This is a genomic window from Inhella sp., from assembly GCF_041912635.1.
GTDB lineage: Bacteria > Pseudomonadota > Gammaproteobacteria > Burkholderiales > Burkholderiaceae_C > Inhella.
On the sequence record NZ_JAYRMO010000003.1, the window covers coordinates 1 to 110,322 of the forward strand.

Sequence of the window (110,322 nt, forward strand, 5' to 3'; positions counted from 1 at the left end):
GCCGCCTCCAGCGAGGCGCCCGCACCGATGCGCAGCGCCTTGGCGCTGCGCTCGATGCGCTGCAGCTCGGCCACCTGGCCGAGGTAGATGACCTCGCCCAACGCGCGGAACTGCTTGGTGACCCACAGGCCCACATCGGTGCTGCCCGCCAGCAGCCGCGCCTGCGGCATGGCCTGCCGCAGCGCGGCCAGCTCATCCAGGCTGCGCGGGCTGTGGAAGCCGCTCGGGGTGTGCAGCGGGCCTTGAGCCTGCAGCTCGCGCAGTGCGGCTTCGATGGGGGCGCGGTCCAGGCGCGGTGCGGTTTGCGCAAAGCAGCGCTCGCCGGCATCCAGGATCGGGCGGTAGCCGGTGCAGCGGCACAGATTGCCGCTCAGGCCGTCAGCCAGCTGCTGGCGGTTCGGCGGGCTCTTCAGCTCTTCCCACAGCTGCCAGATCGACATCACGAAACCGGGGGTGCAGAAGCCGCATTGCGAGCCGTGGCAGTCCACCAGGGCCTGCTGCACCGGGTGCAGCTGCTCGGGGCAGCCCAGGTCTTCCACCGTGAACAAAGCCTTGCCGTCCAGCGTGGGCAGGAACTGGATGCAGCTGTTCACCGGCTTGAGCTGCAGCTGCCCTTCAGCGTTCAGCTCGCCCAGCACCACGGTGCAGGCGCCGCAGTCGCCCTCGGCGCAGCCTTCCTTGCCGCCGGTGCAGCGCTGGTCCTCGCGCAGCCATTCCAGCACCGTGCGGGTGCTGGGCGGGGCGTCGATTGTTTGGATGGCACCGCGGTGCCAGAAGCGCAGCGGGCGGGTGGAAAGCTCACTCAAGCGGGGCTCCTGCGGCCACCCAGCGGCCGAGCAGCGCGCGCTCGGCGTCGGTGATCTGGGTGGCGTTGTTCAAGGGCATGGTGCGGGCCAGCACCACTTGCTGGTGGATGGCCTGGGCATGCTGTGCCAGCAAGGCCGGCTGGTGCAAGGCCACGCCTTTTTGCGCGCCCTGCTCGCCATGGCAGGCCAGGCAGCGCTGGGCCACCACCGCCTGCACCTCGGCCAGGCGCGGCACGGCGCTAATTGGTTTTGGCTGTGGTGCCGGCGCCAGGGCCACGGCCAGGCCGATCAGCAGTGCGGTGCCAAGGGCCGCGAACTCCCAGGGCACGCGCACGCCCTGCACCAGGGCCTTGTGGCGGGCCACGAAGCTGTGGCGGATCTGCGCGCCGGCCAGCATCAGCACCACCAGCACCGCCCAGTTGTGTGCGCCTTGGTAGAGCATGGGGTAGTGGTTGCTCAGCATGGCCACCAGCACCGGCAGCGTGAAGTAGGTGTTGTGCACGCTGCGCTGCTTGCCGCGCTGGCCATGGATGGGGTCCACCGGCTGCCCGGCCTTCATCTGCGCGATAACCTTGCGCTGCCCCGGGATGATCCACACCAGCACGTTCGCGCTCATGGCCGTGGCCAGCATGGCGCCCACGATGACGAAAGCGGCCCGGCCGGCAAAGAGCTGGCAGGCGGCCCAGCTGGCGCCCACCACCACGGCCAGCACGGCCAGGCCCACGAAGGCATCACCCCCCACCTTGCCCTGGCGCTCGCCCAGCAGCCGGCACAGGGCGTTGTAGACGAACCAGAAGGCGAATACGAAGCCCAGCGCCGCCGCCACCGCCGCGCCGCTGGACGACCAGGCGTGCACGCGCGGGTCGATCAGGAAGCTGTCGGCGTTGAAGAGATAGAGCACCGTGAAGAGCGCAAAGCCCGTCAGCCAGGTGGAGTAGCTCTCCCAGAAGAACCAGTGCAGCTTCTCGGGCAGGGCCTTGGGCGCCACCAGGTACTTCTGCGGGTGGTAGAAGCCGCCGCCGTGCACGGCCCAGAGCTCGCCGTCCACGCCCTTGGCCTGCAGATCGGGCGCCGTCGGCTTGGTCAGGCTGGAATCCAGGAACACGAAGTAGAAGGACGAGCCGATCCAGGCGATGGCGGTGATGACATGGGCCCAGCGCAACAGCAGGTTGGCCCAGTCGAACAGGTAAGACCACTCCATCAACTGCCCCGATAAGTGCTGTAGCTCCAGGGGCTCACGAGCAGCGGCACGTGGTACTTGGCCTGCACATCGGCGATGCCGAAATCGAGGTTCACCACGTCGATGAACGGCGGCTCGGGCAGCTCCACGCCGCGGGCACGGAAGTAGGCCGCCACCTCAAAGCACAGGCGCCAGCGCCCGGCCTGCAGGGCCTCGCCACTGAGCAGCGGGCCATCGGCTCGGCCATCGGCATTCAGGTGAAAACGCTGGCAGGTCTCGGCCCCGCCCTCAGGCAGGATGCGCTGCAGCGTCACGGCCATGCCGGCAGCCGGGCAGCCGTGGGCGGTGTCGAGCACGTGGGTGGATAGATGGCCCATGGCAGCGGTGTTTCGGTTTCGGCAAACTGTATACACTCAAGCATACACGCTTGCATAACCAAAGCCATGTCCGAACCGGCCAGCGCCACCCAGCGCATCGTTGACGCCATCACCGCCGCCATCGTCGAGCGCCGCCTGATGCCGGGCACCAAGCTGGTGGAGCAGCAACTGGCCGACCTGTTCGAAGTCTCGCGCACCCTGGTGCGCCAGGCGCTGAACCAGCTCAGCCGCGACCACCTGGTAAAGCTGCAACCCGCCCGCGGCGCCTTCGTGGCCGAACCCAGCGTGGACGAAGCCAGGCAAGTGTTCGAGGTGCGGCAAATGATCGAGCTGCAGCTGGTGCGGCAACTCTGCAAGTCCATTGCGCCCGCGCAGGTGCAGGCCCTGCGTGAACACTTGCGCCGCGAGGCCGAGGCGCTGGCGCGCGGGGACGTGACGGGGCGCACCCGTCTGCTGGCCGAATTTCATGTGCTGATGGCACGCCTGTTGGGCAACGAGGTGCTGGCGGACCTGCTGGCCGACCTGCTGGCGCGCTGCTCCCTGATTGCGCTGATGTACCAGAGCTCGCACTCCGCCGAGCATTCCGCCGAGGAACACGTGGCCATCGTCGATGCCATCGAGCAAGGCGATGCGAAGACCGCCACCCGCCTGATGCAGGAGCATCTGGGCAATGTGGAGCGCAACATGCAACTGCACCCCCGCACCGTGGACCTGGCCACGGCCCTGCGCATCGCCGCTTGAACGCCGTCATGAACTATCCGCGTGACCTGCGCGGCTACGGCCGCACCCCGCCCCACCCGCACTGGCCGAAGCAGGCCCGCGTGGCCCTGCAGTTTGTGCTGAACTTCGAGGAAGGCGGCGAGAACTCGGTGCTGCATGGCGATTCCGGCAGCGAGCAGTTCCTCTCCGAGATGTTCAACCCGGCCGCCTACCCGGCGCGCCACCTGAGCATGGAGGGCATTTACGAGTACGGCTCGCGCGTGGGCGTCTGGCGCATCCTGCGCGAGTTCGAGCAGCGCGGCCTGCCGCTCACCGTCTTCGGCGTCGGGATGGCACTGGAGCGCTGCCCGGAAGTGACCGCCGCCTTCGTCGAGCTGGGGCACGAGATTGCCTCGCACGGCTGGCGCTGGATCCACTACCAGGGCATGGACGAAGCCACCGAGCGCGCCCACCTGCTGCAAGCCGTGGAGACCATCACGCGCCTGACCGGCCAGCCCCCCGCCGGCTGGTACACCGGGCGCGACAGCCCCAACACCCGCCGCCTGGTGGTGGAGCATGGCGGCTTCGAGTACGACAGCGACTATTACGGCGACGACCTGCCCTTCTGGCTACAAGTGCGCAAGTCCAGCGGCGAGCTCAGCCCGCATCTGGTGGTCCCCTACACGCTGGATTGCAACGACATGCGCTTTGCCCTGCCCCAGGGCTTCAGCCATGGCGAACCCTTTTTCCAGTACCTGCGCGATGCCTTCGACGTGCACTACGCCGAAGGCGCCGAGCGGCCTTCGATGATGAGCGTGGGCCTGCATTGCCGGCTGCTGGGCCGCCCGGGGCGCATGCGCGCGCTGCAGCGTTTTCTGGACCATGTGCAGGCGCACGATCGGGTGTGGATCACCCGCCGCATCGACATCGCCCGGCACTGGAAGGCCCAGCACCCCTTCAACCCCGACACCGCCTTCGTATGGACCTGAACATCCTGAACCAGGCACCACAGGCCGAGCTGTTGGCGCAACTGGGCGGGCTGTACGAGCACTCACCCTGGATCGTCGAGCAAGCCCTGCCGCGCCGCCCCTTCGCCAGCCTCGCCGCCTTCAAGCGCGCCTGCGCCGAGGTGCTGGCCGTCGCCAGCCGCGAGGCGCAGCTGGGCCTGATCCGCGCCCACCCCGAGCTGGCCGGCAAGGCCATGGTGGCCGGCGCGCTGACCGCCGAGAGCACCGGCGAGCAGGCGCGCGCCGGCCTGACGCATTGCAGCCCGGCAGAGTTCGACACCCTGCAGCGCCTGAACGCCGATTACAACCAGCGCTTCGGCTGGCCCTTCATCCTGGCCGTGCGCGGGCCGCGCGGCACCGGCCTGACGCGCCACCAGATCATCGAGACCTTCGAGCGCCGCCTGCACGCGCACGCCGAGGACGAGTTCCACGAGTGCCTGCGCCAGATCCACCGCATCGCCGAGCTGCGTCTGGCCGAAAAGTTCCACGAAACGCTGCCCGCCGGCGAGCAGGTGTGGGACTGGGCCGAGGCCCTGGCCCGCCACAGCGATGCCCCCGATGCACTGACCGTCACCTACCTGACCCCAGCGCACCGCGCCTGCGCGCAGGACCTGCAGGACTGGATGGGCGCCGCTGGCTTCGACGAGTGCAGCCTGGATGCCGTGGGCAATGTGGTCGGCGTGTATTACGGGCAGGACCGCAGCGCCCCGCGCGTGCTGACCGGCAGCCACTACGACACCGTGCGCAACGGCGGCCGCTACGACGGCCGCCTCGGCATCCTGGCACCCATGGCCCTGGTGCAGCGCTGGGCGGCCAAGGGCTGGCGCCCGCGCCATGGGCTGGAGGTGGTGGGCTTTGCCGAGGAAGAAGGTCAGCGCTTTCCCGCCACCTTCCTGGCCAGCAGCGCGCTGGTCGGCCGCTTCGAGCCGGCCTGGCTGGAGCAGCAGGACGCTGATGGCGTGACGCTGCGCGATGCCATGCAAGCCGCTGGCCTTCCCGGCACGCTCGAATCCATCCAGGCGCTGCGCCGCGAGCCGGCCCGCTATCTGGGCTTCGTCGAGATCCACATCGAGCAAGGCCCGGTGCTCGACGCCATGAACCTGCCGCTCGGCGTGGTGAGCTCCATCAACGGCAGCCACCGCTACACCGGCGAAGTGCTGGGCGTGGCCAGCCACGCGGGCACCACGCCCATGGGCGCGGCACGCCGCGATGCCGCGGTGGCCGTGGCCGAACTGGTGCTGCAGGTCGAACGAATTGCCGCCGCCCTGCCCGAGGCCGTGGGCACCGTGGGCCAACTCGAAGTGCCGGGCGGCTCCATCAACGTGGTGCCCGGGCGCTGCCGCTTCAGCCTCGACCTGCGTGCCCCGCGCGACGCCGTGCGCGACCGCCTGCGCGACGAGGTGCTGCAGGCCCTGGATGCCAACTGCCAGCGCCGTGGCCTGCAGTACACGCTGCGCCCTACGCTGAGTGCCGACGCCGCCCCCAGCCACCCGGACTGGATGGCCCGCTGGGAAGCCGCCGTGGCCGCGCTGGGCCTGCCGGTGTTCCGCTTGCCCAGCGGCGCCGGGCACGACGCCATGAAGATGCACGAGCTGCTGCCCCAGGCCATGCTGTTCGTGCGCGGCGGCAACGCCGGCATCAGCCACAACCCGCTCGAAACCATCACCGCCCACGACGCCCAGCTGGCCGTGGACGCCCTGCAGCAGCTGCTGGAGAACCTATGACGGCCTACGCAAGGCTGGACGCCTGGATTGCCGCGCATTTCGACGAGGAGGTGCGCTTCCTGCAGGAGCTGGTGCGCGTGCCCACCGACACGCCCCCGGGGAACAACGCCCCGCACGCCGAGCGCACCGCCGAGCTGCTGGCCGCCATGGGCCTGCCCTGCGAGGCCCACCCCGTGCCGGCGGCCGAGGTGCAGGCGCAGGGCATGCAGAGCATCACGAACCTGATCGTGCGCCGGCGCTTTGCCCCCAGCGGCCCGGTGGTGGCGCTGAACGCGCATGGCGACGTAGTGCCGCCCGGCGAGGGCTGGAGCCAGGACCCCTACGGCGGCGCGGTGGTGGACGGCCAGCTCTACGGCCGCGCCGCCGCCGTCAGCAAAAGCGACTTCGCCAGCTACACCTTCGCGCTGCGTGCGCTCGAAGCCCTGGGCCTGCCGCTGAAGGGCGGCGTGGAGCTGCACTTCACCTACGACGAGGAATTCGGCGGCGAGCTCGGCCCCGGCTGGCTGCTGCGCCAGGGGCTGACGAAACCCGACTACCTGATCGCCGCCGGCTTCAGCTACCAGGTCGTCACCGCCCACAACGGCTGCCTGCAGCTGGAAGTGACGCTCACCGGCCTGGCCAGCCATGCCGCATACCCCCACACCGGCATCGACGCCCTGCAGGCCGCCACCGACCTGCTGCATGCGCTGTACGCCGACAACGCCTCGCTCAAGCTGATCCGCTCCGAGGTCGCGGGCATCACCCACCCCTACCTGAACGTGGGACGCATCGAGGGCGGCAGCAACACCAATGTGGTGCCCGGCAAGGTCACGCTCAAGCTGGACCGCCGCATGATCCCCGAGGAAGACCCGACCGAGGTCGAGAAGGGGCTGCGCCATCTGATCGAGACCAATGTGCGCACCCACCATCCCAAGGTGAAGCTGAGCATCCGCCGCCTGCTGCTGGCCCACAGCCTGCAGCCCGATGCGCGCAACGCCCCGCTGGTACAGGCCATCCAGCGCCACGGCCGAGAGGTGCTGGGCGAAGACATCCCCGAATGCGGCACGCCGCTCTACACCGATGTGCGGCTGTACGGCGCCGCGGGCGTGCCCGCCGTCATCTACGGCGCCGGCCCGCGCACCGTGCTGGAAAGCAATGCCAAGCGCGCCGACGAGCACCTGGACCTGAATGACCTGCGCCGCGCCACCCAGGTCGTGGCGCGCACCCTCTACGACCTGCTGAAGACCGACTGATGCGCACCTTGATCTCCACCCTGCTGCTGGCCGCAGCCGCCCAAACGCCATGGGCCCAGGCCGCCCCTTTGAAAGTGGCCACCTGGAACCTGGGCTGGCACCTGGACCGCGAGCTCGCCGCCCAGTGGCGCGCCGCCTGCGCGGCCCCATTCAAGCTGGAAGGCGGCCGCTGGAAGCCCGCGGCCGCAGCCGGCGCCGACACCCAACCGGGCTGGAAGCTGCCCTGGGGCCGCAACGCGCCGATCGACTGGGACATCGGCGCCCTGCCCCCTTGCGACACCTACCAGCACAACCGCCAGTCCGTCGCCGTCACGCCGGAGCAGGACGAACAACGCCGCGAGCGCCTGCGCACCGTGCTGGCCGAGAAGCTGGACGCCGACGTGATCGCCTTCCAGGAAGTGAGCGGCGCAGCGGCCGTGCGCGAGCTGGTGGGCGAGGCCTACGAGGTCTGCAGCTACGAGGGCCACAAGGTGCAGCGCCTGGCCTTTGCCTGGAAGCGCAAGCTGGGCAGCGGACGCTGCGAACTGGATTGGCGCCTGGCCCTGCCGCAACGCGCCATGGCCGATCAGGTGCGCCCCGGGCTCGCCCTGAGCCTGCAGACCGGCGGCAAGACCCTGCGCTTCCTCACCGTGCACCTGAAGTCCTCCTGCGTGTCCGCGCTGGACGCGAACAACCCGCTGTTCCCGGCCGCCGCCGGCGAGGCGCGCGGCCAGCTGGATGGCCCCAACCCCCATTGCCAGAGCCTGCAGGAGCAGGTGGCCCCGCTGGAAGACTGGCTGGAACGTCAGAGCCAAGGAGCCGACGGCCTGGTGCTGCTGGGCGACTTCAACCGCAACCTCGGCCATGAGGCCAGCGAGGCCGCCGAACTGCCGGCCCGCAGTGCCGGGGGCGCCGCTGCTGCGCCGCATGGACCCGAGGTCAAGGTGCGCAATCTGTGGCGCGAACTGAACGACGGCCAGCCCCAGGCCCTGCGCCTGCTGTCTGCCGAATGCACGGGCCTGCCCGCCTGCGCCCTGGCCAAGACCCGTTTGCTGGACCGGCAGGAATATGGCCAGCTGCGCGCCACCCTGGGCTGCCGCAACCCGGTGGGGCTGGACCACATCGTTGTGGCGGGTGCCCTGAAGGGCGACGGCGCGCACAAGCTGGCGCTGGGCGCCGCCGGTGAAACCCGGCCGAACGCCCAGGGCCAGGTGGAGCTGGGGCTCTCGGACCACTGCCCGCTGGTGGCCGAGCTGGAACTTTGAGCGCCAAGCCGGCGTCACTGCGTTAGCCTCGCACCATGGTCCGACGCCTGTCCCTGCTCGCCTTGCTGCTGAGCGCCCTCCTCGGCCCGGCCGGCCCCGCGGCCGCGGCCGAGCTGCGCATGGCCTTCGGTGAAAAGATCCCGCCATTCAGCTTCCCCGCCACCGACTCCGGCATCGAGATCGAGACCTACCGCGAAGCCCTGGCCTTGCGCGGCCACCAGCTCAAGCCGGTGTACTACGCCTTTGCGCGCGTGCCCATGGCCTTCAAGAGTGGCGAGGTGGACGCCGCCATGACCGATTTGGGCGAGGACCTGCGTCCCTTCGGCGGCCACTACGGCGACACCGCGGTGGTCTACGACAACGTGTTCGTCACGCTCCGCCAGCTGCAGCGGAAGATTCGCACGCCCGCCGACCTGAAGGGTCTCAGCGTGGTGTCCTTTCAGGGCGCCGCAAAACGCTTTCCGGAATGGCTGGAGCCCGTGAAGCAGGCCGGGCTGTACCGCGAGGTCAATGACCAGGCCACCCAGGTGCGCATGCTGATGGCCGGCCGTGTCGACGTCGTGCTGAGCGACCGGCACATCTTCCGCTACTTCAGCCTGCAGGTGCGCAATCAGGGCCAGGCCGTGCTGCCGGTGGACGAGCACCGCTTCACCACCCCGAAGGCGGATGACTACCGCCCGGTGTTTCGCGACCCCAAGATCCGCGACGACTTCAATGCCGGCCTGAAGCAGCTGCGCGCCAGCGGGCGGCTGCGGGCGATCTACCAGCGCTACCTGGAGGAATAGGCGGGCTCGTCAGGGCTCAGCCTTGCAGCGGGCGGCGCATCAGCCATTGGCATAGCGCCGGGCTCTCGAAACCCAGCCGCCGCAAGGCCGCGCCTCCCAGATCCATGCGCTGCAACTGCGGCACGAACAAGCCCCGTGTCGGCTCCGCCGCGGCCAGGGCCGCCACCAGGCGTTCGGCATCGGCCTGGGCTGGGCTCAGGTCCACCAGGCTGAGGATCTGCACCCGCTCGCCCGCCTCGGTCCACACCAGCTGGGCCTGGCCTGTCTGCCAGGCCGTCCAGGCGCTCGGGTGGCGTTCCAGCACCGTGGCGCTGACCTGCAGCGGCAAGTCAGCGGGCTCATGCGTGCGCAGCCACTGCAGGGCCTGCTCGCGCGGCAGGGCATCGAAGCCCGGTGCCTGCGCCGCCGCGCCCGACGCGGCCCGCTCGAAGCCGAGCAACTCGTGCACCGTGTCGAACCCGCGCGACTGGTACAGGCGCACAGCGCGCTCGTTCTGCGCGAACACCTCCAACTCCACGGCCTGCAGGCCGGCGGCGCAGGCGCGGTGGATGAAGTCATCCAGCAGCGCCGGTGCGGCGCCACTGCCCCGGGCGGCCGGTGTGGCACCCATGGTGGCCAGGCGCCAGCGCCCGGTGCGCGGCGCCACGAAGGCAAAGGCGAGCGGCTGGCCCGCGGCATCCAACGCCACCCGACTCAGGCTCAAGTCCACCGCCTGGCGGGCCAAAAAGCCCGGCCATTGCGCCAGGCTCAGCTGGAAGGGTCCGATCAAGTAGTCGGAAAAGGCCTGGCTGAAGGCCTCGTGCAAGACGGCGGCGGGCAGTTGGTCGGCAGGGACGAAGGCGGTATCGGTCATCGGCGGCTCCTGGGCCGCGGCATTAGAGCCTTGCGACCCGCCGGCGCCGTTCGCCATGCCTCAGCGCGGCTCGTTCCCAGCCAGCAGTTGCGCCACGCTCAGCTCTTCCCAGCCACTGGCCCGCCAAAGCCCCTGTGTGGCCGGGCTGCGCCCCACCAGCAGGGCCTGCAGCAGTGGCGCGGCCAGGGTTTCCTGCGGGTTGCGCAGCAGCACCAGGCGCTGCGCGCCCTCCTCTTCCAGGCGGCCGATCCAATCCAAGCGCAGCAGGGTCTCCAGCACCGGCTCCAGTTGCAGGGGCTCGATGCGCAGGCCCTGAGCCAGCGCGAGCTTGCTGGCGCCGGCCGCACCGCGGCGCTGGCGCAGCCACAGCTCGCCCAGCACGCGCAGTGCCAGTTCCAGCTCCAGTCCGGGCGCCGGTGCGCGCTGCATCAGGCCTTGTGTCAGGCCCGGCGCGTTCGCAGCAATCAGCGCCCCCAGCAGCACGATCACCCAGCCCAGGTACATCCAGATCAGAAAAATCGGCAGCGTGGCAAAGGCCCCGTACAGGGTGGCGTAGGTGGGCACCTGCTTGATCCACCAGGCCAGGCCCAGCTTCGCCAGTCCGAAGGCACCGGCCACGAACAGCGCACCCAGCAGCGCATGGCGCCAGCGCACATGGGTGTTGGGCACGAAATGGAACAGACCCGCCACTGCGGCCGTGAGCACGCCGAACTGCATGAAATCCAGCAGGGTCTCGAACCCGCCCGGCAGGCGGTCCACCAGGCCCTGGCTGGCTGAGAGGGCGTAGCTGGTCAGTGTCAGGCTGGCCCCCAGCGCCAGCGGCCCCAGCGTCAGCGTGGCCCAGTAGACGAGCACGCGCTGCGCAATGGGCCGCGGGCGCCGCACGCGCCAGATGGCGTTGAGCGTGCGGTCGATGGTCAGCATCAGGGCGATGGCGGTGAGCCCCAGCACGCCCGCACCCACGGTGCCCAGGCCCTTGGCCTTGCTGGCGAACTGCGTGAGCGTGCGCAGCACCGGGCGGGCAATGTTGTCGGGCACCAGATTGGCCAGGAAGTACTGCTCCAGCGCCTTCTGGAAACCCGAGAACATCGGGAACGCGGTGAACAGGGCCAGCATCAGCACCAGCAGCGGCACCAGCGAGATCAGCGTGGTGAAGGTCAGGCTGCCGGCTGTGACGCCCAGGCGCAGCTCGGTGAAGCGTGCCTGCAGGCCGGCGGCCGATTCACGCCAGGGCCAGCGGCGCAGGTCGCGCCAACTGCTCAGCAGCATGCGCAGCCAGGCATGGCGGCGCAGGGCGGCAAAAGAGGGGCTCAGCAGCATAGGGGGGCCGAGTGTAGTGATGGCCCTCCCTACACTGGCGGGATGTCCACCCCGCGCACCCTTCCGAGCCCCGCCGAGCGGGCCAGCCGAGCCGCCGCCCTGCTGTTCTGCGTCCTGCTCATCGGCCTGTGCCTGGCCTGGGAGCTGTGGCTGCAGCCCACCGGCCAGGGCTGGCTGGCGCTCAAGGCCCTGCCCCTGCTGCCCGCGCTGCCCGGCCTGTGGCGCTATCGCCTCTACACCTACCGGTGGACCAGCCTGCTGGTCTGGCTCTACGCCACCGAGGGCCTGGTGCGCGGCCCCAGCGGCCGTGGTGCCGAAGCCTGGCTGGGCTGGGCCGAAGTGGCCCTGGCCGTGGCGCTGTTCAGCGCCTGCACGGTGCAGATCCGCCAGCGCCTGAAAGCTGCGAAGGCCGCATGACCGAGGTGTTGGCGCGCCTGCGCAGCGAGTTCGGCCCCGAACAGGCGCTGGCCGGCGCCGATGCCGCACCCTTCGAGCGCGACTGGCGTGGCCGCGCCCCAGGCCGGGCGCTCGCGGTGCTTCGCCCGCGCACCGTGGGCGAGGTGCAGGCCATGCTGCGCGCCGCCGCGCGCGAAGGCCTGGCCCTGGTGCCCCAGGGTGGCAACACCGGCCTCGTCGAAGGCTCGACGCCCGACACCAGCGGCCGCGAGCTCGTGCTGAGCCTGCGGCGGGTCGATCGCATCCGCGCCATCAGCCCCGTCAACGCCACGCTGTGCGCCGAGGCGGGCGCACTGCTGCAGCCCCTGCAGCAGGCCTGCGCCGCGCAAGGCCTGCTGCTGCCGCTGAGCCTGGCGGCCGAGGGCAGCTGCACCCTGGGTGGCAATCTCGCCACCAATGCCGGCGGCACCCAGGTACTGCGCTGGGGCAATGCACGCGACCTCTGCCTCGGGCTGGAGGTGGTGACGGCCGACGGCGGCCTGTGGAGCGACCTGGACGGCCTGCGCAAGGACCATCGCGGCCTGAACCTGCGCGACCTGTTCATCGGCAGCGAGGGCACGCTGGGTGTCATCACCGCGGCGGTCATCAAGCTGCAGGCCCTGCCGCGCAGCCGGCTGGCGGCCTGGCTGGCGGTGCCCGATCTGCCCGCCGCGATGCAGCTGCTGCGGAGCGCCCGCACGGCGCTGGGCGACGGCCTGAGCGGCTTCGAGGCCATGAGCCAGGCGAGTCAGCAGTTGCTCGACAAGCTGCCCCTGCCGGCCTGCCCCTGGGCGCTGCTGGTGGAGTTGTCCAGCCACCGTGCGGAGGCGGAGGCCCGCGCCGAGTTCGAGGCCTGGCTGGCCCTGGTGCTGGCCGAGGGGTGGGCTCAAGACGCCGTGCTGGCCCACAACGAGGCGCAGGCGCAGGCCCTGTGGGCCGTGCGCGAGGCCATTCCCGGCGCGCAGACCCGCGCCGGCGGCAATCTCAAGCACGACATCGCCCTGCCGCTCGACCGCATCGCCGATTTCGTGGCCGCGTGCGAGGCGCGCATCGCGCGCGCGTTCCCGGGGGCCCGGCCGGTGGTGTTCGGGCATCTGGGCGACGGGAACCTGCACTTCAACGTGGCCCCGCCCGCGGGCCAGAGCCTGGCCGACTTCCAGGCACAGGAGCCGGCACTGAACGCCCTGGTGTTCGACTGCGTGGCCGAGTTCGGCGGCAGCTTCAGCGCCGAGCACGGCATCGGCCGGCTGCGCCGGGCCGAGTTGGTTCAGCGCCTGGACCCGCTGGCACTGGACCTGATGCGCCGGATCAAGCAGGCGCTTGACCCGGCGAACCGGCTCAACCCAGGGCGGGTTCTGTAGCGCGCGGCCGGCGGCCGCGCATCACCAGGCCAATCAGCTTGGCCAGCATGCGCCAGGCAAAGCGCACCAGCAGCACGGTCAGCACGGCTTCGACCAGCGTCATCAGGAAGGCGCCCAGCGCCGTCCAGCGTGGCACGCGGCGCTTGAACTTGGCCAGCATGCGGTCGCGCGCGATCTCAATGCTGTCGTAGAAGCTTGGCACCACCAGCAGGGTCAGCACCGTGGAGGTGATGGTGCCGCCGATGATGGCCACCGCCATCGGGCGGTAGAACTCGCCGCCCTCGCCGATGCCGATGGCCACCGGCAGCATGCCGGCGATCAGCGCAAAGGTCGTCATCAGGATCGGCCGGAAGCGCTTGCGCCCGGCGTGCATCAGCGCCTCCTCGCGGTCGATGCCCGCTTTCTCTTCCTGGCGTGTGGCATCCAGCAGCAGGATGGCGTTCTTCGCCACCAAGCCCATCAGCATGATGACGCCGATCAGGCTCATCAGGTTCAGCGTGCCCTTGGTGAGCAGCAGAGCGATCACCACGCCGATGAGCGACAGCGGCAGCGAGAGCATCACGCCCAGCGGTGCGGTGAAGCTGTTGAACTGGATCACCAGCACGAAGTACATCAGGCCCACGCCGCTGAAGAGCGCCGTGACCATGGCGGTGAACACCACCTGCTGGTCGCGCGCCGAACCGGCGAGCTCGATGCCGAAGCCGGGCGGGAAGACGATCTTCTCGGCCATCTTCTTGGCCTCGGCGGTGATCTCGCCGGGCGAGCGGCCCTGGGCATTGGCGCTGACGGTGATCATGCGCTTGCCGTCGGCGTGCTGGATCTGCGAGGGGCCCTTGCCCATGCGGATGGTGGCGATCTGGTCCAGCGGCACCATGCGGTTGCTGCCGCCCACGGCGATCGGCAGGCGCTCGATGTTGGCGGCGTCCACACGGTCTTCGGGGTGCAGGCGCACGGCCACGTCACGGGTCTCGCCGGCCGGGTCCACCCAGTCGCCAACTTCCACGCCGGCGAAGGCCACGCGCAACGCCTGGGCGGCATCCGCCACCGAGATGCCGAGCTGATTGGCCAGGCCACGGTCCAGTTCGATCTGCAGTTCCTGCTGCGGGTCCTGCTCGGAATAGCCGATATCCACCGCACCTTTGATGGTGCGCATCTGCTGCATGAAGCCGCTGGTTATTTCCTGCAGCTTGCGCGTGTCGGTGCCGTAGAAGCGGATCTGCACAGGCTTTTGCGCACCGTTGTTCAGGTCGTCCAGCACCACGTACTCGGCACCCACCAGCTGGGTGAGCTTCTCGCGCAGGTCGGCCGCCACATCGCCGGCACTGCGCTTGCGCTCGGTGCTCTTGCCGATGTCCACGTAGACGCGGCCGCCGGAGGCATTCGGGTAGGAGCTGGTGTGCTGGGTTTCGGGCATGGCGCGTGCCAGCGTGGCCGCCGCCTCCAACTTGCGCTTGCCGTATTCCAGGCTGCTGGAAGCCGGTGTGCGCACATCGATGGCCAGGAAGCCCGCATCGCCCGCCGGCAGGAAAGACGAGCCACCGAACTTGCCCTGCAGGAAGATGGCACCGACAAAGCTGGCGAAGGCGATGGCCGCCATCCAGCGGCGGTGGTGCAGCGCCCAGGCGATCACCCGGCCATAGCCGTCCGCCACGTGGTCGAACCAGTCATTGAAGCGCTGCAATTGGCGCGAGATGCCCTTCTTGGGGGCGTGGTGGTAGCCCGGAGGGTCACCCCAGTAGGCCGAGAGCATCGGATCGAGCGTGAAGCTGATCAGCAGCGACACCAGCACCGAGGCCACGACGGTGAGCGCGAAGGGCTTGAACCATTGGCCCGGGCCCGAGCCCATGAAGGCCACCGGCACAAACACCGCCACGATGGCGAAGGTGGTGGCCGCCACCGCCATGCCGATCTCGGCCGTGCCCTCGCGCGCCGCCGTCATGCGGTCGGCGCCGCGCTCCATGTGCCGCACGATGTTCTCGCGCACCACGATGGCGTCGTCGATCAGCACGCCGATCGCCAGGCTCAGGCCCAGCAGGCTCATGAAATTGAGCGAGAAGCCCATCACCCACACGGCGATGAAGGCCGCCAGCACCGAGGTGGGCAGGGAGAGCGCGGTGATCAGCGTCGAGCGCCAGCTGTTCAGGAAGACATAGACCACAAACACCGTCAGTCCGGCGCCGAACACCAGGGCATGGATGACGTTGTTGAGGCTGTTCTCGGCGTCCTTGCCGCCGTCCTGCGTCACCTCCAGCAGGGTGCCGGCCGGCAGTTCCTTCTGGATCTCGGCCACCAGCTTGCGCGCCTCGTTGGCCACCGTCACCGTCGAGGCCTCGCGCGAGCGGGTGATGGAGAGGCCGACATTGGGCTTGCCATCGCGCAGGCTGAAGCCGGTCAGTTCGGCAAAGCCGTCCTGCACGGCCGCCACCTGGCCGAGGCGCACAACCTCGGTGCCGCGGCGCTTGATGACCATCTGCTCGAATTCGGCCGGTGACTCGATACGGCCGACCAAGCGAATGCTCTGGTCTTCCAGTTCACCGCGCACCTTGCCCACCGGCGCAGTGGTGTTCTGAGCGCGCACGGCTGCCACCACCTCGGTGACGGAGACGCCGTACTCGCGCAGTTTTTCGGCGCGCAGCAGCACCGAGAGTTCACGGCGCAGCGCGCCGTTCACATTGACCACGGCAACGCCCGCGATGCCGCGGAAGCGCTCGGCCAATTTGTCCTCGGCCAGACGCGAGAGCTCGGCGTGGCTCAGGCTGGTGCTGGTCAGTGCCAGCTGCAAGATGGGCTGGGCCCCGGGGTCGATGCGGGTGATGACGGGTTCGCGGATCTCGACCGGCAGCTTGTGGCGCACCGAGGCGATGGCGTTGCGAACCTCATCGGCCGCCTCGATCATGTTCTTCGAGAAGTCGAAGAAGATGACGATGCGCGCACCCCCTTCATAGGCCGTGGCCTGGGTGCGGTCCACGCCCGAGATGGCGTTGAGCGCCTTCTCGATGCGGTTCAGCACCTCGCGCTCGGCCGTGTCGGGTGAGGCCCCCGGGTAGCTGATGTTGACAGCCAGCAGGGGCTGTTCGATGTCAGGGAACTGGTTGACGCGCAGCTTCGAGAGCGCGAGCAGGCCCAGGAACATCATGCCGATGATCAGCACGATGGTCGCGACCGGCTTCTTGATACTGAAGTTGGAAAGAAACATCAGGGTCTCCCGGTCCGATCAGGGCTTGACCACGGCGGTGCGCACACCCGAGGCGGCGCCCCCGGCGGCCACCCGTTGCACGGCCTGACCGTCGTTGAGACTGCCCACCGGGCTGCGCAGCACCTGGTCCCCGGCCTTCAGCCCCGTCTTGATGACCACCTCGCCACGGCGCGCATCGCGCTCGCCCAGCTGCACGGCGGTCTTCTTGAGCTTGGTGCCATCGATCTGCCAGACATGGGCCTCGTCGCCCTGACGCACGATGCTGCCTTCGGGCAGCACCAGCGCGGTCTGCAGACCGGTATCGACGCGGCCCTCGGCATACAGGCCGGCGACCTTGGGTGCGCTGGCCGGGTCGTCGAAGCGGGCGATCACCTCCACCTGGCGGGTCGTGGCATTGGCCGCCGCGTCAATGCGCTCGATGCGGCCCTTGAATTCGCCCTCGGCCACGCCGTTGACACGTAAGGCCACCGCCTGCCCCACCTTGATCTCTCCCATGCGGTCGGCACTCACCTGACCTTCGAAACGCATCGAGCGCGGGTCGATGACCTTGACGATCTCGCGACCGACCTGAACCGTGTCGCCGACCGACACCTTGCGCTCGCTGACCACGCCGTCGAAGGGGGCCCGCACCTCGGTGCGAGTGAGTTGTTGGCGCGCGCTGACGACGCGCGCCTTGGCGGCGGCCAGCTCGGACTGCGCGGCATTGCGGCGCAGCTCGGCGTCTTCCAGGGCCTGCATCGAGGTCATGCCCTGCTGGTTCAGGGTCTTTTGGCGCTGCAGCACCCGCTCGGTCTGCTCGAAGCTCTGCGTGCTGGCGCGCAGCGCCTCCTCGGCGCTGGTGAGGTTGTCGCGGATGGCGGTGCTGTCCAGGCGCACGATGACGTCGCCCTGGCGCACCGGCTCGCCGTTGTCCTTGGCCACTTGCAGCACCACGGCGGCCACCTCGGCACGCAGGTCGGCGCGGCGCGCGGCCTGCACGGAGCCGGTCAACACCGGTGCGCCGACGAGTCCGCTGGAGCCCACTTGGCGCAGGTCCTCAGGAGCGATCAGCAGCGCCGGCTTGGCGTCAGCCTTGTCCTTGCTCTTCGCTTCCGGCCGCTGGCAGGCACTGAGGCTCAACAGGGCAGCCAGGGCAAGCGTGGTGAGGACCAGGGTGGGATGGGCGCGCAGCGACATGGGCATGGGCTTATCAGGCGGAAGTTGCGGTGCGAGGACCGGAAAGCGCGGCAGCTTACCGTTGCAGGCCGAAGCGCGCCGAAGCTCATGGACGGGCTGAGGAAATAACGCCGCGAAGCGTTTCCAGCGGCGACGAATGGTGGGGGCGTGCCGCCCCCGCGGGGCCCCAGCCCCCAGACGCTCAGTGCGCCGGGCCGTCGCTGCCCAGTGCCGGCAGGGGCCAGACGGCGATGCCCTCGTCCTGCAGGGCGACGAATTCGTCCGCTGTGGCCTGGCCGCGGATGGCGCGCTCGGGTGCACGGCCCTGGTGGATGCGTCGGGCCTCGGCGGCAAAGCCAGCGCCCACATCCTCGCTGGCGGCGCGCACTGCCGCCACCAGTTCGCGCAACAGGGATTCAGGGCTGGGTGCGACCGCTGGCTGCGCTGGCGCTGGCTCTGCGGCCACGGCACCGAGGTTCAGCCGCGGCGCACTGAGCCGGCGCTGCAGCTGCGCGCTGCCACAGGTCGGGCACTGCACCAGGCCGCGGCCTAGCTGGGCCTCGAAGTCCTCACGCGAGCCGAACCAGCCCTCGAAGTCATGGCCATGAGGGCAGGCCAGTTCAGCCACCCACATCGCCGCTCCAGTGCAGCGGCCAGGCGCCGGCCTGCCAGCGTTGCAGCCATTGCAGGCCGATCAGCGTCTTGGCGTCGGTGACTTCGCCCCGCGCGCACGCCAGGTCCAGTTCGGCGGGGCTGAGCTCGCAGAGTTCCAAGAACTCGCCCTCGTCGAGGTCTCGTTCGCCAGCCTGCAGCCCCCGCGCGAAGAAGATCTCGATGCCTTCGGTGGAGTAGGCGATGGCGTTGTGCAGCACCCCGGCATGGGCCCACTCGCGGGCGCGGTAGCCGGTCTCTTCGCGCAACTCGCGGCGGGCACACAACAGCGGTTCTTCCCCGGGATCGAGCTTGCCGGCTGGAAATTCCAGCATGACGCGGCGCAAGGGGTAGCGGAACTGCCGCTCCAGCAGCAGGCGGCCGTTGTCGAGCAGCGGCACGATCATGACCGCACCCGGGTGCACGATGTACTCGCGCGCCGCCTGCTGGCCATCGGGCAGACGGACGAGGTCACGCCGCACCTGAAGGAAGCCGCCCGCATAGACGGTTTCGCTGCGCAGCTCGTGCTCGGTCAGCTCAGGCGCTGGCATCGCGCTGGCGGCGCAGGTAACGCCAGACAAAGCCTGGGAACGCGAAGGTCAGCAGCAGGCACAGCAGCACGGCGTAGAAGGTCCAGCCCTGCGGGTGGCGCTGGCCCTGGTAGGCCTCCAGCGCCAATGCAGCCACCAGCCACACCGCACCCAGCAACATCAGCTCCAGCAGACGAAGGCCAAAGCCGCGCGTCGGGCGCAGCGGCCCGAGCAGCAGCACGCGCGGGCTCAGGAACGGGGCATTGGCGGCCAGCAGCAAGAGCAGTAGCAGGCCGCCGCCCAACACCCCTTGGCCCATGGCCTCAGGCCAGCGAGCCGACGATGGCCTGCTTGCAGGCCTCCATCAGACCCGCCGGCAGGATGCCCAGCGCCAGCACGGCCGCACCGTTGAAGCTCAGCAGCGCGCGCACATCCCAAGGTGCCTGGATGGCCTGGCGCTCGGCCGGGGCGTCGAACCACATCAGCTTGATGACGCGCAGGTAGTAGTAGGCCCCCACCAGCGAGAGCAGCACCGCCAGCACGGCCAGTTGGAAGTACAGCGGCTCCTGCGTGGCGATCATGGCCTGCAGCACCGAGAGCTTGGCGTAGAAGCCCACCGTCGGCGGGATGCCGGCCAGCGACAGGATCAGCAGCGTCATCACCAGCGCATACCAGGGGCTGCGCTGGGACAGGCCCGCGAAGTCCTGCAGCTGTTCAGCCTCGTGGCCCTGGCGGGCCAGCAGCATCACCATGCCGAAGCTGCCCAGGGTGGTGAACACATAGGTCACCGCGTAGAACAGCGAGGAGCTGTAGGCACTGGCGGCCGGCAGGGCGTCGCCCTTGACCACGCCGCTGGCCAGACCGAGCAGCATGAAGCCCATCTGCGCGATGGTGGAGTAAGCCAGCATGCGCTTGATGTTGGTCTGCGCGATCGCCACGACGTTGCCGACGATCATCGACAGCACGGACAGCACCAGCAGCATCTGCTGCCAATCCACCGCCAGCGTGAACAGGCCCTCGACCAGCAGACGCAGGGTGATGGCGAAGGCGGCCAGCTTGGGCGCGGTACCGATCAACAGGGTCACCGCCGTCGGCGCGCCCTGGTAGACATCGGGCACCCACATATGGAAGGGCGCGGCGCCGAGCTTGAAGGCCAGGCCGGCGACGATGAAAACCAAGCCGAACACGAGCACGCCCTGGTTCACCTGGCCGCTGGAAAGCGCCAGATAGACCTGCGGAATCGACAGCGAACCCGTGGCGCCGTACATCATGGACAGGCCGTACAGCAGGAAGCCCGAGGCCAGCGCGCCCAGCACGAAGTACTTCATTGCAGCTTCGGTGCTGACGGCGTGGTCACGCCGCAGCGCCACCAGCGCGTACAGCGAAAGGCTCATCAGCTCAAGGCCGAGGTAGATCACCAGGAAGTGACGCGCCGAGACCATGATGCACACGCCGAGCAGCATGAAGAGGCTGAGCGTGAACAGCTCGCCACGCAGCATCTCGCGAGCCTGGGCATAGGGGCGTGACAACAGCAGCACCCCGGCGGTGACCAGCGCCGACAGACCGGCCAGCAGGTGGCTGAGCGGGTCGGTCCCCACCAGGCCCTGCATGGCCACGACGCTGTAGCCCTTGTGGAACTTCCACAGATGCAGGCCGGCCACCACCAGCAGGGTCAGCTGGCTGAGCCAGTAGGTCGGGCGACGGCCCGGATCCTTGACCCACAGGTCGACCATCGAAACCACCAAGGCCATGCCGAGCAGCAGCAGCTCGGGCGTCAGGGCGGACCAGTTCATGTACGTCATCTTCTTGTCCTTGGCCGCTTACTGCACTTTGGAGACCGCCACATGCCGCAGCAGTTGGTCCACCGAGGCGTTCATCACATCGGTGAACGGCTTGGGGTAGACGCCCATGGCGATGACGGCGATGGCCAGCGTGCCCAGCATCCAGAACTCGCGCGAGTTCAGGTCGGTCAGTTGCTTCACGTTGTCGTTGGCCACCGCGCCGAAGTACACGCGCTTGACCATCCACAGCGAATAGGCGGCGCCGAAGATCAGGGCCGTGGCCGCCAGGGCACCGATCCAGAAGTTCATCTGCACCGCGCCCAGGATCACCATCCACTCGCCAATGAAACCGGCGGTGCCCGGCAAGCCGCAGTTGGCCATGGCGAACAGCACCGCAAAGGCAGCGAACTTCGGCATGGTGTTGACGACACCGCCGTAATCGGCGATCTCACGCGAATGCACGCGGTCGTACAGCACCCCGATGCACAGGAACATGGCGCCCGATACGAAGCCGTGCGCAATCATCTGCACCAAGCCGCCGGCCACACCCAGCGGGTTGAAGATGAAGAAGCCCAGGGTCACGAAGCCCATATGGGCCACCGATGAGTAGGCCACCAGCTTCTTCATGTCCTTCTGCACCATCGCCACCAGGCCGACGTAGATCACGGCGATCAGCGACAGGGCAATGACGAAGGGTGCGTAGGCATGCGCGGCATCCGGCGTGATCGGCATCGAGAACCGCAGGAAGCCGTACGCCCCCAGCTTCAGCATGATGGCGGCCAGCACCACGGAGCCGCCGGTCGGCGCCTCGACGTGGGCGTCCGGCAACCAGGTGTGCACCGGCCACATCGGCACCTTTACCGCAAAGGCGGCAAAGAAGGCGAAGAACAGCAGGGTCTGGGCGTTCATCGGCAGCGGCAGCTGGTGCCAAGCCAGGATGTCGAAGCTGCCCACGCCGGTGACCTTGGCGCTTTGGAAGTACAGGTACAGCAGGGCCAGCAGCATCAGCAGCGAACCGGCCAGGGTGTAGAGGAAGAACTTAAAGGCGGCATACACGCGCCGCGGCCCGCCCCACACGCCGATGATCAGGTACATCGGGATCAGCGTGGCCTCGAAGAAGACGTAGAACAGCAGGCCGTCCACGGCCGCGAACACGCCCACCATCAACCCGGAGAGGATCAGGAAGGCGCCCATGTACTGGTTGACGCGCTCCTCGATGACTTCCCAGCCCGCCACCACCACGATGATGGTGATGAAGGCGGTGAGCAGCACGAACCAGACCGAGATGCCGTCCACGCCCAGGGCGTAGCGCACATTGAAACGCTCGATCCAGAGATGGCTCTCGGTGAACTGCAGCGCGGCGCTGCCGACATCAAAACCCGTGATCAGCGGCAGCGTGACCGCGAAGCTGACCAGCGCGGCCAGCAGCGCCAGCCAGCGCACCAGGCCAGCCTGCTGCGGCTTGCCCAGGGTGAGCAGCAAGGCGCCGCACACCACGGGCAACCAGATCGAAAGACTCAACCATTGCATTTCTTGTTCTCCGGCTTCACTGGCCCGACAGCTGGGACATCACGGCCCGCAGCTGGGGCTCGATCGTGGGCCAGAGCTTCCAGCTCATCAGGCCCACGACGCCCAGGATCATGGCGAAGGCGTACGCCGTCAGGTGGCCGCTCTGCGCCAGGCGCATGACCCGCGCCAGCAGGCCGACCAGCTTGGCCGAGCCGTTGATCAGGACACCGTCGATCAGACCGGCATCACCGCCCTTCCACAGACCCACACCCAGACCACGCGCGGCGCGGGCCAAGATCTGCTCGTTGATCCAGTCCATGTAGTACTTGTTCTCCATCACCGTGATCAGCGGGCGCAGGGCGCGCGCGATCGCCGCCGGGATGGCCGGCTGCAGGATGTAGAACCAGTAGGCCATCGCCACACCCGCCACCGCCAGCCAGAACGGCAGGCTGACGAAGGCGTGCAAGCCCATGGCGATGGCGCCATGCTCGACATGCGGCAGCACATGGGCCAGGCCCTTGTGCAGTTCGCCATTGATGGTGATGGCGTCCTTGAAGAAGTCGCCTTGCAGCATCGGCACCAAGGTCAGGCCACCCACCACCAGGGAGGGAATGGCGAGCGCGACCAAGGGCAGCCAGACCACCCAGGGAGTCTCGTGCGGCTTCTCGCCCGGCGCCAGACCGTGGTGGTGGTCATCATCCGCGTGGTGCTCGTCATGCCCATGATGGGCCTGGCCAAAGCGCTCCGGCCCATGGAAGACCAGGAAGTACATGCGGAAGGAGTAGAAGGCCGTGACGAACACGCCGACGGTGACCGCGATCTGGGCGAAGGTGGCGCCCGGCAGGTTTGAGCCACCGACGGCCAGGATGATGCTGTCCTTCGAGTAGAAGCCCGAGAGGAAAGGCGTGCCGATCAGGGCCAGCGAACCGATGAGGCTGGTGATCCAGGTGATCGGCATGTACTTCTTCAGGCCACCCATGTTGCGGATGTCCTGATCGTGGTGCATGCCGATGATGACTGAGCCGGCGGCAAGGAACAGCAGAGCCTTGAAGAAGGCGTGCGTCATCAGATGGAACACGGCCACCGAGTAGGCCGATACACCCAGCGCCACCGTCATGTAGCCGAGCTGGCTCAGCGTGGAATAGGCAACCACGCGCTTGATGTCGTTCTGGATGATGCCCAGGAAGCCCATGAACAGCGCGGTGATCGAGCCGACCACCAGCACCACGTTCAGCGCGGTGTCGGAGAGCTCGAACAGCGGCGACATGCGTGCCACCATGAAGATGCCGGCCGTCACCATGGTGGCGGCGTGGATCAGCGCCGAAATCGGCGTCGGGCCTTCCATCGAATCGGGCAGCCAGACGTGCAGCGGGAACTGCGCACTCTTGCCCATCGCACCGATGAACAGGCAGATGCAGGCCACGGTGATCAGCATCCAATGGTCGCCCCACAGCGGCATGCTGAACTGGATCTGCGCCAGCTCGTTCTTCTTGGCGAAGATTTCGGCGTAGTTCAGCGAACCGGCGTAGGCCACCAGCAGGCCGATGCCCAGGATGAAGCCGAAGTCACCCACGCGGTTGACCAGGAAGGCCTTCATGTTGGCGAAGATCGCCGTGGGCTTGGTGTACCAGAAGCCGATCAGCAGGTACGAGACCAGACCCACCGCTTCCCAGCCGAAGAACAACTGCAGCAGGTTGTTGCTCATCACCAGCATCAGCATGCTGAAGGTGAACAGCGAGATGTAGCTGAAGAAGCGCTGGTAGCCAGGGTCCTCGTGCATGTAGCCGATGGTGTAGATGTGCACCATCAGCGACACCGAGGTCACGACAACCATCATCATGGCCGTCAGGCCATCGACCAGGAAGCCGATCTCCATCTTCAGGCCACCGACGACCATCCATTCGTAGATCGTGCCGCTGAAGCGCGCACCATCGACGGCCACGGCCTTGAGCGTCATCAGCGAGATCACGGCTGCGATGGCCACGCCGAGGATGGTGACCATGTGCGCGCCGCGGCGGCCGATGGTCTTGCCGAACAGGCCGGCCAGGATGCAACCGATCAGCGGTGCCAGTGGCACCCAGAGCAGCAGATTGGGGTTCAAGCTCGGAGTCATTCCGTCAACCCTTCAAGGCGTCGAGCTCATCCACGCGGATCGAGCTGCGATTGCGGAACAGCACGACCAGGATGGCCAGGCCGATGGCCGATTCGGCCGCCGCGACGGTGAGGATGAAGAACACGAACACCTGCCCTGCCATGTCGCCCAGGTAATGCGAGAAGGCAACGAAGTTCAGGTTGACCGCCAGCAGCATCAGCTCGATGGCCATCAGCAGCACGATCAGGTTCTTACGGTTCATGAAGATGCCGATCACCGACAGGGCGAACAGGAAGCCGCCCAGCGTCAGGAAATGGCCGAGAGTCAGCGCACCCATCAGGCGCCTCCTTGGGGTTCTTGGGCCGGCGCGGGCTTGACGGCCTCCATCTTGACCAGGCGCACCCGGTCCTTCGCCTTGACACGCACCTGCTGGCCAGGGTCCTGCCAGCGCGAGTCCTTGCGCTCACGCAGGGTCAGCGCGATGGCGGCGATGATGCCCACCAGCAGCAGCACGGCAGCGATCTGCAGCGGGTACAGGTAGTCGGTGTAAATGGCAATTCCCAGCATCTTCGAGTTGCCCAGGCGGATGGCCTCGGCACTGAGCGGAGCCGCCTCTTGCACCTGAAAGCCGCCGAGCAGCACGGCGGCCATCTCCAGCGCCACGAGCACGCCAATGAAGGCTGCCAGCGGCAGATGCTTCCAGAAGCCCGTGCGCACCTTGTCGGTGTGCACGTCGAGCATCATGACGACGAACAGGAACAGCACCATCACGGCGCCGACGTAGACCAGCACCAGCGTGATGGCCAGGAACTCGGCCTTCAGCAGCATCCAGATGCAGGAGGCGTTGAAGAAGGCCAGCACGAGGAACAGCGCGGCGTGGACGGTGGACTTCGCGGTGATGACGCGAAAGCTCGCGCCCAGCAGCACGATGGAGAACAGATAGAACAGCGCGGTGGTCGTGTTCATGGTATGTGCGCCTGCGTACCTCAGCGGTACTTGGCGTCCGCCTCCTTGGTCTTGGCGATCAGGGGCTCGTAACGGTCGCCCACGGCCAGCAGCATCTCTTTGGTGAAGTACAGGTCACCGCGCTTTTCGCCGTGGTACTCGAAGATCGGCGTCTCGACGATCGAGTCCACCGGGCAGCTCTCTTCGCAGAAGCCGCAGAAGATGCACTTGGTCAGGTCGATGTCGTAGCGCGTCGTGCGGCGCGAACCGTCGGCGCGCACATCGCTCTCAATCGTGATGGCCATCGCCGGGCAAACGGCTTCGCAGAGCTTGCAGGCGATGCAACGCTCTTCACCGTTCTCGTAGCGGCGCAGCGCATGCAGGCCCCGGAAGCGCGGGCTCAGCGGCGTCTTTTCCTCCGGGAACTGGATGGTGATGTTGGGAGCCAGGAAGTGCCGTCCAGTCAGGGCCATGCCCTTGAACAGCTCGATGAGCATGAAGCTCTTGAAGAAATCGATGAGTGCGCGCACTGCTCAGGCCCTCATTTCCAGATGTTCCAGGGGGACTGGATCCACAGCCCCACCACGACGAGCCAGACCAGGGTGATCGGGATGAAGATCTTCCAGCCCAGACGCATGATCTGGTCGTAGCGGAAGCGCGGGAACGAAGCGCGCACCCACAGGAAGAAGGTCACCACCACGAAGGTCTTGGCAAACAGCCACAACCAGTTCCACAGGGCCATCGTCGACTGGATGAATTCCGGCGTCTGCAGGCCGAACAGGCTCCAGCTCACGGGCGCCGCCCAGCCACCCAGGAACATGGTCACGGCCAGCACCGAAACCAGGATCATGTTGGCGTACTCGGCCAGGAAGAACATGGCGAAGCTCATGCCCGAGTACTCGATCATGTGACCGGCCACGATCTCCGACTCACCTTCGACCACGTCGAAGGGATGGCGGTTGGTTTCGGCCAGGCCGGAGATGAAGTAGACGATGAAGATCGGCAGCAGGGGCAGCCAGTTCCAGCTCAGGAAGTTCAGGCCTTTGTCGGCAAACATGCCCTTGGCCTGGCCCATCACGATGTCGGTCATGTTCAGCGAGCCGCTGACCATCAGCACCACCACCAGCGCGAAGCCCATGGCGATCTCGTAGCTCACCATCTGCGCCGAGGCGCGCATCGCACCCAGGAAGGCGTACTTCGAGTTCGAGGCCCAGCCGGCAATGATCACGCCGTAGACCTCCATCGACATGATGGCCATCAGGAACAGCAGGCCGGCATTGACGTTGGCCACTGCCGCCTCGGGCCCGAAGGGCACCACGGCCCAGGCAGCCAGCGCCGGCATGATGGTCATGATCGGGCCGAGAAAGAACAGACCCTTGTTCGACGCGGCGGGGAGGATGACCTCCTTGAAGATCAGCTTGACCGCGTCGGCGATCGGCGTCAGCAGACCATAGGGGCCCACACGGTTCGGTCCTGGGCGCAGCTGCGACAGCGCGATGCCCTTGCGCTCCCACAGCGTCAGATAGGCCACGAAAAGCATCAGGGGCGCCACCACGGCGACGATCTTCAGCAGGCTCCAGACCACCGGCCAGAAGCCGCCGAGGTACTGGGTTCCCAGTGCATAGAGTTGGTCGATCATCAGGCCTTCTCCACGGTGACGGCAGCGAAGCCGGCACCCAGGGTCATGGTCTCGGCTAGGCCGCCGCCAATGCGCACGACGCCCTCGGCAAGCTGGGTATTGCAGCGGGCCGGCAGCAGGGCCGAACCCTGCCCTTGGCTGACTCGCACCATCTCACCGTCCTTCAGACCCAGCTGGGCGAAGAGTGCGGCCGGCAGTTGCACCTGGGCGGACTCCCGCGCCTCGCGGGTGCTCTGCAGGCTCGCTGCCTGACGCACCAACATGTCGCTTGCGTACAGCGGCAGCTCATTCAGCCGCACAAGCGAGGGCATGTCGGCTTGCGCAGGCGCCTGAAGCGCCGCAGCAGCGGCCGGTTTGACCTCAAGGTTCAGGGCCGCACGAACCTGCTCGCTGGACTCGAAATCAAAACCTGCCAGCCCGAGCTGATTGCCGAGCACGCGCAGGACCTTCCAGCCAGGGCGTGCCTCGCCTTGCGGGGGCACCACGCCGACGAAGTCTTGCAGCGTGCCTTCCGCGTTGATGAAGCTGCCCGAGGTCTCGGTAAAGGGCGCCATGGGCAGCAGCACATGGGCCAGATCCAGCAGGGCATCCGTGCGGTGGCTGGCCAGGCCGACCACCATGTCGGCGCCCTTCAGGGCCGCGGCGGCCGCCTGGGCATTTGCAACGTCCAGCAGGGGATCGGCGCCCACCAGCAGCACGCCCTTGGCCGGCGCCTCGCCCAGCAGAGCACGGGCGCTGCGGCCACCGGGGCCGGGGCGTGCACCGGCGAGTTGGGCACCCACGGTGTTCGCCGCTTCGCCCAGGAAACCCACCGTGGCGCCACAGGCTTGCGCAATCCAGCTGGCCAGCGCATGCAGCTGGCTGGCCTGCGGATGCTCCGCCGCCGCATTGCCCAGCAGCAGGGCCTTTTGGTCGCCCTGGCTCATCAGGGTGGCGATCGAACGCGCCTCATCCGACACGGCGTCCACGGCTTGGGGCGCTTGGGCGCCCTGCCCTTCGGCCACGGCGGCCGCGACTTCAGCCAGGAAGCCCAGCCACTGCTCCGGACGACGCTGGGCTTGCAGGCGCACGGGCATGGCCCAATCGTCCGCCACGGCGTGCAGGCCGGCGATGGCAGCGCCATGCCGCGCCGTCTGGCGCAGGCGCTGTGCGAACAGCGGATGGTCCTTGCGCAGGTTGGCACCGATCACGAAGGCGGCATCGAGCTGCGACAGCGAACTGATGCTGCGGCCCAGCGTGAAGGCCTCGCCCCGGGCGGCGCGCAATGCATCGTCCTGCTGGCGCAACGCCGCATCGATGTTTTCACTGCCCAGCGCACGCATCAGTTGCGCGGCCAGAGCTGCCTCTTCCAGCGTGGCATGCGGCGACACCAGAGCCGCCAACTGGCCGGCCCCGTGTTCGTTGCGGATGGCACTCAGCCCCTTGGCAACATAGTCGAGCGCCGTCGCCCAATCCACCATCTGCCAAGCACCTCCTTGCTTGAGCATCGGGCGGGTCAGGCGGTTGTCGGCGTTCAGGCCTTCGTAGCTGAAGCGGTCGCGGTCGGCGATCCAGCATTCATTGACGGCCTCGTTCTCCTGCGGCACCACGCGCAGCACGCGGTTGTTCTTGATCTGAACGATCAGATTGGCGCCGGTCGAATCATGCGGGCTCACGCTCTTGCGGCGCGACAACTCCCAGGTGCGGGCGCTGTAGCGGAAGGGCTTGCTGGTGAGCGCACCGACCGGGCAGAGATCGATCATGTTGCCGCTCAGCTCGGAATCCACCGTGCGGCCCACGAAAGTGGTGATCTCGCTGTGCTCGCCCCGGTTGGGCATGCCCAGCTCCATCACGCCCGCGATCTCCTGGCCGAAGCGCACGCAGCGGGTGCAGTGGATGCAGCGGCTCATCTCTTCCATCGAGATCAGCGGGCCGACGTTCTTGTGGAAGACCACGCGCTTCTCTTCGGAGTAGCGGCTCTTGCTGCCGCCGTAGCCCACTGCCAGATCCTGCAGCTGGCACTCGCCACCCTGGTCGCAGATCGGGCAGTCGAGCGGGTGGTTGATGAGCAGGAACTCCATCACCCCCTGCTGGGCCTTGACCGCCTTCTCGCTCTTGGTGCGCACGATCATGCCGGGCGTGACCGGCGTGGCACAGGCGGGCATGGGCTTGGGCGCCTTCTCGACGTCGACCAGGCACATGCGGCAGTTGGCCGCGATGCTGAGCTTTTTGTGATAGCAGAAGTGCGGCACATAGGTGCCGACCTTCTCGGCCGCATGCATGACCATGCTGCCTTCGGGCACGGCCACTTTTTGGCCGTCGATTTCGATTTCAACCATCTCAGGCGGCCTTCTTCGCGTTGGCGGCTTCGATCATTTGCACGAATTCGTGCTTGAAGTGCTTGAGCATCGCGCGCACCGGCATGGCGGCGGCATCGCCCAGCGCGCAGATGGTGCGGCCCTGGATGTTGTCGGCCACGCTGTTCAGCAGGTCGATGTCTTCCGGACGGCCTTTGCCGTGCGCAATGCGCTCGATCACCCGCCACATCCAGCCCGTGCCTTCACGGCAGGGCGTGCACTGGCCACAGCTCTCGTGCATGTAGAAGTAGGAGAGGCGCAGCAGCGAGTTCACCATGCAGCGCGAGTCGTCCATCACGATGACGGCGCCCGAACCCAGCATGGAACCCGCCTTGGCGATGGAGTCATAGTCCATCGTGCATTGCATCATCACGTCGGCTGGCAGCACTGGGGCCGACGAACCGCCCGGGATCACAGCCTTGAGCGTGCGACCGGTGCGCACGCCACCCGCCAGCTCCAGCAAGGTGCTGAACGGGGTTCCCATCGGCACCTCGTAGTTGCCGGGTCGGTTGACATCACCACTGACCGAGAAGATCTTGGTGCCGCCGTTGTTCGGCTTGCCAACCTCAAGGTAGGCCTGGCCGCCGTTGCGGACGATCCAGGGCACTGCGGCGAAGGTCTCGGTGTTGTTGATCGTCGTCGGCTTGCCGTACAGGCCGAAGCTGGCCGGGAAAGGCGGCTTGAAGCGCGGCTGACCCTTCTTCCCTTCCAGCGATTCGAGCAGCGCGGTTTCTTCGCCGCAGATGTAGGCGCCGAAGCCGTGATGGGCGTGCAGCTGGAAGCTGAAGCCGGAGCCGAGGATCTTGTCGCCCAGCAAGCCAGCAGCGCGGGCCTCCTCAAGGGCGGCCTCAAAGCGCTCGTAGACCTCGAAGATTTCGCCGTGGATGTAGTTGTAGCCCACGCTGATGCCCATCGCGTAGGCCGCGATGGCCATGCCCTCGATCACCGAGTGCGGGTTGAACATCAGGATGTCGCGGTCCTTGCAGGTGCCTGGCTCGCCTTCGTCCGAGTTGCAAACCAGGTATTTCGCACCCGGGAACTGGCGCGGCATGAAGCTCCACTTCAGGCCGGTGGGGAAGCCGGCGCCGCCACGGCCGCGCAGGCTCGAGGCCTTGACCTCGGCGATCACCTGCTCGGGCGTCATACCGCCCTCGGCCGCGAGGATCTTGCGCAGCGCCGCATAGCCCCCGCGGGCCTCGTAGTCCTTCAGGCCCCAGTTCTTGCCGTTCAGATCGGCGTAGATCTGCGGCTGGATGTGGCGGCCATGGAAGCAGGTCAGGTCGCCCGTACTCTGGAATTTGGAGAGGTCGATCATGCTCAGGCCTTCTTCAGCACGTCGAGCAGCTCGTCGAGCCGGTCGTGGCTCATGTAGCTGCACATCTGGCGGTCATTGACCAGCATCACCGGAGCATCCGCACAAGCCCCCAGGCATTCGCACTGCTGCACGGTGAAGAGGCCGTCGGCCGTGGTGCCTCCGGCTTCCACACCCAGCTTGTTCAGTACATGCTCGAGCGCCTGCTGGCCACCACGCAGTTGGCAAGGCAGGTTGGTGCAGACGTTGAGCTTGAACTTGCCGACCGGCTGCTGGTTGTACATGTTGTAGAAGGTCGTGACCTCGTGCACCGCAATCGGCGCCATGCCGAGATAGGCCGCCAGCACCTCCTCGGATTCACGCGAGACATGGCCTTCTTCCTGCTGGATGATGGACAGGCAGGCCATCACGGCCGACTGCTTCTGTTCCGCAGGGTATTTGGCGACTTCGCGGTCCCAACGGGCGCGCGTCGCGTCACTCAAGGTGTAGCTGCTCATCGATCGATCTCGCCGAACACGATGTCCATGGTGCCGATGATGGCCACTGCGTCCGCAATCATGTGGCCGCGGCTCATCTCGTCGAGCGCCGCCAAATGCGCGAAGCCGGGGGCGCGAATCTTCAGGCGGTACGGCTTGTTGGCGCCGTCGCTGACCATGTAGATGCCGAACTCGCCCTTCGGATGCTCCACCGCGGCATAGGCCTCGCCCGCAGGCACGCGGAAGCCCTCGGTGAAGAGCTTGAAATGGTGAATCAGCTCTTCCATGTTCGACTTCATGGACTCGCGAGCCGGCGGCGCCACCTTGTGGTTGTCTGTGATGACAGGGCCTGCGCCCTTTGCCGAGTCGGCTTTCAGCCAGGCCACGCACTGCTGGATGATGCGGTTGCTCTGGCGCATCTCTTCCATGCGCACCAGATAGCGGTCATAGGTGTCACCGTTGACACCCACCGGCACATCGAAGTCAAGGTCCGCATAGCAGTCGTAGGGTTGCTGCTTGCGCAGATCCCAGGCGATACCCGAGCCGCGCAGCATGGCGCCGGTGAAGCCCAGGTTCAGCGCGCGCTCCGGCGTGACCACGCCGATGCCCACGGTGCGCTGCTTCCAGATGCGGTTGTCGGTCAGCAGGGTCTCGTAGTCGTCTACGCAGGCCGGGAAGCGCTTGGTGAAGTCCTCGATGAAGTCCAGCAGCGAGCCCTTGCGGTTCTCGTTCAGCTTGGCCATGGTCTTGGCGTTGCGAACCTTGCTGGCCTGGTACTGCGGCATCACGTCCGGCAGGTCGCGGTAGACGCCGCCCGGACGGAAGTAGGCCGCATGCATCCGCGCGCCCGACACCGCCTCGTACATATCGAAGATGTCTTCGCGCTCGCGGAAGGCGTAGATGAAGATGTTCATCGCGCCGCAGTCGAGACCGTGGCAGCCCAGCCAGAGCAGGTGGTTCAGCAGGCGGGTCAACTCGCTGAACATCACGCGGATGTACTGGGCGCGCAGTGGCACCTCCAAGCCCAGCATCTTCTCGATGGCCAGGCAGTAGGCGTGCTCGTTGCACATCATCGAGACGTAGTCCAGGCGGTCCATGTAGGGCAGCGACTGGATGTAGGTCTTGCTCTCCGCCAGCTTTTCGGTGGCGCGGTGCAACAGGCCGATGTGCGGATCGGCGCGCTGGATCACTTCGCCGTCCAACTCCAGGACCAAGCGCAGCACCCCGTGCGCTGCCGGGTGCTGGGGGCCGAAGTTGAGGGTGTAGTTCTTGATTTCGGACATCAGTTCAGACCCCCGTAGTGGTCTTCGCGGATCACGCGCGGCGTGATCTCACGCGGTTCGATGGACACGGGTTGGTAGATCACGCGGCGCTGTTCGGCGTCATAGCGCATTTCGACGTGACCCGACACCGGGAAGTCCTTGCGCATCGGGTGGCCGATGAAGCCGTAGTCGGTGAGGATGCGGCGCAGATCCTCATGGCCATCAAACAAGATGCCGTAGAGATCGAAGGCTTCGCGCTCGAACCAGTTGGCCGAGGTCCACAGAGGCGTGACGGACGCCACCAGGGGCAGGTCATCGTCGGCCGCGAACACTTTCAGCCGCACACGCTGGTTCAAGCTGACCGACAGCAACTGCGACGCCACACAAAAACGGGGGCCTTCCCAGGCGGCGTTGCCATAGCTGGAGTAATCCAGGCCGCAGAGGTCGATCAACTGCTCGAAGCGCAGCTCGGAGTGATCGCGCAGGGTCTTGGCGGCAGCGTAGTAATCGGCCGCAGCCACTTCCACGGTGATCTCGCCCAAGGCCCGGGTCAGTTTGCGGATGCGCTCACCGAGCGCATTCTTGAGGCTGGTTTCCAGCCGGTCCAAACAAGGGGTAACGCTCATCGGCTGTGCCTTCAGCGGGCAATCGTGTTTTCGCGGCGGATCTTGGCTTGCAGTTGCAGCACGCCATAGAGCAACGCCTCGGCGGTGGGCGGACAGCCCGGTACGTAGACATCAACGGGAACGATGCGATCGCAGCCGCGCACCACCGAATAGCTGTAGTGGTAGTAGCCACCGCCATTGGCGCAGCTGCCCATCGACAGCACCCAGCGGGGCTCGGCCATCTGGTCGTAGACCTTGCGCAGCGCCGGCGCCATCTTGTTACACAGCGTGCCCGCCACGATCATCAGATCGCTCTGGCGCGGACTCGGGCGGAACAGCATGCCGAAGCGGTCGATGTCATAGCGCGCCGCACCGGCGTGCATCATTTCCACCGCGCAGCAGGCCAGGCCGAAGGTCATCGGCCAGAGCGAACCGGTCTTGGACCAATTGATCAGCTTGTCGACCGAGGTGGTGACGAAGCCTTCCTTGAGAACGCCTTCAATACCCATTGCTTATTCCCAGTCCAACGCGCCCTTTTTCCACTCGTAGGCAAAGCCGACGACGAGGATGCCGAGGAAAACCATCATGGCCCAGAAGCCCGTCGGTCCGATTTCCTTGAGCGCAACGGCCCACGGGAACAGGAAGGCAATTTCCAGGTCAAACAGGATGAACAGAATGGCCACGAGGTAATAGCGCACATCGAATTTCATGCGCGCGTCTTCAAAGGCCTCGAAGCCGCATTCGTAAGGGGAGTTCTTTGCCGCATCAGGGCGATGCGGGCCCAGCAGCGCGCCGAGCACTTGGGGGATGACGCCGACGGCGGCACCGACCAGGATGAAAAGGATGACAGGGAGGTACTGTTCCAAACTCATGGTCATGTCTGCCGGGCAAAAAACCGCGGCATGTTACGCGCTAGAAACGAAAACGGGCGCTTGGCTGGTATTGCTAAGCGCCCGTCTTTGCGATTCGTCAATCGAGAGATTGCCGCTGGAATTTGGTGCGGTCGGCGAGACTCGAACTCGCACAGCTTTCGCCACTACCCCCTCAAGATAGCGTGTCTACCAATTTCACCACGACCGCTTGTTTTCACTATTCGCCGCGTTGCACGGACCATTGAGGTTTGGTCTGCAGCGAACAGCCTCGCATTCTATAGCGAAAATTTAGTCTTTTGCAGGGGCCGACGCTTCCGACGCAACAACAGCCGGAGCCGAGGCCACGTTGGCGGCCGGTGCAGCGAGCCCGGGAATGGCGGCGGCACCCGTCTGCGCCGGTTGCGAGGCCACGGCAGCCGGGGCATCCAGGAAGGAGCCCTTGTCCGTCCCCGCGCTAGTGCGCGCATTGCCAAAGTAGGCCAAGAACAGCGTGCATACGAAGAAGAGCGTGGCACAGATGGCGGTCGACTTGGACAGCACATTGGCGCTGCCAGTGGCACCGAACAAGGTACCCGAGGCGCCCGCACCAAAAGAGGCCCCCATGTCGGCGCCCTTGCCGTGCTGAACCAGCACCAAGCCGATCATCGCCAGCGCACTCAGCAACTGCACCACCAGCAACAGATTCATCAGGAATTGCATCGTCAGGTTCTCCTCTTTGGGTTCAGGCTCGGCAGATCGCGTCGAAGTCAGCCGCCTTCAAGGCCGCTCCACCGATCAGCCCGCCATCGATGTCGGGTTGAGCAAACAGCTGCGCGGCGTTGTCCGGCTTGACGCTGCCGCCGTACAGGATGCGCATCTGCGCTGCCGCAGGGGTCGCGGCGAGCAGTTGTTGGCGCAGTCGGGCATGCACGTCTTGGGCTTGCTCCGGGCTCGCCGTCAGGCCGGTACCAATAGCCCAAACCGGCTCGTAGGCCACGACCACCTCGCCAATGCGAGCGCCCAGGTTGCGGATCAGGGTACCCAGCTGACGCTGGACCACCGCCTCGGTATGACCGGCCTCGCGCTCGGCACGAGTTTCGCCCACGCAGACGATGGGAGTCAGATCCTGTGCCAGCGCCGCCTTGGCCTTAGCCGCCACCAATTGGTCATTCTCGGCGTGGTAGCTGCGGCGCTCGCTGTGTCCCACGATGGCGTAGCGCGCGCCAAACTCCTTCAGCATGGTGGCCGAGATTTCACCGGTGTAGGCCCCTTGTCCGTTGTGCGCGGACACGTCCTGCGCGCCCCAGGCAATAGGGGTACCGGCAAGCAGTTGCTCGCACTGCGGCAGGTAGAGCGCGGGCGGACAGACCACCACATCACTGGGCCACGGGCCGCGGCCCTTCAGCTCGGCCAGCAGCGCCTCAATGAAGCCCTTGCCGCCATGCATTTTCCAGTTGCCAACTACCAATTTCTTGCGTTGCATCTTCAATCTCCTTGCCAGGACAGCACCAGCTTGCCGACATGTGCCCCAGCCTCCAGTTCGCGGTGCGCTTCGGCCGCTTGCGCCGCAGGCCAGACCCGATGGATCACCGGGCGCACGGCGCCTTGTGCCAGCAGGGGCCAGACCTTGGCGCGCAGCTGCGCCGCGATCGCGGCCTTGAAGGCTGCCGGGCGGCTGCGCAAGGTATTGCCGCTGATGCGCTGACGCTTGCGCAACAAGGTGCCTGCATCCAGCTCGGCCTTGGTTCCGCCCTGCACGGCAATCACCAGCAGACGCCCCTCTTCGGCCAACACCTGCTGGTCGCGGGCGATATAGGGGCCCGCCACCATGTCAAGGATCAGGTCAAAGCCTTGCCCCTGGGTCGCACGCAGACCTTCGGCGACAAAGTCCTGTTCGCGGTAATTGATGGCCCCGTCCGCCCCAAGGGCCAGGCAGGCCTTGGTCTTGTCGGCATGGCCCACCGTGACCCAGACCTGGGCACCAAACGCCTTGGCCAGTTGGATCGCGCTCACGCCGATGCCGCTGGAGCCGCCGTGGATCAGCACGCGATCACCCGCCCGCAGCCCCCCTTGATCGAACAGATTCGACCAGACGGTGAAGCAGGTCTCTGGCAGCCCGGCAGCTTCCACCAGGCTCCAGCCCTCCGGCACGGGCAGGCACTGCGCAATCGGCGCCATACAGCGCTCGGCATAGCCCCCACCCGCCACCAGGGCGCAGACGGCGTCACCAACCGACAAACCGGCCGCCTGCAGGGCGTCGGCGTCACCGGACTCGATGAATCCAGCAACCTCCAAGCCTGGCAGCAGGCTGATACCCGGCGGCGGCGGGTACAGGCCCTTGCGTTGCAGCACATCGGGGCGATTGACGCCCGAAGCCACCACGCGAATCAGGCATTCGCCCGCGCCAGCCTGAGGCTCCGGGTGCTCACCCAGGGTGAGCACCTCGGGACCACCGGGCTGCGCAAAGCCAATGCCTCGCAAGGTCTTACTCCTGCGCAGGGGCCGGAGCCGGCCGATCGACCAGGGCCTTGATGGACAGCTTGACGCGGCCCTTCTCGTCGGTGTCCAGCACCTTGACCTTGACGATCTCGCCTTCCTTCAGCACATCGGTGACCTTGTCGATGCGGCGATGGGCAATCTCGCTGATGTGCACCAAGCCATCCTTGTTCGGCAGGATCTGAACCAGGGCACCGAAGTCGAGGATCTTGACGACCGGGCCTTCATAGACCTTGCCGATCACCGCCTCGGCGGTGATGTCCTCGATGCGCTTCTTGGCCAGCTCGGCCTTGGCTGCATCGGTGGAAGCGATGGTGATGGTGCCGTCGTCGCCGATGTCGATCGTGGTGCCGGTCTCTTCAGTCAGCGCGCGGATGGTGGCGCCGCCCTTGCCGATCACGTCACGGATCTTCTCGGGATTGATCTTCATGGTGTAGAGGCGCGGCGCGAAGTCGGAGACCTCGGTGTTCGCTCCAGCCACGGCCTCGACCATCTTGCCCAGGATGTGCAGGCGGGCTTCCTTGGCCTGAGCCAGGGCGACCTGCATGATTTCCTTGGTGATGCCCTGGATCTTGATGTCCATCTGCAGCGCCGTGACGCCGCCGTTGGTGCCGGCCACCTTGAAGTCCATGTCACCGAGGTGATCTTCATCACCCAGGATGTCGGTCAGCACGGCAAAGCGGTTGCCTTCCTTGATCAGGCCCATGGCGATGCCAGCCACATGCGCCTTCAGCGGCACACCGGCGTCCATCATGGCCAGGCAGCCGCCGCAGACCGAGGCCATCGACGACGAGCCGTTGGACTCGGTGATTTCCGAGACCACGCGCACGGTGTAGGGGAACTCTTCCTTGCTGGGCAGCACGGCCATCAGCGCGCGCTTTGCCAGACGGCCGTGGCCGATTTCGCGGCGCTTGGGGCTGCCCACGCGGCCCGTCTCGCCGGTGGCGAAAGGAGGCATGTTGTAGTGCAGCATGAAGCGGTCGCTGAATTCACCGGCCAGCGCGTCGATGATCTGCGCGTCGCGGTCCGTGCCCAGGGTGGTGACCACGAGGGCCTGGGTTTCGCCACGGGTGAACAGGGCCGAACCGTGGGTACGCGGCAGCAGGCCGCTGCGGATCTCGATGGCGCGCACGGTGCGCGTGTCACGACCGTCGATGCGCGGCTCGCCGTTGAGGATCTGGCTACGCACGATGCGGGCCTCGATTTCGAACAGCAGGTTATCGACCTCGACGCTGTCGAACTCGGCGCCAGCTTCCTTCAGCGCGGACTTCACGTTGGCATAGGCAGCACGGCAAGCCTCGGTACGGGCCTGCTTGCTGCGGATCTGGTAGGCGGCGCGCAGTGCTTCCTCGGCCAACTGGGTGACCTTGGCGATGAACTCTTCGTTCTTGGCCGGGGCGGTCCAGTTCCAGCTCGGCTTGCCGGCTTCACGAACCAGTTCGTGGATGGCATTGATGGCGGTCTTGCCCGCCTCGTGGCCGAACACCACCGCACCGAGCATCACCTCTTCGCTGAGCTGGTCGGCTTCCGACTCCACCATCAGCACGGCGGCTTCGGTGCCAGCAACCACGAGGTCGAGTTTGCTGTTGGCCAGTTCGGTCTTGCCGGGGTTCAGCACGTATTCACCGTTGATGTAGCCGACACGGGCCGCACCGATCGGACCATTGAACGGAATACCCGACACCGACAGCGCCGCGCTGGTGGCGATCATGGCGGCGATGTCGGCCTGCACCTCGGGGTTCAGGCTGAGGGTGTGGATGACGACCTGGACTTCATTGAAGAAGCCTTCCGGGAACAGCGGGCGGATCGGACGGTCGATCAGACGGCTGGTCAGGGTCTCGAGCTCGCTCGGGCGGCCCTCGCGCTTGAAGAAGCTGCCGGGAATCTTGCCGGCCGCATAGGTCTTCTCGATGTAATCGACGGTCAGGGGGAAGAAGTCCTGGCCGGCCTTAGCTTCCTTGCGCGCCACGACGGTGGCGAGCACGACGGTGTCGTCGATGTTGACCAGCACGGCGCCGGTCGACTGGCGGGCGATCTCACCCGTCTCCATCGTGACGGTGTGCGATCCCCATTGGAAGGTCTTGCTGACTTTTTGGAACATGGTCATGAATGGCTCCTAGAAGGAAAAGAGCCGGGCTCGGCAAGCCGTTCGCCATGTCATTCCAAAGGCACTGCACGCAGCGGCTTTGGAATGGCACACGCGATCACGGGTTGCGGGTCTCCGGCGGGATGGAGAAAGAGCCTGCGGGGCAGGCTCTCTCAAGGGGTGCTTACTTGCGCAGGCCGAGCTTCTTGATCAGCTCAACGTAGCGGGCGCTGTCACGGCTCTTCAGATAGGCCAGCAGGCGCTTGCGCGAATTGACCATCTTCAGCAGGCCGCGGCGGCCATGATGGTCCTTGGGGTTGGCCTTGAAGTGAGGGGTCAGCTCGTTGATGCGGGCGGTCAGCAGAGCAACTTGCACTTCGGGGCTGCCGGTGTCGTTGGCGGCACGGGCGTGGGCCTTGACGATGTCGGCTTTGTTCAGATCGGCGACGGACATGGTGTTTCCTGGTGTTGGAAAGCCGTCGCCAAACCTGCGGTCGGGTCGAGCGGTTTCCGGGGTTGGACTTGCGAGCGAGAGTGAAACCGACCCTCGTCGTGCGATGCGCCTTGCGACGGCTCTGCACCTGGCTGGCGCAAAACCTGCGGAGTGTATCAGACCATCGCCAACGGCCATCGGGGATGTACCTCGAAGCTGTAGACGGGCTGGGCATCCGCCACCTGACTCTGCCAGCGCATGGCGGCGGCCAGCGCAATCATGGCGCCGTTGTCGGTGCACAGGGCCAGCTCCGGGTAGTGCACGCGCACGCCGCGGCGCTGGCAGGCTTCATTCAGTTGCTCGCGCAGGCGCTGGTTCGCCCCCACGCCGCCGGCGACTACCAAGCGCTTCAGGCCCGTCAGCTTGAGAGCCGCCAGGCTCTTGCGCAGCAGCACTTCGACGATCGCGGCCTGGGTGGATGCCGCCAGATCGGCCTGCGCCTGCGCATCGCCCACGGGCAGCTTGCGGGCCTGCGTCAGCACAGCAGTTTTCAGGCCGGCAAAGCTGAAATTCAGATCGCCACTGTGCAGCAGCGGGCGCGGCAGCAGGAAGGCATCTGCCCTGCCCCGCTCGGCCAGACGCGACAGATGAGGGCCCCCTGGATAAGGCAATCCCAGCAGCTTGGCGCTCTTGTCGAAGGCCTCGCCAGCGGCGTCGTCAATGGTTTCACCGAGCAACTCGTACTCACCCACCCCCTGCACCCGCATCAGCTGCGTATGGCCTCCAGAGACCAACAGGCAGACAAACGGAAACTCGGGCGGATCGGCGGAAAGGAAAGGCGAGAGCAAATGCCCTTCCAGGTGATGCACCGGCAGGGCCGGCAGCCCCAGGCTGGCAGCCAAGGCCACCGCGGTACCCGCCCCCACCAGCAAGGCGCCGGCCAAGCCGGGCCCTTGCGTGTAGGCAATCGCATCCAGATCAGCCAAGGCCAGCCCGGCCTCGGCCAGCGCCTGGCGCGTGAGCGGCAGCACGCGGCGGATGTGGTCGCGCGAGGCAAGCTCAGGCACGACGCCGCCATAGGCCTGGTGCATGGCGATCTGGCTATGCAGCCCCTGCGCCAGCAGGCGCGGCGGGGCGCCTGGGCTGCACTCCACCACCGCCACCCCGGTCTCGTCGCAGCTGGACTCGATGCCCAGGACCCGCCAACTCATTCAGCCCCCCAGGCGCCTTGCGTCGCACGCCCAATGGGGCGCAAACACCTTCGGAGCGGCCGTGCGGCGTTCACGACTTCTTCTCTTTCGCGTGGTTGATCGAGTAGCGCGGGATCTCGACTGTCAGGTCTTCTCGACCAATGATGGCCTGACAAGAAAGGCGCGAATCGGCCTCGAGGCCCCAGGCACGGTCCAGCATGTCCTCCTCGTTCTCTTCCATTTCGGAAAGCGAGGCAAAACCCTTGCGCACGACGACATGGCAGGTGGTGCAGGCGCAGACCTGATCGCAGGCGTGCTCGATTTCCACGCCGTTATCCAGCAAGGCCTCACAGATCGAGGTACCGGCCGGCGCACTGACCTGGCGGCCGTCGGGGCAGTACTCGGGGTGGGGCAGGATGGTGATGGTGGGCATTCAGATTTCCTCGACCGAGCGGCCCGCCAGGGCCTGCTGGATGCTGCGGTTCATACGCGCAGCGGCGAATCCTTCGGAGATCTTGGCCAGGGCTTGCACGGCGGCATCGATTTCAGCCGCGGCGCCCTGCCCCATGGCTTGGCGCAAGCTGCCCAGGCCTTGATCCAACGTCGCACGCTCGTCGGCCGACAGCAAATCGCCATCGGCCGTCAGCGCCGCCTCCAGCGCCATGCACATTCGCTCGCCCTCCACCCGTGCTTCGCGTAACTGGCGCGCCTCGCGGTCCACCTGCGCGCTGGCAAAGCCATCACGCAACATGGCGGCAACTTGCTCGTCGCTCAGGCCGTAGCTGGGCTTGACGCTGATAGCCGCCTCCACGCCCGAGACCAACTCGCGCGCCGAAACGGACAGCAGCCCATCGGCATCGATCTGGAAGCTGACTCGGATGCGCGCCGCCCCAGCCGCCATCGGCGGGATGCCGCGCAGCTCGAAGCGCGCAAGCGAGCGGCATTCGCTGACCAACTCGCGCTCGCCCTGCACCACATGCAGGGCCAGGGCGGTCTGGCCGTCCTTGAAGGTGGTGAAGTCCTGCGCCTTGGCCACCGGCAGCGTGGCATTGCGCTCGACGATGCGCTCGACCAGACCGCCCATGGTCTCCAAGCCGAGCGAGAGCGGGATCACGTCCAGCAGCAGCAGCTCACCGTCGGGCGCGTTGCCGGCCAGCGCGTTAGCCTGCACGGCCGCGCCCAGCGCCACCACCTCGTCAGGGTTCAAATCGGTCAATACCTCGCGCCCGAACAGCTGGCTGACCCGGGTGCGCACCACCGGCATGCGCGTCGAGCCACCCACCATCACCACGCCCTGAACCTCGTCAGCCGCGACATCGGCATCGCGCAATACCCGGCGCACCACCGACAGCGTGCGATCCACCAGGGCCCTGGTGCAAGCTTCGAACTCGGCGCGCTCGACGCGCTGGATCAGGGGGCCGTCGTCCAGCTCGGCGCGCAGCTCCACCGACTGTTCCGCGGAAAGGGCCTCCTTGGCCAGGCGCGCCGCCGCACGCAGGCGCTGGCGGTCGGCGGCGCTGCGGGTTTCGCGACCCTGCCGCGTCAATGCCCAGTCGCCCAGGGCTTGGTCGAAGTCGTCGCCACCGAGCTGCGCATCGCCACCCGTGGCCACCACCTCAAAGACGCCGCGCGCCAAACGCAGGAGCGAGACATCGAAGGTGCCACCACCCAAGTCGTAGACGGCATAGAGGCCTTCGGAGGCATGGTCCAGGCCATAGGCGATGGCCGCCGCGGTGGGCTCGTTGATCAGGCGCAGCACCTTCAGGCCGGCCAGTTCGGCGGCGTCCTTGGTGGCCTGGCGCTGGGCATCGTCGAAATAGGCCGGCACGGTGATGACGGCGCCATACAGCAGGTCGTCAAAACTGTCCTCGGCGCGTTGGCGCAGCGTGGCCAGGATCTCGGCCGAGACTTCGACCGGTGATTTTTGTCCCTCGCGCGTCAACACACCCACCATGCCGGGGCCGTCTTCCAGCGTGTAGGGCAACTTGGCGGCCTCCTGCACATCGGCCAGACGGCGCCCCATCAAGCGCTTGACCGACGCAATGGTGTTGGCCGGATCCTCGGCTGCCTGTTCCAGGGCCGCCGCACCGATCTGGCGGCGCCCTTCTCCCAGGTAGTGCACCACCGAGGGCAGGATGACCTTGCCCTGCGCGTCGGGCAGGCACTCGGGCTGGCCGTGGCGCACCGCAGCTACCAAGGAGTGGGTGGTGCCCAGGTCGATGCCTACCGCGATGCGCCGTTGATGCGGATCGGGGGACTGGCCGGGTTCGGAAATCTGCAGCAGGGCCATGGATCAGAGAGGAAACAGGGCGTCACGACGACGCTCAATGTCTTGCAGGAAGCGCGCCACGAACATCAGGGAGCGCACGGCTTGGGCAGCACGCTGGGGACTGCCGTCGGCGTCGTCCAGCTCGCGCGCCACGGTGTCGAACAGGCCGTGCTGACGGCGTTTGACGAGGGCCTGCAGTTGGTCGATGGCCGCTTCTTCGTCCGCCTCATCGAGCGCCTCGCGCCATGCCATCTGCTCACCCAGGAAGGCCATGCACATATGGGTGTTGCTCTCGGCCTGGATGGGGGCGCCGCGCTGTTCGCACAGGTAGGCCCCCCGCTGCAGCGGATCCCGCAGCCGACGGTAGGCCTCGTTCACACGCAGCGCCCATTGCATGGCCTGAGCCTGCGCCGCAGCACCCTGCCCCAGATGCCGGTCCGGGTGCACCTGCGCGGCCAGGCGCTTCCAACGTGCATCCAGTTCAGCACGATCGAGCCGGTAGCGCGGCTCCAGGCCGAAGAGCTCGAAGTCGTCGCGGGCAGCAAGTTGCATGGTGGGCGAAAAGAAAAGGCGCGGCCCTCGGGCCGCGCCGCTTCAGACGATGGAGAGATCAGACACGGAAGGACTCACCGCAGCCGCAGCGGTCCTTCTCCTGCGGATTGCGGAACTTGAAGCCCTCGTTCAGGCCTTCGCGCACGAAGTCCAGCTCGGTACCGTCCAGATAGGCCAGGCTCTTGGGGTCAATCAAGACCTTGACACCCTGGTCTTCGAACACCATGTCCTCGGGCGCCACTTCATCCGCGTACTCGAGCTTGTAGGCCAAGCCGGAGCAGCCGGTGGTCTTGACGCCCAGGCGAACACCCACGCCCTTGCCACGCCGGGCCAGAAACTTGGTGACGTGGCGGGCCGCTGCTTCGGTCAGGGTGATGGCCATTTCAGGCTCCGCTGTGCTTGGCGCGGTAATCGGCCACGGCGGCCTTGATGGCGTCCTCGGCCAGGATGGAGCAGTGGATCTTCACCGGCGGCAGAGCCAGCTCCTCGGCAATCTCGGAATTCTTGATCTGCGTGGCTTCGTCCAGGCTCTTGCCCTTGACCCATTCGGTGACGAGCGAGCTCGACGCAATCGCCGAACCGCAGCCATAGGTCTTGAAGCGCGCGTCTTCGATCAAACCGGTGGCCGGGTTGACCTTGATCTGCAGCTTCATCACATCACCGCAAGCCGGGGCGCCCACCATGCCGGTGCCCACCGCCGCATCGCCCTTGTCAAAGCTGCCCACATTGCGCGGGTTTTCGTAGTGGTCGACGACCTTGTCGCTGTATGCCATGTTGGTTCTCCTGGTTCAGTGCGCGGTCCACTGGATGGTCGAGAGGTCGACGCCATCCTTGAACATCTCCCACAGGGGCGAGAGCTCGCGCAGCTTGGCCACCCGATCCTGCAGCAGGCGGATGGCGGTATCGATGTCTTCTTCGGTGGTGAAACGGCCGATGGTCATGCGCAAACTGGAATGCGCCAGTTCGTCCGAGCGGCCCAGCGCGCGCAACACATAACTGGGTTCCAAACTGGCCGAGGTGCAGGCTGAGCCCGAAGACACGGCCAGCTCCTTCACACCCATGATCAAGGATTCCCCTTCAACGTAGTTGAAGGAGATATTGACGTTGTGCGGCACGCGGCGCTCGGTGTCGCCGTTCAGGTAGCTTTCCTCGATGGTGGCCAGGCCCTTCAAGAGGCGCTGCTGCAGCATGCGGACGCGCTCCAACTCCGTGCCCATTTCTTCGCGGGCGATGCGGAAGGCTTCACCCATGCCGACGATCTGGTGCGTCGGCAGCGTGCCCGAGCGCATGCCGCGCTCCTGCCCGCCCCCATGCATCTGCGCCTCCAGACGCACGCGAGGCTTGCGGCGCACATAGAGCGCGCCGATGCCCTTCGGGCCATAGCTCTTGTGCGACGCCAGGCTCATCAGGTCGACCGGCAGCGTGGCCAAGTCGATCGGCATCTTGCCGGTCGCCTGTGCCGCGTCGACATGGAAGATCACGCCCAGGTCACGGCACAGGTTGCCCAGTGCGGTCATGTCCTGAATCACGCCGATTTCGTTGTTGACCGCCATCACAGACGCCAGGATGGTGCCCGGCTTGCTGATGGCCGCCTTGAAGACATCCAGGTCCAGCAGGCCGGTGGGCAACACATCCAGGTAGGTCACCTCGAAACCGCGTCGCTCCAGTTCGCGGCAGGTGTCCAGCACGGCCTTGTGTTCGGTCTTGACGGTGACAATGTGCTTGCCACGCGACTTGTAGAACTCTGCGGCACCCTTGATGGCCAGGTTGTTGGACTCGGTCGCCCCGCTGGTCCAGACGATCTCACGCGGGTCCGCTCCGATCAGCGCAGCCACCTGTTCACGCGCCTTTTCGATGGCCGCCTCGGCTTCCCAGCCGTAGGCGTGGCTGCGGGAAGCGGCATTGCCGAAGTGCTCACGCAGCCACGGAATCATGGCGTCAACCACACGCGGGTCCACCGGCGTCGTGGCGCCGTAGTCAAGGTAAATGGGCAGATGAGGGGTCATGGATTCACTTGCTCAGCGCGGTGCCGAGGTCGAAAACGGAATTCGGAGCGGTGACGCGGATGGGTTTGGCAACGGGCGAGGGCGAGAAGGCGCGCTTCAGCGAGCTGATCTGCGGCTCGTCCACCACCACGCCCTTGGCGCGCTGCTCCTCAACGATCTGCTTGAGGCTGACCGAGCGCAGGTAATCCAGCATGCGCTCGTTCAGGCGGGTCCACAGGTCGTGGGTCAGGCACGCGCCCGTGTCATGGCCCATGCAATTTTCCTTGCCACCGCAGCCGGTGGCATCCAGAGCCTCGTCCACGGCCAGGATGACGTCAGCCACGGTGATGGTGGCGCTGGAGCGGCCCAGCTTGTAGCCGCCGCCCGGGCCGCGCGTGCTTTCCACCAATTCAGCCCGGCGCAACTTGCCGAACAGCTGTTCGAGGTAAGAGAGGGAAATCTGCTGCCGCTGGGCGATGGCAGCCAGGGCGACGGGGCCGCTGTGCTCGCGCAGCGCCAGATCGACCATGGCGGTCACGGCAAATCGGCCCTTGGTGGTGAGGCGCATCCTGCTCTCCTGAACCCCGAATACCTGAGCAAAACAGTTGCGATCAGGACTAACCCGAGGTAATTGCCGAGCATTTTAGTCGTCTATTTCGGAGCCGGCCTTCGAATGGGGCTATCAGCCCGATAGCCCCACATCATGCTTGCTGGCGCCCAGCAGCTGCTCGCGCAGCAGCGCCAGCTGGTCGCGCAAGCGCGCCGCCTGCTCGAACTCCAAGTTGCGGGCGTGTTCGTACATCTGCTTTTCGAGCTGCTGAATGCGACGGCCCACTTCCTTCTCGCTGAGTCCCTCGACACTCGGCAACTCGGGGGCGACCAGATCCTTGCCCTTGTCGGACACCACGCCGTCGATCAGGTCGCGCACCCGTTTGGCCACCCCACGCGGGGTGATGCCATGCTCGGCGTTGTGCGCCAACTGCTTGACGCGCCGGCGCTCCGTCTCACCGATGGCACGGCGCATCGAATCGGTCACCCGATCGGCGTACAGGATGGCCATGCCATTCAGGTGGCGCGCGGCTCGGCCAATCGTCTGAATCAGGCTGCGCTCGCTGCGCAAGAAGCCTTCCTTGTCGGCATCCAGGATCGCCACCAGGCTCACCTCCGGGATGTCCAAGCCCTCGCGCAGCAGGTTGATGCCGACCAGCACATCGAACATGCCCAGACGCAGGTCCCGGATGATCTCGACCCGCTCGACGGTGTCGACATCCGAGTGCAGGTAGCGCACCTTGACGCCGTTCTCACCGAGGTAGTCGGTCAGCTGCTCGGCCATGCGCTTGGTCAGCACGGTGATGAGCACACGCTCCTGCGCCTCGACGCGCAAGCGGATCTCACCCAGCACATCGTCCACTTGGTGGGTCGCCGGCCGCACGCTGACGACCGGGTCAACCAATCCGGTCGGGCGCACCACCTGTTCCACCACTTGGCCGGCCTGGCGCTTTTCGTAATCGGCCGGCGTGGCCGAAACGAAGATGGCCTGCCGCATTTTTCGTTCAAATTCTTCGAACTTGAGCGGCCGGTTGTCCAGGGCCGAAGGCAGGCGAAAGCCGTACTCAACAAGGGTCGTCTTGCGCGCCCGGTCGCCGTTGTACATGCCGCCGAACTGGCCGATCAGCACATGGCTTTCGTCCAGAAACATCAAGGCGTCGGGCGGCAGGTAGTCGACCAGCGTCGGCGGCGCCTCGCCCGGCGCGGCGCCACTCAGGTGGCGCGTGTAGTTCTCGATGCCCTTGCAGTGCCCCACTTCCTGCAGCATCTCGATGTCGAAACGCGTGCGTTGCTCCAGCCGCTGGGCCTCGACCAACTTGCCGTCCTTCAGGAATTCGCCAACGCGCTGGCGCAGCTCTTCCTTGATGGTGTCGATCGCCACCAGCACGCGCTCGCGCGGGGTGACGTAATGGCTGCCGGGATACACCGTGAAGCGCGCCAGCTTCTGGCGGATCTGCCCGGTCAGGGGGTCGAACAAACTCATCGACTCGACTTCGTCGTCGAACAGCTCGATGCGCAGCGCCAGCTCCGAGTGCTCGGCCGGGAAGACATCCACCGTGTCGCCGCGCACGCGGAAGTGGCCGCGCGTGAACTCCAACTCGTTGCGTTGGTACTGCATGCGCACGAGTTGAGCAATCAGCTCGCGCTGCCCGATCGTGTCACCCACGCGCAAGGTCAGCACCATCTGGTGGTAGTCGCTCGGGTTGCCGATGCCGTAAATGGCCGACACCGAGGCCACGATGACCACGTCACGACGCTCCAGCAGGCTCTTCGTGCAGGAAAGTCGCAACTGCTCGATCTGCTCGTTGATCGCGCTGTCCTTTTCGATGAACAGATCGCGCTGCGGCACATAGGCCTCGGGCTGGTAGTAGTCGTAATAGCTGACGAAGTATTCGACCGCGTTCTTGGGAAAGAAGTCGCGGAACTCGCTGTATAGCTGGGCCGCCAGGGTCTTGTTGGGCGCGAACACGATCGCCGGACGCCCCAGCCGGGCGATCACATTGGCCATCGTGAAGGTCTTGCCGGAACCCGTGACGCCCAGCAAGGTCTGGTACGCCAGGCCGTCGTTGACGCCTTCCACCAACTGGGCAATCGCCGTGGGCTGGTCGCCGGCCGGCGGGAAGGGCTGGAAGAGCTGGAAAGGCGAGCCCTCAAAACTGACAAACTCGCCCGGCAGCACCTCAGGCGCTTGGGTTGTTTGCGGAGCGGAAGCCTCGACTTGCGGCATGAACGGACAATGACGGCAGAAAACCTGTCAGCCTAGCGCAGCCCTCCTCGCTTTGATCAATTCGATCAAAATCATTCATGCTGCAGCGCAGCATTTCAGGCAAGATGCAAGCATCTGTTTCCGGAGCTAGCCCCCATGCTTTATCAGCTTTATGAAGCGCAGCGCGCCCTGCTGAGTCCCTTTGCCGAGTTCGCCTCGGCGGCTGGGCAGCTCTACAGCCACCCGATGTCCCCGTTTGCCCACGGCCCGCTGGCCCCGCGCGTGGCAGCCAGCCTGGATCTGATGCACCGGCTGGCCAAGGCCTATGAAAAGCCGCCCTTCGGCATCGACCGCGTGGATGTCGATGGCATCAGCGTGGCGGTGCAGGAGCAGGTCGTCATCGAAAAGGACTTCTGCCGCCTGCTGCGCTTCAAGCGCTTCACTGATGACGGTGAACAGCTGGCGCGCATGAAAGACCAGCCCACCGTGCTGGTGGTCGCACCGCTGTCCGGCCACCACGCCACCCTGCTGCGCGACACCGTGCGCCAGCTGCTGCGCGAGCACAAGGTCTTCATCACCGACTGGACCGACGCCCGCATGGTGCCCATCGACAAGGGGGCCTTTCATCTGGATGACTACGTCGACTATGTGCGTGAGTTCATCCGCCACATTGGCGCCCACGTGCATGTGATCTCTGTCTGCCAACCGACCGTGCCGGTGCTGGCGGCGGTGTCCCTGCAAGCCACCGATAAGGACGTCGTGCCGCGCTCGCTGACCATGATGGGCGGCCCGATCGACGCCAGGAAGAGCCCCACGGCGGTGAACAACCTGGCGATGAACAAGAGCTATTCTTGGTTCGAGAACAACGTCATCTACCGCGTGCCGACCAATTTCCCCGGTGCCGGCCGCCTGGTCTACCCAGGCTTCCTGCAGCACACCGGCTTCATCGCCATGAACCCGGGGCGGCATCTCAGCAGCCACTACGACTACTTCCTCGACCTGGTGCGCGGCGACGAGGAGTCGGCGGACTCCCACCGCGACTTCTACGACGAGTACAACGCCGTGCTCGATCTGCCAGCCGAGTACTACCTGGACACCATCAAGACCGTGTTCCAGGACTTCGCTCTGGTCAATGGCACCTGGGACGTGCGCGGTCAGCGCGTGCGCCCGCAGGACATCCGTGGTTGCGGGCTGCTGACGGTCGAGGGCGAGCTGGACGACATCTCCGGCGCCGGCCAGACGCGCGCGGCGCACGAGCTGTGCACTGGCATTCCCAAGGAGCACCAGCAGCACTTCGACGTCAAGGGAGCCGGTCATTACGGCATCTTCTCAGGGCGGCGCTGGCGCGAGCTGGCCTATCCCGTGATCCGCGACTTCATCCTTGCCCACGACCGCCGCCAACGCGATGAGCCGGTCAAGCGGCAGCGCCGCAAGGCATGAGCCTGGCCGAACTGGTCGACCGGCTGGACGCAGCGCTGCCGCAGACGCAGTGCACGCGCTGCGGCTACCCGGATTGCCGCCGCTATGCCCAGGCGATTGCGGAGGAAGGGGCCGCCATCAACCGCTGCCCGCCTGGTGGTCAGGAAGGGGTGCGCCGCCTCAGCCAGCTGACGCAGCGGCCCGAACTGCCGCTGGATGCGGCTTGCGGGATCGAGGCCGAGCGGGCGCTGGCCGTCATCGACGAAGACTGGTGCATCGGCTGCACGCTGTGCATCAAGGCCTGCCCCGTCGATGCCATCTTGGGCGCCGCCAAGCAGATGCACACCGTCCTGGCCGAGGCCTGCAACGGCTGCGAGCTGTGTGTGCCCGTATGCCCGGTGGACTGCATCCGAATGGACTCGGTAACACCGGGCCGCATGGCCTGGCAGGCCTGGACGGCCGAGCAAGCGCACAACTCGCGCTTGCGCTATCGGCATCACCAACAGCGGCAGGCCGAGGCTCAACGCCGGCAGGCCGAACGCCTGGCCCACAAGGCCGAGGCCAAGTTGCAGGATTTAGCCGGGGCGCTCAAGGCCCCGAGCGAAGCCGAGCGCAAGCGCGCCGTGGTGGAAGCGGCGTTGGCCAAGGCGCGCGCACGCGCCGCCCGCACGCCATGACGATGAAGCCAGCGGCCATCGAGGCCTTCTTCGCCACGCTGCAGGCAGCCAACCCGCACCCGGAAACCGAGCTGGTCTACGCCAGCACCTTCGAATTGCTCGTGGCAGTGCTGCTCTCGGCCCAGGCCACGGATGTCGGAGTCAACAAGGCGACGCGGCGCCTGTTCGCCCTGGCACCTACGCCGCAGCGCATGCTGGACCTGGGCGAGGCCGGGTTGGTGGACTGCATCAAGACGATTGGCCTGTTCCGCAGCAAGGCCCGGCATCTGATGCAGACCTGCCGCATCCTGGTCGAGCAGCATGGCGGCCGCGTGCCGCGGGAGCGAGCAAGCCTGGAGGCCCTGCCCGGCGTAGGCCGCAAGACCGCCAACGTGGTGCTGAACGTCGCCTTTGGCGAGCCCACGATGGCGGTAGACACCCACATCTTTCGCGTCAGCAACCGCACCGGGCTGGCGCCTGGCAAGAACCCGCTGGAGGTCGAGCAGGGCCTGCTGAAGCGCATTCCGGCGCCCTACCGGCTGCACGCCCACCATTGGCTGATCCTGCACGGCCGCTATGTCTGCCAGGCGCGCCGACCGCTGTGCGATCAATGCCAGGTACGCGCGCTCTGTGACCTCGGCCGCGGCGCCTAAAATCACCGGCTTTCCTTCGCTGTCTGCAGCCATGGCCCAGCTCCCCGAATTGGTTGATCGCGTTGAGCGCCTGTTGGTGCGTCACGACGAGCTGGCCCGTACCAATGCCTTGCTGCTGGATCAGCTCAAGAGCCTGAGTGAGGAACGCGACAGCCTGCGCTCGCGCTTGGCGGCCGCGCGCCAGCGCATCGATGTGCTGCTGCAGCGCCTGCCGGTAGAAGGCGAAGGGCCCCTGGCATGAAACAGATCGAAGTCAACATCATGGGACAGAGCTATCTGCTGTCCTGCCCGGAAGGCGGCGAAGCCGCACTGCAGCGTGCAGTGGCCCAGGTCGACGAGGAGATGTGCGCCATTCGCGACGCCGGCAAGATCCGCGCGCGCGAGCGCATCGCCGTGCTGGCGGCACTGAACTTGGCCTACCAACTGGCGCAGACGCCCCGGGCGGCCGCCCCCAGCGCCAGTGCCGACGCCACCGGCGAGGTGGAATTGGGTGATTTGCTGCAGCGGCTGGACCGGGCACTGGCCTCAGACGGCAATCTGCTCTGACACAATCACCTCCGTCCATTGCGTTCGCGCGGGTTTTTATTTCCTTGAACCGATGCTCTCGCGAGCAAGGGCTTGGAACATGCCCGGCGGGCGTGATCGTCTCGCGTCAGATGAACCCGAAGCCCGGCTGACCTCGCCCACCTGTACCCCTAGGGTTCAGGAATGCGGCCCGCGGTGCGCGATGGACACCACATTCCCTCTCCCCTGAAGCGGCCTCGGCCGCCTCCCCCCAGGGGGCGCCGCCAGCGGCCCGGCGGAGCCGGTTCGGCGGTGGCACTTGATCAAAAGCCACGATGCAGACTTGGTTGATGAAGTCGGAGCCCGAAGAGGCGTCCATCGATGATCTGCAGCGGCTGGCCCGGCTGCCCTGGATCGGGGTGCGCAATTACCAGGCACGTAACTTCATGCGCGATGCGTTTCAGCTGGGCGACCGCGTGCTCTTCTATCACTCCTCCTGCGCCGAGCCCGGCATTGCGGGTCTGGCGCGAGTGGCCTCGGCGGCGTACCCGGATCCAACCCAGTTCGATCCCGCCAGCCCGTGCCACGACCCGAAGTCCAAGCCCGAGGCACCCCGCTGGCTGCTGGTGGACGTCTCGTTCGAACGCAAGACGCGCCTGCTGAGCCTGAAAGAGCTGCGCGAACGGCCGGAGCTGGGGAGCCTGCAGGTGCTGCAAAAGGGCAGCCGGCTCTCGATCACGCCCGTGACCGACGCCGAGTGGCGCCTGCTGGAGCCCTTGCTGGCATGAGCATCGAACTCCTGCTCGGCCTGGCCCTGCTGGGCGTTCTGACGGGCTTTCTGGCCGGCTTGCTGGGCATCGGCGGGGGCATGGTGCTCGTGCCAGCGCTGAGCGCCCTGCTGCAGTGGCAGGGCGTGGCGACGCCGCTGGCCGTCAAGATGGCCATTGCCACGGCGATGGCCTGCATCACCGGCACCTCGCTATCAAGCGTGCGCGCCCACCACCGCCGCGGTGCCGTGCGCTGGCCGGTGGTCGCCAGCTTGGCACCAGGCGTGCTGTTGGGTGGGCTGCTGTCCGGCGCGGCGCTATTCGGCCTACTGCGCGGTCAGTGGCTGGCAGCCTTGTTCAGCGGCTTTGTGCTGCTGTCAGCTTGGCAGATGTGGAGCGGCTCCCAGGCGCCCGCCGAACGCAGCCTCCCGCCGCGGGCCGGTCTGCTGGGTGTTGGGCTGGTGATCGGCCTGCTCTCGGGCCTGGTGGGCGCCGGCGGCGGCTTTCTCACCGTGCCCTTCCTGAGCTGGTGCGCGGTGCCCATCCATCAGGCCGTGGCCAGCAGCGCGGCACTGGGCTTCCCCATTGCACTGGCCAGCACTCTGGGCTACGTGTGGGGCGGCTGGTCGCTGCAGCCTGCCCTGTCCGGCGCCTTCGGCTACCTCTACCTGCCCGCCCTGGCGGTGCTGGTGCCCTGCACCATGCTGACCGCACCCTTGGGTGCACGCGCCGCGCACGCCCTGCCGGTGCGAAAGCTCAAGCGCGGCTTTGCCCTGCTGTTGCTGGTGCTGGCTGCTGACATGGCGCGCCGCAGCCTGAGCGGCTGAAGCGATCCGTGGCGCTCAGGCGCCGAAGGGAATGGCGGCCAGGACGATCTGGTTGCCCCCCCGCCGCTGCGCCTGGGCCAGAGCTTCCTGGCTGGCACCCAGCAGGGCCCCATGCTCGGCCGCGGTATGGGGGAAGCTGGCGATGCCCATCGACACCGAGAGCCCCAGATCCTGGCCGTTCAGGGCGACGATCTGCTGGTTGCACTGGCGGCGCAGCTGTTCCATGCGTGCATGCGCCGTGGCCAGGCCGACGCCGGAGAGCAGCACGGCGAAGTACGGATCGCCGATGCGGCAGGCCGCGTCCATCGCCCGGGTGTTGCTGCGCAGCAGGCGTCCAATTGCCTCGATCAAACGCTGGCGCGCGGGGGCGTGCTCGTCGCCCATCAAGGCGCTGGGCAGGTCCAGCGCGATCAGCACCAGTGCGAACTCCCGGTGTTCGCGGGTCGAGAGGTCCATCTCGCGCTGCAGCAGCTCATCGAAGGGGCCACGCTGCTGCAGGCCGGTGGTTTCGTCGCGCCCGCTGCCGGCCTGGGCCTGGCGGCGCAGGTTCTCGATCTCGGTCTGATGCTGCTCGATCTGCGCCAGCGCGCGCTGCAGGTGCATTTCGCGCTGCCGCTCCTGGGTGCGCTCCAGCCAAGCAGCCATCACGTGCTGCGGGCCCAGCGGGGCGCGCACCAAGGTGAACTCGCGCCGCCGCCCACTGAGTTCCAGGCGGTGCTCACTGACGGAGACGCTGCGGCTTTGCAGCACCTGCAGCTCGACCCGCCGCATCGCCGCGGCCTCATCAGGGCGCATCAGGTCGCCGTCGTTGGAGCCCACCAGGCTGGATTCACTGCGCTCGAACAGGCGATCCAGCCCTTCGGACGCCTGCACGTAGCGACCCTGCGCCATCGACTTGACCGACAGCATCGCCCCCAGGGCTTCAAACATCTGCCAGAAGGTGCTGGCGGTGGCATCGGCCCCCAGCTCCTGGTACCAGGTGGCGGGGTTGGGAGACGGTTCGGGCGCTGCGCTCATCGATCACCTGCGATTCGTTGGGGTCCTCGCCCACTCACCCTGCCGGCGCTGGCAAGGTGGGCCGGGCAAGCCCCCTAGGATGGAGACCATGATTGTGTCCCTGCCCCGCCACCTGCTGGCGCTGCTGTTCGGTCTGTTACTGAGCCTGCCTGGCGCGGCCCAGCGCCTGCCGCTACGCCTGCTGCTGACGACCGACGTGCACATGCAGCTGCTCGACCACGACTACACGCTGGATCGCGCCAGCCCCCAGTTCGGCCTGGCCCGCACGGCCAGCTTGATCGAGCAGGCGCGTGCCGAGGTACCCAACCACCTGCTGTTTGACAACGGTGACCTGCTGCAGGGCAGCCCACTCGGCGACTGGCTGGCGCACCAAGGCAACTGGCCGCCCGAGCAACTGCACCCGGCCTACCGCGTGCTGCGCGCCTTGCAGGTGGACGCCGCCAACCTGGGCAATCATGAATTCGACTTCGGCCTGCCCTTTCTGCGCCGCGCGCTGCAAGGCGTTCCCTTCCCGGTGCTGAGTGCCAACTTGCTGGACAGCCACAGCGGCAAGCCCGCATTCAAGCCGGCCGTGATGCTGGAGCGGCGCTGGCGGGATGAGCAGGGCCGGGTGCATCGGCTGCGGGTCGGTGTCATCGGCCTGGCGCCGCCGCGCAGCGTGGCCTTGCTGCGCGAACAGCTGCTGGGGCGTCTGCGCACCCAGGACGCGGTGACGAGCGCCCGCCACTGGGTGCGCCAGCTGCGCCGGCAGGGTGCCGACCTGGTGCTGCTGCTGGCCCACACCGGCCTGGAGCCGGCCGGCCAGGCGGCCCGGCCCCTGGACGACAACGTGGCGCTGGCGCTGGCCGCGCTGCCGGGGGTGGACGCCCTGCTGCTCGGCCATGCGCACGGCCTGTTCCCCTCCCCAGCCTATGCCCAGCACCCCGGCGTCGATGTCGAACGCGGACGCATCGGCAAGGTGCCGGCCGTGATGGCCGGCCGCTGGGGCGACCATCTGGGCCTCATCGACCTGCTGCTGGAACGCAGGCACGGCCGCTGGCAGGTACGCGAATCACGCAGCACGCTGCGCCCGGTGTGGGATGCCCAGCAGCAGCGGGCACGTGCCGAACCTGCTGCTTGGCTGGCGCCGCTGATCCAACAAGAGCACGAGGCCACGCGGGCCTGGGTGCAGCAGCCGGTGGCCCAGAGCCGGGTGCCCCTGCACACCCACTTTGCCCAGGTGCTGGACAGCGCCGCGCTGCAATTGCTGAACGAGGCGCAGCTGGCGCAGCTCGATCGCGAATTGAAGGGCAGCCGCTGGGAGGCCTTGCCGCGGCTCTCCGCCGCCTCCCCGTTCAAGACCACCAGCCTGCACGGCCAGGCGGCCGACATCCCGGTCGGCCCGCTGGCGCTCAAGCATGCGGTCGATCTCTACCCCTACCAGAACCGATTCAAGGCCTTGAGGGTCACCGGTGCGCAGCTGCGTGACTGGCTGGAAATGGTGGCCGGCCAGTTCCGCACCATCGACCCGGACGGCCCGGCCGAGCAGGAGCTGCTCGACCCGGACTACCCTTCCTACAACTTTGATGTGATCGACGGCGTGCGCTATGCGTTCGACCTGACGCAGCGGCCGCGCTACACGAGCTACGGCCAGCGCCGCCCGGATGGCGGCCAGCGCGTTGCGCTGCTGGAGTACCAGGGCCAGCCAGTGCGCACGGAACAGGAGTTCGTCGTGGCCACGAACAGCTACCGCGCCGAGGGCGGTGGCCGCTTTGCGGCGCTGCAGGGCGCCGAAGTGGTGGCAGAAGGCCGCGCGGACAGCCGCCAAGTGCTGCTGGATCACATGCGACAGCTCGGCACGGTTTCGACCGAGCCGGACCACAACTGGTGGATCCAGCCGGTGCCGGGCATTCGTCTGGTGTTCCGGGGTTTGCCAGAAGCCGCTCGCCATCTGGAGCAGGCAGCGGGCGTGCAGACCCTGGGCCAGCCCGAAGCCGGCCTGCAGCGCTTCAGCCTGGGCGGGCGCTGATCAGGCGTAGATGTCCAGCATCACGCCGGACACCGCCAGCTGCGTCTGCAGCACGCGCAAGTTGGCGATGAACTGGTACGTCGCGGTGCGTTGTTCGACCAGCGAACGCGCCAAGTCAGGGTCTCGCGCCTGCAGCTGGAACTCGGAGGCAGCCCCCTGGTTCAGGTCGGGACGCGACTCAGGCTCGGTGCGCATGAGCTTGACGGACGACAGCGCCACGTTGTTGGCCGACGCCCGCAGCCGCTCCTGCGCCGCCGACAAGCCCGCCAAGGCAGTGGACAACTCGACAGCCATCTCAGGAACTCCGGGGTGAAAACGGCTTAATTATCAGCCGGCCACCGCCTCAAAGCTGCCTGCCGACACAAACACCCGCACGCAGTCGCCCCCGGCGGCCTTGGCTTCGCCACAGGCCAGGCTGGCCGCCGCGAGCACGGAGTCCGGGGTTTCCAGGCTGTTCTGCAGCAGCACCACACCGATGCTGACCTTGACCCGCGCCCGATGCAAACCCCAGCGCAGCCGGTAGGCGGCGATGGCAGAACGCATCTTTTCAGCAACGATCTCGGCGTAGTGCTGGTTGCAATCGGGCAACAGCACGGCAAAGCGGTCCTTTTCGATGCGCGCCACGGTGTCCGAAGCCCGCACCCGTGCCTGCAGCAGCTGGCCGATGCCGTAAAGGAAGTGATCGGCGGTCTCGTTGCCCATGCCGGTGACGATCTCGCCGAACTTGTCCAGATCCAGCCAAAGCACGGTCACCGGCTCGTTGCGGCGGCTGCCCACATGATCCGAAAGGCGACGCTCGAACTCCCGCCGGTTCGCCAGTTCGGTGACCGGGTCGTGCTTGGCCGTCCAGGTCGGCGCCAGACGGGCCGCGCGGGCAGCCGTGACGTCCTCGACGATCCACAGCGCCTCACCCTTGGGCTCCTGCCAGTCCAGCGGGCTGGCGCTGAGCTTGCCCCAGAAGCGCCCGCCATCGCGCCGCACGAACTCAACTTCCTCATTCAGAGGCTGGCCAGACTGATAGGCCGCCGCCAGACGCTCGGACACCGCCGCGTGGGAAGCGTCAGAGACAAACACGGCCCGGATCGGCTGGCTGCCCAGGTCATGGTCGTCACCCTGCCCGAACATGTGATTGAAAGGTTCGCTGACGACCGTGAACTGCCCCTGGCTGACAAAGGCGGCGGCCACGGGGGACCGCACCAGCAGGGCCTGCAGGCGGTTGGCGGCGAGGGGGTCGGTCATGACGGCTCCTGGCAGGGGAATGGGGCGATCTTCACCCAAGAAGTGGGGCGGTCAAGCGGCGCTATCCCGCAATTCGTCCGGGTGCGGCGGCGCGATGCCCTCCACCCAGTCCACCAGCGCCTCCAGCAGAGCCTGGCTGCGCTCATCGTCGTGCTGGGCCTGCAGTTGATCCAGGCGGTCCAGGTAGTCGGCCAGCGGCAGACCGCCGCCCTCGCCCAGATGCAGGCGGCGCGCCCGCTGGGCAAGCCAGCCCTGACGCTCGGCGGCATCCAGCTGCTCGGCCTGGTGGCGGGCCCGGTAGCGCCACACCAGCTCTTCCAGGCGCGCGTCGCTCAGGTGCAGGCGGCCCGAACGCGCCCGCTCGGCCAGTTCTGCCGCACTCCAGCCGCGCAGCTGGATCAGCGCCTTGCGGTCGGCATCCGCCACGAAGCCGCCGTACAGATTGGCCTCCGGATCGACCGACTCCGTCGGCGCGCTGGCGTAGACCTCGGACCAGAGCCCGTCCAGCTGCCGGCCACGCTGACGCAAGAGCTCGGCATGGCCGAGCTGCGCCTGCATATTGAGACCCCAGCGCTCGGCCAGTTCCGGCCTCAAGGTCTGCAGACTGCTGACGACGAACGGTGACTTGTTGGCGTGCAGGGTCTTGATCGGCAGGCGCAACACGCCCTCGGGCAGTTCGGACTGGCGCACGAACAGACGGGCGCGGATCTGCTCGGGGCGCAGGCCGAACAGTTCGGCGGGGTCGGCGGCCAGATCCCAAAGGATCAGCTCGTTCTTGTTGCGCGGGTGCATGCCCAGCGGCCAGACCAGGGCCAGACAACCGCGCTCGACGCCGTACATGCCCGACACATGCAGCAGGGGCCGCGGCGCCTCGCCCACCTCCGCCCAGACCGCCTCCTTGCGGCGCAGCTTGAGCGCGAACTCGAACAGGCGCGGCTGGCGCTGGCGCAGCAGCCGGGCCAGCGCAATCGTGGCCCGCACGTCCGACAACGCATCGTGCGCCGCCTCATGCGCCAGGCCATTGGCGGCCGAGAGCTTCTCCAGCTTGAAGCTTGTGCGTCCGTCATCGCCAAGCGGCCACTCGATCCCCTCAGGGCGGAGCGCATAGGCCGCACGCACCAAGTCGAGCAAATCCCAGCGCCCGCAGCCGTTCTGCCATTCGCGGGCATAGGGATCGAGCAGGTTGCGCCAGAACAGATGGCGGGTGAACTCGTCGTCAAAGCGCAGGGTGTTGTAGCCACAGCCCACCGTGCCTGGCGCCCCGAGCTCGCGCTCGATGGCGGCGGCAAAAGCGGGTTCGGGCATGCCGCGGGCCTGACAGGTCTGCGGCAGGATGCCGGTGATCAGGCAGGACTCCGGGTCGGGCAACGTGTCATCACCCGGCTGGCAGTACTGCATCAGCGGGCTGCCGATCTCGTTGAGCTCGGCGTCGGTGCGAATGCCCGCAAACTGCGCCGGACGGTCCAGGCGCGGGTTGCGACCGAAGGTCTCGTAGTCGTGCCAGTAGAAGCTCAGGGGTGCGGACATGGGCTCACAGCGAAAGAAGGGCCGCTCCCGAGCTCCCGGCCCTTCGGGCGGCCGACCGCCGGCCGGCCCGGGGGCGCTAAGCATAATTCGCGGCTTTGGCCCTGCCCTCACTGCCCTTGCTGCGACGCCTGCTGATCTGGGTTCTCGGACCCCTGCTCGCCCTGAGCCTCATCACCGCCTTGGCGGCCGCATTCATCTGGCAACAGCTCCCGGACCTGGAAGCGCTGTCGGACTACCAGCCCAAGCAGCCGCTGCGGGTGCTCAGCGCCGAGGGGGAGCTGCTGGGTGAGTTTGGCAGCGAGCGTCGGCGCTTCGTGCCCCTGGCCCAGATCCCCAAAGGCCTGCAGGACGCCTTGCTGGCGGTGGAGGATGTGGACTTCTGGAACCACCCCGGCCTGGACTTCAGCGGCATCCTGCGCGCGGTCTGGAACAACCTCTGGAGCGAACGCCGACAGGGCGCCTCGACCATCACGCAGCAGCTGGCGCGGGACATGTACCTGACCAAGAAGCAGATCCTCAGCCGCAAGCTGGTGGAAATGCTGTTGGCCCTGAAGATGGAGCGGGAACTGGGCAAGGCCAAGATCCTGGAGGTCTACATGAACCAGATCTATCTGGGTCATCGCTCCTACGGCTTCGCCGCCGCCGCCGAACGATATTTCGGCAAGCAACTCGACGAACTCAACACGGCCGAGGTGGCCATGCTGGCCGGTTTGCCGCAGAACCCGCAGCATGTGAACCCGGCCGTCAACCTGCCGCGCGCCATCAAGCGCCAGCATCATGTGCTGGGGCGGATGCAGGCGGTGGGCCTGCTCACTGCCGCGCAGGCCGAAGCCGCGCGCAAGCTGGCGCTGAAGCTGCGCCAGCCCTCCGCGCTGGCCGGCAAGTCCGACCACGCGCTGGAGATGGTGCGGGCGGAACTGTTCGAGCGCTACGGCGAGGAGCTCTACACGCGCGGCCTGGTGGCCCACACCACCTTGATGGCAGGCGAGCAACTGGCCGCCCACCAGGCCCTGCACAAAGCGCTCTGGGCGCTGGAGCGCCGCCAGGCCTACCGCGGCGCGGAGGAAGGCATGGCGGAACTGGAGGCCGACGGTGACATCCACGACGCCAGCTTCAGCGACTTCCCCGACGTGGATGACGCGCTGGCCGGCATCGTGCGGGCGGTGAGCCGCGATGCCCTGGAGATCCAGCTGCGCGATGGGCGACGCGTGGCGCTCAGCGGCGCCGCCCTGCGCCCTGCCCTGCCCTTCATCGGCCCGCAGGTGCCGGTGGCCAAACGCCTGCAGCGCGGCGCGAAGGTGCGGGTGCAGGAACTGGCACCCGGGCGCTGGCAGCTCGCACAGCGGCCGCAGGCCGAGGGCGCGGTGGTGAGCCTGGACCCGCAGGACGGCAGCATCCGGGCGCTCGTCGGCGGGTTCGACTTCCAACGCCTGCAGTTCAACCACGCCACCCAGGCCTACCGGCAACCGGGGTCGGCTTTCAAGCCCTTCGTCTACTCGGCCGCCATCGAAAAGGGCGCGCATGCGCGCACCCATGTCAGCGACGAGGCCCTGCACATCGGCGACTGGAACCCGCAGAACTACGACGGCGAGTACCAGAGCGAGCTCAGCCTGCGCGAAGCCCTGGCGCGCAGCAAGAACATGCCCACCATCCGCCTGGTGCAGGAGCTGGGCCCGCAGGAGGTGCGGGCCTGGGCTGCGCAGTTCGGCCTCGAGGCCGAGCGCCAGCCCCTCAACCTGACCCTGGCGCTGGGCTCGGGCGCGGCCACGCCGCTGCAGATGGCACGCGCCTACGCGGTGTTTGCCAGCGGCGGCCTGAAGGTGGAGCCGCGGCTGATCAGCAAGGTGACCGACAGCAAGGGCGAACAGCTTTACGCCGCAGCGGAGCCTCAGCGCGCCCAGGCGATTTCGCCCCGCAATGCCTTCATGACGGCCCAACTGCTGAACGCCGTGATGCTGCAAGGCACGGGCGCACGCGCCAGTGCGGCGCTGCAGCGCCAGGATTTGTACGGCAAGACGGGCACCACCAACGACGCCGTGGATGCCTGGTTCGTGGGCTTTCAGGCGCAGCGCGCCGCCGCGGTGTGGATCGGCTACCCGCAGCCGCGCTCGCTGGGCGAGCGCGAATCGGGCGGCGGCCTGGCCCTGCCAGTCTGGGTGGACACCCTGCGCGCAGCGCTTAAAGGGGTGACTCCTGCACCGCTGCAGCCGCCCGAGGACGGGCTGGTGCAACTTGACGGCGAATGGTTCTACGAAGAGTTTGCCGGCAGCGCCGCGCGTGCCTGGATCGGCAGCCCGGCGCCGGCGGCCAGTGCCGCCTCAGCTACTGGCGGGTAAGCACCACGCTGCCGATCGAGTAGCCCGCACCGAAGGAGCAGATCACGCCACGGTCGCCGGGCTGCATATCGGCCCGGTGCTCGTGGAAAGCAATGATGGAACCGGCCGAGGCGGTGTTGGCCCACTCGTCCAGGATCAGCGGTGCCACGCTGGAGCCGGCCTCGGCACCCACCAGCTTCTTGATGACCAACTGGTTCATGCCCAGATTGGCCTGGTGCAGCCAGTAGCGGCGCATGTCAGCGGGCTTCATGCCCAGGCGCTGCAAATGCGTTTCGATGTGGGCGGCGGCCATCGGCACCACTTCCTTGAAGACCTTGCGTCCTTCCTGGCGGAAGGTCTTGTCCCGCTCCTGCCAGTTGCTGTCTTCGCAGCGGTTCATGAAGCCGAAGTTGTTGCGGATGTTGTTCGAATACTGAGTGGCGAGCTGCGTGCCCTCGATCTTCCAGCGCTCCGGGCTGACGGCCAGGTCGGCGCGCTCGATCAGGATGGCGGTGCAGGTGTCGCCAAAGATGAAGTGGCAATCGCGGTCGCGCCATTCCAGGTGGGCCGAGGTGATCTCGGGGTTGACCACCAGCACGCATTGGGCACTGCCCACCTTGACGGCATTGACGGCCTGCTCGATGGCGAAGGTGGCCGAGGAGCAGGCCACGTTCATGTCGAAGCCGTAGCCCCTGGCGCCCAGCGCGGCCTGGATCTCGCAGGCCATCGCCGGATAGGCCCGCTGCATGTTCGCGGCGGCGCAGTACACGGCGTCGATGTCGGAGGTCTGGCGCCCGGCGGCGGTGCAGGCTTGGCGGGCAGCGTCCACGGCGATCTCGGCCATCAGCGAAAGCGCGTCATCCGGCCGCGCCGCGATGTGCGGGTACATGCGCTCCGGGTCCAGCACGCCCTGCTTGTCCATCACGTAGCGGCTCTTGATGCCGCTGGCCTTCTCGATGAACTCGACGCTGGAGGGCTGCAGAGCCTCCCGCTCCCCAGCGGCAATGGCGGCCGCATGCTCGCGGTTGTGCCGCTCGACATAGGCGTTGAAGGCCTCCACCAACTCGGCATTCGAAATCTGATGCGGCGGCCGGTACAGGCCGGTACCGGTGATGACGGCGTCGAACATGGTGGGTCTCCGGGTATCGATGTTGTGGCGGCGCAGTGTAGGCAGGGCCCCAGGCCTGGCGGCCCGCGAGCCTGGAGCCGCGGCTCCAGAACCTGCCGCCAGGCTCGGCCACAGGCCCTGCCCCTCCCTAGAATCCGCCTCCCTTTGGCCCGCTCTGGGCCGCAGTCTCCATCCGCGCCATGACCGAACTCGCCAAGTCCTTTGAACCCGCCGCCCTGGAAGCCCATTGGGGACCGACCTGGGAGCGCGAAGGCCTCTACGCCCCGACCCTGGACAAGGCCAAGCCCAGCTTCAGCATCCAGCTGCCGCCGCCCAATGTGACCGGCACCCTGCACATGGGCCATGCGTTCAACCAGACCATCATGGACGCGCTGACCCGGCTGCACCGCATGAAGGGTCACAACACCCTGTGGGTGCCGGGCACCGACCATGCCGGCATCGCCACCCAGATCGTGGTGGAGCGCCAGCTGCAGGGCCAGGGCGTGAGCCGCCACGACCTGGGCCGCAAGAACTTCGTCGCCAAGGTCTGGGAGTGGAAGGAAGAGTCGGGCAACACCATCACCACCCAGATGCGCCGAATGGGCGCCTCGGTGAGCTGGGACCATGAGTACTTCACGATGGACGAGAAGCTCTCGGCCACCGTCACCGACACCTTCGTCAAGCTGTACGACGAAGGCCTGATCTACCGCGGCAAGCGCCTGGTGAGCTGGGACCCGATCCTGAAATCCGCCGTCTCCGATCTGGAGGTCGAGAGCGAAGAAGAAGACGGTTCGCTCTGGCACATCCGCTACCCGCTAGCCGATGGCGCGGAATCCCTCGTGGTGGCCACCACCCGCCCCGAAACCATGCTCGGCGACACCGCGGTGATGGTGCACCCCGAAGACGAGCGCTATACCCACCTGATCGGCAAGCAGGTCAAGCTACCCATCACCGGCCGCCTGGTGCCGGTGATTGCCGACGAGTACGTGGACAAGGCCTTCGGCACCGGCGTCGTCAAGGTCACGCCGGCGCATGACCAGAACGACTATCAGGTGGGCCTGCGCCATGGCCTGCCGATGCTGACCATCTTCGACCTGGAGGCCAAGGTCAGCGCCCATGAGGCCACCGACATCCCGGCCAGCTACGTCGGCCAGGACCGCTTCGCCGCCCGCAAGGCCATCGTGGCGCAGCTGGAGGCCGAGGGTCTGCTGGTCGAGGTCAAGAAGCACAAGCTGATGGTGCCGCGCTGCGCCCGCACCGGTCAGGTCATCGAGCCGATGCTGACGGACCAATGGTTCGTCGCCATGAGCAAGCCGGGCAAGAACGGCAAGTCGATCGCCCAGGGCGCCATCGAGGCGGTCGAATCGGGCGAAGTGAAGTTCGTGCCCGAGAACTGGGTCAACACCTACAACCAGTGGATGAAGAACATCCAGGACTGGTGCATCAGCCGCCAGCTCTGGTGGGGCCACCAGATCCCGGCCTGGTACGACGAGGACGGCCAGGTCTACGTGGCCCGCAGCGAGGCCGAGGCCCAGGCCCAGGCGCCCGGCAAGAAGCTCACCCGTGACGAGGACGTGCTCGACACCTGGTACTCATCGGCCCTGGTGCCTTTCTCCACGCTGAACGCGCAGGAGCAGGACCTGTTCCTGCCCAGCAGCGTGCTGGTGACCGGCTACGACATCATCTTCTTCTGGGTGGCCCGGATGATCATGATGACCAAGCACTTCACCGGCAAGCCGCCCTTCCGCCATGTCTACATCCACGGCCTGGTGCTTGATGCCCACGGCAAGAAGATGAGCAAGAGCGAAGGCAATGTGCTGGACCCGGTGGACCTGATCGACGGCATTGAGCTGGCCCCGCTGCTGGACAAGCGCACCACCGGCCTGCGCAAGCCCGAAACCGCGCCGAAGGTGCGCAAGGCCACCGAGCAAGAATTCCCCGAAGGCATTCCCGGTTACGGCGCCGACGCGCTGCGCTTCACCTTCGCCTCGCTGGCCACGCTGGGCCGCTCGATCAACTTCGACAGCAAGCGCTGCGAGGGCTATCGCAACTTCTGCAACAAGCTCTGGAACGCCACCCGCTTCGTGCTGATGAACACGGAAGGCCAGGACTGCGGCTTCCGCGAGCACCCGGGTGGCGTGTGCCCGCCCGGCTTCAATCACTTCAGTGCGGCCGATCGCTGGATCGTCAGCCGCCTGCAACGCGTTGAGGCCGAGGTCGCCAAGGCCTTCGAGGACTACCGCCTCGATCTGGTCGCCAACACGCTCTACAGCTTCGTCTGGGACGAGTACTGCGATTGGTACCTGGAGATTGCCAAGGTGCAGCTGCAGGAGGCCAAGGCCGCCGGCAACGAGGCCGCCGCGCGCGGCACCCGGCGCACCCTGATCCGCGTGCTGGAGACCGTGCTGCGCGCGCTGCACCCGATCACCCCGTTCATCACCGAGGAGCTGTGGCAAACGGTGGCGGTGGTGGCCGACCGCAAGAAGCCCGATGACGGGCGCCGCATCGTCAGCGCCGCCTACCCCCAGGCGCAGCTAGACAAGCTGGACGAGGCCTCGGAAGCCTGGGTGGCGCGCCTGAAGGAGGCCGTCGGCATCTGCCGCAGCCTGCGCTCGGAAATGAAGCTCAGCCCGGCCGAACGCGTGCCCCTGCTGGTGAGCGGGGACACCGCCTTCCTGGCCGAGGCCGCCCCGCTGCTCAAGGCCCTGGCCAAGCTCAGCGAGCTGCGCGTACTGGATGAAGCCGCCTTCGCCGAGGCCAGCCGCCTCGCCCCGGTGCTGGTGCTGGGCCAGGCCAAGCTGGCGCTGGAGGTGCAGATCGACATCGAGGCCGAGCGGGCCCGCGTGGCCAAGGAAGTAGCCCGCCTGGAAGGCGAAATCACCAAGGCACGGGCCAAGCTCGGCAATGAAAGCTTTGTGGCCCGCGCCCCCGAGGCGGTGGTCGCCCAGGAGCGCCAACGCCTGGCCGACTTCGAGGCCCAGCTGACCCAGCAACGTGAACAACTGGCCCGCCTGGGCTGAGGACTCCTGCTATGAACGCACCCGTCACCAAGGCCGTCTTTCCCGTCGCCGGGCTCGGCACCCGCTTCCTGCCCGCCACCAAGGCGCAGCCCAAGGAAATGCTGCCGGTGGTGGACAAGCCGCTGATCCAGTACGCGGTCGAAGAGGCCTATGCGGCGGGAGTGCGCGAAATGATCTTCGTCACCGGCCGCCACAAGCGACCGATCGAAGACCATTTCGACATGACCTTCGAGCTGGAGGTTGCGCTGCAGCAGGCCAACAAGCAGGAGCTGCTGGACGTGGTGCGCTCAGTCAAGCCCGACGACATGGAGTGCATCTACGTTCGCCAGGCCCAGGCCCTGGGTCTCGGGCACGCCGTGCTGTGCGCGCAGCGCCTGATCGGCAATGACCCCTTCGCCGTGCTGCTGGCCGATGACCTGATGGTGGGCGAGAAGCCCATCCTGCAGCAGATGGCCGAGCAGTTCGCCGAGTGGCGCGCCAGCATCATTGCGGTGCAAGAGGTGCCCGCCGAGCACACACGGCGCTACGGCATCGTGGCCGGCACCGAGGTCAACGAACGCCTGCTCGATATCAACCGCATCGTCGAGAAGCCGGCACCGGAAGTCGCGCCTTCAAAGCTGGGGGTGGCGGGCCGCTACATCCTCACGCCCGGCGTGCTGCGTGAGATTGCAAACCAGCCGCGGGGCGTGGGCGGCGAGATCCAGCTGACGGATGGCATTGCCGGCCTGCTGCGCCGCGAGAAGGTGTTCGCCTACCGCTACGAAGGCCGGCGCTACGACTGCGGCAGCAAGGAAGGCTTTCTGGAGGCCAATGTCGAGCTGGCCCTGGCGCACCCGCAGCTCGGCCCGGGCTTCCGCCAGTACCTGCAAGGCCTAGCGCTCTGATCCAGCGGCCTTGCAGGCCGCGCTCACCACGCTGGACATGGTGAACCCTTCGCAGGGCGTCGGTGAGCCCTCAGGGCGCGCCTCGGTCTTCGCTCAGCGTCCGCGCCGCCAGTAGCGCATCAGGGCGTAGGCCCCCAGCATGCCGCCCAGATGGGCGAAGTGCGCCACGCCGCCGCCGCCCGTCAAGCCCATCAGCAGCTCCAAGCCGCCGAACACCGCCACGAAGACCTTGGCCTTCATGGGGATGGGGGGGAACAGCGGCATGATGACCCGATCCGGGAACAGCATGCCGAAGCACAGCAGCAGGCCGTACAGTGCACCGGAGGCACCCACGGTGGGCACGTTGCTCCCGATCGCCGCCGTGAACACCAACTGCACCGCGGCAGCGCTCAGCACGCCCGCCAACAGCAGCTGGACGTAGCGTTTTTGCCCCAGCACGCGCTCCAACTCGGTACCGAACATCCACAGGCCGAGCATGTTGAAGAACAGGTGCAGCACGTCTCCATGCAGGAAGGCGTAGGTGATCGGCTGCCAGGGGAGGAAGAAGCCGGAGGCGATCGGGTACAGGGCCAGCCAGCCGGCCAAATAGGGCCACAGTTCACCCAGGCAGAACATGCCGACGCAGATCAGCATCAAGGCCTTGGTGACGGGCATCATCGGGGGCATGGGCTCACTCGGAAACGCACCCCGGGTCTTGGGGCGGCGTGAGTGTATGAGCGGGAATCTTGGTGCCCAGGGCCGGACTCGAACCGGCACACCTTGCGGCGGGGGATTTTGAGTCCCCTGCGTCTACCGATTTCGCCACCTGGGCAGGTGCGCAACCCGTGTGCAGGTTGCTGGCAAGGCATCGCCTTGCTCGGAGGGCCGCGATTCTGCCATAGCGAAGCGAAGTCTTTGGGGCGGCCGGCACAATGGCTCGCATGAGCATCTCCTACCCCACGCTGGAAGACGTGATCGGCCGCACCCCGCTGGTGCGCATGCAACGCCTGCTGGGCACCGACAGCCGCGGTAATGTGCTGCTGGCCAAGCTGGAGGGCAACAACCCTGCGGGCTCCGTGAAGGACCGCCCCGCCATCAGCATGATCAGGCGCGCCGAGGAGCGTGGCGACATCAAGCCCGGCGACACCCTCATCGAGGCCACCAGCGGCAACACCGGCATCGCCCTGGCCATGGCCGCCGCGATCCGCGGTTACCGCATGATCTTGATCATGCCGGAGGACCTTTCCATCGAGCGCGCCCAGACCATGAAAGCCTTCGGCGCCGAGTTGATCCTGACGCCGCGCAGCGGCGGCATGGAGTACGCCCGCGACCTCGCCGAACAGATGCAATCCGAGGGCAAGGGCCGCGTACTCGACCAATTCGCCAATGCTGACAACCCGCGCGTGCACTACGAAACCACGGGGCCCGAGATCTGGCAGGACACCGGCGGGCGCGTCACGCACTTCGTCTCGGCCATGGGGACCACCGGCACCATCACCGGGGTCTCGCGCTATCTGAAGGAGCAGAACCCCGCGGTGCGCATCGTCGGTGCCCAACCGCAGGAGGGCTCGCGCATCCCGGGCATCCGCAAATGGCCCGAAGCCTACCTGCCCAAGATCTACGACCCCAGCGGCGTTGACGAGCTGGTGCTGGTCAGTCAGGCGGACGCCGAGGCCATGGCACGCCGGCTGGCGCGAGAGGAAGGCCTGTTCGGCGGCATCTCGGCTGCGGGCGCCTGCTGCGTGGCCCTGAGCATTGCCCGCGTGGTGCGTGACGCCACCATCGTCTTCGTGGTGTGCGACCGAGGCGACCGCTACCTCTCCACGGGAGTCTTTCCCGCATGAGGTTCTGCCCGGAGTGCACGACGCCGCTGGCGGCCATCGAGCAACTGGAGGACGGTGGCCCGAAGACGCGACTGCGCTGCCCGGCCTGCGGCTTCACGCACTGGAACAACCCGACCCCGGTGCTGGCCGCCGTCGTCGAGTGCACGGACCGCGGGGGTCAGTTGCTGCTGGCGCGCAATGCCGCCTGGCCGGGGCGCTTCTTCGGGCTCATCACCGGCTTCATGGAGGCGGGTGAAACGCCGGAAGGCGGCATCCTGCGCGAGGTGGCCGAAGAGACAGGCCTGCAGGCCTGCGCCTCGCCGCGCCTGCTGGGCGTGTGGGATTTCCAGAAGAAGAACCAGCTGATCGTGGCCTACCACGTGCCGGCCGCCGGCGAGATCGTGCTCAGCCCCGAGCTGGCCGAGTACAAGCTGATTCCCCCCGACAAGGTGCGCTGCTGGCCGCAGGGCACGGGCCAGGCCCTGGCCACCTTTCTGCGGCAGCGCGGCATCGAACCCGAGTTTTTCGAATGAACCCACCCATCGACCGCGAACTGGATGTGCGCGGCCTCAACTGCCCTATGCCCATCCTCAAGGCCAAGAAGGCCCTGGCCGAGCTGGAAAGCGGCCAAGTGCTGCGCATCCTGGCCACCGACCCGGGCTCGACCCGCGACTTCCAGGCCTTCGCGCGGCAGACCGGCCACGAATTGCTGGAGCAGCGTCAACAGCAGGACGAATTCGTCCACGTGCTGAAGAAGAAGTAGCGCGCCTACCAGCCGAGCTCGGGCAGTGGGTAGCGCAAGCGCAGGCGCAGCTCGCGCTTCAGGCGCTGATTGCCAATGCGTCGGCTTTCGCTCAGGAAGCTCAGCTGCATGGGCGTCATCTGCACGGCGGCCTCGGCACGGCTGATGCGGGGCGCGCGCGGCAGCCCCAGGCGGTCGGCCGCCAGGTCGAAGTGCTCGCCCATGCGGCGCTCGCTGTCGTCCACCACATTCACGGCGCGCAGCGGTTTGCCCAGAAAGAGCGCACGCCAACAGGCACGGGCCAGGTCGTCGGCCTGGATGTGGTTGGTGAACACATCGTCCTCGGCACGCAGCAGCGGCCGGCCGGCCAGCAGGCGCTCGCGCGGGTGGCCTTCGCGATCGGCCGCGTAGATGCCCGGCGCGCGCAGCAGACTCAGGCGCACGCTGCGCTCGCGGGCCCAGAGTCGCAAGCGCTCCTCGGCGTCCACGCGGCGCAGGGCTCGCGCCGTCTGAGCCCGGCGCACCGCGGTCTCGTCGATCCGCGCTCCGCCCCAATCGCCGTACACACCGGTGGTGGACACGTAGACGAAAGCGCGCGGCGCGCGCCCGCGCGCCAAGGCCGCCAGCAGGGCCGCGGTGCGCGGGTCGCCCTCGCCCTGCCCCGGCGGCGGCGCCAAGTGCACCACCGCATCGGCCAGGCCGGCCAGTCGACGCAGGCTGGGCGGATCGTCCAGATCCCCGCGCAGCAAGCGCACGCCGCGCGAGCGCCAGCTCGCCAGGCGCCGCGGCTCGCGCGCCAGCACCAGCACCTGCACCCCTTGCGGTACCAGGCGCAGCAAGCGCTGCCCGACATCGCCACATCCCACCACCAAGACCCGCATCGCTTGCATTCCTCCCGGACAATCGCCGCCCAGTCTAGGTTTCTCTCCGCTTCCGTCCCCATGACCCTGACCGTCACCGTTCAACCCGCCGGCCGCAGCATCGAGGTGCCACGCGACGCCACCATCCTGTCTGCCGCCATCGAACAGGGCATCGGCCTGCCCTATGGCTGCAAGGACGGCGCCTGTGGCTCCTGCAAGAGTCGCCTGCTCGAGGGCCGGGTCATCCATGGCGTGCACCAGGCCAAGGCACTGAGCAGCGAAGAAGAAGCCGCGGGCTTCATCCTCACCTGCTGCGCCACGCCGCAGACGGACTGCACGATCGAGGCGCGGAGCGTGCCGGCCGAGGGCCTGCACCCGGTGCTGAAGCTGCCGGTGCGCGTGATCTCCGCCGAGAAGCCCGCCGCCGATGTGCTGCGCCTGCGCCTGCAACTGCCGGCCACGCAGAACTTCCAGTTCCATGCCGGCCAATACCTCGAGTTCATCCTGCGCGATGGCAGCCGCCGGGCCTATTCGATGGCCACCGCTCCGTCCCAGCTGGGCGACCCGCCGGCGGTCGAGCTTCACATCCGCCACATGCCGGGCGGCAAGTTCACCGACCACGCCTTCACCAACCTGAAGGAGCGCGACATCCTGCGTGCCGAGGGGCCGTTCGGCAGCTTCTTCCTGCGCCGCGAATCGGACAAACCGATGGTCTTCCTGGCCAGCGGTACGGGATTCGCACCCATCAAGGCCTTGATCGAGCAACTCGAAGCGGACGGCAACACCCGGCCGGTCAGCTTGTACTGGGGTGGCCGCCGTCCGGCCGATCTGTACCTGGACGCCTGGGTGCGCGAGGCCTGCGCCCGCCTGCCCTGGCTGCAGTACGTGCCGGTGTGCTCGGATGCCCTGCCCGAGGACGGCTGGCGTGGGCGCGCCGGCTTCGTGCACCAGGCCGTGCTGCAGGATCTGCCGGACCTCTCCGGCCACGAGGTCTATGCCTGCGGCGCACCCATCGTCATCGAATCGGCCAAGCGCGATTACGCCGCCGCCGGCCTGCCCGAGGATGCGTTCTTCGCCGACGCCTTCACCTCGGAAGCCGACAAGCACGGCAGCACGCCCTGATGTTCCAGCCGCCGTTTGTGGCCGCCAGCGCGGCCGACGAAGCCCTGGTGCAAGCCGGCCAGGCCGTGCTGGACCCTGCAGGCACCGCCGCCTGGCTGGGCCTGCCGCTGACTGAACTACTGGCGCTGCAGCCCTACTGGGACGACCTGCGCCCGGACGGCTACCTGAAGGACGGCGGCCGCTACCGCTCGCGCCGCCACAGCTGCTTCGTCGTCGATGGCAGCACGGTTACCGAAACCCCGCGCCGCGCCCACTGGCAGCCGCTGGACTACAACGCCCTGCACGGCGGCATCGAGCGCTGGTACGAACCCGTGGACCCCGCCATGGCCGTGCACCCGGCCTTCCAGGCCTTGCTGCGCCGCCTGGCGCGCAGTGCCGACCGCCTGCGTGGCGCTCAGCCCTGGTTCATCGAGGTCCACCCCTTCCGCATCGACACCGAAGGCGGCATTGGCCGCCCCACGCCCGAGGGTGCCCACCGCGACGGTGTGGACCTGGTGGCGGTGCTGCTGCTGGCGCGCCAGCACATCAAGGGCGGCGAGACCCGCGTCTTCGAGGCCACCGGCCCGGCCGGCCAGCGCTTCACGCTGACCGAACCCGGGAGCCTGCTGCTACTCAACGACCCCCGCATGATTCACGAAGCCACGCCCATCCAACCCGATGGGGCGGCGCGCGGCCACCGCGATACCCTCGTGATCACCCTGCGCTCGGGTGGCTTCCAAGGCCCCTGAGTGCATCCTCTCGCCCCTGCGCCACAAGCGCGGACGGCGTTTGACCCACCCCAAGCGAAAGCCCTACCCCATGCCTTCCTTCTTCGGCCTGCCCCACCAAGCCCCGCACGAACGCGTGCTGATCGCCGCCGACGCCGAATCCGGCTTGCGCACCATGATTGCCGTGCACAGCACCGCCCGCGGCCCTGCCTTCGGCGGCTGCCGCCTCTGGGCCTATGAGAACGACCTGGCCGCCCACCACGATGCGTTGCGCCTCTCCCAAGGCATGAGCATGAAGAACGCCCTGGCCGGCCTGCCCTTCGGCGGCGGCAAGGCGGTGATCGTCAAGCCCAAGGGCGAGTTCGACCGCGCCAAGCTGTTTGCCGCCTTCGCCCGCGCCGTGGACAGCCTGCAAGGCGCCTACATCACCGCCGAGGACGTCGGCACCACCACCGCCGACATGCGCGGCGTGCAGGCCCTGACGAAGTACGTCTCCGGCATCCCGCGCGAAGGCGCCTTTGGCGGCGACCCCAGCCCCAAAACCGCCTGGGGCGTGTTCGTCTCCATCGAGGCCGGCGCCAAGACCGTGCTCGGCCGCAGCGACCTGCAAGGCTTGAAGGTCGCCATCCAGGGCCTGGGCGCCGTGGGTTGGCACCTCGCCGAGTTCCTGCACAAGGCCGGCGCCAAGCTGGTGGTGGCAGACATCGACCCCGCCAAGACCGCCAAGGCCCAGGCCCAGTTCGGCGCTGAGGTGGTGACGGTGGAACAGATCCTGGCGGCCCCCTGCGATGTGCTGGCGCCCTGCGCGCTCGGCGCCTCGCTGAACGCCACCAGCATCCCCACGCTGCAGGCCAAGCTGATCTGCGGCGCGGCCAACAACCAATTGGCGCTGGCGCACGACGGCGACGAATTGGCCAAGCGCGGCATCACCTACCTGCCGGACTACCTGGTGAATGCCGGCGGCATCATCTCGGTGGCACGCGAGTACCGCGGCGAAGGCGAAGAAGGCGCGGTGATGGCCGAAGTGAGCCGCATCGCCGAGCGCGTGAACGAACTGCTGGTGCGTATCAAGACCAGCGGCCGCACCCCCGCGGCCGAGGCGGACGCCTGGGCGCAGAGCCTGCTCGTCAAGCCCTGAGCACCAGCACGCCACTACGAAGCCCTGGGCGTGCCCAGGGCTTTTTTGTGCCTGCCCCCCTGCCTCGGCTGTGACCCATGTCGCCCTAGCGCACCGCTCCTTACACTGCGAAACAGAGCGGGCCAGGGGGTCCGCAGCGATGGAGACGGAAATGAACTCCGATGCCTTGAAATCTCTCGTTCGACGCGGCGCCGGTGCGCTGCTGGTGGTGCTGCTGACGGCCTGCGCGGCCGGCGGTGGAATGGGCAACAACCCCTCGCCGGTGGCGGGCTCGGCGGTCTCCAACGACGCCAACCGCCGCGCCGACATGGGCCAGTACCAGGCCATCGAATACGCCAACGCCAGCAAAAAGGGACCGCGCATCATCGTGCTGCCCGGCGAGATCAAGGGCGCCAACGCCACCTTCACCCAACGTGTCACCGCCAACAACATTGCCGACTTCGTTGAGCTCGAACTGACCCGCGCCAACTTCACGGTGCTGGAGCGTGCCCAGCTGGGTGCCCTGCTGCGCGAGGTTGAGCTCGCCTACAACGTGGGCGACGTCAAGCAGGCACAGCGCGCTTTCCAGAAGGGCAAGATTTCCACCACGCGCTGGGTCGTGAAGTTCGATGTGCTGAAGGCGGAGCCGGTGGCTTCCTCGGGCGGCGGCATCGACGGCAGCACCGCAGCGAACCTGCTCAACATCTTCGGCCGCGGCAAGGCCGCAGCGGCCGGCTCCACCGTCGCGGGCTCGGTGCGGACCGACCAGCAGGCCGTGGTCTGGAACGTGGGCATGCGCTACAAGATCCTGGATGCCAACACTTCCGAGCAGGTGGCCAACGGCTACTTCGAGGAAAAGATGGAAGTGGGCGCCAAGGTGACCTCCATTGCCGGCGTGCGCAGCAACGCCACCGGCGGCGTGGGTCTCGACACCCTGGTGCAACGCCTGGTGCAACGCGGGGTGTCGGAAATCGACGCCCGCCACAAATAAGACCCGAGGGCCATGGCCATGCGCACCTTCCTGCTTTCCCTGCTGCTGTGGGCGCTGGCCGCCTGGCCGGCCGCAGCCACCAGTTTGGACAAGGGCAAGCGCATCGCCCTGGTCATCGGCAATGCGGCCTACAAGAGTTCGCCCCTGGCCAACCCCTTGAATGACGCGCGCGCCGTCTCGGACAGCCTGCGGCGCCTCGGCTTCAAGGTCATCAGCCTGGAGAACGCCTCGCAGAAGCAGATGTTCGATGCCACGCGCGAATTCGGTGATCAGCTGAAGGACGGCGTCGGGCTCTTCTACTACGCCGGCCATGGCGTGCAGGTCAAAGGCCGAAACTTCCTGGTGCCGGTGGACGCCCACATCGAGCGCGAGGACGAGGTGGCCTACAAGGCCTTCGACATTGGCCAGGTGCTGGAGAAGATGGAGAGCGCGAAAAACCCTCTCAACATCGTCATCCTGGACGCTTGCCGCAACAACCCCTTCACGCGCGGCGCCCGCTCGGGTGCCAGTGGCCTGGCGCAGATGGATGCCCCAACCGGCTCCATCATTGCCTTCGCCACGGCGCCCGGTGCCGAAGCCGCCGACGGGGCCGGCAACAACGGGCTCTACACCAGCCATCTGCTGCGCAATATGAACACGCCGGGCCTCAAAGTGGAGGACGTGTTCAAGCGCACCCGCGTGGCAGTGCGCCAGGCCTCGAACGGCCGCCAGATCCCCTGGGAAAGCACCTCGCTGGAAGGCGACTTTTTCTTCACCGGCAACGCCGGCGCCAGCACGGCCAGCGCAGCGCTGCCGGCCGATCTGGACCAGGAAATGTGGCAACTGGTGGCCGAATCCGGCAAGCCCTCGGCCTACCGCGCCTATCTGGAACGTTTTCCGAATGGCCGCTATGCCGAGCAGGCGCGCGTTCAGGCCGCCCAGCCGGTGGCGGCAGCGGCACCCTCTGGCACCGGCGTGGCAGCGACGGCGACGCTGGGGCGGCAGAACGTCGCCCGCTCCAGCGGCGGCTTTTCGTTCTCGGAGGAAGAGGCCAAGATGGACCGCGCTACCGCGGCCGGGCGTGAAGTGGCCTTCGAGCGCACGCTCGCCTCGCTGGACTGCGCACCGGCACGGCGCCAGGCGCGCGTCCAACTCAAGCTCAGCGAGTCCGGGGGCGGACAGTTCAGCGTGGCCTTGGCCCAGCGTCTGCGCCAGGCCGGCATGAAGGTCGGCCAGGCGGGCGGCTACGTGGTGCAGGGCACGGTCAGCAGCACCGCGAACCGCCACCACCTGCTGCGTGTCAACGAGGTGTCGGTGAACGCCGCGCTGAGCCTGATCAGCGCGAGCGGCCAGGAAGTGGCGAGCGCGATGGGTCGTGAAGAGTCCTACGCGGGCGCGGATGTCAGCAACGCCTTCCTGGAACTGGTGCAGGCACAGGCTACCGACATGGCCAGCCAGCTGATCACCCAGCTGTGCCGGCCCTCCTGAGAGCTTACTCGCCGAGGTAGGCGGCGCGCACCTTGGGGTCGGCCAGCAGCTCCGCCCCAGGGCCCGTCATCGTGACCAGGCCCGACTCCATCACGTAGCCACGATTGGCCAGTTGCAGCGCGCGACTGGCGTTCTGCTCCACCAGCAACACGGTCACCCCCTGGCCGTGGATCTCGTTCACGACCTCGAAGATCTTGTCCACCATGATGGGCGAGAGGCCCATCGAGGGTTCGTCCAGCAGCAGCACCTTCGGGCGGGCCATCAGCGCGCGGCCCATGGCCAGCATCTGCTGCTCGCCGCCGGACATGGTGCCGGCCAGCTGGTCGCGCCGCTCCTTCAGCCGCGGGAAGAAGGTGAACACACGCTCCATGTCAGCGTCGATACCCGCCTTGTCATTGCGCGTGTAGGCGCCCATCTGCAGGTTCTCGACGATGGTCATGCGCGTGAAGGTACCCCGCCCTTCCGGCACCATCACCAGGCCCTGCTTGGCCAGATCCCAGGCGCCCTGGCCCTTGATGGATTTGCCCAGGTACAGCACGTCGCCATCAGCCACCGGCTGCAGGCCGGTGACGGCCTTGAGCGTGGTGGTCTTGCCGGCGCCGTTGGCACCGATCAGGCTGACCAACTCCCCGGCGCGGACTTCGAAATTCACGCCCTTGACGGCCTGAATGCCGCCGTAGGCCACCTTCAGGTTCGAGACCTGCAACAACACATCTGCCATGGGCGCTTCCTCAGTGGGTGGCGGCGGGCGCCTGCGCATGGCCGGCACCCAGATAGGCCTCAATGACCTTTTCATTGCTCTGCACCTCGGCCGGCGTGCCTTCGGCAATCTGCTTGCCGTAGTCCAGCACCGTGACGCGGTCGCACAGCCCCATCACCAGCTTCACGTCGTGTTCGATCAGCAGGATGGTGCGGCCGTCCTTGCGGATGCGATCAATGAGCTCGCGCAGCACCACCTTCTCGGTCTGGTTCATCCCTGCGGCCGGCTCGTCCAGCGCAATCAGCTGGGGGTCGGTGGCGAGTGCGCGCGCAATCTCCAGGCGCCGCTGGTCGCCATAGCTCAGGGTGCGCGCGCGGAAGTCGGCATGCCGACCGATACCCACGTACTCAAGCAGTTCACGCGCCCGCGCGGCAATTTCAGCTTCCTCCTTCTTGAAGGAGGGCGTGCGGAAGATCGCGCCGACCAGCCCGCTGTGCGTGCGCACATGGCGGCCCACCATGACGTTTTCCAGCGCCGTCATCTCGGGGAAGAGGCGGATGTTCTGGAAGGTGCGGGCAATGCCCGCCTTGGCCACGAGGTGCACCGCGGCCGGCCGGTAGGGCATGCCGCCGAGCTCGAAGCTGCCGCCATCCGGCGTGTACAGCCCGGTGATGACGTTGAAGAAGGTGGTCTTGCCGGCGCCATTGGGGCCGATCAGGCCGTAGACCTGGCCCTTGCGGATTTCAACGCCGACCTCGGAGAGCGCCTGCAAGCCGCCGAAGCGCTTGGAGACCCCCTGGACTTTCAAGACGATGTCCGTGCTCATGGTGTTCAGGCGGGAGTTTTTGGAGCGGGCTTGCCGTGCTCGGGCGCTGGCCACAGGCCGCGCGGGCGCATCAGCATGATGACAATCATCGCCAGCGCCACCAGGGCCTGGCGCAGGATGGCAGCGTCGATCCGGCCATCGGTCATCTGCTGGATGTCACCAGCCACATAGCGCAGCACCTCAGGCAACGCGGCCAGCAGCAGCGCGCCAAGAATGACACCAGGCAAGTGGCCCATGCCACCCAGCACCACCATGGCGACGATCAGCACCGACTCCTGCAGGCTGAAGGACTCGGGGCTGACGAAGCCCTGGAAGCCCGCAAACATCGCACCGGCCACGCCGCCGAAGGTGGCGCCCATGCCGAAGGCCAGCAGCTTCAGATTGCGGGTGTTGATGCCCATGGCCTTGGCGGCAATCTCGTCTTCGCGGATGGCCATCCAGGCGCGGCCGATGCGCGAGTTCTCTAGCCGGTAGCAGATCAGGACTGACACCACCACCAGCGTGAGGAACAGGTAGTAGTGCAGTGTCACGCCCGGCAATTCCAGACCCAGGACCGTGACCTTTTGCGACAGCGGCACACCGAAGACGGCGATCGAGTCGATCTGACCCAGACCGCGCGGCCCGTTGGTGATGTTGACCGGGTGCTCCAGGTTGTTCATGAAGACGCGGATGATTTCGCCGAAGCCCAAGGTCACGATGGCCAGATAGTCACCCCGCAGCTTCAGCGTGGGTGCGCCCAGCAGCACCCCGGCCAGCGCCGCCAGGCCGGCACCGAGCGGGATGGTGACCCACAGTGGGGTATGCAGCCCATTGGGAAACATCTGGGCGATGGCTGGGAAGGTGTCCCAAAGGTGGGGACTGGCCAGCAGCGCGAACATGTAGGCGCCAACGGCGTAGAAGGCCACATAGCCCAGGTCCAGCAGGCCGGCGTAGCCCACCACGATGTTAAGGCCCAGGGCCAGCATCACGTACAGCAGGGCCGTGTCCATGATGCGCACCGGGCCGGAACCGAACTGCTGCGCGATCAACGGCAGGATCAGCAGGGCCAGCGCGCTGGCCAGGAAGATGGCGAGTTTCTTGGTCTGTTGCATGCGAACTCCCTCAGGCGCGGTCGGCCACGCGTTCACCCAGCAGGCCCGAGGGGCGCAGCGTGAGGACGAGGATCAGCGCCACGAAGGCAAAGATGTCGGCGTAGTGGCTGCCCAGCACGCCGCCGGTCAGCTCACCCAGATAGCCCGCGCCGATGGCTTCAATGAGGCCGAGCAGGATGCCGCCCACCATCGCACCGGCCAGGTTGCCGATGCCGCCCAGCACCGCGGCCGTGAAGGCCTTCAGACCCGGCATGAAGCCCATGGTGTGCTGCGCGGTGCCGTAGTTGGCGGCCCACATCAGGCCGGCCACGGCGGCCAGCGCGGCGCCGATGACGAAGGTGGCCGAGATCACGAAGTCGGGCTTGACGCCCATCAGCGAGGCGACCTTGGGGTTCTCGGCCGTGGCGCGCATGGCGCGGCCCAGCTTGGTCTTGTTCACCAGCCACATCAGCGCGGCCAGCAGCACCCCGGTGGTCACCAGGATCAGCACCTGGGTGACGGAAATAACCGGACCGCCGAGGTTGATGGGCTCGGTGGGCAGCAGCAGCGGGAAGGGTTTGGGATTGGGCTTCCAAATCACCATGGCGAGCGTCTGCAGCATCAGGCTCATGCCCATGGCGGTGATCAGCGGAGCCAGGCGCGGCGCGCTGCGCAGTGGCCGGTAGGCGATTTTCTCGATCGTGAAGTTGACGACGGAGCAGACCACGATGGCACAGCACAGCGCCACCAGCATGAGAGCCCAGCCCGGCAGGCCAGAGCCGGCGAGCGCACCGATGACGGTCCAGCTTGTCAGCGCGCCGATCATCAGGATTTCGCCGTGGGCGAAATTGATGAGGTTGATGATGCCGTAGACCATCGTGTAGCCCAGGGCCACCAGGGCATACATGCTCCCCAGGACCAGGCCGTTGATGATTTGCTGAATCAGGACTTCCAAGTCGTTCTCCTTGGCAGTGCGCCAGGGCACAGGTTGCGGCCGATTATGTGAAGGCCCTTCCCGCCTTCCTGCCTGGGATAACCCGCTGGACTTGGCGGCCAAAAAACAAGGGCACCCCGCAGGGCGCCCCGTCATTCCACGCTGCTGCGCTCAGGCCAGCAGCTGCTTGGTGTCGACGAAGGGCTTGCCCAGTTCACGCGCCACGGCTTCATAGGTGATCTGACCTTCGTGCACATTGAGGCCGGCCGCCAGATGGGGATCGGCGGCGCAGGCGGCGCGCCAGCCCTTGTTGGCCAGCGCCAGCGTGAAAGGCAGGGTGGCGTTGTTCAGCGCGAAGGCCGAAGTGCGCGGCACGGCTCCAGGCATGTTCGCCACGCAGTAGTGCACCACGCCATCCACCTCGTAGGTCGGCTCGGCATGCGTGGTCGCATGCGAGGTCTCGAAGCAGCCGCCCTGGTCGATGGCAACGTCAACGATGACCGAACCCGGCTTCATGCGCGACAACTGCTCACGACGGATCAGCTTCGGTGCGGCAGCACCCGGCACCAACACGGCACCGATGACGAGATCGGCCGACAACACGGCGGCCTCGGTGTTGTCCAGGTTCGCGTAGGCCGTGACGAGACGACCGCCGAACACCTCGTCGAGCTGACGCAGGCGCGGCAGCGAGCGGTCCAGCACCACCACCTCGGCGCCCAGGCCCATGGCCATGCGGGCCGCGTGCGTGCCCACCACGCCGCCACCGATCACCACCACCTTGGCCGGGGCCACGCCGGGCACGCCGCCCAGCAGCACGCCCCGGCCGCCATGGGCCTTCTGCAGCGCCACCGCACCCACCTGGATGGCCATGCGGCCCGCCACCTCGCTCATCGGCGCCAGCAGCGGCAAGCCGCCACGCGAATCGGTGATGGTCTCGTAGGCAATGGCCGTACAGCCGCTCTTCATCAGGCCTTCGGCCTGCACCGGATCCGGCGCCAGGTGCAGGTATGTGAACAGCAGCTGCCCCTTCTTCAGCATCGCCGTCTCGGAGGGCTGAGGCTCCTTGACCTTGACGATCATCTCGGCCTGCTCGAACACCGCCTTGGCGTCGGCCAGGATCTTGGCGCCCATTGCCTGGTATTCGGCGTCCGGGCAGCCGATGCCGTTGCCGGCCCCGGACTGGATGAACACCTCGTGGCCAGCCGCCACCAATTCGCGGACGCTGGGAGGCGTCAGACCGACGCGGTACTCGTGGTTCTTGATTTCGGTGGGGACGCCGATGCGCATGGAAATCTCCGAGGAGTGGATGCAAAGAGCTTCATCGTCGGCCGCCTGCGCCCGCAGAAGATCGCGTTCACAACCCTAGAAAACCCTAGGTTCACGCAACTTCATTCGAAAACTCACTGAAACTGCGCCGCATGGAAATCGAATTAGACCGAATAGACCGTGAACTCTTGCGTCTACTACAAGAGGACGGGCGGCTCAGCAATGCCCAACTGGCTGAGCAGGTTGCGCTCAGCCCTTCGGCCTGCCTGCGGCGCCTGCAGCGCCTGGAGCAGAGCGGCACCATCCACGGCTATCGCGCCCTGCTCAGCCCGGAAGCCATCGGGCGCTCGATGACGGTGTTCATCGAGGTCACGCTCTCCGGCCAGGGCAGCCCGGCGCTGGACGCCTTCGAGCGTGCCGTGGCCGCCTGCCCGGCGGTGCTGGAGTGTCATCTGATGAGCGGCGACTTCGACTACCTGCTGCGCGTGGCCGTGGCCGATATGGCGGACTACGAGCGCGTGCATCGCCACAGCATCAGCGCCCTGCCCCATGTGGCGCGCCTGCGCACGGCGTTTGCCATGCGCGCCGTCATCCCGCTGCGGGCTTATCCGCTATGAATCCGATCGATGCCTACGCCGCCGCCCTGCAAACAGGCGAGCTCGTGAATCCTTGGCCAGAGCTGAGCCTGAAGCAGGCCTATCAGGTCGCCGCGCGCCGGCACCAGTTGCGTCTGGCCCGCGGCGAGCGCGCCGTCGGCCGCAAGATCGGCCACACCAACCGTGCCAACTGGGCCAACCAGGGCATTGCGGGTCCGAGTTGGGGCTGGCTCTACGCGGCCAGCACGGCACCGCTGGGCGAGCGCCTGAGCGTGGCCGGCTGGAGAGAGCCCAAGATCGAGCTTGAGTGTGTGCTGCGCCTGCGGGACACCCCGCGCAGCGCGGCGGACCTACCCTACTGCGTCGATGCCATGGCCCTCGGGCTGGAAATCGTCGACCGGCCCTACCCCAGCTGGCAGATTTCGGTTGCCGATTCAGTGGCGGCCGGCGGCGTGCATGCGGGCCTGCGCGTTGGCCCCTGGCGGGCGCCGGACCCGGCCTTGCTGCGCGAGCTGCAGGCCGAATTGCAGGTCGGCACCCGTCAGAGCCGCGGCGGCAGCGCCCTCGTCTTCGGCAGCCCGTTGACGGCCCTGGCAGAGCTCATGGCCCTGCTGGCCGAACAGGGCGCACCCGCCCTGCTTGCCGGCGAGCTGATCACGACCGGTGCCCTCGCCCCCGCCCTGCCCTTGCAGGCCGGCGAGACCTTGATGGCCCGCATTGACGGCCTGGGCGAATGCCAGCTGTCACTCACCCAGGACTGATCTCAGCCCTCCCTCGCCTGGGCATTGGCCTCGCGCAGACGCCTGAGCTTCTCGGCGATCTTGGCCTCCAGGCCACGCTCGTTCGGCTCGTAGAAGCGCTCTGCCTCCAAGCCCTCGGGCAGGTAGCGTTGGCCGGCTGCGAAGGCATCCGGCTCGTCATGGGCATAGCGGTACTCGGCGCCGGCACCCAGCTGCTTCATCAGCTTCGTCGGGGCATTGCGCAAGTGCAGAGGCACGGGCCGCGCCCCATCGGCCTCGACGAGTGCGCGCGCCGCCTTCAGCGCCAGGTAGCCGGCATTGGACTTGGGGGCCACGGCCAGATAGAGCGCCGCCTCCGCCAGCGCCAGCTCGCCTTCGGGCGAACCCAGGCGCTCGAAGGTTTCGGCTGCAGCCACGCTGAGCTGCAAGGCCCGCGGGTCGGCCAAGCCCACGTCTTCCGCCGCGATGGCCAGCATGCGCCGGCTCAGCACCTTGCCGTCAGCGCCACCATCGAGCATGCGCACCAGCCAGTAGATGGCCGCATCGGGATCCGACCCGCGCACCGACTTGTGGAAGGCCGAGAGCTGGTCGTAGAAGCTGTCGCCGCCCTTGTCGAAGCGGCGTTGCCGGCTGCCCAGCACCTGCAGCACGAGCTCGGGCGTGATGGGTTCGCCCCCCTGGGCCACTGCCTCGACGGCGTTCAGCAGCCGCCGGGCGTCCCCATCAGCCCAGGCCAGCAGGGCATCGCCGCTCGGCCCGTCCAGCACCACCCCCATGGCCTGCGCGCCACGCACCAGCAGTTGGCGCTGCTCGTCCTCGCTCAAGCTCTGCAGCACATGCACCCGGGCGCGCGAAAGCAAGGCCGCATTGACTTCGAAGCTCGGGTTCTCAGTGGTGGCGCCGATGAACACGAACAGGCCCGACTCGACATGGGGCAGGAAGGCGTCCTGCTGGGCCTTGTTGAAGCGATGCACCTCGTCGACAAAGACCACCGCCTGACCCTGGATGCGAGCCTGTTCCACCGCCTCTCGGATGTCCTTGACGCCACCCAGCACTGCACTGATGGCGATGAAGGGCAAGCCGCTGGATTCGGCCAGCAGACGCGCCAGGGTGGTCTTGCCCACACCCGGCGGCCCCCACAGGATCATCGAGTGCAGCTGCTTGCGCTCCACGGCCACGCTCAGCACCTTGCCCGGCCCGAGCAGGTGCTGCTGGCCCACCACCTCGTCCACCCGCCGAGGCCGCAGGCGCTCGGCCAGCGGGGCCGGCGTACCGGCGGCAAACAGGTCGCCGGAAGCGCTCACTTGCCGTCGATCACGTCCATGCCCGGCGCCGGCGTGAAGCGCAGGCGCTCGGCATCCAGCTTGGCATTGGCCTCAAAGCCACTGAAGAGCAGACGCGAGCGCTGGCCCAGGCCATCGACGATCTCAAGTGCCGCGAGCTCACGGCCCTTCAAGCCGATGCGCAGGCTCTGGATGCCTTGATCCGCCTGCTTGGGCGTGGCCGCCACCCAGGCGATGTCGCCCTGCTCGCCGTCGTCCTTGAGCTGGAATGCGTCGCCCAGAGAGGCACCGGCCAGCAGAGCCACCGGGGTGCTGGAAAGCACCGCATCCAGCGGGCGGCTGCTGGCCTGGTTCAGGTCCGGATCGACCATCCAGACCTTCTTGCCGTCACCGATCAGCACCTGGTTCTGCGGGGCGGCGTAGTCAAAGCGAAAGCGGTTGGGGCGTTGGAACTCGAACTGGCCCTTGTTGTGCTTCTGCTTCTTGCCGTCGGGCGAGCTCACGGTCTGCACGAACTGCACCCGCGCGCTCTGGATCTCCTTCTGGAACCGTAGCAACTGCTCCAGGCCAGCGGCCTGGGCCGCAGCGGCGGCTAGCAGCCAAACACCGGCGATCAGCGTCTTGAACTTCATCATTCCTCGTTGCGGCGCGGCACGACGATGTCGCGATTGCCATTGGTGGCCATGGCCGAGACCAGGCCGGACTTCTCCATCTGCTCCAGCAGGCGGGCGGCGCGGTTGTAGCCAATGCGCAGATGCCGTTGCACCAGCGAGATCGAGGCCCGCTTGTGCTCCAGCACCACGGCCACGGCCTGGTCGTACATCGGGTCGCTCTCACCGTCGCTGTTGCCTCCGCCACCCGGCAGCACGTCGCCGCCCTCGCCCTCCAAGGTGCCGCCCTCCAGGATGCCCTCGATGTAGTTGGGCTCGCCACCCTGCTCCTTCAGGTACTCGACAACGCGGTGCACTTCCTCGTCGCTGACAAAGGCGCCATGCACACGCACCGGCAGGCCGGTGCCGCTGGCCATGTAGAGCATGTCGCCCATGCCCAGCAGGGCCTCGGCGCCCATTTGATCGAGGATGGTGCGCGAGTCGATCTTGGAACTGACCTGGAAGCTCAAACGTGTCGGGATATTGGCCTTGATCAGGCCGGTGATCACATCCACTGAGGGACGTTGCGTGGCCAGGATCAGGTGGATGCCCGCCGCCCGCGCCTTCTGCGCCAGGCGTGCAATCAGCTCTTCGATCTTCTTGCCCACCACCATCATCAGGTCCGCCAACTCGTCGATGACGACGACGATGTGCGGCAGGCGATCGAGCGGCTCCGGTGCCTCGGGCGTCAGGCTGAAAGGGTTGGGGATGCTCTGTTCCTTGGCCGTGGCCTCGGCGATTTTTTTGTTATAGCCCGCCAGGTTGCGCACGCCCAGCTTGCTCATCAGCTTGTAGCGGCGCTCCATCTCGCCCACACACCAGTTGAGCGCGTTGCCGGCCTGCTTCATGTCGGTGACGACCGGGCAGAGCAGGTGCGGAATGCCCTCGTAGACGCTCATTTCCAGCATCTTGGGGTCGATCATGATCAGGCGCACGTCGCGCGCCTCGGCCTTGTAGAGCAGGCTCAGGATCATGGCGTTGATGCCGACCGATTTGCCCGAGCCGGTGGTACCGGCCACCAGGCAGTGCGGCATCTTGGCCAGGTCGGCCACCACGGGCGCGCCCACGATGTCCTTGCCCAGCGCCATCGTCAGCATCGACGCGGCATCGTGATAGACCTGCGAGCCCAGGATCTCGCACAGGCGGATGGTCTGCCGGCGCGCATTGGGCAGCTCCAGCGCCATGCAGTTCTTGCCCGGGATGGTTTCGACGACGCGGATCGAGGTCAGGCTCAGGGAGCGCGCAAGGTCCTTGGCCAGGTTCACCACCTGCGAGCCCTTGACCCCGGTGGCCGGTTCGATCTCGTAACGCGTAATCACCGGGCCGGGGTAGGCGGCGATCACATGCACCTCGACGCCAAAATCGCGCAGCTTCTTCTCGATCAGGCGGCTGGTCATCTCCAGCGATTCCGGCGTCACCGTCTCCACGCGGGGCGGAGGTGCGTCCAGCAGATCGATCTGCGGCAATCGCGTGGTCGACAGTTCCTGGAACAAGGGCTGCTGACGCTCGGCTGCCACACGGGTGGACGGTGGCAACTCAACCACCTCGGGTTCGATGAACAGCGGCTCATGCACCAGCTCCTGCTCGCGCTGCTCCACCTTCGCAACCTGAACCTCGACCTCCCGCTCGACCTTGGCTTGCTCGCCCAAGCGGCGGTCTTCCTGCTGCTCGCGCACCGTGCGGCGGCGCTCCTGGAGGGCCTCCAGCTGACGACCAATTCGCTCCGCCAATTGAAGCCAAGAGAAATCCAGCGCCCAGGCCAGGCCCAGCAGCAGCAGCACGATGCCAGCCAGCCCGGAGCCCGCAAAGCCTAGCAACTGCATGGCCAAAGGCCCCATGGCATAGCCGAGCACGCCACCCGCATGACCGGGCAGGCGCGCCTCAAGGGCATAGAGCCGCGTCCACTCCAGCACGCAGCTGGACAGAATCAGCAGGCCGACGCCGAGCCAGACGCGCCACAGCGGACCTGGGTTCGGTTCCACTTGCGGGCGCTCGCGCCACAGGGCAGCCAAGCCGCCCAGCCAGTGCCGCGCCAACACCAGCACCAGCCACCAGGCCGAAAACCCGAAGGCGAAGAGCAGGCCATCGGACAACCAGGCCCCCAGCACCCCCAGCCGATTGGCCGGCAGGCTGCGTTCGGTGGCAATGGAGTAAGCGCTGTCCTGCGCGTCATGGCTCGCCAGGGCCAGCACCAACAGGGCCCAGAGCAGAGCAGTCAGAAGCAACCAGATGGGCGTGCGCATCCAGCGCTGGGTCGCACCCTGAGAAGTGGGTGCCGACGGAGGGAACCAAGTCATGGGCCGAATTCTGGCCCAGGGCCGAGCTACTCCTCGGCTTCCTCACTCTGGCCGGTATCGATCTGCTTGAGCACCACCGAGCCATCCTGCAGGGTCTCGATCTGGCCGCGCTCCTCGAGATCCTTCATCACCCGGCTGACCATTTCACGCGAGGCACCGACCACCTTCGCCATGTCCTGCCGCGACACCCGACCGCGGATGATCTTCAGGCCATCCTCGTCTTCCGCCATGTCCAACAAGGTGCGTGCCACGCGACCGTAGACATCGAGCAGCGCCAGAGACTCGATCTGGCGGTCGGCATTGCGCAACCGGGCCACCAGCGCACGCAAGATGCCGTAGGCCAGGCTGTTCGGGTCAGGCAGGCAGCGGGCGAATTCGGCGCGGCCCAGCACCAGCATGTCGGTGGGCTGCTCGCAGCGGACGGTGGCCGAGGCCGACTCGCCGTCGATCAGACTCATTTCGCCCACATGGTCGCCAGCCTCCAGCACCGCCATGATGACCTCGCGCCCGCGGCGGTCGGCCGTCAACACCCGGGCCCGGCCATTGAGCAAGATGTAGAGCGAGTTGCTATGGGTACCCTGCTCCACCACCACTTCGCCCCGCTTGAAGCGGCGCTTGCTGACGCTGTCCGCGATGGACTGCGCCTGCTCGGGCGTCAGCATCGAAAACAGGCGCACGCGCCGGATCAGATCGAGGTTGGACAGCATGGCCATGCGCAATCTCCTTGATGAAAGCCGGCTATGGACCCGGCTCCTAGAATGAACCCATTCTTCCCCAGCGCCCCGCGCGGCTTGCCCCGGTGCAACCCTGCCCAGAGTCCAGCCGAAGCCCCATCAGCATGCCCCATCACCGCCTCATCATTCTGGGCTCCGGCCCAGCCGGTTACACCGCCGCCATCTACGCCGCGCGCGCCAACCTGAATCCAGTGCTGATCACCGGCATGGCCCAGGGCGGTCAGCTGATGACGACCACCGAGGTGGACAACTGGCCGGCCGATGTGATGGGTGTCCAGGGCCCCGAGCTGATGCAGCGGTTTCAACAGCATGCCGAGCGCTTCAAGACCGAGATCGTGTTCGATCACATCAACACGGTCGACTTCAGCCAACGCCCCTTCACGCTGACCGGCGACAGCGGCAGCTACACATGCGATGCCTTGATCATTGCCACCGGCGCCTCGGCCAAGTACCTTGGCCTTCCGTCTGAGGAGGCCTTCTCGGGCCGCGGCGTCAGCGCCTGCGCCACTTGCGACGGTTTCTTCTACCGGGGCCAGGACGTGTGCGTCGTGGGCGGGGGGAACACGGCGGTTGAAGAAGCGCTCTACCTTTCGAACATCGCCAACACGGTCCATCTGATCCATCGTCGCGACAAATTCCGCGCCGAGCCGATCCTGGTAGACAAGCTAATGGAGAAAGTCAGCGCCGGCAAGATCGTGCTGCACACCTTCCAGACCCTGGACGAGGTGCTGGGCGACAGCAGCGGCGTGACGGGCGTGCGTCTGAAGTCCACGCAGACGGACGAAACGCAAGAGCTCAAGCTGCATGGCTGCTTCATCGCCATCGGCCATCAGCCCAACACCGGCATCTTTGCGGGTCAGATCGAGATGAAGGATGGCTACATCCGCACTCGCTCCGGCCTGGACGGCTTTGCAACCATGACCAGCGTGCCGGGCGTATTCGCCGCCGGTGACGTGCAGGACCATGTCTACCGCCAGGCCATCACGAGCGCCGGAACCGGCTGCATGGCGGCGCTTGACGCCCAGCGCTTCTTGGAGCAGAGCGCCTAAGTTTTGAGGTGCGGCGGAAAAGCTGCCACGTCGGCTATACTCGCCGGCTTTTCCGGAAGTAGCTTGTTGCTGACCTCGTCAGCACGTGGCTGCCCTGAAGGGACGGGTTACCGCCACCCGAGTACGAAGTACGCTTGGCGAGGTGAAGCCGCCACCTTGAGAGTCTGCTCTCCCGCGTGGTCGCTGTAGAAACGGAGTGTCCTCATGGCACGCGTCTGCGAAGTCACGGGCAAGAAGCCCATGGTCGGGAACAATGTTTCCCACGCCAACAACAAAACCAAGCGCCGGTTCCTGCCGAACCTGCACTACCGTCGTTTCTGGGTCGAGAGCGAAAACCGCTGGGTGCGCCTGCGCATCAGCAACGCTGGCCTGCGCCTGATCGACAAGAAGGGCATTGACGCCGTGTTGGCCGATCTGCGTGCCCACGGTCAAGCCTAATCACTGAAGGAGCGACACCATGGCTGCTAAAGGCGGACGCGAAAAAATCAAGCTGGAGTCCACTGCGGGCACCGGCCACTTCTACACCACGGCCAAGAACAAGAAGACCACGCCTGAAAAGCTGGAATTCATGAAGTTCGACCCGAAGGCTCGCAAGCACGTTCTCTACAAAGAGATCAAGCTGAAGTGAGCAAGCCAGGAGCCTGCCACTCCTGACAAGAAAAGCCCGCCATCGGCGGGCTTTTTTATTGCCGTCGCTCGTTCCTTCAGGGCTTCAGAAACTGCCTCGTGAACCAACGGTCCAGCATGGTCTTCTCGTGCGCCAGGGCCTCGCCGCGCCAGCGCAGTTCGGAGCCGTTGAGGTAGCTGAAATCACGCAGCTCGACATGCTCCTTGCGTAGCAGCTGACCACCCTCTTTCAGCTCCACATTGAAATCAATGAACGGCAGCGTGACCGAGCGCATCACACGAAGTCGCTGGGCATAGCCCCGCAACCACTCCAGCTCGCCAGCCAGGTTCACGTCACGGACCTCAATCACAAGCTCCTGATTCGGCCCAATGCGCTTGCCCCAGGATTGCAGGAATTGCGTCAATTCCTTCTGGTGTCGCTCGCGGTCCCAATTCGTCTCGCCGAAATCCGCAAACTTGCTGGTGTCGGCGTACTGCACCTGGACCGTTCCAGCCTGAGCACCGGCCGCCGCCCAAAGCGCAACCGCCATTGCAACTGTACGCATGATGGCCTCCAAATCGTTCCGCACCCGCCCCTTCAGGACATCGGCAAAACCAGTATAAGAAGCCGAGCCGGGCGACCCAAGCAAAACGGGCCCAGAGGGCCCGTCGTTTACAGGACTTTGCAGCAACTCAGGCTGCACTGGGCAGACGCGAGGCCCGCAGGCGCATGGACAGGGCCTTCAGTTCTTCGATGCCGCTGGCTTCCGCACGCGCGCACCAGGCTTGCAGATCCTTGACCAGCTGCTCGGCGGACACATTGGTGCGCGTCCACAGCTGGCGCAGTTCTTCGCGCATGGTCAGCCATTGGTCCAGAACCGGATTCGCCGCACGAACCGCGGCCAGCTTGGCGCCCAGTTCAGCCGGAATGCGATCGGCATCACGCGGCAGCCAGCGCTTGGCCAGCTTCAGCTCGCTCCAGCGCGCACTGTGGCGAGCGCCCTCGGCCTTCAGGCGATCCAGCTCCTGTCGGCAGGCCGCCTTCATGGCACGACCAAAGCGGGCCATCACTTCGTAGCGATTGGCGATCACGGCCTCGAGGGTCTGGCGGTCGGCCGGATGAATCGCGCCTTCCACCAGTTGCGGCGGCACCTTGCGCGGCTGCGCCAGACCAAAGAATTGCAGCAGGCGGATGTAACCCCAGCCAATGTCAAACTCGTACTTCTTGACGGAAAACTTGGCCGAAGTCGGGAAGGTGTGGTGGTTGTTGTGCAGCTCTTCGCCACCCACGATGAAGCCGATTGGCGACACGTTGGTCGACGCGTCCGGCGCCTCGAAATTGCGATAGCCCCAGTAGTGGCCGATGCCGTTGATGACGCCGGTAGCCCAAAGCGGAATCCACAGCATCTGAATGGCCCAGATGGTGGCGCCCCAGCCGCCGAACATCAGCACGTTGAAGATCAGCAGCGCAGCGACGCCATGGATACCCAGGCGCTGGTACACCTGGCGCTCCATCCAGTCATCCGGCGTGCCATGGCCATACTTGCTCAGCGTTTCAGCGTTCTTGGCTTCAGCGCGATAGAGCTCCACCCCAGTCAGGAGCAAGGCCTTGAGGCCGCGGGTCTGCGGACTGTGCGGGTCTTCCTCCGTCTCGCACTTGGCGTGGTGTTTGCGGTGAATCGCCACCCATTCCTTGGTGACCATGCCGGTGTTGAGCCAGAGCCAGAAACGGAAGAAGTGCGCCACCGCCGGGTGCATGTCGACGGACCGGTGCGCTTGCGAGCGATGCAGGTACAGCGTGACGCTGACGATGGTGATGTGCGTGGTGACCAGCACGTAGGCCAGGATGGTCCAGAAACTGGCATCCGCGAGGCCTTGGCCGGCCCAGGTCGCAAAGGCGTCAAAAGCCGCCGTCCATGCATTCATGTCGATCACACCGCCCGGGGGCAGCGCCAAATCAAGGAAGCCGCGATTTTAGGGGGCAGGCTCCAGTTCGCTGCACCGCAGCATTGACCCCCGTCAAACCTGTTCGTGCGCAAGTCACGTCCGCTGCCAGGCCGCGGCAAAGAAGCCATCGCAGTGATGACGGTGCGGCCACAGGCGCAACTGTCCGTTGTGCACCAGTTCGGTCGCCCGCGGCACCTGGCCCGCGAGCAATTCGGCGGCATCCAGTTTGGCGAATCCCGGGTTCTGCGCCTCGAACGCTGCCGCCACGCCCTCGTTCTCGGCTTCCAGCAGGCTGCAGGTGGCATACACCAAGCGCCCGCCAGGCTTGAGCAGGCGCGCGGCCGACTGCAGGATGGCCAATTGGCGCGGCACCAACTCGGCCACGGCCTGAGGTGACTGACGCCACTTCATGTCAGGATTGCGACGCAGGGTGCCCAGGCCCGAGCAGGGCGCATCCACCAGGACCCGATCCAGCTTGCCGCTCAGGCGCTTGATGCGTTCATCGCGTTCATGGGCGATCTGGATCGGGTAGACGTTGGAGAGCCCGCTGCGTGCCAGACGGGGGCGCAGGTTGTCGAGCCGGTGCCCGGAGATGTCGAAGGCATAGAGCCGGCCGGTATTGCGCATGGCGGCGCCCAGGGCCAGGGTCTTGCCGCCGGCGCCGGCGCAGAAATCGGCCACCATCTCGCCGCGCTTGGCGTCCAGCAAGAGGGCCAGCAATTGACTGCCTTCGTCCTGGACCTCGATGCTGCCGTCCTTGAACAGCGGCCATTGGTTCAGGCTCGGTTTGCCTTGCAGCCGGATGCCCCAGGGCGAATAGGGCGTGGGTTGGACGCCAAATTCCTGCAACTCAGCGAGCACGGCATCGCGCTTGGCCTTCAGGGTGTTGACGCGCAGGTCCAGCGGCGCACCTTCCAGCAGGCTGGTGGCCAGACGCTCGAATTCCTCTGGCGGCAACTGTTTGTGCAGCGCGTCAGCAATCCAGTCAGGCAGGTTGTGGCGCAGCTTGGGAGCCAGGCTGTCCAGGTCGATCTGCCGGCGCGCAGCCAACCAATCACGCTCGTGCACTTCGGTGCCAGCTTCCAGCACGCGGGGCTCGCCGGCCCAGGCCAGCAGCACCAGGCGGCGCTCCATCGGGCCGCTGCCGGATTGCGCCAGGTGCTGCCAGAGCAGGCGGCGCCGCAGCAGGGCGTAGGTGGTTTCGGCCAGCGCATGGCGCTCGCGCGAACCCAGCTCGCGGTGGTCGCGAAAGAAGGCGGAGACCAGGACATCGGCCGGCTGGTCGAGCTTGAGCACGCGCTGCACGAGCTGCGCGGCCAATTGAAGCAGGGGTTTGGGATGCATCAGCTAAACAGTTGCGACTCACCCATCCGATGGCGCACACGGTTGCCATCGAACTCCAGTTCGTCATTCAGAAACCAGCGCAGTGCGCGCGGGTACATCTGGTGCTCCAGGGCCAGCACCCGGGCGGACAGCCGATCGGCGTCGTCCCCGGGCAGCACCGGCACCAGGGCTTGCGCCAGGATCGGACCATGGTCCAGCTCCGCCGTCACCCCGTGCACCGTGGCACCGGCCAACTGGCAGCCCGCCTCCAGCGCCCGCTGGTGGGTGTGCAGACCTGGAAAGGACGGCAGCAGCGAGGGATGAATGTTCAGCATCCGGCCGGCATAGTGCGCCGTGAAGCTGGGCGTGAGGATGCGCATGAAACCGGCCAGCACCACGACGGCTGGGTCGTGCGCATCGATCGCCTGCATCAGCTCGGCGTCAAAGGCCTCGCGGGTCTCGAACGCCTTGTGATCCACCACCGCCGTGGCAATGCCTTGGGCCTGCGCGAACTTCAGGCCCGCGGCATCGGGCCGGTTGCTGATGACCGCGGCAATGCGCGCGCTCCAACGCTCGCGCTGCGCGGTGTGGACGATGGCTTCCATGTTGGAGCCCCGTCCGGAGATCAGGATGACCACATTCTTCATGGGGCGGCAGTGTAGGTGGCGCCCCTGGGTTGCTCCCTAGAATCGCCTCCCCTCACGCGCCCTCTTCCATGTCTTCTGCTGCCCGCGTCGTCTCCGGCATGCGCCCTACCGGCGCCTTGCATCTTGGCCATTACCACGGCGTGCTGAAGACCTGGCTGGCCTTGCAGCAGGACCATGACTGCCTGTTTTTTGTCGCCGACTGGCATGCGCTGACCGATGGCAGCGGCGCGGTGCGCGAAGAGGCGGTATACGACATGGTCGTGGACTGGCTGGCCGCCGGCATCGACCCGCAGCGCGCCACGCTCTTCATCCAGAGCCGCATGGCCGAGCATGCCGAGCTGTTCACCTTGCTGGCGATGGTGACGCCGCTGTCGTGGTTGGAGCGGGTGCCGGGTTTCCGCGAGATCGCCGACCAGCACCCCAGCTTTGGCCGCCTGGGCTACCCGCTGCTGCAGGCGGCTGACATCCTGGCCTACAAGGCCGAGCTGGTCCCCGTGGGGCAGGATCAGGCCGCCCATCTGGAACTCTGCCGCGAGCTGGCACGGCGCTTCAACCATCTGGCCGGGCGCACGGTCTTTCCCGAACCGCAGGCGGTGCTCAGTGACGCCCCGCGCCTGCCCGGGCTGGACGGTCGCAAGATGAGCAAGGGCTTCGCGAACACCATCGGCATGCGCGAAGACGCCGAAAGCACCCGCACCAAGCTGCTGCGCATGCCCACCGATCCCCAGCGAGTGCACCGCCACGACTGCGGCGAGCCCACGCGCTGCCCGGTATGGCCCCTGCACCAGGCTGTCAGCCCGCAAGCGCAGCAAGAACAGCTGGCGGCCGACTGCCGCGCAGCCCGAACCGGCTGCGTGGACTGCAAACACGCCCTGCTGGACCATCTGCTGCCGCAACAAGCCACTTGGCGCGAGCGCGCCGAGCAGCATCTGGCCGAGCCCAAGCAGGTGCACTGGCTGGTGGAAGTGGGCACGGAGCGGGCCCGCGCCCTGGCCCGCAAGACCCTGCGTGAGGTGCGCGACTGTCTGGGGCTGGCCACACCGTGAATGCGCGTTTGCACATCACTGATCTGGAAGCCGCCATCAACTGGTGGCGCGAGCGCCAGCCCTCGCCCGATGGCATCTCGGCCTGCGCCGAGGTGCGCGCCCTGGCCGAGGTCTATGCGCTGATGGTCTATTTCCACGACCTGGAGTGGGATCCCGAACGCCTCTCGGCACGCGCCCGGGAGGCCTTCATGACGTGGTACGCCAGCACGCCGGACTCACCCTGCATCGCCATCTGCTCCACTGCCCAGGGCGACCCCATCTGCAAGGGTTGCGGCCGCAGCTTTGCCGAGGTGCGGGATTGGCCCCAGCTGAATCCGCTCGAGAAACGCGTGGTGTGGCGCCGCATCCAGCATGAAGGCACGGCCTGGCGATTCAACCGCTATGCCGAGCGGGCCCAGGAGCCCTCGGCTTGAGCGGCTTTCTGCACAGCGGCCGCCAGCTCGCGCCCCTGGCCTGGCCGGTCTTCGTCGGTCAGCTCGCGGTGCTGGCCTTCAACACCGTGGACACCCTGATGCTCGGGCGCCTGGGCAGCCAGGCCCTGGCGGCGCTGGCGGTCGGCTCGGCGGCCTACGTCACCATCTTCGTGGGTCTGATGGGCGTGGTTTTGGCGGTGGGGCCGCTAGCCGGCCGGCAGTTCGGCGCGCAGAACCTGCCGGCCGCCGGCGCGCAGTACCTGCAGGCGCAGTGGCTGGCCTTGCTCCTGGCCATGCCCGGCATGGCCTTGCTGGCCTGGCCCGAGCCCTTCATCCGTCTGGCGGCGCTAGAGCCGGCGGTCGCTGACGCCGTACGTGCTTACCTGCGACCGATGGCCATTGCCCTGGTGCCGGCCCTGCTGTTCACCGCCTACCGTGGCTTCAACACCGCGGTGTCGCGGCCCAAGGCAGTGATGGTGCTGCAGCTGGGCGGGCTGCTGCTCAAGGTGCCCTTGACGGCCTTGCTGGTGTTTGGCGCAGGGCCGGTGCCGAGCCTCGGGCCGGCCGGCTGCGGCTGGGCCACCGCCACGGTGATGCTGCTGCAATGGCTGGTGGCACGCGAAATCCTGAAGCGTGACACCTTCTACGCGCCCTTCCGCCTGAGCCGCTGGCGCGACAGCCGCCCCCATGCGGCCGCCCTGAAGAACCTGCTGCGCCTGGGCGTGCCGATGGGCGGCTCGATCCTGGTGGAGGTGACGGGCTTCACCTTCATGGCCTTCTTCATCGCCCGCCTAGGTGCGACGGCTGTGGCTGGCCACCAGATCGCGGTCAACCTCGTCAGCATGATGTTCATGCTGCCTATGGCGCTGGCCAGCGCGGCCACGACGCTGGTGGCGCAGGCGCTCGGCGCACAGCAGATGCGCGACGCGCAGCGCCTGGGGCGGCATGCGTTGATCTGGGGCCTGCTGATCGCTGCGTTGATGGGCGGCGCACTGGCGCTGCTGCGCGAGCCCGTGGTGAATCTGTACACCAGCGACGCCACGGCCGCGGCCGCGGCCATCCCCCTGTTGGTGTGGGTGTGGTTCTTTCACATGGGCGATGCGGTGCAGACCGTGGCCGCCGGGGTGCTGCGCGCCCACCATGTGGCCACCCTGCCGATGGTGTTCTATGTGATCGCGCTGTGGGGCGTGGGCATTGGCGGGGGCTACCACCTGGCGTTTGGTGGTGCCGGGGCGCTGGGCTTCTGGTGGAGCGCGACCTTCGGGCTGCTGCTCGCGGGGGCGCTGCTCGCGGCCCTGCAGCTGTGGGTCGAGCGCGGCCTGCTCAGGCCGCAGGCAGGCTGAGCACGAAGACAGAGCCGCCGCCCGGGCGCGGCTCACAGCGCACGCTGCCCTGGTGCGCCAGGGCGATCTGGCGCACCAGGGCCAGGCCCAGCCCCACGCCACCGGCCACTTCGGCATGCCCCGGCAGGCGGAAGAAGGGCTCGAAGATGCGCTCGGCCAGCTCGGGCGGGACGCCCGGGCCGCGGTCGCGCACTCGCACATCCAGCCAGGCGCCGCGGCGGCAGAGCTCCAGATCCTGCTCGCTCCCGCCATAGCGCTTGGCGTTCTCCAGCAGATTGCGCAGGGCGCGCCGCAGCAGGCGCTCTTCACCCTGCACCGCCGCCTCGAGCAGGTCGCTTTCCAGCGCCAGGCCGGCCTGCGCGCATTCCTCGGCCGCCAGGCCCAGCAGATCCACCCGCTGGCGCTGCGGGGCACTGGCTTCGAGCCGGGCCGACATGAGCAGCTCCTCGATCAGGCCATCCAGCTCGGCCAGATTGCGCGCCACCTCCTGGTCCAGGCGCGGGTTCGGGCCGGTCTCGTCGCGCAGCGCCAATGCCATCTTGAGCCGCGCCAGCGGCGATCGCAGTTCGTGGCTGGCGTTTGCCACCAGGCTCTGGTGCGCGCGTACCAGGGCACTGACCCGCTCGGCGCTCTGATTGAAGCTTTGCGCCAGCGCGGCCACTTCGTCCTTGCCGTCCACTGCCACGCGGTGCTGCAACTCGCCCGCGCCGAAACGCTCGACGCCGCGCTTCAGGGTTTCCAGCCGCCGCGTCAGCCGGCGCACCACGGGGTAGGCCCCCAGGGCCACACCGATGAAGAGCAGCACGAACAGCAGGCCCAGCACATGCGCACGCTCCAGGAAGGGGCCGAGGACGGGCGGCAGGCCCGCACGCGGGCGCCAGGGGCGCAGCACCAGCAGCCGCCGGCCGTCGCTCAGGGTCAGCACCTTGGGGGGATTGCCTTCGCCGAGCTCCTGGCGGCGCTCGAAGCGTGGCGTGGACGCCAGGCGCTCCCCGGTGGCGCTTTCGAGTGCCAGCGGCATGCGCAGCTGCAGGGACCAGCGGCGCAGTGCATGGGTCTGCTCGAAGGCGGGCGCATCCGCCGGTGGCAGGGCGCGCTCGAGCAGATCGGCCATCGCCTGGAGGCGCTCGTCCTGGGCCTGCTCGGCTTGCTCACGTTCGCGCTCGATCTGCCGATGCGCCAGCCAGCCGCCAATCAGCGCGAAGGCCAGCAGCACGGCCACGACCGTGAGGTAGATGCGCAGGTAGAGGGATTTCAAGGGGAGTTCAATCCCCGTCCTGCTTGCGCGCGAACACATAGCCGGCGCCGCGTACGGTCAGCACCCGCTTGGGGGTCTTGGGGTCGTCCTCGATGGCGGCACGGATGCGCGAGATGTGCACATCGATGCTGCGGTCAAAGGCTTCCAGCGGATGGCCCTTGAGCGCGTCCATGATCTGGTCGCGGCTCATCACGCGGCCGGCGTTGCGGGCCATCACCAGCAGCAGCTCGAACTGGTGGCTGGTCAGGTCGCAGGGCTGGCCGCCCAGACGGGCGGCGCGCTCACCCAGATCGATCTCCAGGCGGCCGAAGCGCAGGGTCTCGGCCTGGGCCGGCTGGCCGCGCCGCAGCAGGGCCTTGACGCGCGCCAGCAGCTCGCGCGGCTCGAAGGGTTTCGGCAAATAGTCGTCGGCCCCCAGCTCCAGGCCAAGCACCCGGTCCAGCGGTTCGCCGCGCGCCGACAGCATCAGCACCGGCAGGCCGCGCAGATGCGGCTCGTTGCGCAGCTGGCGGCAGAAGTCCAGGCCGTCACCGTCGGGCAGCATCAGGTCCAGGATCAGCAGATCAGGCAGCGCGCTGCGCAGGGCCAGCTGGCTGCGCGCCTGGGTCAGGTTGGGCGCCACCTGGACGCGAAAGCCGGCCGTGCCCAGGTAGCCCTGCACCATCTCGGCCAGGCGCGCATCGTCATCGACGATCAGCACCTGGCCGGCGCTGCGGCCGTTTTCAACCATTGCGGTCGTGGCCACGGCTGCGTTCCTGCATGCGCTCGTGCATGCGCTCCATGCGCTTGCCCATCCGTTCGGTGAGCTTGGCACGCTGCTCGGGGCTGAGCACGCGGGCGGCTTCGACCATGGCCCGGGTCATGCGCTGGCTGGCCGCGTCATGCAGGGCCAGTTGCTGCTTGCGCAGGGCTTCAACGGCATTGGCGTCCACGTTGGTGGCACCGAAGGCCTGCAACATCTGCTTGTGCAGGGCCTGGCCCTGCTCGCGCTGGCTGCGCAGGTCTTCGCGGGCGGACTTGAAGATCTCGCGGATCTGCTGGCGCTGGGCGTCGGTGGCGCCGACATCGTCCAGCGCATGCATCAACTCCATGCCGGGCATGCCGCCACGGGGGCCGCCGCCATGGGGCATGGCAAACACGGCCGGCGCGGCGGCCGACAACACCAGGCCAATGGCCAGGACCAGGGACTTCAGGGACAGGCTGCTTTGCATGGCATCACTCCAGCGGGCTGGGATGGTGCCACTGTCTGCGCCGGGGGTTTCAGCCCCTTGCCGCCAAAGTAAAGATGCGTTGCAGACTCACCCTCCCCCCGAAGCGGCCCAAGGGGCCGCCTCCCCCCAGGGGGCGCCGCCAGTGGCCTGGCAAAGCCAGTTCCACGGCGGCCGCTTGAGGATCGCGCCGCGCTTGCGCGCGGGCGCGATCAGGCGATGGGCTTGAAGCGGACGCGCTTCGGGCGCGCGCCCTCTTCGCCCAGGCGCTTCTTCTTGTCGGCTTCGTACTCGGTGTAGTTGCCGTCGAAGAACTCCCAGTGGCTCTCGCCCTCGCAGGCCAGGATGTGGGTGCAGATGCGGTCCAGGAACCAGCGGTCGTGCGAGATCACCATGGCCGAGCCGCCGAACTCCAGCAGCGCCTCTTCCAGCGCGCGCAGGGTTTCGACGTCCAGGTCGTTCGAGGGCTCGTCGAGCATCAGCACATTGCCGCCCTCGGCGAGGGTCTTGGCCAGGTGCAGACGGCCACGTTCACCGCCGGAGAGCTGGCCGACCAGCTTCTGCTGGTCATTGCCCTTGAAGTTGAAACGGCCCAGATAGGCGCGGCTGGGCATGATGAACTTGCCGACGATGATGTTGTCCAAACCGCCGGACACGTCTTCCCAGACCGTCTTCTCGGCCGCTAGGCTGGCGCGGCTCTGGTCCACGAAAGCCAGCTTGGCGGTCTTGCCGATCTGCACCTCGCCGCTGTCCGGCGTCTCGCTGCCCTGGATCATGCGGAACAGCGTCGACTTGCCGGCGCCGTTGGGGCCGATGATGCCGACGATGGCGCCGGGCGGCACCTTGAAGCTCAGGTTGTCGATCAGCACACGGTCGCCAAAGCTCTTGGTGACGTTCTTGAACTCGATGACCTCATTGCCCAGGCGCTCGGCCACCGGGATGAAGATTTCGTTGGTCTCGTTGCGGCGCTGGTAGTCGATGTCGCTCAGCTCCTCGAAGCGGGCCAGGCGCGCCTTGCTCTTGGCCTGGCGGCCCTTGGCATTGGAACGCACCCACTTCAGCTCTTCCTTCATGGCCTTGGTGCGGGCCTCGTCCTGGCGCTGCTCCTGCTCCAGGCGGGCTTCCTTCTGGTCCAGCCAGTCGGTGTAGTTGCCCTTGTAGGGAATGCCATGGCCACGGTCGAGTTCCAGGATCCACTCGGCGGCGTTGTCGAGGAAGTAGCGATCGTGGGTAACGGCCACCACGGTGCCGGGGAAGCGCTGCAGGAACTGCTCCAGCCACTCGACCGACTCGGCATCCAAGTGGTTGGTGGGTTCGTCCAGCAGCAGCATGTCGGGCTTGCTCAGCAGCAGGCGGCACAGGGCCACGCGGCGCTTTTCGCCGCCGGACAGCAGGCCGATCTTGGCGTCCCAGGGCGGCAGGCGCAGGGCATCGGCGGCCAGTTCCAGCTGCAGGTCGGTGTTCTCGCCACCGCTGGCGGAAATGATGGCTTCCAGCTCGGCCTGCTCAGCGGCCAGGGCGTCGAAATCGGCGTTCTCGTCGGCATAGGCCGCGTAGACCTCGTCCAGGCGCTTCTTCGCAGCCACCACGCCGCCCACACCTTCCTCCACCGCCTCGCGCACGGTCTGCTCGGGGTTCAGCTCGGGCTCCTGCGGCAGGTAGCCGATCTTGATACCCGGCATCGGGTAGGCCTCGCCCTCGAACTCCTTGTCGATGCCGGCCATGATCTTCAGCACCGTGGACTTGCCCGAGCCGTTCAGGCCGAGCACGCCGATCTTGGCGCCGGGGAAGAAGGACAGCGACACGCCCTTGAGGATCTGTCGCTTGGGGGGCACCGTCTTGGTGACCCGGTTCATGGTGAAGACGTACTGAGCCATGGCGTGCTTGCGTTTCGATCAGAGAAAAAACGGCGGCCGCCTGGGGTGGCGGCCGGAATTGCCCGGGATTATCGCGGCAGCGCCGGATGCAGCTCCGCCATCACGGATTCGGGCAGGTTGCCGTCCGACGACGGGCGCGGCAGGCTGTCCCAGCGGGCGATCAGGTCCACCAGCTGCTCGGCCGGCATGGGCCGGGCCACCAGGAAGCCCTGGATGGCGGCGCAGCCCACATGGCTGAGCACCTCCAGCTGCGCCGGTTCTTCCACACCCTCGGCCACCGTGTCCATGCCCAGCACGCGGGCCAGCTGCAGGATGGTGCGCACGATGGCGCGCGCATCGCTGGTGCTCAGCAGCTCGCGGATGAAGGCGCGGTCGATCTTGAGCTTGTCGAAGGGGAAGCGGCGCAGGTAGGCGAGCGAGGAATAGCCGGTGCCGAAGTCGTCCAGCGCGATGCGCACGCCCAGCTGCTTGATGGCGTGCAGGTTCTCCAGCGCCACCGCAATGTCCTCCATCAGCAAAGACTCGGTGATTTCCACCTCCAGCTGCGAGGGCTTGAGCTCGTAGCGGTTCAGCAGCTGGCGCAGCTCGTTCACGAAGCCGGCGCGCTGCACCTGGGCGGCCGAGGCGTTCACGGCAATGCGCAGATCGGGCAGCAGATGGCGGGCATCGGAACAGGCCTTGGCCAGCACCCAGGCGCCGATGTTGTGGATCAGGCCGGTTTCCTCGGCCACGGGCACGAACTCGGACGGCGAAACCGAACCCAGCGTCGGGTGGTTCCAGCGCACCAGGGCCTCGGCGCTGCGGATCGTCCAGGTGCGCAGATCCACCTGGGGCTGGTAATGCACCACCAGTTCGTTGCGCGCCAGCGCCTCGCGCAGCTCGCGCTCGATGGTGATGCGGCGGCGCTGGCTGGCGCCCAGCTCGTCGGTGAAGCTCTCGACCCGCCCGCGGCCGCTGGCCTTGGCGGCATAGAGCGCCAGGTCGGCCGCCACCAGGGCCTCATCCACCGTCTGCGCGTGGTCGGGCAAGAAGGCCAGACCGATGCTGACGCCCCCCGCCACCACCACACCCTGAACTTCCACCGGCACGCGCATGGCCGCCACAAGGCGGTGCGCCAGGGCCAGGGCCTCGTCGTCGGAACGGATGTCGTCCAGCACCACGGCAAACTCGTCGCCCCCGAGGCGGCCACAGAGGTCAGATTTGCGCATGTGTGCACGCAAGCGCTGGGCTACCTCTTGCAGGACTGCATCCCCCAGGCTGTGACCATGGGTGTCGTTGATGGTCTTGAAGTTGTCCAGGTCCATGCACAGCAAGGCGCTGCGGCCGCCGCCGGCTTCCACGGCCTGGGCCAGGCGGTTGCGCAGGCTGACGCGATTGGCCAGGCCAGTCAGGGCATCGAAATGGGCCAGGTAGGCCAGGTGCTGGTGGGATTGGCGAGCCGCCGTCACATCGGCCAGCACGCCGCGCCAACCGCGCAGATGGCCATGCTCATCGGTCAGCGGCTTGGCCGTCACCGACCACCAGCGCGGCCCCTGCGCCAGCTGCACGCGCACCACCTGATCCCGGAAGGCCTCGCCGCGGTCAAACGCCTGCTGCAGACGGTCCACGCCGGCCGAGCCCTCCTGCTGCAGCGAACGCAGCACCTGCAGGAGGCCGATCTGACCGAGCTTGTCCAGCGGCCGCTCCAGCAGCTGAGCCAGGCGCTTGGAGGGGTGAGCAAAGCGGCCTTGGCGGTCGATCTCCCAGAGCACATCGGAGCTGCTTTCCTCGAAATCGCGCAGCAGCAGCCCCACCACCTCGCCCTGGCGCGTGGCCTCCTGCTCGGAGATCAGGCGCCGCGAATACAGATGCGCCGCCGAAGCCACGGCCACCGCCAGGATCAGGGCGTAAAGCAGGCACAGGAACTGCAGCGCGAGCGCCAAGTTCAGGTCCGAGCGCCCCAGAGCAATCAGCGAGCCCAGGGTGATCAGCACCAGGTACACCAGTGCCGCCGAAGGCAGCAAGGCCAGCGCCACGGCACCGCCGCACATCATGCCCGTCAGCACCACGGCCACCCAGAGCTGCAACTCATGGCCCAGGCCGGCAAACCAGAACACGCCCAGGCTGGCCCAACCCAGCGCGAGCAGCGCCGCGTGCGCCGTGGCGCGCTGCACCACCCGCGGGCCGCAGCGGCTCAGGCGGCGCGGCCGCGAACGCCACCAGCCGCTCAGGCCGGTCAGCGCAATGGCCGTCATCGTGGCGCCCCAGGCGGCCAGGCCCCAGGGGGCGACCGCGTTCCAAAGCAGCAGCACGGTGCACAGGGTGCCCAGGAGGGTGCCGCTCATCGTCCAGGGGGCCAACTGCAGCGTGGCTTCGACGTGGCGAGCGCGCGTGCGCGCCGTCTCATCGTCCGTAGCGGACCAGAGACGGCGCTGCTCATTCCACCAGCCCTCGAACAGCGCGCTTTCGCGCCGCCGGGCCCTCTGAACCGACACCATGCGTGCACTCTAGCGGCAGCCCGTCACGGCGCCGGAGCGCATGGAGGGCGTACAAACCCGGGCCGTTCCCGCAACTCGCCTACACTGCGCCCCGCTGCGGCCCCTCAGCCGTCTGGTACGCAGCCTGCATTCACGCATCCGCTGAACCCTGCACCGCCGTGACGGCGCCTGCCCTCCCCAGGGCTTGCGAACGGTGCGACGCCCGGCATCCCGGGCCCTCCAAAATCCCATGAGTTTTGCTGATCTCGGCCTGGCCGAGCCGATCCTGCGCGCCGTGCGCGAACAGGGTTACGAGACCCCGACCCCCATCCAACGTCAGGCCATCCCGATGGTGCTGAGCGGCGGCGACCTGATGGCCGGCGCCCAAACGGGCACCGGCAAGACCGCCGGCTTCACACTGCCCATGCTGCATCGCCTGATGCAGAGCCAGAAGCCCGGTGCGAAGCGCGTCGTGCGCGCCCTGGTGCTGACCCCCACCCGCGAACTCGCCGCCCAGGTGGAAGAGAACGTGCGCGCCTATGGCAAGCATCTGCCGCTGAAGTCCATGGTGATCTTCGGCGGCGTCGGCATGCACCCCCAGATCGACGGCCTGCGTCGTGGCGTCGACATCCTGGTGGCCACCCCCGGCCGCCTGCTGGACATCCACCAGCAGCGCCACCTCGACCTGAGCCAGGTCGAGATCCTGGTGCTGGACGAAGCCGACCGCATGCTCGACATGGGCTTCATCCATGACATCAAAAAGGTGCTGGCCCTGCTGCCCGCCAGCAAGCAGAGCCTGCTGTTCAGCGCCACCTTCAGCGACGACATCAAGGCCCTGGCCGACCGTCTGCTGAAGTCGCCCCAGCTGATCGAGGTGGCGCGCCGCAACGCCACCGCCGACACGGTCAGCCAGCGCGTCTACTGGACTGGTCGTGAGCGCAAGAAGGACCTGCTGGCCGAGCTGATCAGCAAGAACGACTGGCACCAGGTGCTGGTGTTCACGCGCATGAAGCATGGCGCCAACCGCCTGGCCGAGTTCCTGGACAAGCAGGGCATCACCGCCATGGCCATCCACGGCAACAAGAGCCAGGGCGCGCGCACCAAGGCCCTGGCCGAGTTCAAGGCCGGCACCCTGCAGGTGCTGGTGGCCACCGACATCGCGGCGCGCGGCATCGACATCGACGAGCTGCCCCATGTCGTCAACTTCGAGCTGCCGAACGTGCCCGAGGACTATGTGCACCGCATCGGCCGCACCGGCCGCGCCGGCTGCGAGGGCGAGGCGCTCTCCCTGGTCTGCCCGGACGAAGAGCTGTTCCTCAAGGACATCGAGCGCCTGATCAAGCGCAGCCTGCCGCGCGAAACCCTGCCGGGCTTCGAAGTGCCGAGCACCGAGCGCGCCGAACCGATCCAGATCGGTCGCCAGACCATCGGCGTGCGCGGCCCGGCCCGCAGCAGCGCCCCGCGCCCGAGCGGCCGCTCCGGCCAGGGCGCTCCGCGCCCGCAAGGCAGCACGCACGGCCACGGGGGTCAGCCCAAGCCGGCGCAAGGCCGTCCGGCCCAGCCCGGCCGCGGCCCGGCGCCGCAGGGTCAGCGCCCCGCGGCGGCCAAGCCCGCCCATGGGCAAGGGCAAGGCCAAGGTCGCCCGACACCGCGTCCGGACAACCGCCCGCGCTCCGGTGGTGGCGGCAAGCCCGCCGCCCTGCTCGGCGGGCGTCCGCCGCGCGGCGAGTAAGCAGCATCAAAGGCGCCCGCGGGCGCCTTTTTTCATTCCCCCACGGCAGCCCGGTAGGCATGCCAGCTGGCATGGCCGATCACCGGCGCCAGCACCGACAGGCCGGCAAACCAGGGCAGCAGGGCCAGGCCGATCAGCAGCGTCACCAGGGCGCCCCAGAGCAGCATCACGCCGGGCTGCGTGAGCACCAGGCGCAGGCTGGTCAGCGCGGCCGTGACGGCGTCCACCGGGCGATCCAGCAGCATCGGGATGGACACCACGCTGATGGCGTAGATCAGGCCGGCAAACACCGCGCCCACGCCCAGGTAGGCCACGATGAAACCCAGGTTCTCGGGGTTCACCAGGGCCAGCAGTGAACCCTTGAAGTCCGGCATGCCATCAAAGCTGACGGCAAACACCACCAGGGCGGCGCGGCCCCAGACCATCTCCAGCACCAGCAGCACCATACCGAACAGGGCCAGCGGGCCGATGCGGGTCTCGAAGGCCAGCAGCGCGTCGCCGAAGTCCGGCCGCTCGCCGCGCTCCAGGCATTGGCTGACGCGGTACAGGCCCAGGCAGAGCACCGGGCCCACCAGCAGGAAGCCCGCCGCCAGCGCCAGCACGTAGGCGGGCGCGTGCTCGTACACCTTCAGCAGCGCCCAGCCCATCACCATGAAGGCGCAGCCGAAAAAGAGGCCGATGAAGGGGGCGCGCAGGAAGTCGCGCAGGCCCAGGCGCAGCCATTGGAAGGGCGCGCCCCAGGCGAGCGGACGCAGGGTGACGCTGAAGGCGCCGGGCGGCGGGGCAGGCTCGGAAGGGGCTTGGGGGGTGGAATGGGGTTCAGACATGGTCGCGTCGCTCATGGCGCGCGAGGGTCTCCGCGCACGGCTTCCGGCGCATCGGGACAAACCACCAAAGGCAGGTCCAGGCGCTGCGCCAATTCACGCAACTCGGCCCGGGTCTTCCCCAGGCACCAGGCGGCCACGGCCTGATGCCGCTCGGGGCGCAGCCAGGCGGCGGCGGACGCCGGAGGCAGGCCGATCAGATCGGCCAGGCGCTGCGCGAAGTGCGGCTCCAGGGCAGCCAGCGCCACCCGGCCGTCCTGACAGGGCAGCACCTGGTAGAGCGCGTGGGCACCGCCGAGCAGGCCGCCGGGCGCCGTCAGGCCCCAGCGCAGCGGGGCGGCCAGGGCGCGGGCGGCGTCGGCCAGGCCCACCTCCAGGCGGCGCGGCCGGGCGCCCTGGGCGCGGCCCAGCGCCGCCTGCAGCACGGCCTGCACCGCCTGCTCGGCGCCGCCCATGTCGGCCAGCAGGGTGCGCGGTAGGCCGGCGGGGGGCAGCAGGCCCTCCTCGGCCTGGTAGGTCAGGTCGTGGCCGGCCTCCTCGGCACGACTGCCGCAGCCGCCCACGATGGCCACCTGCCAGAGCTGCGAGTGCTGGCGCTGCAGCGTGCGCCAGCCCAGCCCGAGGCGTTGCAAGGCGCTGGGGCGAAAGGAGCTGAGCAGCACATCGCTGCGCGCCAGCTCGCGCTGCAGCGCGGCCTGACCGGCAGACTGCTTCAGGTCCAGGCGCAGCACCTTCACGCCTTCATGCAGGGCCTGGTAGAGCGCCGGCGCGAAGGTGGCCACCGGGTCGCCGGCCGGCGGTTCGAGCTTGCGTGCCTGCGCGCCCAGGGCGCGGCAGGCCTGCAGGGCCACGGGGGCCGGCAGGTTCAGACCCAGGCTGAGGATGCGCAGGCCGCGCAGGGGGCGAAAGCGGGGGGAGGACATGCTCGGGGATGATAGGCAGATGCCCTCCCCCACCCCCAAGATCCCGCCGCCGCTGGAGCCGGCAGCACTGAACACCGAAGACCCCCGGCACTGGCGCTCCGAGCGCTTTCAGGACGGCTACGCCTCGCGTGCCGGCGCGCTGGCGCAGGCGCGCGAGGTCTTTCTGCAGGGCAATGGCCTGCCCGAAGCCTGGCGCGAGCGTGCGCAGTTCGTCATCCTGGAAACCGGCTTCGGCCTGGGCAACAACTTCCTCGCCACCTGGCAGGCCTGGCGGGCGGACCCGCAACGCCCGCGCCGCCTGTTCTTCCTGAGCCTGGAGCGCTACCCGCTGCAGCGGGCCGAGCTGGCCGCCGCCCATGCCGGCTCGGAGCTCGCGGAACTGGCCGGGCGCCTGGTGGCGGCCTGGCCGCCGCTGGCGCCGGGACTGCACCGGCTGGACTTCGAGAACGGCGCCGTGAGCCTCCTGCTCGCGCTGGGCGACATCAGCAGCACGCTGCCAGCCTTTCGCGCCGAGGTGGACGCCTTCTTCCTGGATGGCTTCGCGCCCGACCGCAACCCCGCCATGTGGGACGCCCGCACCCTGCAGACCCTGGGCCGGCTGGCGCGCCCGGGGGCAGGCGCCGCCACCTGGAGCGTGGCACGCGCCACCCGCAATGCCCTGACCCAGGCGGGCTTCGAGGTGCAGCGCGTGCCGGGCTTCGGCGGCAAGGCTCAGCGCCTCCAGGCCCGCTTCGCGCCGCGCTTCCAGCCGCCGCGCCCGGCCGCGCACACCGCCCTGGCGCCGCAGGCGCGCGAGGCCCTGGTGCTGGGCGCCGGCCTGGCCGGTGCGGCCTGCGCCGCCGCCCTGCGCGCCGAAGGCCTGGCGGTGACGGTGCTGGATGCCGCCGGCGCGCCCGCGCAGGGCGCCAGCGGCAACCCCGGCGGGCTGTTCCACGGCAGCGTGCATGCCGACGACGGCCCGCACGCGCGCTGGAATCGCGCCGCCGCGCTGCGTGCCGCGCAAGGGCTGCAGGGCCTGCCTTGGGTGCAGCATGGCCTGCTGCGCCTGGCTGGCGATGCGAACCCGGCCGCGCTGGCCGAACTGCTGGCCCGCCAGGCCCTGCCGGCCGACTACCTGCAGGCCCTGGACGCCCAGGCCGTGGCGGGCCTGAGCGCCCTGCCCCTGGCCCAGAGTGCCTGGCACTACCCCGGCGGCGGCGCGCTGTGCCCGGCCGACTGGGTGCGCAGCCGCCTGGCGGGCTGCACGCTGCGCCTGGGGGAGCACGCCCAGACCCTGCAGTGGCAGGCACCGCACTGGCGGGTGCTGGACGAGCAGGGCCGCGAGATCGCCCGCACCGAGCTGCTGGTGCTGGCCTGCGGCCACCGCCTGCCCGAACTGCTGCGGGGGCTGGACCCCGAGCTGGCCGGTTTGCTGCAGCCGCAGCGCGGCCAGGTGAGCTGGCTGGATGCCGGCGCGCCCGGCCCGCGCCCGCGCCTGCCGGTGGCGGGCGGCGGCTACGTGCTGGCGCTGCCGGACGGCCGCCTGGTGTGCGGCGCCACCAGCAGCCTGGACGACTCCGACCCGGCACTGCGGGAGGCCGACCACCAGCACAACCTGGCGGTCTGGCAGCGGCTTTGCGGCGTGGCGGATGCGGGCGAGCGGCCGCTGCAGGGCCGCGTGGGCTGGCGCCTGCTGGCACCGGACAAGCTGCCCCTCATCGGCGGCCTGCCCTGCGGCGCACCGCGCCACCGCGCCACCCAGGCCGCGCACTGGCCGCGCCACCCTGGGCTGGTGGTCTGCGGTGCGCTGGCCTCGCGCGGCATCACCTGGGCGCAGCTGGCGGGCGAACTGGCCGCCGCGCTGGCGCTGGGCCTGCCGGCCCCGGTGGAGCGCGGCCTCATCGATGCCGTGGATCCGGCGCGATTCGCCGTCCGAAAGGTGCGTCAGTCCTGAGCCAGACGCTGCAGCGCCGCCACGTCCAGCAGCTCGATTTCGCCATAGTGGCGGCGCAGCAGGCCCTGCGCCTCCAGCTCGCCCAGCGCCTTGTTCACGGACTGCCGGCTCACCCCGAGCATCAGCGCCAGGTGCTCCTGGGCCAGGCGCAGGCGGGGCTGCGCGCTGCGGCTGCCATAGGCCTGCGCCTGCAGCAGCAGGCGCTTGGCCAGCCGGGCGGCCAGGGGCAGCAGGGCGATGTCTTCCAGCGCCTCGAACATCAGGCGCAGCTTGACGCAGGCCAGCTGCGCCACCTCACGCCACAGCTGCGGCTGCGCATCCAGCGCCGGCACCAGGCGGGCGGCGGGCACGCGCCACACGCGCGCGGCCCCTTCCGCCACGGTATCGTGGGTGCGCGCCTGCCCGTCGATCAGGGCGATCTCGCCGAACCACTGCACCGGCTCCACGCGCGCCAGCAGGGCCTCGCGGCCATCGGCGCGCAGGCTGCCCACGCGCAGCGCGCCTTCGAGCACGCAGCACAGATCGGCCTCGGCATCGCCGCGCCGGAACAGCAGCTGCCCCGCGCCCAGGGCCAGCTCGTGGCCGTGCGCCACCAGCAACTGCTGCAGGGCCGGGCTGCAGCGTGCGAACCAGGCATCCCGGGCAAGGGTTTCAACCAGCGCCATTTGTCGGAATCCGGACAGTCAAGGGCAGGTGCGAAACCTAGCATGCAGACCTCTTGACCTGGAGCAAGACCATGGCCTCGCCCTTCCGCCCCGCGCTCGACCTGCTGGCGATGTACGCCGCGTACCACCGTGACCGCCGCAACATCGCCACCCACTTCATCGGCATCCCGCTGATCGTCTACGCCCTGGCCATCCTGCTGGCGCGGCCGGGCTTCGAGCTGGCGGGGCTGGCGCTCACGCCCATCCATCTGGTGTGGCTGTTCAGTGCGCTCTGGTACCTGACGCGCGGGGAGCTCGTGCTCGGCGCGGCCACCAGCCTCGTCAACCTGCTGCTCACGGCCCTGGCCCTGCCGGTGGCCACGCTGGCCACCCCGCAGTGGCTGGGCTGGGGCATCGGGCTCTTCGTCGTCGGCTGGGTGATCCAGTTCATCGGCCACAAGTACGAGGGCCGCAAGCCGGCCTTTGTGGACGATCTGGTCGGTTTGCTGGTCGGGCCGATGTTCGTGGTGGCGGAAGCGCTGTTCGCGCTGGGCTGGGGCAAGCCCCTTCTGGCCGCCATCGAGGCCCAAGTGGGCCCGACGCGCAGCGGGCCCGCCGCCGTGCAGGCGGGATGAACGCGCCCATCTGGGTGCTGGGCGCCGGGGCCATCGGCCTCTTCGTGGGGGGCCGCCTGACGGCCGCCGGTGCCAATGTGCACTTCATTGGCCGCGCCCGGCTGCGTGACGAGATCGCCCAGGCCGGCGGCCTGCTTCTCACCGATCTGGAAGGCCCCGAGCACCGGCTGGCCGCGCTGCAGTGGCATGAGGCGGCACCCCCCGGCGTGCCGGGACTGGTGCTGCTGTGCGTGAAGTCCGGCGCCACCGCCTCGGCCCTGGCGGACTTGGCGCTGCCGAGCGGCACGCCGGTGCTGTCGCTGCAGAACGGCGTGGACAACGCCCGGCTGGCGCAACAGGTGGCACCGCAGGCGCGCGTGCTGGCGGGCATGGTGCCCTTCAACGTGGCCCACGTCGGCCCCGGGCACTGGCACCGGGGCAGCAGCGGACAGCTGGCGGCGCAGGAAGCTCCTGCGCTTCAGCCCTGGCAGGCCCTGTTCGAGCGCGCCGCCCTGCCCTTGCAACTGCACCGCGACATGAGCGCCGTGCAGTGGGCCAAGCTGCTGCTGAATCTGAACAACCCCGTCAACGCCCTCTCCGGCCTGCCGCTGCGCGCGCAGCTGCTCGATGCCGACTGGCGCGCCTGTACCGCGGCACTGATGTCCGAGGCCTTGCAGGTGCTGCGCGCCGCGGGCATCCGCCCGGCCCGCCTGACGCCCCTGCCCCCGGGCTGGCTGCCGGCGCTGATGCGCCTGCCCACGCCCCTGTTCGAGCGCCTGGCCGCACGCATGCTGCGCATCGACGCCCAGGCACGCTCCAGCATGGCCGACGACCTCGCCGCCGGCCGCCCGACGGAGATCGATGCCCTGTGCGGCGCCGTGCTGCGCCTGGCCCAGGCCCAGGGCCTGCAGGCGCCACGCCAGCGCCTGATGGTGGAACTGCTCTCCGCTGCCCAGCCCCAGCCGCTCAGCGCCCAGGCCCTGCGCCAGCGCCTGGGGGCGTGACCGTCTTCACGCCGCGCGCCCCGAGTTTGTAAGCAGGCGTAAGAAGTCTGCCGGCACGCCGGGGCCCACCGGGGGCGCCGCCACAATCCGGCGCTTTTTCCACTGCTCAGGGAGAGGGTATGAACACCCCCGTGAAGGCCGCGATCGCCATGGCCGTGCTGGCCGGCCTGTGGGCCGGCGCCACCGCCTACAGCGGCGGCCGCGTCAAGACCGAAATGATCCTGCAGGCCGAGAGCCTGCGTGCCCACACCCAGTCGCCCATCCGCATCCGCAAGGTCGACTACCAGAAGGGCTTCATGAGCGCGACCCGCACGCTCGAACTGGAGTTCGGCTGCGGCCCCGAGCAAGGCGGCAAGGACAAGGTGCACACCATGGTCTGGCAAGACCAGATCCAGCATGGCCCGCTGCCCGGCTTTGGCGGCTTTGGCGCCGCCCGCATCGACAGCAAGCTGGTGCTCAGCGACGCCGACCGCGCCGAACTGAAGAAGATCGGCATGGACGAAGTGCCCGTGAGCCTGCGCACCAGCGTGGGCTTTGACGGCGCCAGCAACAGCCGCCTGCTGGTCTCAGCCTTCACGATCAAGCCCGACGCCGAGATGAGCCTGAAGTTCCAGGGCCTCGACGCCAATCTGCAGCTGAACAAGGACGGCAGCGCGCGCTACACCGGCAAGCTGCCGGGCTATGTGATCGAGTCCCCCACCAAGGGCTTCAAGGCCGTCATCGAAGGCGCCGAGTTCGAAGGCGAGGGCCTGGCCCCCACTTGGTGGGCGCTGAACGGCAAGGGCAAGGGCGTGATGAAGGCGATGCGCTTCGAAGCCCCCGGCCCGGACGGCCAGGCCCGCACCCTCTTTGCCTGGACTGATGTGGCCTATCAGCAAGATGGTCGCGTGGCCGATCAACTGTTCAGCGCCGAGTTCAATCTGCAGGGCAAGGCCGAGGTCGCCGGTGTCACGCTGGAGTCCATCGGCATGAAGGGGCGCATGCAGCGTCTGCAGGCCAAGGGCTGGACCGACTTCGTGCGCGGCGCTTGGAGCCAGGGCTGCCAGAGCAGCAAAAACCCGCAGGCCGAGGCCGAACGCCTGATGGCCCCGCTGCTGACCTTGCTGCCGCACAACCCCTCGATGAGCGTGGACGAGTTCAAGTTGACGATGGGCGGCCGCAGCGCCGAGTTCAGCTACTCGATCGGCACCCAGGGCGTGACGGCCGAGGACCTGAAGGCCCCGGCGCTGGCGCCCGTGCTGATGAAGAAGGCCCAGTTCAAGATGGCCGGCAAGCTGCCGCTGGGCTTCATCGAGCAGATGCTCAAGGCCAGCGGCAAGGACATGCCGCCGGAGGTGCTGAGCGCGCAGCTGGACCAGGCAGTGGAGCGCGGCTTCGTCCGCCGCGAGGGTGAGCTCATCAGCGCCGAGATGGAGATGAGCGGAGGCACGATGAAGGTCAATGGCAAGCCCATCCCCCTGCCGGGCATGGGCCCGCAGCCCGAACTGGCCCCGCCCCCGGCGGAACCGCAGGCTCAGTAAGCGTCTCTGACCTTTGGAAGGCGGCCTGCGGGCCGCCTTCTTTCTTTCAGAGCGACAACTGCGCCAGGCCGGGTTCGGGCTGCCAGCGCGCGCCCAGCCGCGCCGCCCGCCCGGCGCAGCGCTGCAGAAAGGCCGCCAGCCCCTGCGCCTGCACGGCCTGCAGCGTCCCGCCGGTGTGCGGCGCAAAGCCCCAGCCCAGCACGGCCCCGACATTGCCCTCGGCCACCGAGCCCAGCACACCCTCGTGCAGGCAGCGCAGGGCTTCGAGCATCTGCACGTCCAGCAAGCGCTGGGCCAGTTCGTCCAGATCCCAGCTGGCGGGCTTCGCATGCCGGGCCAAACCGGCCCAGAGCTTCTTGCCACCCTCGTAGTCGTAGAAGCCCTGCCCGGCCTTGCGGCCCACACGACCGGCGGCCACCAGCTCCTGCACCAGCGCCAGGCCAGGGTGCGGGGCCGGCGCGGCGGCGCCCAGGTCAGTGCGCGTCTGGGCGTCCACCGCCAGGGTCAGGCTCAGGCTCACCTCGTCGTGCAGGGCCAGCGGCGGCATCGGCATGCCGGCCTGGCGCCCGGCGGCTTCCACCACCGCAGCGGGCACGCCCTCCAGCACCATCGCGCAGGCCTCGAGCAGATAGGTGCCAAAGCAGCGGCTGGTGTAGAAACCGCGGCCGTCGTTCACCACGATGGCGGTCTTGCCCAGCTGACGCGTCAGGTCAAAGGCCAGGGCCAGCGCGGCATCGCCGGTGCGCGGGCCGCGGATGATCTCCACCAGCGGCATCTTTTCCACCGGCGAGAAGAAGTGGATGCCGACAAAGCGCTCGGGCGCGCTGCTGGCCTGGGCCAGCGAGCCGATCGGCAGCGTGGAGGTGTTGGAGCCGAACACGGTGTCGGCGTCCAGATGCGCCTCGGCCTTGTGGATCACCTCGGTCTTGACGCTGCGCTGTTCGAACACCGCCTCGATCACGAGGTCGCAGCCGCGCA

Annotated in this window: 107 protein-coding genes and 2 tRNA genes (1 of these 109 only partly in view); 40 read left to right on the forward strand and 69 right to left on the reverse strand. The window is 67.6% G+C overall.

The window, feature by feature from the left end:
- The 3 genes from ACE3QP_RS02070 to uraH form a co-directional block, all read right to left on the reverse strand.
- The coding region (locus tag ACE3QP_RS02070) for a 2Fe-2S iron-sulfur cluster-binding protein (RefSeq protein WP_374433181.1) at positions 1–806 on the reverse strand (806 nt) is incomplete at its 3' end.
- Positions 799–2,007, reverse strand: a complete 1,209-nt coding sequence (locus tag ACE3QP_RS02075) for a urate hydroxylase PuuD (RefSeq protein ID WP_374433182.1) — start codon at positions 2,005–2,007, stop codon at positions 799–801. The genes ACE3QP_RS02075 and ACE3QP_RS02070, both read right to left, overlap by 8 nt.
- Positions 2,007–2,363 (reverse strand): hydroxyisourate hydrolase, encoded by a 357-nt coding sequence (uraH, locus tag ACE3QP_RS02080; protein ID WP_374433184.1) that lies wholly within the window; start codon positions 2,361–2,363, stop codon positions 2,007–2,009. Before uraH ends, ACE3QP_RS02075 begins: the two co-directional genes overlap by 1 nt.
- A 66-nt stretch (positions 2,364–2,429) precedes the next feature.
- Between uraH and ACE3QP_RS02085 the strand changes: the two genes are divergently transcribed.
- Genes ACE3QP_RS02085 through ACE3QP_RS02110 form a run of 6 tightly spaced genes read left to right on the forward strand, consistent with a single transcriptional unit; the run spans position 2,430 to position 9,054 of the window.
- A complete protein-coding gene (locus tag ACE3QP_RS02085; protein WP_374433186.1) occupies positions 2,430–3,104 on the forward strand; it encodes a GntR family transcriptional regulator in 675 nt (224 codons plus the stop codon).
- Positions 3,105–3,112: 8 nt separating this feature from the next.
- Positions 3,113–4,051 (forward strand): allantoinase PuuE, encoded by a 939-nt coding sequence (gene puuE, locus ACE3QP_RS02090; RefSeq protein ID WP_374433187.1) that lies wholly within the window; start codon positions 3,113–3,115, stop codon positions 4,049–4,051.
- Positions 4,042–5,793: a 2-oxo-4-hydroxy-4-carboxy-5-ureidoimidazoline decarboxylase gene (gene uraD, locus ACE3QP_RS02095; RefSeq protein ID WP_374433189.1), complete on the forward strand. Its 1,752-nt coding sequence runs from the start codon at positions 4,042–4,044 to the stop codon at positions 5,791–5,793. Before puuE ends, uraD begins: the two co-directional genes overlap by 10 nt.
- Complete coding sequence (locus ACE3QP_RS02100; protein ID WP_374433191.1) at positions 5,790–7,025, forward strand: M20/M25/M40 family metallo-hydrolase; 1,236 nt, start codon at positions 5,790–5,792, stop codon at positions 7,023–7,025. Before uraD ends, ACE3QP_RS02100 begins: the two co-directional genes overlap by 4 nt.
- The gene (locus ACE3QP_RS02105; RefSeq protein WP_374433193.1) at positions 7,025–8,269 is read left to right on the forward strand and encodes an endonuclease/exonuclease/phosphatase family protein; all 1,245 of its coding nucleotides are present in this window, start codon (positions 7,025–7,027) and stop codon (positions 8,267–8,269) included. The genes ACE3QP_RS02100 and ACE3QP_RS02105 overlap by 1 nt, the downstream gene beginning before the upstream one ends.
- A 35-nt stretch (positions 8,270–8,304) precedes the next feature.
- The gene (locus tag ACE3QP_RS02110) at positions 8,305–9,054 is read left to right on the forward strand and encodes a substrate-binding periplasmic protein (RefSeq protein WP_374433194.1); all 750 of its coding nucleotides are present in this window, start codon (positions 8,305–8,307) and stop codon (positions 9,052–9,054) included.
- Between the two features lie 16 nt (positions 9,055–9,070).
- Here ACE3QP_RS02110 and ACE3QP_RS02115 read toward each other — a convergent pair whose 3' ends face one another.
- Both ACE3QP_RS02115 and ACE3QP_RS02120 read right to left on the reverse strand, forming a co-directional pair.
- Positions 9,071–9,907, reverse strand: coding sequence for a GNAT family N-acetyltransferase (locus ACE3QP_RS02115; protein ID WP_374433196.1), 837 nt, complete (start codon positions 9,905–9,907; stop codon positions 9,071–9,073).
- A gap of 60 nt (positions 9,908–9,967) precedes the next feature.
- Positions 9,968–11,227, reverse strand: coding sequence for a YihY family inner membrane protein (locus ACE3QP_RS02120; RefSeq protein ID WP_374433198.1), 1,260 nt, complete (start codon positions 11,225–11,227; stop codon positions 9,968–9,970).
- A 42-nt stretch (positions 11,228–11,269) separates the two neighbouring features.
- On the opposite strand from ACE3QP_RS02120, the gene ACE3QP_RS02125 reads away from it, so the two are divergent.
- Together ACE3QP_RS02125 and ACE3QP_RS02130 are read left to right on the forward strand one after the other, a co-directional pair.
- Complete coding sequence (locus ACE3QP_RS02125) at positions 11,270–11,644, forward strand: DUF2069 domain-containing protein (RefSeq protein WP_374433199.1); 375 nt, start codon at positions 11,270–11,272, stop codon at positions 11,642–11,644.
- Positions 11,641–13,023: an FAD-binding oxidoreductase gene (locus ACE3QP_RS02130; protein WP_374433201.1), complete on the forward strand. Its 1,383-nt coding sequence runs from the start codon at positions 11,641–11,643 to the stop codon at positions 13,021–13,023. The genes ACE3QP_RS02125 and ACE3QP_RS02130 overlap by 4 nt, the downstream gene beginning before the upstream one ends.
- Here ACE3QP_RS02130 and ACE3QP_RS02135 read toward each other — a convergent pair.
- The 34 genes from ACE3QP_RS02135 to uvrB all read right to left on the reverse strand — a co-directional run bounded on the left by ACE3QP_RS02135 (position 13,001) and on the right by uvrB (position 47,150).
- Entirely contained in the window at positions 13,001–16,219 is a 3,219-nt protein-coding gene (locus ACE3QP_RS02135; protein ID WP_374433203.1) for an efflux RND transporter permease subunit, read from the reverse strand. The genes ACE3QP_RS02130 and ACE3QP_RS02135 overlap by 23 nt on opposite strands.
- A gap of 18 nt (positions 16,220–16,237) precedes the next feature.
- Positions 16,238–17,395: an efflux RND transporter periplasmic adaptor subunit gene (locus ACE3QP_RS02140; protein WP_374433205.1), complete on the reverse strand. Its 1,158-nt coding sequence runs from the start codon at positions 17,393–17,395 to the stop codon at positions 16,238–16,240.
- Between the two features lie 181 nt (positions 17,396–17,576).
- Positions 17,577–18,008, reverse strand: a complete 432-nt coding sequence (locus ACE3QP_RS02145) for a DUF1178 family protein (RefSeq protein WP_374433206.1) — start codon at positions 18,006–18,008, stop codon at positions 17,577–17,579.
- Positions 17,995–18,576: an NUDIX domain-containing protein gene (locus ACE3QP_RS02150; RefSeq protein WP_374433209.1), complete on the reverse strand. Its 582-nt coding sequence runs from the start codon at positions 18,574–18,576 to the stop codon at positions 17,995–17,997. Before ACE3QP_RS02150 ends, ACE3QP_RS02145 begins: the two co-directional genes overlap by 14 nt.
- Entirely contained in the window at positions 18,563–18,874 is a 312-nt protein-coding gene (locus ACE3QP_RS02155) for a DUF2818 family protein (RefSeq protein ID WP_374433211.1), read from the reverse strand. Before ACE3QP_RS02155 ends, ACE3QP_RS02150 begins: the two co-directional genes overlap by 14 nt.
- Before the next feature lie 4 nt (positions 18,875–18,878).
- The gene (gene nuoN / locus ACE3QP_RS02160) at positions 18,879–20,357 is read right to left on the reverse strand and encodes an NADH-quinone oxidoreductase subunit NuoN (RefSeq protein ID WP_374433213.1); all 1,479 of its coding nucleotides are present in this window, start codon (positions 20,355–20,357) and stop codon (positions 18,879–18,881) included.
- 18 nt (positions 20,358–20,375) lie between these two features.
- Positions 20,376–21,866 carry an NADH-quinone oxidoreductase subunit M gene (locus tag ACE3QP_RS02165; protein ID WP_374433215.1) on the reverse strand — a complete coding sequence of 497 codons (1,491 nt, stop codon included), beginning with the start codon at positions 21,864–21,866 and terminating at the stop codon, positions 20,376–20,378.
- A gap of 16 nt (positions 21,867–21,882) precedes the next feature.
- Positions 21,883–23,958 carry an NADH-quinone oxidoreductase subunit L gene (gene nuoL / locus ACE3QP_RS02170; protein WP_374433217.1) on the reverse strand — a complete coding sequence of 692 codons (2,076 nt, stop codon included), beginning with the start codon at positions 23,956–23,958 and terminating at the stop codon, positions 21,883–21,885.
- A 4-nt stretch (positions 23,959–23,962) separates the two neighbouring features.
- On the reverse strand, positions 23,963–24,274 hold the full coding sequence (gene nuoK / locus ACE3QP_RS02175) for an NADH-quinone oxidoreductase subunit NuoK (protein WP_198109311.1): 312 nt from the start codon (positions 24,272–24,274) through the stop codon (positions 23,963–23,965).
- Positions 24,274–24,903: an NADH-quinone oxidoreductase subunit J gene (locus ACE3QP_RS02180; RefSeq protein ID WP_374433220.1), complete on the reverse strand. Its 630-nt coding sequence runs from the start codon at positions 24,901–24,903 to the stop codon at positions 24,274–24,276. Before ACE3QP_RS02180 ends, nuoK begins: the two co-directional genes overlap by 1 nt.
- 20 nt (positions 24,904–24,923) lie before the next feature.
- Complete coding sequence (gene nuoI, locus ACE3QP_RS02185) at positions 24,924–25,412, reverse strand: NADH-quinone oxidoreductase subunit NuoI (protein ID WP_374433222.1); 489 nt, start codon at positions 25,410–25,412, stop codon at positions 24,924–24,926.
- An 11-nt stretch (positions 25,413–25,423) separates the two neighbouring features.
- Positions 25,424–26,521 carry an NADH-quinone oxidoreductase subunit NuoH gene (gene nuoH, locus ACE3QP_RS02190; protein ID WP_374433224.1) on the reverse strand — a complete coding sequence of 366 codons (1,098 nt, stop codon included), beginning with the start codon at positions 26,519–26,521 and terminating at the stop codon, positions 25,424–25,426.
- Positions 26,521–28,839 (reverse strand): NADH-quinone oxidoreductase subunit NuoG, encoded by a 2,319-nt coding sequence (nuoG, locus tag ACE3QP_RS02195; protein ID WP_374433226.1) that lies wholly within the window; start codon positions 28,837–28,839, stop codon positions 26,521–26,523. Before nuoG ends, nuoH begins: the two co-directional genes overlap by 1 nt.
- Position 28,840: 1 nt before the next feature.
- Positions 28,841–30,172 (reverse strand): NADH-quinone oxidoreductase subunit NuoF, encoded by a 1,332-nt coding sequence (nuoF, locus tag ACE3QP_RS02200; protein ID WP_374433228.1) that lies wholly within the window; start codon positions 30,170–30,172, stop codon positions 28,841–28,843.
- A gap of 2 nt (positions 30,173–30,174) precedes the next feature.
- Positions 30,175–30,666 carry an NADH-quinone oxidoreductase subunit NuoE gene (gene nuoE, locus ACE3QP_RS02205; RefSeq protein WP_374433229.1) on the reverse strand — a complete coding sequence of 164 codons (492 nt, stop codon included), beginning with the start codon at positions 30,664–30,666 and terminating at the stop codon, positions 30,175–30,177.
- The gene (locus ACE3QP_RS02210) at positions 30,663–31,928 is read right to left on the reverse strand and encodes an NADH-quinone oxidoreductase subunit D (protein WP_374433231.1); all 1,266 of its coding nucleotides are present in this window, start codon (positions 31,926–31,928) and stop codon (positions 30,663–30,665) included. The genes nuoE and ACE3QP_RS02210 overlap by 4 nt, the downstream gene beginning before the upstream one ends.
- Positions 31,928–32,533 (reverse strand): NADH-quinone oxidoreductase subunit C, encoded by a 606-nt coding sequence (locus ACE3QP_RS02215; protein ID WP_374433233.1) that lies wholly within the window; start codon positions 32,531–32,533, stop codon positions 31,928–31,930. The genes ACE3QP_RS02210 and ACE3QP_RS02215 overlap by 1 nt, the downstream gene beginning before the upstream one ends.
- An 11-nt stretch (positions 32,534–32,544) precedes the next feature.
- Positions 32,545–33,021, reverse strand: coding sequence for an NADH-quinone oxidoreductase subunit B family protein (locus ACE3QP_RS02220; protein WP_198109319.1), 477 nt, complete (start codon positions 33,019–33,021; stop codon positions 32,545–32,547).
- Positions 33,022–33,024: 3 nt separating this feature from the next.
- Positions 33,025–33,384: an NADH-quinone oxidoreductase subunit A gene (locus ACE3QP_RS02225; protein WP_198109320.1), complete on the reverse strand. Its 360-nt coding sequence runs from the start codon at positions 33,382–33,384 to the stop codon at positions 33,025–33,027.
- Between the two features lie 123 nt (positions 33,385–33,507).
- Positions 33,508–33,592 (reverse strand) — tRNA-Leu (locus ACE3QP_RS02230).
- An 80-nt stretch (positions 33,593–33,672) separates the two neighbouring features.
- Positions 33,673–34,083: a preprotein translocase subunit SecG gene (secG, locus tag ACE3QP_RS02235; RefSeq protein WP_374433236.1), complete on the reverse strand. Its 411-nt coding sequence runs from the start codon at positions 34,081–34,083 to the stop codon at positions 33,673–33,675.
- Positions 34,084–34,105: 22 nt separating this feature from the next.
- On the reverse strand, positions 34,106–34,846 hold the full coding sequence (tpiA, locus tag ACE3QP_RS02240) for a triose-phosphate isomerase (RefSeq protein ID WP_374433238.1): 741 nt from the start codon (positions 34,844–34,846) through the stop codon (positions 34,106–34,108).
- 2 nt (positions 34,847–34,848) lie between these two features.
- Positions 34,849–35,844, reverse strand: coding sequence for an NAD(P)H-quinone oxidoreductase (locus tag ACE3QP_RS02245; protein ID WP_374433240.1), 996 nt, complete (start codon positions 35,842–35,844; stop codon positions 34,849–34,851).
- A 4-nt stretch (positions 35,845–35,848) separates the two neighbouring features.
- Positions 35,849–37,966 carry a polyribonucleotide nucleotidyltransferase gene (gene pnp, locus ACE3QP_RS02250; RefSeq protein WP_374433242.1) on the reverse strand — a complete coding sequence of 706 codons (2,118 nt, stop codon included), beginning with the start codon at positions 37,964–37,966 and terminating at the stop codon, positions 35,849–35,851.
- 163 nt (positions 37,967–38,129) lie between these two features.
- Positions 38,130–38,399, reverse strand: coding sequence for a 30S ribosomal protein S15 (gene rpsO / locus ACE3QP_RS02255; RefSeq protein ID WP_198109325.1), 270 nt, complete (start codon positions 38,397–38,399; stop codon positions 38,130–38,132).
- Between the two features lie 155 nt (positions 38,400–38,554).
- Entirely contained in the window at positions 38,555–39,589 is a 1,035-nt protein-coding gene (tsaD, locus tag ACE3QP_RS02260) for a tRNA (adenosine(37)-N6)-threonylcarbamoyltransferase complex transferase subunit TsaD (RefSeq protein WP_374433245.1), read from the reverse strand.
- A gap of 70 nt (positions 39,590–39,659) precedes the next feature.
- A complete protein-coding gene (fdx, locus tag ACE3QP_RS02265) occupies positions 39,660–40,001 on the reverse strand; it encodes an ISC system 2Fe-2S type ferredoxin (RefSeq protein ID WP_374433246.1) in 342 nt (113 codons plus the stop codon).
- The gene (hscA, locus tag ACE3QP_RS02270; RefSeq protein WP_374433248.1) at positions 40,002–41,858 is read right to left on the reverse strand and encodes a Fe-S protein assembly chaperone HscA; all 1,857 of its coding nucleotides are present in this window, start codon (positions 41,856–41,858) and stop codon (positions 40,002–40,004) included. It lies immediately after the preceding gene.
- Between the two features lie 3 nt (positions 41,859–41,861).
- Positions 41,862–42,389, reverse strand: coding sequence for a Fe-S protein assembly co-chaperone HscB (gene hscB / locus ACE3QP_RS02275; protein ID WP_374433250.1), 528 nt, complete (start codon positions 42,387–42,389; stop codon positions 41,862–41,864).
- A gap of 58 nt (positions 42,390–42,447) precedes the next feature.
- On the reverse strand, positions 42,448–42,771 hold the full coding sequence (gene iscA, locus ACE3QP_RS02280) for an iron-sulfur cluster assembly protein IscA (RefSeq protein ID WP_374433252.1): 324 nt from the start codon (positions 42,769–42,771) through the stop codon (positions 42,448–42,450).
- A gap of 1 nt (position 42,772) precedes the next feature.
- Entirely contained in the window at positions 42,773–43,162 is a 390-nt protein-coding gene (gene iscU, locus ACE3QP_RS02285) for a Fe-S cluster assembly scaffold IscU (protein ID WP_198109331.1), read from the reverse strand.
- 15 nt (positions 43,163–43,177) lie between these two features.
- Positions 43,178–44,395, reverse strand: a complete 1,218-nt coding sequence (locus ACE3QP_RS02290; RefSeq protein ID WP_374433254.1) for an IscS subfamily cysteine desulfurase — start codon at positions 44,393–44,395, stop codon at positions 43,178–43,180.
- Between the two features lie 4 nt (positions 44,396–44,399).
- The gene (locus ACE3QP_RS02295) at positions 44,400–44,942 is read right to left on the reverse strand and encodes an Rrf2 family transcriptional regulator (protein WP_374433256.1); all 543 of its coding nucleotides are present in this window, start codon (positions 44,940–44,942) and stop codon (positions 44,400–44,402) included.
- 114 nt (positions 44,943–45,056) lie between these two features.
- Positions 45,057–47,150 (reverse strand): excinuclease ABC subunit UvrB, encoded by a 2,094-nt coding sequence (uvrB, locus tag ACE3QP_RS02300; RefSeq protein ID WP_374433258.1) that lies wholly within the window; start codon positions 47,148–47,150, stop codon positions 45,057–45,059.
- Positions 47,151–47,285: 135 nt separating this feature from the next.
- Here uvrB and ACE3QP_RS02305 point away from each other — a divergent pair, with 135 nt between their 5' ends.
- The 7 genes from ACE3QP_RS02305 to ACE3QP_RS02335 all read left to right on the forward strand — a co-directional run bounded on the left by ACE3QP_RS02305 (position 47,286) and on the right by ACE3QP_RS02335 (position 51,955).
- Positions 47,286–48,569 carry a polyhydroxyalkanoate depolymerase gene (locus tag ACE3QP_RS02305; protein ID WP_198109335.1) on the forward strand — a complete coding sequence of 428 codons (1,284 nt, stop codon included), beginning with the start codon at positions 47,286–47,288 and terminating at the stop codon, positions 48,567–48,569.
- Entirely contained in the window at positions 48,566–49,225 is a 660-nt protein-coding gene (gene rsxB, locus ACE3QP_RS02310) for an electron transport complex subunit RsxB (RefSeq protein ID WP_374433260.1), read from the forward strand. The genes ACE3QP_RS02305 and rsxB overlap by 4 nt, the downstream gene beginning before the upstream one ends.
- Positions 49,226–49,227: 2 nt before the next feature.
- Entirely contained in the window at positions 49,228–49,857 is a 630-nt protein-coding gene (gene nth, locus ACE3QP_RS02315) for an endonuclease III (protein WP_374433450.1), read from the forward strand.
- Between the two features lie 31 nt (positions 49,858–49,888).
- On the forward strand, positions 49,889–50,098 hold the full coding sequence (locus ACE3QP_RS02320; RefSeq protein WP_374433262.1) for a DUF904 domain-containing protein: 210 nt from the start codon (positions 49,889–49,891) through the stop codon (positions 50,096–50,098).
- The gene (locus tag ACE3QP_RS02325) at positions 50,095–50,403 is read left to right on the forward strand and encodes a cell division protein ZapA (RefSeq protein WP_374433263.1); all 309 of its coding nucleotides are present in this window, start codon (positions 50,095–50,097) and stop codon (positions 50,401–50,403) included. Before ACE3QP_RS02320 ends, ACE3QP_RS02325 begins: the two co-directional genes overlap by 4 nt.
- Before the next feature lie 293 nt (positions 50,404–50,696).
- A complete protein-coding gene (locus tag ACE3QP_RS02330; RefSeq protein ID WP_374433265.1) occupies positions 50,697–51,149 on the forward strand; it encodes an EVE domain-containing protein in 453 nt (150 codons plus the stop codon).
- Complete coding sequence (locus ACE3QP_RS02335) at positions 51,146–51,955, forward strand: sulfite exporter TauE/SafE family protein (protein ID WP_374433267.1); 810 nt, start codon at positions 51,146–51,148, stop codon at positions 51,953–51,955. Before ACE3QP_RS02330 ends, ACE3QP_RS02335 begins: the two co-directional genes overlap by 4 nt.
- Before the next feature lie 15 nt (positions 51,956–51,970).
- Here the strand turns inward: ACE3QP_RS02335 and ACE3QP_RS02340 are convergent, their stop codons facing one another.
- Positions 51,971–52,972 carry a GGDEF domain-containing protein gene (locus tag ACE3QP_RS02340; protein ID WP_374433268.1) on the reverse strand — a complete coding sequence of 334 codons (1,002 nt, stop codon included), beginning with the start codon at positions 52,970–52,972 and terminating at the stop codon, positions 51,971–51,973.
- Positions 52,973–53,060: 88 nt separating this feature from the next.
- Here ACE3QP_RS02340 and ACE3QP_RS02345 point away from each other — a divergent pair, with 88 nt between their 5' ends.
- Positions 53,061–54,980 (forward strand): bifunctional 2',3'-cyclic-nucleotide 2'-phosphodiesterase/3'-nucleotidase, encoded by a 1,920-nt coding sequence (locus ACE3QP_RS02345; protein ID WP_374433270.1) that lies wholly within the window; start codon positions 53,061–53,063, stop codon positions 54,978–54,980.
- Here ACE3QP_RS02345 and ACE3QP_RS02350 read toward each other — a convergent pair whose 3' ends face one another.
- From ACE3QP_RS02350 to sbcB, 3 genes are read right to left on the reverse strand one after another with little or no spacing between them, the layout of a single operon-like run.
- Positions 54,981–55,274, reverse strand: coding sequence for a hypothetical protein (locus tag ACE3QP_RS02350; RefSeq protein WP_198109343.1), 294 nt, complete (start codon positions 55,272–55,274; stop codon positions 54,981–54,983).
- A 33-nt stretch (positions 55,275–55,307) separates the two neighbouring features.
- Positions 55,308–56,219 carry a GGDEF domain-containing protein gene (locus tag ACE3QP_RS02355; protein WP_374433272.1) on the reverse strand — a complete coding sequence of 304 codons (912 nt, stop codon included), beginning with the start codon at positions 56,217–56,219 and terminating at the stop codon, positions 55,308–55,310.
- Between the two features lie 51 nt (positions 56,220–56,270).
- Positions 56,271–57,746 carry an exodeoxyribonuclease I gene (sbcB, locus tag ACE3QP_RS02360; protein WP_374433274.1) on the reverse strand — a complete coding sequence of 492 codons (1,476 nt, stop codon included), beginning with the start codon at positions 57,744–57,746 and terminating at the stop codon, positions 56,271–56,273.
- 95 nt (positions 57,747–57,841) lie between these two features.
- Here sbcB and ACE3QP_RS02365 point away from each other — a divergent pair, with 95 nt between their 5' ends.
- On the forward strand, positions 57,842–60,082 hold the full coding sequence (locus ACE3QP_RS02365) for a penicillin-binding protein 1A (RefSeq protein WP_374433276.1): 2,241 nt from the start codon (positions 57,842–57,844) through the stop codon (positions 60,080–60,082).
- Here ACE3QP_RS02365 and ACE3QP_RS02370 read toward each other — a convergent pair.
- On the reverse strand, positions 60,069–61,190 hold the full coding sequence (locus ACE3QP_RS02370) for a beta-ketoacyl-ACP synthase III (protein ID WP_374433278.1): 1,122 nt from the start codon (positions 61,188–61,190) through the stop codon (positions 60,069–60,071). The genes ACE3QP_RS02365 and ACE3QP_RS02370 overlap by 14 nt on opposite strands.
- 179 nt (positions 61,191–61,369) lie before the next feature.
- Between ACE3QP_RS02370 and ACE3QP_RS02375 the strand changes: the two genes are divergently transcribed.
- Together ACE3QP_RS02375 and galU are read left to right on the forward strand one after the other, a co-directional pair.
- Positions 61,370–64,189: a valine--tRNA ligase gene (locus tag ACE3QP_RS02375; protein ID WP_374433280.1), complete on the forward strand. Its 2,820-nt coding sequence runs from the start codon at positions 61,370–61,372 to the stop codon at positions 64,187–64,189.
- Between the two features lie 11 nt (positions 64,190–64,200).
- Positions 64,201–65,073 carry a UTP--glucose-1-phosphate uridylyltransferase GalU gene (galU, locus tag ACE3QP_RS02380; RefSeq protein ID WP_374433281.1) on the forward strand — a complete coding sequence of 291 codons (873 nt, stop codon included), beginning with the start codon at positions 64,201–64,203 and terminating at the stop codon, positions 65,071–65,073.
- A 93-nt stretch (positions 65,074–65,166) separates the two neighbouring features.
- Here the strand turns inward: galU and ACE3QP_RS02385 are convergent, their stop codons facing one another.
- Positions 65,167–65,739, reverse strand: coding sequence for a rhomboid family intramembrane serine protease (locus ACE3QP_RS02385; protein WP_374433283.1), 573 nt, complete (start codon positions 65,737–65,739; stop codon positions 65,167–65,169).
- 60 nt (positions 65,740–65,799) lie between these two features.
- Positions 65,800–65,884, reverse strand: a tRNA-Leu gene (locus tag ACE3QP_RS02390).
- Between the two features lie 115 nt (positions 65,885–65,999).
- On the opposite strand from ACE3QP_RS02390, the gene cysM reads away from it, so the two are divergent.
- From cysM to ACE3QP_RS02405, 3 genes are read left to right on the forward strand one after another with little or no spacing between them, the layout of a single operon-like run.
- Positions 66,000–66,896 carry a cysteine synthase CysM gene (gene cysM, locus ACE3QP_RS02395; RefSeq protein WP_374433451.1) on the forward strand — a complete coding sequence of 299 codons (897 nt, stop codon included), beginning with the start codon at positions 66,000–66,002 and terminating at the stop codon, positions 66,894–66,896.
- Complete coding sequence (locus tag ACE3QP_RS02400; protein WP_374433284.1) at positions 66,893–67,408, forward strand: NUDIX domain-containing protein; 516 nt, start codon at positions 66,893–66,895, stop codon at positions 67,406–67,408. Before cysM ends, ACE3QP_RS02400 begins: the two co-directional genes overlap by 4 nt.
- The gene (locus ACE3QP_RS02405) at positions 67,405–67,638 is read left to right on the forward strand and encodes a sulfurtransferase TusA family protein (protein WP_374433287.1); all 234 of its coding nucleotides are present in this window, start codon (positions 67,405–67,407) and stop codon (positions 67,636–67,638) included. Before ACE3QP_RS02400 ends, ACE3QP_RS02405 begins: the two co-directional genes overlap by 4 nt.
- A gap of 5 nt (positions 67,639–67,643) precedes the next feature.
- Here the strand turns inward: ACE3QP_RS02405 and ACE3QP_RS02410 are convergent, their stop codons facing one another.
- The gene (locus ACE3QP_RS02410; protein WP_374433289.1) at positions 67,644–68,498 is read right to left on the reverse strand and encodes an NAD-dependent epimerase/dehydratase family protein; all 855 of its coding nucleotides are present in this window, start codon (positions 68,496–68,498) and stop codon (positions 67,644–67,646) included.
- A 60-nt stretch (positions 68,499–68,558) separates the two neighbouring features.
- On the opposite strand from ACE3QP_RS02410, the gene ACE3QP_RS02415 reads away from it, so the two are divergent.
- From ACE3QP_RS02415 to ACE3QP_RS02435, 5 genes are all read left to right on the forward strand, one after another.
- The gene (locus ACE3QP_RS02415) at positions 68,559–69,599 is read left to right on the forward strand and encodes a CDP-6-deoxy-delta-3,4-glucoseen reductase (RefSeq protein WP_374433291.1); all 1,041 of its coding nucleotides are present in this window, start codon (positions 68,559–68,561) and stop codon (positions 69,597–69,599) included.
- Entirely contained in the window at positions 69,599–70,327 is a 729-nt protein-coding gene (locus ACE3QP_RS02420) for a 2OG-Fe dioxygenase family protein (RefSeq protein WP_374433293.1), read from the forward strand. Before ACE3QP_RS02415 ends, ACE3QP_RS02420 begins: the two co-directional genes overlap by 1 nt.
- Before the next feature lie 70 nt (positions 70,328–70,397).
- Entirely contained in the window at positions 70,398–71,444 is a 1,047-nt protein-coding gene (locus ACE3QP_RS02425) for a Leu/Phe/Val dehydrogenase (protein ID WP_374433294.1), read from the forward strand.
- 151 nt (positions 71,445–71,595) lie between these two features.
- Positions 71,596–72,414: a hypothetical protein gene (locus tag ACE3QP_RS02430; RefSeq protein WP_374433296.1), complete on the forward strand. Its 819-nt coding sequence runs from the start codon at positions 71,596–71,598 to the stop codon at positions 72,412–72,414.
- 18 nt (positions 72,415–72,432) lie between these two features.
- A complete protein-coding gene (locus ACE3QP_RS02435) occupies positions 72,433–73,881 on the forward strand; it encodes a caspase domain-containing protein (RefSeq protein ID WP_374433297.1) in 1,449 nt (482 codons plus the stop codon).
- 4 nt (positions 73,882–73,885) lie between these two features.
- Here the strand turns inward: ACE3QP_RS02435 and ACE3QP_RS02440 are convergent, their stop codons facing one another.
- From ACE3QP_RS02440 to ald, 5 genes are all read right to left on the reverse strand, one after another.
- A complete protein-coding gene (locus ACE3QP_RS02440; protein WP_374433299.1) occupies positions 73,886–74,602 on the reverse strand; it encodes an ABC transporter ATP-binding protein in 717 nt (238 codons plus the stop codon).
- Positions 74,603–74,612: 10 nt separating this feature from the next.
- A complete protein-coding gene (locus ACE3QP_RS02445; RefSeq protein WP_374433301.1) occupies positions 74,613–75,407 on the reverse strand; it encodes an ABC transporter ATP-binding protein in 795 nt (264 codons plus the stop codon).
- A gap of 5 nt (positions 75,408–75,412) precedes the next feature.
- Entirely contained in the window at positions 75,413–76,498 is a 1,086-nt protein-coding gene (locus ACE3QP_RS02450) for a branched-chain amino acid ABC transporter permease (protein ID WP_374433303.1), read from the reverse strand.
- Between the two features lie 10 nt (positions 76,499–76,508).
- Complete coding sequence (locus ACE3QP_RS02455) at positions 76,509–77,432, reverse strand: branched-chain amino acid ABC transporter permease (RefSeq protein ID WP_374433305.1); 924 nt, start codon at positions 77,430–77,432, stop codon at positions 76,509–76,511.
- A 150-nt stretch (positions 77,433–77,582) separates the two neighbouring features.
- On the reverse strand, positions 77,583–78,698 hold the full coding sequence (gene ald / locus ACE3QP_RS02460) for an alanine dehydrogenase (protein ID WP_374433307.1): 1,116 nt from the start codon (positions 78,696–78,698) through the stop codon (positions 77,583–77,585).
- A gap of 131 nt (positions 78,699–78,829) precedes the next feature.
- On the opposite strand from ald, the gene ACE3QP_RS02465 reads away from it, so the two are divergent.
- Both ACE3QP_RS02465 and ACE3QP_RS02470 read left to right on the forward strand, forming a co-directional pair.
- Positions 78,830–79,294 carry an Lrp/AsnC family transcriptional regulator gene (locus ACE3QP_RS02465; protein ID WP_198109364.1) on the forward strand — a complete coding sequence of 155 codons (465 nt, stop codon included), beginning with the start codon at positions 78,830–78,832 and terminating at the stop codon, positions 79,292–79,294.
- Positions 79,291–80,034 (forward strand): 2-keto-4-pentenoate hydratase, encoded by a 744-nt coding sequence (locus tag ACE3QP_RS02470; RefSeq protein ID WP_374433309.1) that lies wholly within the window; start codon positions 79,291–79,293, stop codon positions 80,032–80,034. The genes ACE3QP_RS02465 and ACE3QP_RS02470 overlap by 4 nt, the downstream gene beginning before the upstream one ends.
- 2 nt (positions 80,035–80,036) lie before the next feature.
- Here the strand turns inward: ACE3QP_RS02470 and ACE3QP_RS02475 are convergent, their stop codons facing one another.
- The 4 genes from ACE3QP_RS02475 to ACE3QP_RS02490 form a co-directional block, all read right to left on the reverse strand.
- Positions 80,037–81,317 (reverse strand): replication-associated recombination protein A, encoded by a 1,281-nt coding sequence (locus ACE3QP_RS02475; RefSeq protein WP_374433310.1) that lies wholly within the window; start codon positions 81,315–81,317, stop codon positions 80,037–80,039.
- The gene (gene lolA, locus ACE3QP_RS02480; RefSeq protein WP_374433312.1) at positions 81,314–81,928 is read right to left on the reverse strand and encodes an outer membrane lipoprotein chaperone LolA; all 615 of its coding nucleotides are present in this window, start codon (positions 81,926–81,928) and stop codon (positions 81,314–81,316) included. The genes ACE3QP_RS02475 and lolA overlap by 4 nt, the downstream gene beginning before the upstream one ends.
- Positions 81,928–84,189 carry a DNA translocase FtsK gene (locus ACE3QP_RS02485; RefSeq protein ID WP_374433314.1) on the reverse strand — a complete coding sequence of 754 codons (2,262 nt, stop codon included), beginning with the start codon at positions 84,187–84,189 and terminating at the stop codon, positions 81,928–81,930. The genes lolA and ACE3QP_RS02485 overlap by 1 nt, the downstream gene beginning before the upstream one ends.
- A gap of 80 nt (positions 84,190–84,269) precedes the next feature.
- On the reverse strand, positions 84,270–84,956 hold the full coding sequence (locus ACE3QP_RS02490) for a Crp/Fnr family transcriptional regulator (protein WP_374433316.1): 687 nt from the start codon (positions 84,954–84,956) through the stop codon (positions 84,270–84,272).
- A 125-nt stretch (positions 84,957–85,081) separates the two neighbouring features.
- Here ACE3QP_RS02490 and trxB point away from each other — a divergent pair, with 125 nt between their 5' ends.
- From trxB to rpmG, 3 genes are all read left to right on the forward strand, one after another.
- Positions 85,082–86,026 (forward strand): thioredoxin-disulfide reductase, encoded by a 945-nt coding sequence (gene trxB, locus ACE3QP_RS02495; RefSeq protein WP_374433318.1) that lies wholly within the window; start codon positions 85,082–85,084, stop codon positions 86,024–86,026.
- 204 nt (positions 86,027–86,230) lie between these two features.
- Positions 86,231–86,464: a 50S ribosomal protein L28 gene (gene rpmB, locus ACE3QP_RS02500; protein WP_198109371.1), complete on the forward strand. Its 234-nt coding sequence runs from the start codon at positions 86,231–86,233 to the stop codon at positions 86,462–86,464.
- Positions 86,465–86,483: 19 nt separating this feature from the next.
- Positions 86,484–86,654, forward strand: coding sequence for a 50S ribosomal protein L33 (gene rpmG / locus ACE3QP_RS02505; protein ID WP_374256390.1), 171 nt, complete (start codon positions 86,484–86,486; stop codon positions 86,652–86,654).
- Positions 86,655–86,730: 76 nt separating this feature from the next.
- Here the strand turns inward: rpmG and ACE3QP_RS02510 are convergent, their stop codons facing one another.
- The 4 genes from ACE3QP_RS02510 to purN all read right to left on the reverse strand — a co-directional run bounded on the left by ACE3QP_RS02510 (position 86,731) and on the right by purN (position 90,549).
- Positions 86,731–87,198 (reverse strand): DUF3016 domain-containing protein, encoded by a 468-nt coding sequence (locus tag ACE3QP_RS02510; protein WP_374433320.1) that lies wholly within the window; start codon positions 87,196–87,198, stop codon positions 86,731–86,733.
- A gap of 127 nt (positions 87,199–87,325) precedes the next feature.
- Positions 87,326–88,558: a fatty acid desaturase gene (locus ACE3QP_RS02515; protein ID WP_374433321.1), complete on the reverse strand. Its 1,233-nt coding sequence runs from the start codon at positions 88,556–88,558 to the stop codon at positions 87,326–87,328.
- Between the two features lie 114 nt (positions 88,559–88,672).
- Entirely contained in the window at positions 88,673–89,923 is a 1,251-nt protein-coding gene (locus ACE3QP_RS02520) for an RsmB/NOP family class I SAM-dependent RNA methyltransferase (RefSeq protein WP_374433323.1), read from the reverse strand.
- Complete coding sequence (gene purN / locus ACE3QP_RS02525; protein ID WP_374433325.1) at positions 89,923–90,549, reverse strand: phosphoribosylglycinamide formyltransferase; 627 nt, start codon at positions 90,547–90,549, stop codon at positions 89,923–89,925. Before purN ends, ACE3QP_RS02520 begins: the two co-directional genes overlap by 1 nt.
- Positions 90,550–90,617: 68 nt before the next feature.
- Between purN and trpS the strand changes: the two genes are divergently transcribed.
- The 3 genes from trpS to ACE3QP_RS02540 are packed head-to-tail and all read left to right on the forward strand — an operon-like array spanning position 90,618 to position 93,351.
- Positions 90,618–91,595 (forward strand): tryptophan--tRNA ligase, encoded by a 978-nt coding sequence (trpS, locus tag ACE3QP_RS02530; RefSeq protein ID WP_374433327.1) that lies wholly within the window; start codon positions 90,618–90,620, stop codon positions 91,593–91,595.
- The gene (locus tag ACE3QP_RS02535; RefSeq protein ID WP_374433329.1) at positions 91,592–92,008 is read left to right on the forward strand and encodes a DUF3717 domain-containing protein; all 417 of its coding nucleotides are present in this window, start codon (positions 91,592–91,594) and stop codon (positions 92,006–92,008) included. Before trpS ends, ACE3QP_RS02535 begins: the two co-directional genes overlap by 4 nt.
- Positions 92,005–93,351 (forward strand): MATE family efflux transporter, encoded by a 1,347-nt coding sequence (locus tag ACE3QP_RS02540; protein WP_374433331.1) that lies wholly within the window; start codon positions 92,005–92,007, stop codon positions 93,349–93,351. The genes ACE3QP_RS02535 and ACE3QP_RS02540 overlap by 4 nt, the downstream gene beginning before the upstream one ends.
- Here the strand turns inward: ACE3QP_RS02540 and ACE3QP_RS02545 are convergent.
- The 5 genes from ACE3QP_RS02545 to ACE3QP_RS02565 all read right to left on the reverse strand — a co-directional run bounded on the left by ACE3QP_RS02545 (position 93,332) and on the right by ACE3QP_RS02565 (position 100,171).
- Entirely contained in the window at positions 93,332–94,609 is a 1,278-nt protein-coding gene (locus ACE3QP_RS02545; RefSeq protein WP_374433332.1) for an ATP-binding protein, read from the reverse strand. The two genes, ACE3QP_RS02540 and ACE3QP_RS02545, sit on opposite strands and share 20 nt — an antisense overlap.
- Before the next feature lie 7 nt (positions 94,610–94,616).
- On the reverse strand, positions 94,617–95,339 hold the full coding sequence (locus tag ACE3QP_RS02550; protein WP_198109414.1) for a response regulator: 723 nt from the start codon (positions 95,337–95,339) through the stop codon (positions 94,617–94,619).
- Positions 95,332–95,820 carry a Spy/CpxP family protein refolding chaperone gene (locus ACE3QP_RS02555; RefSeq protein WP_374433334.1) on the reverse strand — a complete coding sequence of 163 codons (489 nt, stop codon included), beginning with the start codon at positions 95,818–95,820 and terminating at the stop codon, positions 95,332–95,334. The genes ACE3QP_RS02550 and ACE3QP_RS02555 overlap by 8 nt, the downstream gene beginning before the upstream one ends.
- A 209-nt stretch (positions 95,821–96,029) precedes the next feature.
- Positions 96,030–97,694 (reverse strand): energy-dependent translational throttle protein EttA, encoded by a 1,665-nt coding sequence (gene ettA / locus ACE3QP_RS02560; RefSeq protein ID WP_374433336.1) that lies wholly within the window; start codon positions 97,692–97,694, stop codon positions 96,030–96,032.
- A gap of 68 nt (positions 97,695–97,762) precedes the next feature.
- Positions 97,763–100,171 carry a putative bifunctional diguanylate cyclase/phosphodiesterase gene (locus ACE3QP_RS02565; RefSeq protein ID WP_374433338.1) on the reverse strand — a complete coding sequence of 803 codons (2,409 nt, stop codon included), beginning with the start codon at positions 100,169–100,171 and terminating at the stop codon, positions 97,763–97,765.
- Positions 100,172–100,400: 229 nt separating this feature from the next.
- On the opposite strand from ACE3QP_RS02565, the gene ACE3QP_RS02570 reads away from it, so the two are divergent.
- A complete protein-coding gene (locus tag ACE3QP_RS02570; RefSeq protein WP_374433340.1) occupies positions 100,401–101,882 on the forward strand; it encodes a DEAD/DEAH box helicase in 1,482 nt (493 codons plus the stop codon).
- 32 nt (positions 101,883–101,914) lie between these two features.
- Here ACE3QP_RS02570 and ACE3QP_RS02575 read toward each other — a convergent pair whose 3' ends face one another.
- The gene (locus ACE3QP_RS02575) at positions 101,915–102,709 is read right to left on the reverse strand and encodes a DUF2189 domain-containing protein (RefSeq protein WP_374433341.1); all 795 of its coding nucleotides are present in this window, start codon (positions 102,707–102,709) and stop codon (positions 101,915–101,917) included.
- A gap of 11 nt (positions 102,710–102,720) precedes the next feature.
- Complete coding sequence (locus tag ACE3QP_RS02580) at positions 102,721–103,629, reverse strand: CoA transferase (RefSeq protein ID WP_374433343.1); 909 nt, start codon at positions 103,627–103,629, stop codon at positions 102,721–102,723.
- Positions 103,630–103,648: 19 nt separating this feature from the next.
- On the opposite strand from ACE3QP_RS02580, the gene mnmC reads away from it, so the two are divergent.
- The gene (gene mnmC / locus ACE3QP_RS02585; RefSeq protein WP_374433345.1) at positions 103,649–105,562 is read left to right on the forward strand and encodes an FAD-dependent 5-carboxymethylaminomethyl-2-thiouridine(34) oxidoreductase MnmC; all 1,914 of its coding nucleotides are present in this window, start codon (positions 103,649–103,651) and stop codon (positions 105,560–105,562) included.
- Here the strand turns inward: mnmC and ACE3QP_RS02590 are convergent.
- Positions 105,553–106,227 carry a Crp/Fnr family transcriptional regulator gene (locus ACE3QP_RS02590; RefSeq protein ID WP_374433347.1) on the reverse strand — a complete coding sequence of 225 codons (675 nt, stop codon included), beginning with the start codon at positions 106,225–106,227 and terminating at the stop codon, positions 105,553–105,555. The two genes, mnmC and ACE3QP_RS02590, sit on opposite strands and share 10 nt — an antisense overlap.
- A 71-nt stretch (positions 106,228–106,298) precedes the next feature.
- On the opposite strand from ACE3QP_RS02590, the gene ACE3QP_RS02595 reads away from it, so the two are divergent.
- The 3 genes from ACE3QP_RS02595 to ACE3QP_RS02605 all read left to right on the forward strand — a co-directional run bounded on the left by ACE3QP_RS02595 (position 106,299) and on the right by ACE3QP_RS02605 (position 109,344).
- A complete protein-coding gene (locus ACE3QP_RS02595; RefSeq protein ID WP_374433348.1) occupies positions 106,299–106,841 on the forward strand; it encodes a DUF962 domain-containing protein in 543 nt (180 codons plus the stop codon).
- A complete protein-coding gene (locus tag ACE3QP_RS02600; RefSeq protein WP_374433351.1) occupies positions 106,838–107,824 on the forward strand; it encodes a 2-dehydropantoate 2-reductase in 987 nt (328 codons plus the stop codon). Before ACE3QP_RS02595 ends, ACE3QP_RS02600 begins: the two co-directional genes overlap by 4 nt.
- Positions 107,825–107,943: 119 nt before the next feature.
- Positions 107,944–109,344 carry a YdgA family protein gene (locus ACE3QP_RS02605; RefSeq protein ID WP_374433353.1) on the forward strand — a complete coding sequence of 467 codons (1,401 nt, stop codon included), beginning with the start codon at positions 107,944–107,946 and terminating at the stop codon, positions 109,342–109,344.
- 46 nt (positions 109,345–109,390) lie between these two features.
- On the opposite strand, the gene ACE3QP_RS02610 is transcribed toward ACE3QP_RS02605, so the two are convergent.
- Positions 109,391–110,322 carry the 3' portion of a 3-hydroxyacyl-CoA dehydrogenase NAD-binding domain-containing protein gene (locus ACE3QP_RS02610; RefSeq protein ID WP_374433355.1) on the reverse strand. The gene runs 1,120 nt beyond the window's last position, so the window shows 932 of its 2,052 coding nt (coding positions 1,121–2,052); the start codon falls outside the window, past its right edge; the stop codon is at positions 109,391–109,393.

Excerpts from the sequence above, each read along its gene's own strand:
- ACE3QP_RS02075 (WP_374433182.1), bottom strand. The coding sequence starts at position 2,007 with ATGGAGTGGTCTTACCTGTTCGACTGGGCCAACCTGCTGTTGCGCTGG.
- uraH (WP_374433184.1), bottom strand. The coding sequence starts at position 2,363 with ATGGGCCATCTATCCACCCACGTGCTCGACACCGCCCACGGCTGCCCG.
- ACE3QP_RS02085 (WP_374433186.1), top strand. The coding sequence starts at position 2,430 with ATGTCCGAACCGGCCAGCGCCACCCAGCGCATCGTTGACGCCATCACC.
- puuE (WP_374433187.1), top strand. The coding sequence starts at position 3,113 with ATGAACTATCCGCGTGACCTGCGCGGCTACGGCCGCACCCCGCCCCAC.
- uraD (WP_374433189.1), top strand. The coding sequence starts at position 4,042 with ATGGACCTGAACATCCTGAACCAGGCACCACAGGCCGAGCTGTTGGCG.
- ACE3QP_RS02100 (WP_374433191.1), top strand. The coding sequence starts at position 5,790 with ATGACGGCCTACGCAAGGCTGGACGCCTGGATTGCCGCGCATTTCGAC.
- ACE3QP_RS02105 (WP_374433193.1), top strand. The coding sequence starts at position 7,025 with ATGCGCACCTTGATCTCCACCCTGCTGCTGGCCGCAGCCGCCCAAACG.
- ACE3QP_RS02110 (WP_374433194.1), top strand. The coding sequence starts at position 8,305 with ATGGTCCGACGCCTGTCCCTGCTCGCCTTGCTGCTGAGCGCCCTCCTC.
- ACE3QP_RS02115 (WP_374433196.1), bottom strand. The coding sequence starts at position 9,907 with ATGACCGATACCGCCTTCGTCCCTGCCGACCAACTGCCCGCCGCCGTC.
- ACE3QP_RS02120 (WP_374433198.1), bottom strand. The coding sequence starts at position 11,227 with ATGCTGCTGAGCCCCTCTTTTGCCGCCCTGCGCCGCCATGCCTGGCTG.
- ACE3QP_RS02125 (WP_374433199.1), top strand. The coding sequence starts at position 11,270 with ATGTCCACCCCGCGCACCCTTCCGAGCCCCGCCGAGCGGGCCAGCCGA.
- ACE3QP_RS02130 (WP_374433201.1), top strand. The coding sequence starts at position 11,641 with ATGACCGAGGTGTTGGCGCGCCTGCGCAGCGAGTTCGGCCCCGAACAG.
- ACE3QP_RS02135 (WP_374433203.1), bottom strand. The coding sequence starts at position 16,219 with ATGTTTCTTTCCAACTTCAGTATCAAGAAGCCGGTCGCGACCATCGTG.
- ACE3QP_RS02140 (WP_374433205.1), bottom strand. The coding sequence starts at position 17,395 with ATGTCGCTGCGCGCCCATCCCACCCTGGTCCTCACCACGCTTGCCCTG.
- ACE3QP_RS02145 (WP_374433206.1), bottom strand. The coding sequence starts at position 18,008 with ATGTGGGTGGCTGAACTGGCCTGCCCTCATGGCCATGACTTCGAGGGC.
- ACE3QP_RS02150 (WP_374433209.1), bottom strand. The coding sequence starts at position 18,576 with ATGCCAGCGCCTGAGCTGACCGAGCACGAGCTGCGCAGCGAAACCGTC.
- ACE3QP_RS02155 (WP_374433211.1), bottom strand. The coding sequence starts at position 18,874 with ATGGGCCAAGGGGTGTTGGGCGGCGGCCTGCTACTGCTCTTGCTGCTG.
- nuoN (WP_374433213.1), bottom strand. The coding sequence starts at position 20,357 with ATGACGTACATGAACTGGTCCGCCCTGACGCCCGAGCTGCTGCTGCTC.
- ACE3QP_RS02165 (WP_374433215.1), bottom strand. The coding sequence starts at position 21,866 with ATGCAATGGTTGAGTCTTTCGATCTGGTTGCCCGTGGTGTGCGGCGCC.
- nuoL (WP_374433217.1), bottom strand. The coding sequence starts at position 23,958 with ATGACTCCGAGCTTGAACCCCAATCTGCTGCTCTGGGTGCCACTGGCA.
- nuoK (WP_198109311.1), bottom strand. The coding sequence starts at position 24,274 with ATGGGTGCGCTGACTCTCGGCCATTTCCTGACGCTGGGCGGCTTCCTG.
- ACE3QP_RS02180 (WP_374433220.1), bottom strand. The coding sequence starts at position 24,903 with ATGAACACGACCACCGCGCTGTTCTATCTGTTCTCCATCGTGCTGCTG.
- nuoH (WP_374433224.1), bottom strand. The coding sequence starts at position 26,521 with ATGATCGACCAACTCTATGCACTGGGAACCCAGTACCTCGGCGGCTTC.
- nuoG (WP_374433226.1), bottom strand. The coding sequence starts at position 28,839 with ATGGTTGAAATCGAAATCGACGGCCAAAAAGTGGCCGTGCCCGAAGGC.
- nuoF (WP_374433228.1), bottom strand. The coding sequence starts at position 30,172 with ATGATCGACCTCTCCAAATTCCAGAGTACGGGCGACCTGACCTGCTTC.
- nuoE (WP_374433229.1), bottom strand. The coding sequence starts at position 30,666 with ATGAGCAGCTACACCTTGAGTGACGCGACGCGCGCCCGTTGGGACCGC.
- ACE3QP_RS02210 (WP_374433231.1), bottom strand. The coding sequence starts at position 31,928 with ATGTCCGAAATCAAGAACTACACCCTCAACTTCGGCCCCCAGCACCCG.
- ACE3QP_RS02215 (WP_374433233.1), bottom strand. The coding sequence starts at position 32,533 with ATGAGCGTTACCCCTTGTTTGGACCGGCTGGAAACCAGCCTCAAGAAT.
- ACE3QP_RS02220 (WP_198109319.1), bottom strand. The coding sequence starts at position 33,021 with ATGGGTATTGAAGGCGTTCTCAAGGAAGGCTTCGTCACCACCTCGGTC.
- ACE3QP_RS02225 (WP_198109320.1), bottom strand. The coding sequence starts at position 33,384 with ATGAGTTTGGAACAGTACCTCCCTGTCATCCTTTTCATCCTGGTCGGT.
- secG (WP_374433236.1), bottom strand. The coding sequence starts at position 34,083 with ATGCAATTCCTGATGAATCTGTTGCTGGTGGTGCAGTTGCTGAGTGCG.
- tpiA (WP_374433238.1), bottom strand. The coding sequence starts at position 34,846 with ATGCAACGCAAGAAATTGGTAGTTGGCAACTGGAAAATGCATGGCGGC.
- pnp (WP_374433242.1), bottom strand. The coding sequence starts at position 37,966 with ATGACCATGTTCCAAAAAGTCAGCAAGACCTTCCAATGGGGATCGCAC.
- rpsO (WP_198109325.1), bottom strand. The coding sequence starts at position 38,399 with ATGTCCGTCGCCGATCTGAACAAAGCCGACATCGTCAAGGCCCACGCC.
- tsaD (WP_374433245.1), bottom strand. The coding sequence starts at position 39,589 with ATGAGTTGGCGGGTCCTGGGCATCGAGTCCAGCTGCGACGAGACCGGG.
- fdx (WP_374433246.1), bottom strand. The coding sequence starts at position 40,001 with ATGCCCACCATCACCATCCTGCCCCACCCCGAGTACTGCCCCGACGGC.
- hscA (WP_374433248.1), bottom strand. The coding sequence starts at position 41,858 with ATGGCCCTGCTGCAGATTTCCGAACCCGGCCAGTCCCCCGATCCGCAT.
- hscB (WP_374433250.1), bottom strand. The coding sequence starts at position 42,389 with ATGCAACTTGCTGCCCGCGACGACTTCGAGCTCTTCGGCCTGGAGCCG.
- iscA (WP_374433252.1), bottom strand. The coding sequence starts at position 42,771 with ATGGCCATCACCCTGACCGAAGCAGCGGCCCGCCACGTCACCAAGTTT.
- iscU (WP_198109331.1), bottom strand. The coding sequence starts at position 43,162 with ATGGCATACAGCGACAAGGTCGTCGACCACTACGAAAACCCGCGCAAT.
- ACE3QP_RS02290 (WP_374433254.1), bottom strand. The coding sequence starts at position 44,395 with ATGACCCCTCATCTGCCCATTTACCTTGACTACGGCGCCACGACGCCG.
- ACE3QP_RS02295 (WP_374433256.1), bottom strand. The coding sequence starts at position 44,942 with ATGCGCCTCACCACCAAGGGCCGATTTGCCGTGACCGCCATGGTCGAT.
- uvrB (WP_374433258.1), bottom strand. The coding sequence starts at position 47,150 with ATGCCGCAAGTCGAGGCTTCCGCTCCGCAAACAACCCAAGCGCCTGAG.
- ACE3QP_RS02305 (WP_198109335.1), top strand. The coding sequence starts at position 47,286 with ATGCTTTATCAGCTTTATGAAGCGCAGCGCGCCCTGCTGAGTCCCTTT.
- rsxB (WP_374433260.1), top strand. The coding sequence starts at position 48,566 with ATGAGCCTGGCCGAACTGGTCGACCGGCTGGACGCAGCGCTGCCGCAG.
- nth (WP_374433450.1), top strand. The coding sequence starts at position 49,228 with ATGAAGCCAGCGGCCATCGAGGCCTTCTTCGCCACGCTGCAGGCAGCC.
- ACE3QP_RS02320 (WP_374433262.1), top strand. The coding sequence starts at position 49,889 with ATGGCCCAGCTCCCCGAATTGGTTGATCGCGTTGAGCGCCTGTTGGTG.
- ACE3QP_RS02325 (WP_374433263.1), top strand. The coding sequence starts at position 50,095 with ATGAAACAGATCGAAGTCAACATCATGGGACAGAGCTATCTGCTGTCC.
- ACE3QP_RS02330 (WP_374433265.1), top strand. The coding sequence starts at position 50,697 with ATGCAGACTTGGTTGATGAAGTCGGAGCCCGAAGAGGCGTCCATCGAT.
- ACE3QP_RS02335 (WP_374433267.1), top strand. The coding sequence starts at position 51,146 with ATGAGCATCGAACTCCTGCTCGGCCTGGCCCTGCTGGGCGTTCTGACG.
- ACE3QP_RS02340 (WP_374433268.1), bottom strand. The coding sequence starts at position 52,972 with ATGAGCGCAGCGCCCGAACCGTCTCCCAACCCCGCCACCTGGTACCAG.
- ACE3QP_RS02345 (WP_374433270.1), top strand. The coding sequence starts at position 53,061 with ATGATTGTGTCCCTGCCCCGCCACCTGCTGGCGCTGCTGTTCGGTCTG.
- ACE3QP_RS02350 (WP_198109343.1), bottom strand. The coding sequence starts at position 55,274 with ATGGCTGTCGAGTTGTCCACTGCCTTGGCGGGCTTGTCGGCGGCGCAG.
- ACE3QP_RS02355 (WP_374433272.1), bottom strand. The coding sequence starts at position 56,219 with ATGACCGACCCCCTCGCCGCCAACCGCCTGCAGGCCCTGCTGGTGCGG.
- sbcB (WP_374433274.1), bottom strand. The coding sequence starts at position 57,746 with ATGTCCGCACCCCTGAGCTTCTACTGGCACGACTACGAGACCTTCGGT.
- ACE3QP_RS02370 (WP_374433278.1), bottom strand. The coding sequence starts at position 61,190 with ATGTTCGACGCCGTCATCACCGGTACCGGCCTGTACCGGCCGCCGCAT.
- ACE3QP_RS02375 (WP_374433280.1), top strand. The coding sequence starts at position 61,370 with ATGACCGAACTCGCCAAGTCCTTTGAACCCGCCGCCCTGGAAGCCCAT.
- galU (WP_374433281.1), top strand. The coding sequence starts at position 64,201 with ATGAACGCACCCGTCACCAAGGCCGTCTTTCCCGTCGCCGGGCTCGGC.
- ACE3QP_RS02385 (WP_374433283.1), bottom strand. The coding sequence starts at position 65,739 with ATGCCCCCGATGATGCCCGTCACCAAGGCCTTGATGCTGATCTGCGTC.
- ACE3QP_RS02400 (WP_374433284.1), top strand. The coding sequence starts at position 66,893 with ATGAGGTTCTGCCCGGAGTGCACGACGCCGCTGGCGGCCATCGAGCAA.
- ACE3QP_RS02405 (WP_374433287.1), top strand. The coding sequence starts at position 67,405 with ATGAACCCACCCATCGACCGCGAACTGGATGTGCGCGGCCTCAACTGC.
- ACE3QP_RS02410 (WP_374433289.1), bottom strand. The coding sequence starts at position 68,498 with ATGCGGGTCTTGGTGGTGGGATGTGGCGATGTCGGGCAGCGCTTGCTG.
- ACE3QP_RS02415 (WP_374433291.1), top strand. The coding sequence starts at position 68,559 with ATGACCCTGACCGTCACCGTTCAACCCGCCGGCCGCAGCATCGAGGTG.
- ACE3QP_RS02420 (WP_374433293.1), top strand. The coding sequence starts at position 69,599 with ATGTTCCAGCCGCCGTTTGTGGCCGCCAGCGCGGCCGACGAAGCCCTG.
- ACE3QP_RS02425 (WP_374433294.1), top strand. The coding sequence starts at position 70,398 with ATGCCTTCCTTCTTCGGCCTGCCCCACCAAGCCCCGCACGAACGCGTG.
- ACE3QP_RS02430 (WP_374433296.1), top strand. The coding sequence starts at position 71,596 with ATGAACTCCGATGCCTTGAAATCTCTCGTTCGACGCGGCGCCGGTGCG.
- ACE3QP_RS02435 (WP_374433297.1), top strand. The coding sequence starts at position 72,433 with ATGCGCACCTTCCTGCTTTCCCTGCTGCTGTGGGCGCTGGCCGCCTGG.
- ACE3QP_RS02440 (WP_374433299.1), bottom strand. The coding sequence starts at position 74,602 with ATGGCAGATGTGTTGTTGCAGGTCTCGAACCTGAAGGTGGCCTACGGC.
- ACE3QP_RS02445 (WP_374433301.1), bottom strand. The coding sequence starts at position 75,407 with ATGAGCACGGACATCGTCTTGAAAGTCCAGGGGGTCTCCAAGCGCTTC.
- ACE3QP_RS02450 (WP_374433303.1), bottom strand. The coding sequence starts at position 76,498 with ATGCAACAGACCAAGAAACTCGCCATCTTCCTGGCCAGCGCGCTGGCC.
- ald (WP_374433307.1), bottom strand. The coding sequence starts at position 78,698 with ATGCGCATCGGCGTCCCCACCGAAATCAAGAACCACGAGTACCGCGTC.
- ACE3QP_RS02465 (WP_198109364.1), top strand. The coding sequence starts at position 78,830 with ATGGAAATCGAATTAGACCGAATAGACCGTGAACTCTTGCGTCTACTA.
- ACE3QP_RS02470 (WP_374433309.1), top strand. The coding sequence starts at position 79,291 with ATGAATCCGATCGATGCCTACGCCGCCGCCCTGCAAACAGGCGAGCTC.
- lolA (WP_374433312.1), bottom strand. The coding sequence starts at position 81,928 with ATGAAGTTCAAGACGCTGATCGCCGGTGTTTGGCTGCTAGCCGCCGCT.
- ACE3QP_RS02485 (WP_374433314.1), bottom strand. The coding sequence starts at position 84,189 with ATGCGCACGCCCATCTGGTTGCTTCTGACTGCTCTGCTCTGGGCCCTG.
- ACE3QP_RS02490 (WP_374433316.1), bottom strand. The coding sequence starts at position 84,956 with ATGGCCATGCTGTCCAACCTCGATCTGATCCGGCGCGTGCGCCTGTTT.
- trxB (WP_374433318.1), top strand. The coding sequence starts at position 85,082 with ATGCCCCATCACCGCCTCATCATTCTGGGCTCCGGCCCAGCCGGTTAC.
- rpmB (WP_198109371.1), top strand. The coding sequence starts at position 86,231 with ATGGCACGCGTCTGCGAAGTCACGGGCAAGAAGCCCATGGTCGGGAAC.
- rpmG (WP_374256390.1), top strand. The coding sequence starts at position 86,484 with ATGGCTGCTAAAGGCGGACGCGAAAAAATCAAGCTGGAGTCCACTGCG.
- ACE3QP_RS02510 (WP_374433320.1), bottom strand. The coding sequence starts at position 87,198 with ATGCGTACAGTTGCAATGGCGGTTGCGCTTTGGGCGGCGGCCGGTGCT.
- ACE3QP_RS02515 (WP_374433321.1), bottom strand. The coding sequence starts at position 88,558 with ATGAATGCATGGACGGCGGCTTTTGACGCCTTTGCGACCTGGGCCGGC.
- ACE3QP_RS02520 (WP_374433323.1), bottom strand. The coding sequence starts at position 89,923 with ATGCATCCCAAACCCCTGCTTCAATTGGCCGCGCAGCTCGTGCAGCGC.
- purN (WP_374433325.1), bottom strand. The coding sequence starts at position 90,549 with ATGAAGAATGTGGTCATCCTGATCTCCGGACGGGGCTCCAACATGGAA.
- trpS (WP_374433327.1), top strand. The coding sequence starts at position 90,618 with ATGTCTTCTGCTGCCCGCGTCGTCTCCGGCATGCGCCCTACCGGCGCC.
- ACE3QP_RS02550 (WP_198109414.1), bottom strand. The coding sequence starts at position 95,339 with ATGGTTGAAAACGGCCGCAGCGCCGGCCAGGTGCTGATCGTCGATGAC.
- ACE3QP_RS02555 (WP_374433334.1), bottom strand. The coding sequence starts at position 95,820 with ATGCAAAGCAGCCTGTCCCTGAAGTCCCTGGTCCTGGCCATTGGCCTG.
- ettA (WP_374433336.1), bottom strand. The coding sequence starts at position 97,694 with ATGGCTCAGTACGTCTTCACCATGAACCGGGTCACCAAGACGGTGCCC.
- ACE3QP_RS02565 (WP_374433338.1), bottom strand. The coding sequence starts at position 100,171 with ATGGTGTCGGTTCAGAGGGCCCGGCGGCGCGAAAGCGCGCTGTTCGAG.
- ACE3QP_RS02570 (WP_374433340.1), top strand. The coding sequence starts at position 100,401 with ATGAGTTTTGCTGATCTCGGCCTGGCCGAGCCGATCCTGCGCGCCGTG.
- ACE3QP_RS02575 (WP_374433341.1), bottom strand. The coding sequence starts at position 102,709 with ATGTCTGAACCCCATTCCACCCCCCAAGCCCCTTCCGAGCCTGCCCCG.
- ACE3QP_RS02580 (WP_374433343.1), bottom strand. The coding sequence starts at position 103,629 with ATGTCCTCCCCCCGCTTTCGCCCCCTGCGCGGCCTGCGCATCCTCAGC.
- mnmC (WP_374433345.1), top strand. The coding sequence starts at position 103,649 with ATGCCCTCCCCCACCCCCAAGATCCCGCCGCCGCTGGAGCCGGCAGCA.
- ACE3QP_RS02590 (WP_374433347.1), bottom strand. The coding sequence starts at position 106,227 with ATGGCGCTGGTTGAAACCCTTGCCCGGGATGCCTGGTTCGCACGCTGC.
- ACE3QP_RS02595 (WP_374433348.1), top strand. The coding sequence starts at position 106,299 with ATGGCCTCGCCCTTCCGCCCCGCGCTCGACCTGCTGGCGATGTACGCC.
- ACE3QP_RS02600 (WP_374433351.1), top strand. The coding sequence starts at position 106,838 with ATGAACGCGCCCATCTGGGTGCTGGGCGCCGGGGCCATCGGCCTCTTC.
- ACE3QP_RS02605 (WP_374433353.1), top strand. The coding sequence starts at position 107,944 with ATGAACACCCCCGTGAAGGCCGCGATCGCCATGGCCGTGCTGGCCGGC.